Source organism: Amycolatopsis azurea DSM 43854, from assembly GCF_001995215.1.
GTDB classification, from domain to species: domain Bacteria; phylum Actinomycetota; class Actinomycetes; order Mycobacteriales; family Pseudonocardiaceae; genus Amycolatopsis; species Amycolatopsis azurea.
This window is the reverse complement of the sequence record NZ_MUXN01000008.1, coordinates 250,854-364,636: the sequence shown is the minus strand read 5'-3', so window position 1 is coordinate 364,636 and position 113,783 is coordinate 250,854. Positions and strand designations below refer to the sequence as shown.

The following is a 113,783-nucleotide window of genomic DNA, read 5'->3' as shown; positions in this document are numbered from 1 at the left end:
GACCACCGGCGCCGCGAGGAGCGCCAGCAGCCCGAGCCGCCCGGTGACGGCCATCAGCGTGGAACGGGCACGGACGCGAGGACGCGGTCCAGCACACCGTCCGCGGTCGCGCCTTCGAGTTCGGCTTCGGGCCGCAGGTCGAGCCGGTGCCGCAAAGACGGGCGCGCCAAGGCTTTGACGTCGTCCGGCGTAGCGTAGTCGCGGCCCGCGAGCCACGCCCACGCCCGCGTCGCGGCCAGCAGCGCCGTCGCGCCACGCGGGGAGACGCCGAGGCGCACGGACGGCAGCGCCCGCGTCGCCCGGCAGACGTCGACGATGTAGGCGAGCACTTCGGGACGCACGGTGACCCCGGCGACCGCGCGCCGGGCGGCGTCGAGCTGGGCGGCACCGGCGACCGGCCGGATCCCGGCCGCGGCCAGGTCTCGCGGGTCGAAACCCTGTGCGTGCCGGGAAAGAATGCCGAATTCGTCCTCACGGGACGGCATCGGCATGGTCAGCTTCAGCAGGAAACGGTCCAGCTGCGCCTCGGGAAGCGGGTACGTTCCTTCGTATTCGACCGGGTTCTGCGTCGCGATGACGATGAACGGGTCGGGCAGCGGCCGCGTCTTGCCGTCGCTGGAGACCTGTCGCTCCTCCATCGCCTCCAGCAGCGAAGACTGCGTTTTCGGCGGGGTGCGGTTGATCTCGTCCGCCAGCAGGAGGTTCGTGAACACCGGGCCTTCGCGGAAGGAGAACTCGCCGCTGTGCGCGTCGTAGACGATCGAGCCGGTGATGTCGCCCGGCATGAGGTCCGGCGTGAACTGCACCCGGGTCGTCTCCAGGTCCAGCGCGGCGGCCAGCGCCCGGACCAGCAACGTCTTCGCCACGCCGGGAACGCCTTCGAGCAGCACGTGTCCCCGGCACAGCAACGCGATGATGAGCCCGGTGACGGCCGCGTCGTTGCCCACCACGGCCTTACCGACCTCGGCGCGCAGCGCGATCAGCGCCGCCCGCGCTTCGGCCGCGGCGTCCCCTGTGTCCAAATCGGACTGATCGCTACTCAAGACCGCTCCACCTCTCGTTCCACGACATCGAGTCCGTCCGCCAGCCGCACCAGCGCGGCGTCGTCGGCGGGCGGGTCCCCGTACAACAGCGCGCCGATCTCCGCGGGCGCCCGGCCGGTCCGCCCGGCGACGGATTCCACCAGTGCGGCGGGTTCGGCGTCGCGAGTGAGGCCCAGCAACGGCCGAAGCCGCGCGCGAGTGGCCTCACGCAACGTTTCCCCGGCGTGCGCGGCGGCCTTCGCCTTGCGATACAACCGCGCCCGCCCCTCGGTGGCTTCGGCCGCTCGCACCACGACCGGGATCGGCTCGGTCACCACCGCCCCCAACCGGCGGGATCGCCACAGCGCCAGCAGCACCACCGCGAACCCGGCCTGCAAGGCCGCGTACGACCAGCCCGCCGGGATCAGTTCCGACAGCGGCTTCCGCTCGGTCTCCAGCGACGGATCGGCGGCCGTCGGCAGGTACCAGACCAGCCGCTCCTGCTTCCCGAGCAGCCGCATCGCGAGTGCCGCGTTGCCTTCGTCGGCCAGCCACTCGTTGGTCAGCGGCGCGGGAGTGCCGAGCACGGTCACCGTCCCTTGTGGATCGGGGACTTCGAGATACGAACCGCCGTAACATTCCAGCGCCCTCGGCTGCGTGGCCGAATACTTCAGGCCACCCATCGTCGCTTCTCCCGCCGCGACGGGGTCCTTCGCCTCGCAGTCGGGCGCGCGGGTCTCGGTCTCGGCCTGACCGTTCACCCGCACCCCGGGAAGGATTTCCTCGACCGTGCCGGGGCTCGGCCGCACCAGCACGACGTGCTCGGCGTTCTGCCTGATCTCCGCGAAGGTGCTCTTGGGCACGTACTCGGGCTCGGTGATCAAGACGGTCGCGTCCCTCGCGACCCCCTTGGCCGCGGCGGCGGTACGCACGATCGGGATCTTGACGCCTTCCCGCTCCAGCAAGGTCGCCAGCGCGCGGCCGCCGCCGGGCTCGTAGGAACCCGGTTCGAGCGCGCCGGTGGTCTGCTCGCCCTGGACGAGGACGAGCAGCGTCCCGGTCAGCACGAGCAGGAGGACGACCGCGAGCGGGAGCCGCACCCCGCGCCAGATCCGGCGGGCGTCGGGCGAGACCGAGGTCATCCGGCCGCCAGCGCGACGGGCCGGGCACGACGGCAGCGTTCGTCCAATTCGGACAGTGAGCGGTAGCCGGCCTCGGTGGCCGGGATCCCGCCGTAGTGGACGTCGTCGAACAGCCGGGCGCCGGCGCGCAGCGGGTCGGCGACGTCGGGCAGCAGGCGTCCGGCTTCGAGGGCGGCCTCGTCGGCGGTCCGGCCGGACTTCTCGTCCAGCAGCGCCCGCTCCTCCAGCGACCGCACCACGGCACGGAAGATCTCACGGACGGCGTCGTCGAAGTCACCCCGCGAAGCCGCCTCCTCGGCAGCCTTGCGGTGTTCGCCGGAAGCCTTGCGCTGCCCGGCGAACACGGCCTTGCCGCTCTTGGCCGACGTCGCCAGCGGGCCGGACCGCACGCGGATCACCACCACCAGCACGATCAGCACGACGACCAGCAGCAGCACGGCGAAGATCCCGCCGGGCACCGCGCTGTCGACGGTGTCGAGGAAGCTCAGCAGCTTTTCGAGCACCCAGCTGAACGCCTCGGACAACCAGCTCGGTTTCGCGTTCTGATAGGCCGGGTTCGCGAGCTCCTCGGCCGCGCGCAGCCGGGCGGGGTCCCGGTCGATGTCGACCGGGACGTCGGTGAGGAAGCGCGTCACCATGCCTGCGGCGGGGGCGGCGGCGTGATCCCGGCCGCGCGGGCCAGTTCGATGTCCATGCCCTCGCGGCGCATCCGCTGGTCGATGTAAAGGATCACGGTCACCAGCGCGGTGAACGGGCCGACGATCGTCTGCGCGATCACCGTGCCCACCGACTGCAGGATCAGGTCACCGGTCGAGGGAACGTACATCTGGTCCAGATTGCCGAAGATCGACAGGAACGCGCTGAAGCTGAACGGGATCGTGATGATCGACGCCAGGAACGACGAGATCACGGTGGCCAGCAGCAGGATCCCGAAGACCCGCCAGAACATCCCGGAGACCAGCTTCACCGAGCGGCGGAACGCCTCCATCACGGTGCCGCGTTCGAGGATGAACGCCGGGCTGGCCAGCGCCCAGAAGGTGTAGGGGATGATCGCGGGCAGCAGGCAGAAGATCGCCGCGACCATGATCGCCAGCGTGTAGAGCACGGTCAGCCCGAGCAGCGGCAGCAGCCGCGGCGCCGCCTCCTTCATGGCCTCCTTGAAGGTGACCGGCTTGCCCAGCACGGCCCTGCCCATCAGGACGGTCAGGAATCCGGTGAGGATGGTCGTCCCGAGCAGGGTGGCGACGAGGGTGATGAACGACGACGCCAGCGACCCGCCCAGGATGCCGAGCATCTGGTTCATCAGTTCCTGATCGGTGGCCGCCGGGCCGAGATCGCGGACCTTCTCGAGGTCGCCGGTGGTGTCGACCAGCAGCATCCCGACCAGGTTGAGGGCCGCGGTGAACACGGCGGTGACCGCGGCGGCGCCGAAGACCATCCGCCAGTACTTGCGCATGGCCGTGACCGCGCCGTCGAGGATGTCGGTCAGGTTCAGCGGGCGCAGCGGGATGACCCCTGGCCTGCCGAGGCCGACCTTCCAGTTCGGGTACTGCTGCTGTGGCGGCGGCTGGTACGACGGCAGCGGAGGAGGCGGCGGCGGCGCCCCTGACGGGGACTGCCACTGCTGCTCCGGCGCCGGTGACGGCGGCACTTCCCCCTGCGGCGGCGTCGGCGTGTCCGCCTGCGGCTGTGCCGGTGTGTCCGCCTGCGGCTTCGGCGTCTCGGTGCCTTCCGGCCCGGACGGTCCGCCGGTCTCCGTCATGCGACAGCCCCTTACCCGTTCTTGTTGCTTACGCACACTCTTCCAGAGGGTCCGACACCCAGCCAGAGCTGGGGGGACGACACTGATGGGTGACCGCTCGCCTCACGGTGGATACCCTCTGCTGCCGAGCAGTGGGAGGGGAGGTCGTTAGCTCGTTATGCTGAACATCGGACCGGGCGCCCCCGGTTCGCCCCTAGAACCACCGGGACCGACTTGATGACGCAACCGCCCCACGGCCAGTGGCCGCCACGCGGCGCCGTCCAGCCACCGCCGGTGCACGGCCAGCCACCTCCCCAGGTGCACGGCCAGCCCCCTCCTCAGTGGCACGGCGCGCCGCACCAGTTCCCGCCGCCGCCGCGCCGGTCCGTGGGCGCGATCGTCGGCATCTGCCTCGGCGCGGTCGCCGTGCTGGTCCTCGGCCTGGTCGCGATCGTTTCACTCAATCGTGACGGCAACGATCACGTAGCGAACGCGGGCTACAGCACGCTGCCGAACCCGCCGTCGTCGACGGACGTACCGGCGACCGGGTCTTCGACGCCCTCGTCCTCGACGAACCCGTTCCCGACGTCGCCGACCAGGGCACCGTCCTCGTCGAGCGGGCCGCAGAAGATCCTCAAGCTCGGCGACCACCCGATCCTCCAGGATCCGAACGCCGGCTTGCAGAACCGCGTCTGCACGCTGCCGCAGTGGCAGAGCAGCCAGCAGGCCGCCGAAGCGTTCTTCACCGCGGCGGGCAAATGCCTCGACAACGCGTGGGGCCCGTTCCTCGAGGCCTACAAACTGCCGTTCATCCCGCCCGCCCTGCACTTCCCGACCGGCGCCAGCTTCGAAACCGAATGCGGCACGATCCAGGTGGGCATCGCGACGGCGGCGTACTACTGCGAGAACAACCTCTACGTGCCGTTCCGGGGTCTTCAGACCGACCAGTACGGCAACAACCCGGGCGTCTACCTCGCCCTCTTCGCGCACGAGTACGGGCATCACGTGCAGGAGGTCGCCGGGCTGATGGACGCGGCCTGGCAGAAGATCTACGACTCGGGTCAGAACAGCCCCGCCGGGCTGGAGATGTCACGGCGCAAAGAACTCCAGGCTCAGTGCTTCTCCGGGATGTTCCTCGGCGCGCACGTCGACCAGGGCGGCACGGTCAGCCGGGACATGTACAACAAGGCCTGGAACGACCAGGAGACCCGGGGCGACAACACCTCGCGCAGCCAGGACCACGGGACGAACGCGCATTACGCGTCCTGGTGGCGGGCGGGTGCGAGCAACAACCGGATCGCCGACTGCAACACCTTCTCGGCCCCTTCGAGCGCCGTTTCCTGACGATGTGAAGTACAGCGCCGTTCGCCGCGAGGGATCCGGTGCCGTGGGCGATTCCGGGGCGCTCGGTCCGGCCCGTCACCGTGGCGGTGAGTGGCAGATGCCGGTCACTTGTCGCGTTTGGTCGGCTGATGGCGGGTGCCTCGGGTCGTGGCACCGTGACACGGGGTTGTGAAAGCCACTTTCGCAACCTTGAAGGTTGCGAAAGTGGCTTTCACAACCCCGCCGCGTCACCGGCCGGGCCGCGCACAGCCCAGGTAGGTAAATACTAATCCGCCCTGACCCACTTACCGCTCACGACCACCTGGACCGACCGTCAGGCCGCCGCGGGGACGCGCGGCCCGCGCAGCACCAGGAAGACGTACATCCCGCCCGCGAAGCAGCTGAACACCAGCAGCGCCAGCCCCAGCGGCCGCCGCGCGTCGCTGGCGCCCGCCGTCGTGTCGACCGCGTGGACCGCGACCCCGTCCCCCGAAGCACCGTCGGGGACGACGACGTCGATGCGCTCGCCCTTGCCGTGCCCGCAGCCGTTGAGCGAACCCTCGACCGGCTTGCCGCCGAACTCGAACTTCACCTTCTCGCTGGCCCCGCCGCCCGTGCAGGGCGCGGGCTCGACGACCTCGGCCCGCACGGTCGTCCCCTGGGTCTCGTTCGAGATGCCGAACAGCCCCGGCCCGGCGAACCAGGCCAGGAAGATCACCAGCAGGCCGGCACCGGCCGCCACGGCCAGGGAGTTCCACCCCGGGGTGAGCCCTCTGGCGGGGTCCGATCGCTTGCGCACGTTCGCCATGCTCCCAGAACCTCGCGGCAAAACACAGCGAGCCCTCATCGTCCGGGGGAGGGCGATACCAGCGGCAGAACAGAGGAGCCCTCTCGGCCGGGGAGGGCGATACCAAAGGTCCCTTGCTACCGCTCGATCGTCTCCGCGGAGGTCACCTTCCGGACGTACAGCAGCTTGTCCCCCGGCTCGATCGCGTCCGCCTGCGGAGCGTCCACGCGGTACAGGACGCCGTCGCGGACGACGCCCAGCACGATGTCCGGCAGGTGCCGCGGCGAACCGCCCTCTTCGGACGGCTCCACCGGACGCTCGGCGATGGCGAGGCCGGACTCGGGGGTGAGCAGGTCCTCGACCATGTCGACCACCAGCGGCGTCGACGTGGCCATGCCGAGCAGGCGCCCGGCGGTCTCGCTCGACACCACGACCTGGTTCGCGCCCGACTGCTTGAGCAGGTGGACGTTCTCCGCCTCCCGCACCGACGCCACGATGTGCGACTTCGGCGCCAGCTCGCGGGCGGTCAGCGTGACCAGCACCGCGGTGTCGTCCCGGTTCGGGGCGACGACGACGGCCTTGGCCCGCTGGACACCGGCGACCCGCAGGACGTCGGCGCGGGTGGCGGAACCGTGCACGGTCACCAGGCCGAGTGACGTGGCCGCTTCGAGCGCCTGCTGGTCGGTGTCGACGACGACGATGTGGTCGGGTTCGACGCTCTCGTCCCCGAGCAGCGCGTTGACCGCAGACCGGCCCTTCGTGCCGAATCCCACGACGACCGTGTGGTCACGCACCTTCGTCCTCCACTTTTGGATCTTGAAAGCCTGGCGGGAGCGCTCGGTGAGCACTTCGAGTGTGGTACCGACCAGGACGATGAGGAAGAGCACCCGCAGCGGGGTGATCACCAGGACGTTCACCAGCCGCGCGGACGACGTCGCGGGGGCGATGTCGCCGTACCCGGTGGTCGACAACGACACCGTCGCGTAATAGAGGCTGTCGAGGAAGCTGAGCCCGTCGCCGTTGGCGTCGCGGTAGCCGTCTCTGTCGAGATAGACGATCAGGACGGTCGCGAGCAGGGCGAGCATCGCGCCGATGATCCGTTTGAGGATCGACCGCAGCGGGCTGACCGTCAGTTCCGGCATCCGGATCACGCCGACGAGCTCGTGGTCCGGGCGGTCGCTCAGCCTGACCGGGAAACGCTTGAGAACCCTCATGCACAGGCTCCGGCCTGGTCCGCGTAACTCACGGTCGGGAGGATAGCCGAAGAACCTCGCGTTCAGCGCGGTATGCGAAGCTCAGGGCATGTCCTCGGATTCCCAGCCGTCTCAGCGGCCCGCCTATTTCCTCGCCGGCCTGCTGGGCGCGGCCGGTGTCCTGCACTTCGTCCAGCCGAAGCCCTTCGACGCGATCATCCCGAAGCAGCTCCCCGGCTCCGCCCGGGCGTGGACTTACGGCTCCGGCGTGGCCGAGCTGGGTGTCGCGGCCGCGGTCGCCAACCCGAAGACGCGACGGCTCGGCGGGCTCGCGGCCGCGCTGCTGTTCGTCGTGGTCCTGCCGGGGAACGTGAAGATGGCCGTCGACGCGGACCGCCGGAAGGCCCCGAAGCACTGGCGAGCGGCTTTCTGGGCCCGCGTCCCCCTTCAGATCCCGCTGGTGACCTGGGCCCTGAAGGTCCGCGACCGCGCCTAGATCGTCGGGACGCCGCGCAGGAGCTGACGCAGGCCTTCGGCGTCCAGCAGATCCGCTGGCCGGACGGTCTTGTCGTGTTTCACGTAGTGGAACGCCGCCCGCACTTTCTCCACGGGGATCTTCTTCAGCGCCGCCCACGCCAACCGGTACGCCGCCAGCTGCACGGACAGCGACTCGAGCCGGTCCTTCTCCGGGACGGCGCCGGTCTTCCAGTCGACGACGGTCCAGCCGCCGTCGGGATCGGCGAACACGGCGTCCATCCGCCCCCGCAGCGTCACGCCCACGACGTCGGCCGAGAACGGGACCTCGACGGCGTGCGGCACCCGATGCGCCCATTCGCTCTTTTCGAACGCCGTCCGCAACTCCTCCAGCTCCGAATCCGGCGCCTCGTCGACGTCCGCCGCACCCGGCAGATCGTCGATCTCCAGCAGCTGTTCCCCGCCGAACCGCTGCTCCAGCCAGCCGTGGAACGCCGTCCCCCGGCGCGCGTAGGTGTTGGGACGCACGGGAAGCGGCCGCCGCAGCCGTTTGGCCAGCGCGGCCGGGTCGGCCGACAGCTCGACCAGCTGACTCACCGAAAGATGCGGCGGCAGCACGACCTGCTGCACCCGGTCCCGCGCCCGCGCGCGCTCCTCCAGCAGCACCTTCGTGTCGGAGATCCAGCCGTCCGGATCCTCCTCTTCCTCCTCGGAGCCTTCTTCCGCGTCTTCCATCGCGCCCAGCACCAGATCGACGCCGTTGGTGACGCCCTCGCGCCGCGGCCACAGTGGGTCGACCGGCCACCGCGACCGGCGGGAGTCGGCGACCAGCGGGTTCTCCCCGTCCGCCTCCGGCTCGTCGGCCCAATGCTCGATCCGGCCGACCGAGTTCTCCCGCATCACCTCGCCGATTTCGAGCAGGAACTCCGACGGGCCTTTCGGCCGCGCGCTGCTCTCGTTCCACCAATGGCCGGAAATCAGCATCGTGTGCTCGGACCGGGTCAGTGCGACGTAACAGAGCCGCCGTTCCTCGTCCGCTTCACGCGCGACGAAACCCTCTTCGTGCAGTTCCAGCGCTTCCTGGACTTCCTTGCGGTCGTAGCCTTCCGCGACCCGCAGCTCCGGCAGGTCCTCCGAGTCCCCGCGCAGCGCAGCCGGCAACGAGGTCGACGTCCGCAGCCACGACGACGACCGCCGCCTCCCCGGGAAGACCTCCTTGACCAGGTGCGGAATGGCGACGATGCGCCATTCCAGCCCCTTGGCCGAGTGCACGGTCAGCACCTGGACCCGGTCCGGCACGACCTCCACCTCGCCCGGGGTGAGCCCGTCCTCCGCGTGCGCGGCGGTGTTCAGGTAGTCCACAAAGGACAACAGGGTGGCCGTCGGCGAGGTCTCGGCGAAATCCGTGACGACGTCGGCGAAAGCGTCCAGGTGCGCACGCCCGGCGGGTCCGGGGCGGGCCAGGGATTCGACGTCGAGCAGCATCGTGCGCTCCACGTCGGCGACCAGTTCCGGCAGCGACTGGTCCAGCCGCCGTCGCAGCGCCGAAAGCTCCCAGCCGATCCGCTGGATCCGCCGGAACCCCTCGGGTGAGTACCGATCCGACGCCCCGGGATCGTCGATCGCGTCGGCGAGACCGGCCTGCTCGACGCGCTCGGTCACCAAGACGGGTTCGTCCACATCGGACTTCCCGGACGGCGGCACCGGCGAGGAGAGTTCGCCCGCGCGACGCCACAACGCCGCGAGGTCGGCCGCCGCGATCCGCCAGCGCGCGCCGGTCAGCAACCGCGCCGCCGCGCTGCCCGCGAGCGGGTCGGCGAGCACCCGCAGCGTGCTGACCAGGTCCGCGACCTCGGGTTCGTCGAGAAGGCCGCCGAGACCGACGACTTCCACCGGAAGACCGCGCGCCCGCATCTCGGCCGCGATCGGCGCCATGTCGGCACGACGGCGCACCAGCACCGCCGCCGTCGGCGGTTTTCCGGTCTCCTCCATGGTTTCGAACCAGCGTTTCGCCACCGCGTCGGCCACCCACTCTCGTTCGGCGCGGACGTCCGGCAGCAGCGCGGTGGCGATGTCGGCCGTTCCCGCACCTTCCAGGGCGCGCAGCCGCGCGACGCCGAGACCGCGTTCCCGCAACGGTTCCGAGATCGCGTTCGCGAGTTCGAGCACCTCAGGCGGGTTGCGGAAACTGGTCAGCAGCCCGAAATCCAGAGCCGGGACGAGCCGTTCGCCGTTGTCACGGGGGAAGTCCGTGGTGAACCGGGGCAGGTTCGCCGCACTCGCCCCGCGCCAGCCGTAGATGGCCTGCGCCGGGTCGCCCACCGCCGTCACCGGCATCGGCGGATGTTCGACACCGCCGAACAGCGACCGCAGCAGGATCCGCTGTGCGTGCCCGGTGTCCTGGTACTCGTCCAGCAGGACGGCGCCGTACCGCTCGCGCTCGCCCGCGACCACCGCCGGATAGCTGCTGGCGAGCTGCGCGGCCAGCGACATCTGGTCGGCGAAGTCGAGCGCGCCTTCCGCCCGCTTCCGAGTGTGGTAGGCCTCGACCAGCGGCAGGAGCGCGAGCCGGAACCGTTGCGCCGTCATGACTTCGGCCAGCTTCTGCGGCAGCGCCGCGCGCTGCCCCTTGGCCCGCGGCGCCTTCTCGATGACGTCGCACAGCCACGACGTGTACTGCGCCAGCCGTTCGGTCTCGACCAGATGCTCGCCGAGTTCCCCGGCCAGCGCGAGCAGCTGCGCCGTCACCGTGGACGGCACGCGATCGGTGTCGAGGTCGTTGTCCCAAGTGGACACCACGCGATGCGAGAACTGCCAGGAAGAAGTCTCCGAAAGCAGCCGGACCCCGGGCTGCACGGGCAGCCTCAGCCCGTGCTCGGACAGCAGCCGTCCGGCGTACGCGTGATAGGTGAGCACCGTCGGTTCCCCGGCCGTCACCGTCATGCGGAGGTCGCCGGTCGGGTCGATCTTGTCGAGCAGCCCCGAGCCGACCAGGCGGCGCAGCCGGGTGCGGACACGCTCGGCGAGCTGACGGGCGGCCTTGCGGGTGAAGGTCAGGCCGAGGACGCGTTCCGGCGGCACAACGCTGTTGGCCACCAACCACACCACGCGCGCGGCCATCGTCTCGGTCTTGCCCGCGCCGGCACCCGCGACGACCAGCGACGGCTCGATCGGCGCGGCGATCACCTCGGCCTGTTCGTCGGTCGGGGTGTGCAGGCCGAGCGCGCGGGCGATCTCGCCTGGCTCGACCTGACGGCGCTGGAGTTCGGAGATCAAGGACCGGTCACCTGCCTGCCCTCGGGCCGCAGCGGACAGCAACCCCTTGCCGGGCAACGATCACAGTCCGGGTTCTCGGTGACCCCGTACTCCGGGCCCGCGGCGGATCCGGCCGCCGACCGCACCAGTTCTAGCCACTGCTTGCCGCCGTCCTCGTCCAGCGGGGCCTGTTCACGCTGGGTGGATCCGGTCTTGTTGTTGGACTTCGCGACGTAGACCAGCCGGGCGCCACCGGGTTTCGAACCGCCTTCGACGGCGCCGAGCAACACGGCGAGCTGGTACGCGGCCAGCTGCGGATGCTGTTCGGCGTCCGAGGCGGAGATCGGGACCTTGCCGGTCTTGATGTCGATGACGACCGGGCGGCCGTCCTTGTCCATCTCGACCCGGTCGACCCGGCCGCGCAGGAGCACGCGGATGTCGGTGTCAGTGTCGCCGACCGGCAGTTCGACCTCGATGTCCTGCTCGACCCCGGCCTCGATCAGTTCCTTGCGGCTGGATTCCAGCCAGGAGATGAAGTTCCGCAGCATCTGCTCGACCCGCGACCGCTCGCGGCGCGAGAACCACGGCGCCCCCGCGTCGACCCGCACCCACGCTTCGTCGAGGGCGGCACGGATCTGCTCGTCGCTGCTGCCGCCCGCGACGGCCTGCGCGAGGCCGTGCACCAGGGTCCCGGTGACCGCCGCGAGCTGCGCCGGGTCACTGCCGCCGTGGCGTTCGATCAGCCACCGCAGCGGGCATTTGACCAGAACCTCCACTGTGGACGGTGAAATCCGGATCAGATCGCCCGGCCCGTGCACGGGTTCGCCGGTGGAGGGTTCCAGCAGGCCGTACCAGGTCCCCGGATGCGCGCCAGGGACACCGGCGGCGGCCAGTTTCGCGAGCTGACGCGCCGCCCGCTCCCGTCTTTCCGGCTCGCTCGCCTCGTCGCAGACGACCTCGCGTAGTTCGCCGACGAGTTCGGCGAGCACCAGCGAGCGCCCCGCCGGTTTCATCCGTGAGTCGAGGCCGCCGTCGTCCGCGCCGTTCTCCTCCAGGTCGTCGATGAACCGCGAGGGCTGCTCGTCCTCCCCCGCGACCGCGCTGACCAGCAAGATCTTCCGCGCACGGCTCGCCGCGAGATAGAACAGCCGCCGCTCTTCGGCGAGAATCGGCGCGGTGGCGGACACTTTTTCGTCGTCGACTCCGGACATGAGGTCGACCAGCCGTTCCACGCCGAGCACGGAACCGCGCAGCCGCAGATCCGGCCAGCTGCCCTCCTGGACACCGGCGATCGACACGACCGTCCACTCGCGACCGGCGGACGCGTGCGCGGTGAGCAGCGAGACGCCGTCGCTCTTCATCGCCGCGGGTGCCAGCGTGTCGCCCGCGATGTTCTGCGCGGACAGGTAATCCGCGAACGACGCGACACTCGCCTTCGGCAATCTGTCGACATAGCGACCAGCCGCGTCGAAGAGCGCGACGATCGCGTCGAGATCGCGATCCGCCTGCGAGCCGAGGGAACCGCCGCGATCGACAAGGCGCAGGAAGCGCTGCTCCAGACCGCTGTCCTGCCACAGCTCCCACAGCACCTGCTCGACGCCTTCGCCGCGCGCCACGGCTCGGTGCGCCGCGTGCAGCAGGCTGCCGATCCGGCGCATCGGCAGCGACTCGGCCTCGGCGAGACCGGTGAGGACATCGTTGGTACGTAAGGCTTCCACCAGCAACTCGTCGCTGGAGCGCTGTCCGCCGCCGGCGAGCTCCAGCCTGCGCAGACCGCGCCGCAGCCGACGCAGCGCGAGCGGATCCGCGCCGCCCAGGGGCGAGGACAACAGCATTTCGGCGAGGTCGACGTCCAGCAGTTCCGGATCGGCGGCGAGCCGCAGCATCGCCAGCAGCGGCCGGACGGCGGGTTGTTTCGCGAGCGGCAGTTCCTCGGTGGCCGACCCGATCGGCACTCCGGCGGCCCGCAGAGCGCGTTGCAGGACAAGAAAAGTACGGGCGGGCGACCGGACGAGCACCGCCATCTCCGCCCACGGCACGCCGTCGACGAGATGCGCGCGGCGGAGCTGATCGGCGATCCAGCTCGCTTCGGAGGCCGGTGTCGGCATCAGGCGGACGCGGACGGCGCCGCCCTCGGCGTCCGGAGCGTCGACGAGCTTGCGCTGCGGCGACGAGCCGGGCAGCACGGAACCGAGTTTCGTGACGGCCGTGCGGATCACCGGGGCGAGCCGGTGCGCGGTGGTCAGCAGCACGGTGCGCTCGCCGTCTTCGTCCGCGTCGGCGAACAGCCGGGGATCCGCGCCGCGGAAGGAGAACACGGACTGATCGGGGTCGCCCGCGACGACGAACTCGTCGGCCGCGTGCCCGATGAGCCGGATGAGCTGGGTCTGCAACGGGTCGAGATGCTGCGCGTCGTCGACGAACAGATGCCGGACCCGGCGCTGCTCGCGTTCGCGCAGTTCGGGGTCGTCCTCCAGCGCGAGCAGCGCCGAAGTGACGAGTTCCGCCGCGTCGAGGGCGGGTGCGCTCGCCACGCCGAGCGCGTTGCCGCCCGCGCCCTGTAGCAGGGTGACCTCTTCGTACTGGCTCCAGAACCGCCCCGCCGCGACCCACTCGACGCGGTCACGCCTCCTGCCGAGTTCGACCAGGTCCTCCGGGCCGAGCCCGCGTTCGGCGGCGCGGAGCAGGAGGTCTCGCAGTTCCTCGGCGAAACCGGGCACGTTCAGCGCGGGCCGCAGCTGCTCCGGCCAGTCGAGCGCGCCTTCTTCGAGGTCGCCGGCGAGGAGGTCGCGGACGACGACGTCCTGTTCCGCCCCGGCCAGCAGGCGGGGTGGCGGGAGCTCGTCGGCCTGCGCTTCCATGCGCAACAGCGCGTACGCGTACGAATGCACCGTGCGCACGAGCGGCTCGCGGATCGTGCGCGGCAGCGGATCCTCTTCCGGATCGGTGGTGAGCCGGTGGGTGATGTCGGCGCGCAGGACCTCGGCGGCCTTGCGGGAAGTGGTCAGGATGAGCACGCTCTCCGGATTCGCGCCCTCCGCGATACGCCGCGAAGCCGCCGACGCCAGCAACGCCGTCTTGCCCGTCCCCGGGCCGCCGAGGACCCTGCGGAAGCCGTCCGGGGCAGCCAGCAGGCGGCGGGCGCCGGAATCCCACTGGAACGACGGCGTGCCGGTGACCGGCGTGCGGACCAGCCGCGCGTCGGTTCCTGCCGCTGTTCGCCGCCCGTTCACGCCCACGATGGAACCACGCCCCGCCGACACAACCTCGCAGCGGCACGGCAAAGTGGTCCCATGGATGACGAACTGCACGAGCGGGTGCGCGAGGTCATCGCGAGCGTGCCCGCCGGCTCGGTCGCGACTTATGGGGATATAGCGTCGGTTTCGGGAGCCCCGTCACCGAGGCTGATCGGGCGGATCCTCAGCGAGGACGGCCACGACCTGCCTTGGCACCGCATTCTGCGCGCCGACGGGACACCGGCTCCGCATCTGCTCGACGAGCAGCTGCAACGGCTGCGCGAGGAGGGCGTCATTCCCGACGGCCAGCGCGTCGACCTGCGAAAATACCGGTGGCAGCGTGATCCCGATGACGACGCTGGCCTGGGCGGACTTTTTTAGGTTAGCCTCGCCTAATGAGTTACATCGAGGCGGAGGTGACCGGCGTCCGGCGGCTCACCCCGCACATGAGCAGGGTGACCTTCTCGGGAGCGTCGCTGGTGGACCAGGCGCCCGACCAGTACCTGAAGGTGTTCTTCCCACAGCCTGGCCAAGCGGAACCTGTGCTGCCCGCGCCACTGAGCGGGGACGAGGTGTACTCCTGGTACAAGACCTACCTCGCGATGCCGGACGACGTCCGCCCGCCGATGCGCACCTACACCGTGCGCGCGCTGCGGCCGTCGGCACAGGAGGTCGACATCGACTTCGTGCTGCACGGCGACGAAGGCCCCGCCTCGGCGTGGGCTTCGGGCGCTTCGGAGGGTGACAAGGTCGCCTTCCTCGGGCCGCACGGGCTCTACGACGTGCCCGAGGGGACGACCTGGCAGCTGCTGATCGGCGACGAGACCGCGATCCCGGCGATCGGCGCGATCGTCGAAGCGCTGCCCGCCGGGACGCGGGCGCTGGTCTACGTCGAGATCGGTGACCGCGAGGACCGTCAGGTCTTCGAAACGCAGGGGACCGTGGAGCTGCACTGGGTTGTGCGCGGTTCTGGTTCTGTTGGTGACGCGGTGCTCGAGGCCGTCCGGAAGGCGGATCTGCCGGGCGGGACGCCTTACGCGTGGGTTTCCGGCGAGGCGAACATGGTGAAGCTGGCGCGGCGGCATCTCGTGCGGGAGCGCGGGGTCGACAAGCGGGCGATCTGCTTCACCGGGTACTGGCGGCAGGGCATGAGCGAAGAGGCCGCAGGACGCGAAGCGATGCGGCAGGCGGAGGCGGGCGAAGCCCCTACCTCGGACGACTGAGGCCTTCGCGCCTACGAGTCTCTCACTCCTGCGAAGGCGACCGCCTCGTCCGGCGCCTCGCCGCTGACCTGCGGAAAGAGAGCAAGGGACCTTTGCTGTCGTTCGTTAGTGCACTAACGAACGATAGCAAGGGTCCCTTGCTATCGTTTCTCTTAATGTTGAGAGAGGCGTAAGTCCGTGAAGGACTCCTTGAGGGACTCTGGGTCCCTCAAGGAGTCCTTCACGGACAGCCGCATACCCCAGGAACCTCAAAAACCACAGCAACCCCACACACCACAGCGGGTGCGCGTGAAGGCCCCCTTCACGCGGCTCAGCCGAGGAAACTCGCCCATCGCAGCGGCAGCCCACGGCCCACGGCCCACGGCAGCCCAAGTACATGAAGGGGTCCTTCACGGAGCCAGGCGCAAGCAAGGGGGCCTTCATGTACCGCAAGACCAGAAGCCAGAAGAAACCTCAGTGCGGCACCCAGAGGGTCACCCGCGTCCCCCGCCCCGGATGCGAATCGATCGTCCCCCGCCCGCCGACCTCCGCCAGCCGCGCCATGATCGACTGGCTGATCCCGAACCCCGGCGGCCGCTCCAGCATGCTGAAGCCCGTCCCCTGATCCCGCGCGATGACCGCGACGCCGCCGTCGCTCTCTTCGACGCGAAGCACGACCTGTTTCGTCCCAGCGTGCTTCACGGTGTTTCGGAGGGCTTCGCGGACGGCGTCGCGGATGGCGGTCCGGCGCGCGTGCGAGAGGCGGTAGTCCTCTTCGGTCTCGGCCGCGACGAGTTGGGTGCGGAGGCCGTCGCGCGCCATTTCGGTGGCGACCTCGGCGAGGTCCGCCGCGAGGCCGCGCGCCGACGGCGCGTCCGGGCCGACCAGTTCGCGCCGGAGTTCGGCTGCCTGCGCCCGCGCCGTCGCGCGCAGCTCGGTGAGCCGTTCGGCGGCGGCGGAATCGTCGTCCGGTGCCTCCAGCCCCATCGCTTCCAGGGCCTGGAGCACGGAATCGTGCATGACCCGCTGGGTCCGCAGGCGTTCGGCGCGCTGCCCTCGGCGCATCCCGATCCCCAGCGCGAACCGGGTCCCGACGCCGAGCAGGATCAGGATCCCGGCCGTGGTCACCATCGCCACGACGAGCGCGATCATGCACCCCACCGACCGGCTCACCGCGAGCGGATGGTCGAGCGGGAGCCCGCCGATCCAGGTCAGGTACGCCCGGAACGGGAACGCGGCGATCAGCAGCACGAGCGCGGCGGGCAGGCCGAACGACAGCGTCCACAACGCCACCGTCCCGACGATCCACGTCCACGCGACGTCGATGGCGAACGGCTGGATCTCGGTCGGCGCGGCCACGGCCACGATCGTCGTGAGCACCACGCCCACCGCGAGATCCGCGTACATCAGCCGCCCGGACGTCTTCGCCCGGACCCCGCGGCCGCGCACCACCCACCAGACCGCGAAGACGTTGAGCAGCACCGCGAAGATCGTCGTGCCGAGCACCGGGACGATCCCCGCCGACCCGTTCGAGACCGCGAAACCGATGTACACCTTGGGAAACGCGGCGACGCGGTAGAAGATCGGGCCCAGCGCGGAGTAGCGGATCGCGCGCATGAGCATCGAATCCGCGGAGTCCGCGCGGTAACGCCAGTCCGGAACGGAGTCGGGATCGGGGGCTTCGTCGGCGGGGCTGGCGCCCAGCACCGAAGATCCCTTTCTCAACATCGCGCGCACGAAAGTGACCGATTGAGACTCGGACATCCGCCGCCCTCCCGTGCGTCCGATGCGTCGAGATTGGCAAAGCGGGGAGACCGCGTCAAGACGGCCGAATGCGCAGTTCCGCGACGAGAAGTTTCACCAAGGCGCCGAGCCGCTGACGTTCGGGCTGAACGGTCGGCACGCCGGCGGCTTCCAGCGGTGCCGCGGTCACCGGTCCGACGCACGCGCACAGCACCGGACCTCGCATTGCGGCGAGCAGCTCCTCGCGACGCGACCCCGCCAGTGTCAGGAAGTTCGCCGCCGCCGGCGCGGAGGTGAAGGCCAACGCGCGCACCCGCCCGGAGATCACGCTTTCGACGAGTTCGTGCACCGGTTCGACGTCGGCGGGCGAAAGCCAGCGGTACGGCTGTGCCTGGACGACGTCCGCGCCCGCGTCCCGCAGCAGCCCGGTGAGTCCGGGCAGCAGGGTGCCGTGCAGCTGGACGGCGACCCGTTCCCCGCGGACCCCGGCGTCGCGCAAGCCCTCGAACAGTTCCGCGTTGCTCTCTTCGGGCGCGGAGAATTCCTCGCGCAGCCCCTCGCCGCGCACCGCGCCTGCCGCTTTCGGGCCACGCACGAAGATCCGTGACGCCGAAAGCCGTTCCAGCAGCGGTTCGCGCAGCCCCCAGCCTTCGGCCGCGGAAAGCCAGCCGCGGAACCCGGCGCCGGTGGTGACGGCGGTGAACCCGACCGGTCCGGCCAGCACGGCGTCGGTCGCCGCCCTCAGTTCGGTGTCGTCAGGCAGCGGGACGATGCGGATGGTGGGCGCGTGCAGCACGGTCGCGCCGTGCCGTTCCAGCGCGCCGATGAAGTCGTCGGCCCGCCGCTCCGCGGTGATCCCGATCGTGATTCCGGCCAGCTCAGCCATATCGCGCGCCCATCCTCCTGATCTCCTCCGCGAGCCGCTCGCGCAGATCCGCCGGTTCGAGCACTTCGAGGTTCCCGCCGAAGCGCAGCAGTTCGCCGACGGCCGATTCTCCCGGTTCCACCGGCAGTTCCATCGTCAGCCAGCCGCTTTCATCCGGCTCGGTGTCCGCTTCCCGCAACGCCCGCGCGCCGACGGCCCCGAGGTAGAACGGCAGCAGTATGCGGGCGAACTCGTTCAGCCGGACCACCGCCGTCCGCGAGTACATCCGCTTCTCGAACTGCTCCGACCACTCCCGCCAGTACCGCGCGAGGTCGAAGTCGGACGGCCGTTCGAAGGTCTCGCCGAGTTCTTCGAGCTCTTCGATCCGGGAGACGCGGTAAGTCCGGTCGGTTCCGTCGCACCGCGCCGCGAGATACCAGTTCCCCGCCTTGAGGATCAGGCCCAGCGGGGCGAGGACACGCTCGACCTTCCGCTGTCCCCAGCGTTCGTAGCGGACCTTGATCCGCCGCCCGTGCCAGACCGCGTCGGCCAGTTCGGACAGTCGCGGCAGGCTCTCGATCCCGCGATGCCAGCCGGGGACGTCCAGGTAGAACCGCTCGGAGATCTTGCTCGCCCCCGCGCGCAGTTCCGCGGGCATGGCCGCGTGCAGTTTGAGCTGGGCGGCGGCGAGGACCGTGCCGAGCCCGAGTTCGGAGGCCGCGCCCGGCAGACCGGCCAGCGAAAGCGACTGCGCCTCTTCTTCGGTCAGCCCGGTCAGCCGGGTGCGATAGCCGTCGACCAGCTGATATCCGCCCGTGCGCCCGCGATCGGCATACACCGGGACACCGGCCGCGGACAGCGCCTCGACGTCGCGGTAGACCGTCCGGACCGACACCTCCAGCTCCGCCGCCAGCTCCTCGGCCGTCATGCGGCCGCGGTTCTGCAGCAGGAGGAGGACCGACAGGAGCCTGCTCGCGCGCATGAATCCAGTATCCCCGAAAACCTGACACAACCTGACAGGTATGGCTGACAGGGTGAACCCATGAACGAGTTCGCCGTGAAGAACTGGGAAGAAGTCATCGTCAGCGGTACCGACGGCGGGCCGCGAGTGGCCCACGCGCACGCCACGTTCGGCTACAGCGGGGTGATCGAAGGCGAGTCGGTCCTCGACTACCTGCTGTACTACGCGGGCGAGGGTTACGACGGCGCCGGCACGACGGCCCCGGGCTTCGAACGTTTCGAGGGCAGTGTGGACGGACGCAAGGGAAGCTTCGTGATCAAGCACGACTGTGGTTTCGACGAGAAGGGCTTCGCCTCGACGTTCGAGGTCGTCGCGGGCTCCGGAACGGGTGAACTCGCCGGGATCACCGGAACCGGCACCACCTCGGGTGCCCTCGGTGACCCGACGATGTCCTACACACTCGACTACTCGCTTTAAGGAGGACCTGTGCTCGAGGTCGATCGCGAGCAGGTGCTCGCGTACCGGATCGCCGCTCACGGACTGCACCGGGAGGAGACGGATCCGGTCGCGGCGGCCGTGTTCGACCTCGGGCTGCAGGATTCCGTGCGGGACACCGCTCTGCTGGGCCTCGCCGCCCGGATCGACGGCGACGTCACGCCCGAGGTCTGGGACGACGAACGCTTCGTACTCGCCTGGACGCATCGCGGCGCCCCGCATTTCCACCGCCGCGCGGAACTGGACGCGATCCGGGCCGCCCTCGTGCCGCTCGACGAGAAGGACGCGATGGCCCGGATCCTCTGGCAGCGCAAGCAGGTCGAGGCCGCGGGGATGTCCGCGACCGACGCGCTGTTCACCGCGGCGAAGGCGATCCGCAAGGTAGTCACCGGGGTGCAGACCAAGGGCACGGTCAGCGGTGCGGTCACCAAGCTGATCCCCGACGGCCTCTCGTACGCCTGCCGCGGCTGCGGTGTCGTGCACATCTACGAGCAGCTGATGCGGGTCGCGTCGATCCACGCCGGGGTCCGGCTGGAGGCGGGCGCGACCCCGGCGACGCTGGCGCCACTGGAAAACCGGCGCGCGCTCAAGACGAGCCCGGACGCCAAGGCCGCGGCGCGCGTGATCGAGGGCTATCTGCGGATCAACGGACCGGCCACCCCCGGCGACGCCGCCGCGTACGCCGGGACGACCCGCGCCGGGGTCGACGCGATGTGGCCGGACGGTCTGGCCGAGGTCCGGGTCGACGGCAAGAAGGCGTTCCTCCCGCAGGACCGGGTGGCGCTGCTGGAGAACCCGCCGGAGCCGGACGCGGTACGCCTGCTGCCGCCGCTGGACCCGTTCGTCCAGGCGCGGGACCGTGCGGTGGTGGTGCCGGACAAGGCCCGGCAGCAGGAGGTCTGGAAGATCCTCGGCAGTCCCGGCGCGCTGCTGGCCGACGGCGAGATCGCGGGCGTGTGGCGGGCCAAGGCGAGCGGGAAGAAGCGGCTCGACTTCACCGTCACCCCGTTCGACGCGCTCCGCCCGGCCGTGCGGAAGGCGGCCGAGGAGGAGGCCGCCCGGGTCGCCGCGGCGCGGGAGTTCCCCGATCTCCGCGTCGCCTGGTCCTGACGGCGGTCCGATCGGTCCCGTTCGTGGTGACCAAGGGGTAGGCCATCGCGCAACCGCTTGCCGCGGATGATCACACCGGCGACCGTCGGATTCATGAGCGCACAGACCGAAACTCAGACAACGACGAGCGGCTGGGCGGCGACCGGCGACCTGCCGTGGCCGCGTCAATGGGACGGCGTCCGCGAAGGCCCCGTCCTGTTGCAGGACGGCCGGGTCCTCGCCGCGGGCGGCGGCAACAACCGCGGCGCGGTGACCTACGCCGAAGCCGCCCTCTACGACCCGGCCAGTGGCCGGTGGACGGTCACCGGATCGCTCGCGACCAGCCGCCGCCTGCACACGCTGACCGTGCTGCCGAACGGGAAGGTGCTCGCGGCGGGCGGCTTCCACGGCCATCCGACGGCCTCGCTCAACGCCCTCGCCTCGGCGGAACTCTTCGATCCGGCCACCGGGACCTGGAGCCCGACCGGCTCGATGACCACCGGTCGCAGCAACCACAACGCGGTCCTGCTGCCGGACGGCCGGGTGCTGGTGATGGGCGGCGTGACCGACAGCCCACCGGTCGAATCGCTCATCATCGGTTCGGCGGAGATCTACGACCCCACGACGGGTGTGTGGACCGTGGTCGCGCCGATGATCCACGCCAGGGCGTCGTTCCCCGCCGTCCTGCTGACGGACGGGAAGGTCCTGGTCGCCTCGGGCACCATCGAAACCGGCGGTGATCTCGTCGGCCTGACGTTCTGCGAGATCTACGACCCGGCCGCGAACACCTGGAGCCAGACCACCCCGATCGGCACGCCGGTCCCCCGGGAACCAGGACAGCCGCGCATCGGCGCGCAGGCGGTCACGCTGCCCGACGGCACCGTGCTGCTCACCGGCGGTCATTCGGGCGGGCCGCTGAACTGGAACTACAACCCGTTCAGCTTCGGCGAGTCCGAACGGTACGACCCGGCGACCGGGAAGTGGACCGACGCGGCACCGATGCGGATCCCGCGCGACGAGTTCCGGCTGGTGCGCTTGGACTCCGGCAAGGTCCTGGCGATCGGTGGTCTCGAATACGGCGGTTACGACGCCGGGTACCAGAACTCGGAGATCTTCGATCCCACCACCGGCGCCTGGGGGCCGCTGATCGGCCTCAGCATCGGCCGGGCGAAGTTCGGCGCGGTCAAGCTCGCCGACGGCCGCGTCCTCATCGCCGGTGGCGCCGCCGTGCTCGCCAACGCCGGACCGGACGCCAACCACGTCCTCATCACCAAGACCGACCTCTTCACCCCCTGACCTCCCGCATTTGGTCCTCTGAATGCGGTAGTTGCACACGCAAGGACCGCATTCAGAGGACGAAATGCCATGGATCACGGGTCGACGGCCAGCCGGTAGCCCCGTTTCACCACCGTCTGGACGGGTTTCGGCGACCCCAGCGAACTCCGCAGGCGCCCGATGGCGGTCTCGACGGCGTGCTCCTCGCCGCCGTCGGGCAACGCGGAGATCAGTTCCCGCCGCGAGAACACCCGCCCCGGAGACTCCGCCAGCGCCCGCAGCATGGCCATCGGCGCGGGTGCGATGTCACACCACTGCCCGTCGACCAGTGCCGCCTGACCACGCAGCTCGATACTTCGCCCGCCCGCCGTCAGCCGCGGCGAACGGGCTTCGAGCGCCTCGGACACCGCCCGCGCCAGTGCCCCGATCCGCGACCTCGTGGGCTGGACCGTCGGGATCCCGAGCGCGGCCAGCGGAGCCGCCGTGATCGGCCCGACGCACGCCACCACGACCCGCTTTTCCAGCGCCCGCAAGACTCCTGGCAGCCGCCCGGTCCGCTTCGCCAGCGCGAGCAGGGACGCGGCGGCGGGCGCGCTGGTGATCGGCAGCGCGTCCACCGAACCGTCGAGGACGGCGTCCAGCAGCCGGTCCAGCGGTCCGGGATCGGCCGGGCCGACCCAGCGGTACACCGGCACCTCGATCACCTCCGCACCCGCGGCGCGCAGACTGTCCACAAAGTACGGAAGCGGCTCGCCGTGCAGCTGCACCGCGATCCGCTGACCGTCCACACCGGACTCCAGAAGATGACGTAACACCTCGGCGTTGCTCTCCGACGCGGGCGAGTAGTTCTCCGACAGTCCGGCCGCGCGGATGGCACCCTTGGCCTTCGGGCCGCGCGCGAGCAGCGAAGAGTTCCCCAGCCTGTTCAGCAGCTCCTCCCCCAGCCCCCAGCCTTCGGCCGCCTCGACCCAGCCGCGGAAGCCGATCCCGGTCGTCGCGACGACGGCGTCGACCCGATCTTCGAGCAGTCGTCGCGTGGCCGCCCGCAACTCGGTGTCGTCGGCGAGCGGCACGATCCGGATCGCCGGGCCGTAGCGCACGGTCGCACCCTTACGCACGAACAGCGCGCCGAGCTCGTCCGCTCGTCGCGCCGCCGTGACACCGATGACGAAGCCCGCCAGGGGCAGCACCTCCGTCACGGTGAAGCCTCGACCTCCACCACACCCCCGGTGACTCGCACGCCGTACGCCGCGACCGAAACTCCTTCAGCGTCGAGGCATGAGCCAGTCCTCAGATCGAACCGCTCCTTGTACACCGGCGAGGCCACCACAGGGACGCCGCCCGCGTCGCCGACGATGCCGCGCGACAGCACCGCGGCGCCGCTGATCGGGTCCAGATTGGACAGTGCGTACCACCGGTCGCCGGGCAGCCGGAAGATCGCCACCTGCACGCCGTCGCCGAGCAGGGCGGCGACACCGGACCATTCGGGGACGGCGCCGGCCGCGCAGACCGCGGTCCAGGTGCGCTCGATCGAGGTCGTCACTGTTTCACCTCCGGGATGCCCAGCAGCACGGGTACGTTCTGGTCGCGTTCTCGCCGGAACGAGATCGTCGGATCCGGCGTGCCCGGCGCGTTGACGAACGAGCTGAACTTCGCCAGCTTCTCCGGGTCCTCCAGCACTCCGCGCCATTCGTCGGCGTAGTCGCCGACGTGCTTGGCCATCGCCGCGTCGAGGTCCTCGCAGATGCCGAGCTTGTCGTCGACGATCACCGCGCGCAGGTGGTCGAGCCCGCCCTCCATCTCCTCGACCCACGGCGCGGTGCGCTGCAACCGGTCGGCCGTGCGGACGTAGAACATCAGGAACCGGTCGATCGTGCGGATCAGCGTCTCGGTGTCCACTTCGGACACCAGGAGATCCGCGTGGCGCGGGGTCGCGCCGCCGTTCCCGCCGACATAGAGATTCCAGCCCTTGTCGGTGGCGATGACGCCGAAGTCCTTGCTCCGCGCCTCGGCGCATTCCCGCGCGCAACCCGACACCGCGGACTTCAGTTTGTGCGGCGAGCGCAGGCCGCGGTAGCGCAGCTCCAGCTCGATCGCGAGCCCGACACTGTCCTGCACGCCGTAGCGGCACCACGTCGAACCGACACAGGACTTGACCGTGCGCAACGACTTCCCGTACGCGTGCCCGGACTCGAACCCGGCGTCGACGAGCCGCCGCCAGATCAGCGGAAGCTGGTCGACGGTCGCGCCGAACAAGTCGATCCGCTGCCCGCCGGTGATCTTGGTGTACAGCCCGAAGTCCATCGCCACCTGCGCGATCACCATGAGCTTCTCCGGCGTGACCTCCCCGCCGGGGATCCGCGGGACCACTGAGTAGGTCCCGTTGCGCTGGAGGTTCGCGAGGAACTTGTCGTTGGTGTCCTGCAAGGTCGCCTGTTCACCGGCGAGGATGTGCCCGTTGCCCAGTGTGGCCAGGATGGACGCGATCGCCGGTTTGCAGATCGCGCAACCGGTCCCGGTCCCGTAGCGGTCGATCATTTCGCTGAACGTGCTGATCCTGGTGGCCTGCAAGATCTGGAACAACTCCGCGCGGGATTGCGAGAAGTGCTCGCACAGCGCCTTCGACTGCTCGACGCCGCACGCCGTCAGCAGCTTGCCCAGCAGCGGGACACAGGACCCGCACGCCGTGCCCGCCCGCGTGCAGCCCTTGATCTTGGCGACCGAATCGCAACCCTCTTCGGTGATCGCGTGCGTGATCGCACCCTTGGACACCGCGTTGCACGAACAGATCTGCGCGCCGTCGGGCAGCGCGTCGACACCGACCGCGGCGCCACCGCCCGCCGGGGCGAGGATCGCGCCCGGTTCGGCGGGCAGCGGCCTGCCGACCATCGCCCGGAGCGTGTTGAACTCGCTCGCGTCCCCGACCAGCACCCCGCCGAGCAACGTCTTCGAGTCGTCCGAGACGACGAGCTTCTTGTACGTCCCGGCGACGGCGTCGTTGAACGCGACCTCCAGCGCACCCTCGGTCGCCGCGTGCGCGTCACCGAAGCTGGCGACATCGACACCCATGAGCTTGAGCTTCGTCGACATGTCCGGCTCGGGGAACGTGCCCTCGCCACCGGTCAGCCGCGCCGCGACGATCTCCGCCATCGCGTACCCGGGCGCCACGATGCCGTACACCTTGCCGTCCACGGCCGCGCATTCGCCGATCGCGTACACCGCCGGATCGGACGTCCGGCAGGTGTCGTCGACCAGGACGCCGCCCCGCGCTCCGACGTCCAGCCCGGACGAACGGGCGAGATCGTCGCGCGGCCGGATCCCGGCGGAGAACACGACGAGGTCGACGTCGAGTTCGGTGCCGTTGCCCAGCTTCGCGATGTAGCGAGAGCCGTCCGGCTCGATGGCGTCGGTCGACGTTCCCGTGTGGACGGTCACGTCAAGATCGGTGATCAGCCGCCGGAGCAGCCCACCGCCGCCCTCGTCGACCTGCAACGGCATCAAACGCGGCGCCATCTCGACAACATGCGGCGAAAGTCCCATGTCCCGCAACGCCTTCGCGGCTTCCAGGCCGAGGAGACCGCCACCGATGACGACCGCCGAACGCCGGCCGCGGCCGGGGCGCTGAGCGGCCTCCCGGATGGCGTCGAGATCCTCGATCGTCCGGTAGACGAAGCAGCCAGGAAGGTCGTGCCCCGGCACCGGCGGGACGAACGGCCGCGAACCGGTCGCGAGGACGAGCGTGTCGTACGGCTGCTCGTACCCGGCTTCCGTGACGACGACCTTGCGTTCCCGGTCCACTGACGCGACCGCATCCCCGAGCCGCAGCTCGACCAGCGGGTCACCGGCGTAGTCCGCGCCTTCCAGCGCGAGCGAGGCAGGGTCCCAAGTGTCCACATAGGACGTCAGAGCGACCCGGTCGTACGCGGGGCGCGCTTCCTCGGCGAGCACCACGACCTGCCATTCGCCGGTCTTGTCCTCCGCGCGCACGGCCTCCACGAGCCGGTGCGCGACCATGCCGTGCCCGACGACGACGAGTTTCCGCATCAGACCTCCGCTCCCGCGAGCGCCAGACCTCGGGTGCTCGCCACCTCCGACTGCTGTTTGCGCAGGTACACCGCCCACGTGACGGCGAAGCACAGTCCGTAGAAGACGAGGAAGGCCACGAACGCCGGCACCCCGCTCTTCGTGTCCGCGAACGACTGCCGGAAGGCCAGGTTGATGAACAACCCGCCGAGCGCGCCGATCGCGCCGGCCAGCCCGATCAACGCGCCGGAAAGCTTGCGCGCCCTGAGCATCTCCAGCGTCTCGTCCGCGCCCTCGCTGATCGCGACCTTCGCCTTGGCACGGAAGATCGCCGGGATCATCTTGTACGTCGAGCCGTTGCCGACGCCGGTCAGCACGAACAGCACGATGAACGCGACGGTGAACAGCGCCAGCGAGTTCGACGTCGAGGCCAGGATCAGCACCACGGTCGCCGCGGCCATCCCGACGAACGTCACGAAGGTGACCTTGCCACCGCCGATCCGGTCGGCCAGCCAGCCGCCCGTCGGACGCGAGAAAGAACCGAGCAGCGGTCCGAGGAACGTCACCGCGGCCGCCTGCAACGGGGTGCGGCCGAACTGGTTCTGCAACACCAGGCCGAAAGCGAAGCTGTAACCGATGAACGAACCGAACGTGCCGACGTAGAGGAACGACATCACCCAGGTGTGCGGATCCTTGACGACCTCGCGCATCGCCTTGGTGTCGCCCTTCATCGAGGCGAGGTTGTCCATGAAGAAGTACGCGCACGTCGCGGCGAGCACGATCAGCGGGATGTAGATCGCGAGCACCAGCCGGGGCACGGTCGCGCCGACTGTGCCGATGACCAGCAGGCCGATCAGCTGGATCGCCGCCACCCCGAGGTTCCCGCCGCCCGCGTTGAGCCCGAGCGCCCAGCCCTTGTGCCGCTCCGGATAGAACGCGTTGATGTTCGTCATCGACGACGCGAAGTTCCCGCCGCCGACCCCGCCGAGCGCGGCGACCACCAGGAACGTGCCGAGCGAGGTGCCCGGCTCCATCACGACCGCCGCGAGGATCGTCGGCGCCAGCAACAACATCGCGCTGACGATCGTCCAGTTCCGGCCGCCGAACCTCGCGACGGCGAAGGTGTACAGCGGCCGCATGAACGCGCCGATCAGCGTCGGCGTCGAAACCAGCAGGAACTTGTCAGCGGCTGAGAAACCGTACTGCGGTCCCATGAACAGGACCATGACCGACCACAGTGTCCAGACGGAGAAGCCGATGTGCTCGGCCAGGATGGAGAACCACAGGTTCCGCCGGGCGATCTTCTTCCCGGTCGCCTCCCAGAACCGCTCGTCCTCCGGGTCCCAGTGCTCGATCCAGCGTTTACCGCGAGCGGCCATGCGGTCCTCCTTGGTGGGCATCGTTCGGTTTTCCTGTAGCCGGATCACTGGGCGGCCAGCCATTTCGCGACCCCGCCGACGGCGTCCTTGCAGCCACCGCAGCCGGTGGTCGCGCGGGTCGCCCCGGCGAGGGCGGGGACGTCGGTGGCGCCGGCGCGCCAGGCCTCGACGAGCCGCCCCTTGGTCACCGCGTTGCAGCGGCAGATGACCGCCGACGCGGGCAGATCGGCCGGGCTCGCCGCCGACGGTGCCCCGACGGGCAGGGCGCGTCCCAAAAGGACGGCGAGCCGGTCTTCGGGGACCGGTGTGCCCCGGTCGTAGAGCTGGGTGATCGACGCGGCCGCGTCGGGCAGGCCGAGCAGGATCGCACCCGCCACACGGTTTTCGCGGACGACGAGCTTGCCGTAGCGGCAGCCCGCCGGGTCGCTGAAGGTGAGCACCTCGGCGGTCGGGTCGTCCGCGCCGGTCATCGTCTCGCCGAGGGCGGTGAGGTCGATGCCGCGGGCCTTCAGCCGGGTGACCGCTTGGGTGCCGCGGTACCGCGACGCGGATTTCGTGCCGGTGACCAGATCCGCGACGACGGCGGCCTGCTCCCAAGCGGGTTGCACGAGTCCGCCGAACGCGCCGGGATGCTTCGCGCAGTCGCCGATCGCGTGGATCCGGCCGTCGCTGGTGCGCAGCAGATCGTCGACGACGATGCCGTTCTCGACGGTCAGCCCGGCGTCCACGGCCAGTTTCGTCTCGGGCCGGACCCCGGTGGAGACGACGATGAGATCGGCGGGCACGTGGGTGCCGTCGTCGAGTTTGAGCCCGTCGCCGCTGACGTAGCGCGCGGCCCCGACGCCGAGCCGGAAGCCGACGCCGAGTTCTTCGAGCTTCCTGGTCAGCACCCGCGCGGATTCCGCGTCCAGCTGCCGTTCCATGATGTGCGGCATCGGATGCACGACGGTGACGAGATTCCCCCGCCCCGCCAGGCCGCGCGCGGCTTCCAAACCGAGCAGTCCGCCGCCGAGAACGGCGACCGGGGCGCCCAGCTTGGCGGCGTCGAGGATGCGGGCACAGTCGTCGAGAGTGCGGAACGCGACGACGTCCCGGCCGGGTTCGAGCCCTTCGACCGGCGGCATCCACGGGTTCGCGCCGGTGGCGAGCACGAGCGCGTCGTAGTCCACAGTGGACCCATCGTCGAGGTGGATCCGCCGCGAGTCCCGGTCGATCGACGTCGCGGAGACACCCCGGCGCAGGTCGGCGCGGGTGCGGGACGGCCATTCTTCGTCGTGCAGGCGGACCGCGTCGGGCCGCATGGTGCCCGCGACCACCGACGAGAGCAGCACCCGGTTGTAGGCGGTGTGCTTCTCCGCGCCGACGACGGTGAGCCGCACGCGTTCGCCCTCGGGATCGCGACGCTGGATCTCGTCCGCGAGCCGCGCGCCCGCCATCCCGTATCCGGCGATGACCACCGACCGGGGGCTCACGCGACGACCTCGGCCGGGGCGAGCGCGACCGCGCACACCTTGAACTCGGGCATCCGGCTGGTCGGGTCGAGTGCCGGGTTGGTCAGCAGGTTCGCCCGCCCTTCACCGGGAAAGTGGAACGGCAGGAACACCAGGTCCGGGCGCAGCGACCGCACGCAGCGGACCCGGGCGACGGTCTCCCCGCGCCGGGACCGCACGACGGCGAGGTCGCCCTCGGCCAGTCCCGCCCGGGCGGCGGTGTCGGGATGAACTTCCACGAAGGCCTCCGCCACGACGTCGTTGAGTTCCTTGACCAGCCGGGTCTGCGCCCCGGACTGGTAGTGCTGCAGGACCCGGCCGGTGGTGGCCTGCAAGGGGAATTCGGTGTCGGGCGGTTCGGCCGGGCCGACGTGGTCCACCGGCACGAACCGCGCGCGGCCGTCCGGATGGGCGAAGGAGTCGAGGAACATCCGCGGCGTGCCGGGATGCGATTCCGCGGGGACGGGCCAGTACAACACCTCGCCGTCACGGAGCCGGTCGTAGGTGATGCCCGAGTAGTCGGCGACACCACCCTTGGACGCCTTGCGGAGTTCGGTGAAGACGGTCTCCGCGTCCGTCGGGAACCGGCCGTCGGGCTGGCCGAACCGGCGGGCGAGTTCGGAAAGCACGTAAAGATCGGTCTTCGCGCCGGACGGCGGATCGATCGCCTTGCGCCGCAGCAGGATCCGGCCTTCGAGGTTGGTCATCGTGCCGTCCTCTTCGGCCCACTGGGTGACCGGCAGGACGACGTCGGCCATCGCCGCGGTCTCCGACAGGACGAGGTCCGCAACGACCAGGAAGTCCAAAGAGGACACGTTCTCCTGGATGGTCCCGGCGCGGGGCGCGGAAACGACGAGGTTGCTGCCGAACACCATCAGCGCGCTCGGGCCGTCTTCGGTGCCGAGCGCTTCCAGCAGTTCGACGGCCGAACGACCCGGTCCCGGCAGGGATTCCGGCGGCACGCCCCAGACCCCGGCGACGTACTCACGGGCGGCGGGGTCGTCGATTTTGCGGTAGCCGGGCAGCTGGTCGGCCTTCTGACCGTGCTCGCGGCCGCCTTGCCCGTTGCCCTGCCCGGTCAGGCAGCCGAACCCGGACCCCTCGCGCCCCGGCAGCCCGAGGGCGAGCGAGAGATTGATCCAGGCGTTGACCATCGCCGTACCGTTGGCGTGCTGCTCGGTGCCGCGCGCGGTGAGGACGTAGGCGTTGCGGGCCGCGGCGAGCTTGGCGGCGACGCGACGCTGATCCGCGGCGGAGACGCCGGTGACCTGCTCGACCCGCTCCGGCCACCACGCCGCGACCGACCGCCACAGTTCCTCGAAGCCGTTCGTGCGCCCGTCCACATAGGACTGATCGAGCAGGCCGTCGGCGACGACCGCGTGCAGGATCCCTTGCGCGAGGGCGAGGTCCGTTCCCGGCGCGGGCGCCAGGTGCAGCCCGGCCAGCTCCGCGGTCGGGGTGCGGCGCGGGTCGACGACGATCAGGTCCGCGCCGCGCAGGTGCTGGGTGAACGGCGGCATCGTCTCGGCCGGGTTCGCGCCGATCAGCAGGACGGCGTCCGCGTCGGCGAGATCCGTGACCGGGAACGGCATCCCGCGGTCGGCGCCGAACGCCTTGATCCCGGCGGCGGCCGCCGACGACATGCAGAACCGGCCGTTGTAGTCGATCTGCGAGGTGCCCAGCGCGACGCGGGCGAACTTCCCCAGCAAGTACGCCTTCTCGTTGGTGAGCCCTCCGCCGCCGAAGACGGCGACCGAGTCGGCGCCCTTCGCGGCCCGGATCTCGGTGAGCCGACGCGCGACGAGGTCGAGCGCCTGGTCCCAGGTCGAGGGCCGGAGTTCGCCGTCCGTGCGGATCAGCGGCGTCGTCAGGCGGGAAGGCGAAGTGAGGAGCTCCCCCGACGTCCATCCCTTCTGGCACAGGCCCCCGGCGTTGACCGGGAAGTCGCGCGGGGCGACACGGGCGCCGTCGAGGCTCATCCCGCACTGCAGGGCGCAGTACGGGCAGTGCGTGTCCACCGCGCGGGTGGGGACAGGGGTGGCGAGCGGCACGGGCACCTCCTCCAGGCGTCGATAGCGCTTGAAGGTAGGTAGGCCGTGTTACCTGAAAACTCCTGAATGTTTCAGGCGTTTGACATTGCCCGCCGCCGATGGACGTCACATCGTGAGGTCGGACCCTCTCGCCCGGCGGCGCCGCGGGGCCTAGGCCGACATGTCGCGAAAGCCACTTTCGCAACGTCTGATGTCCCGAAAGTGGCTTTCAGGACGCTTGAAGCCGGCACGCGAGGCAAACGGCCGGCCCCCACACAGAACGACGGCAGCGCTGTTGTGAAAGCCGCTTTCACAACGTTGAAGGTTGCGAAAGTGGCTTTCACAACGCGCCTGACTCCCGCCCGGCGGCGCCGCGGAGCCGCGAGAGTCCCGAGCGCCACGCTTGAGTCGGTGACCGTCCCGAGCGAGGCACTCGGGACACGTTTGCCCTTCCCCAACCGTCCGCGCCACTCACGAGGGCAACTATTCACCATGTGTATAGATCGTGTGTATAGTCCCCCGCATGTCGATCGGGAACACCTTGCTCGGCCTGCTCGAAGCGGGCCCCAAGCACGGTTACGACCTCAAACAGCTCTACGACAAGCAGTTCCGCCAAGACCGGCCGCTGCACTACGGGCAGGTGTACTCGACGCTGAACCGGCTCCTGAAGAACGGACTCGTCGAGGAGAACGGCGTCGAGGCGGGCGGCGGTCCGGACCGGAAGCGGTACGCAATCACCGATGCCGGCGTCACCAACGTCGAGGAATGGCTGAAAAGTCCGGAAAGTCCCTCGGTCTACTTGCAGAACACGCTCTACACCAAGGTCGTGCTCGCGCTCCTGTCCGGCCGGGGCGCCCAGGAACTGCTCGACACGCAGCGCGGTTCCCACCTCCGCGCCATGCGCGAGCTCACCGCCCGCAAGACCGACGGCGACCTCGCCGACCAGCTGATCTGCGATCACGCGCTCTTCCACCTGGAAGCGGATCTGCGCTGGCTGGAACTCACCGCCGCCCGGCTCGACGAGCTCGCGCGGCAACTGACGCACTGACCTGGGGACCACAAAGTGGAAACACCGTTGTTACAAGGCTCGGGTCTGCACAAGGCCTTCGGCCCCGACCAGGCGCTCGCCGGGGCCGGGCTGACGCTCGAAGCCGGCGAGATCGTCGCGATCATGGGCCCCTCGGGCTCGGGGAAATCGACCCTGCTGCACTGCCTTTCCGGCATCGTGCGGCCCGACCAGGGACAGGTCCTGTTCCGCGGCCGCGACCTCGCGACCATGCCCGACGCCGAACGCAGTGCCCTGCGGCGCACCGAATTCGGCTTCGTCTTCCAGTTCGGGCAGCTCGTGCCGGAACTGAGCTGCCTGGAGAACGTCGCGCTGCCACTGCGCTTGGGCGGGATGAAACGCCGTCCCGCCGAGCGGATGGCGCGGACCTGGCTCGACCGACTGGAGGTCGGCGACTCGGCCGACAGCACCCCCGGCCGGGTCTCGGGCGGACAGAGCCAGCGGGTCGCCATGGCCAGGGCCCTGATCACCGAACCGTCGGTGATCTTCGCCGACGAACCGACTGGCGCGCTGGACACGCTCAGCGGCGAACTCGTCATGCGCCTGCTTTCCGAGACGGCGAAGCAGACCGACGCCGCCGTCGTCCTGGTCACCCACGAACCGAGGGTGGCCGCCTACTCCGACCGGGAGGTCATCGTGAGAGACGGCAAGACCCGTGAACCGGCGGTGACCCGGTGACCGGACGCGAAGACCTGCTGCTGGGGTTCCGGCTGGCCGTCGGGGGCGGCCGGGGCTCCATCGTCAGGCTCGTCCTGAGCGCCGCCGGCATCGGGCTCGCGGTGGCGATCCTCCTGGCCGGCGCCTCCGCGGGCACCATCAAGGAGAACCGGGACCAGCGCGTGTTCGCCGCCTCCGTCCGGAGCGAACCGATCCCGGGCGCCGACCCGCTGACCTACCGCCGGACGACGACCGACTTCCGCGGTCAGGCGATCTCCCTCGTCCACCTGCGGGCAGGCGGCCCGAACTCACCTGTCCCGCCGGGGTTGGACCGGCTACCCGCGCCGGGCGAGGTCTTCCTCTCGCCGAAGCTGGACGAACTCGTCGCGTCCGACACCAGCGGTCTGCTGCGGCCACGGCTGCCAGGCAAGCAGGTCGGGGTCATCACCGAGGGCACCTCGCTCAATCCGAACGATCTGGTCGCCTACGTCGGCTCGGACACGCTGCAAGGACAGGCGGTCTACGGCTTCGGCGCCACACCCGGCTACGACAACATGATCGAACAAGGAATCCTGGCCCTGCTGCTGATCGGGCTCTTCGTCCTGCTCACACCGGTGTTCGTCTTCATCGGGACGATCTCCCGGCTCGGCGGCGCCGCACGGGACCGGCGGCTCGCCGCGTTGCGGCTGGCGGGCACGTCCGTCCGGCAGCTGCGCCGGATCACCGCGGCGGAATCGCTCGTGGGCGCCGCGGCCGGGCTCGTCGTCGGCGCCGCGCTGTTCCTGCTCTTCCGCGGCACGGTGGCGAACTTCCAGGTGTTCCGCTTCGGGCTTTACCCGAAGGACCTCACGCCGTCGTGGCCGCTGGTGGTGCTGATCGTGCTCGTCGTCCCCGCGCTGACCGTGGTGGCGGCGTGGTTCGCCCAGCGGCACACGATCGTCGAACCGCTCGGCGTCGTCCGCGAGACCACGCCGCCGAAGCGGCGGTTGTGGTGGCGGCTGCTGCCGACCCTCGCCGGAATCGCCTTGATACTCCCGGGCTTCAGCGTGGCGAGCGAGCTCGACCGCGTGGCGGTGATCGGTGGGGCGGCACTGCTGATGCTCGGGATCCCGGCACTGCTGCCGTGGCTGCTGGAACGCGCCGTGTCCCGGATCAAGGGCGGGTCGCCGTCCTTCCAGCTCGCGATCCGCCGTCTGCAGAGCGACAGCGGGACCCCGTCGCGAGTGGTCGCGGGCCTTTGCGTGGTGCTCGCCGGGGCGATCGGGTTGCAGAGCCTGCTGGCGGGACAGGCGGTGCAGGGCGGCTACGAGGACAGGACGGACGGTCGGACGGTCGTCTACGCGGAAGGCCCGGTGGCGGACAAGGCGGTGGCCGCGGCGCGCACGGTGCCGGGATCGGCCGACTTCCAGGCCATGCGCTCGCTGTTCGTCACCATGGACGACGCGCTCTCGGCGTTCGCCGTCGCCGACTGCCCCACGATCGAAGCGTCGTCGGGTGTGACGGGCTGCAAGGACGGCGACGTGTTCGCCGAAATGCCGTCGCTCCACAAAGGACAGTCGGTGACGCTCACCGACGTGGACAAGAAGGAACAGCCCTGGACCGTGCCGGTCACGCCGCGGCCGTTCGAGGGAAGACCGTCGGGTATCGCCGAATTCCAGGGAGTGCGCGTGTTCGCGACGCCGTCCACGATGGCGGGCGTCGATCTGGCCGCAGCCTCGGTCACGATGAGCCTGCGTGCCGCGACCGCGAATCCGGACTTCGTCGAACTGGTGCGGAACTCGGTCGCCCCGCTCGGCTGGCAGGCCAATGTGGCCTCGTACAACCAGAACCGGATCACCGACGAGGCCCGGATGTTCGGGGACGCGCGGAACCTCCTGCTCGGCGGCGCGCTGTTCGTCCTGCTGCTGGCCGGGGTGAGCCTGCTGGTGCTCGCTCAGGAACAGGTCCGGGAAAGGCGGCGGGCCCTCGGCGCGCTGTCCGCCACCGGTGTCCCCGTGCGCGTGATCCTGCGGTCGCTGATGTGGCAGAACGGGATCCCGCTGCTGCTGGGAATCGTGATCGCGACGGCGACCGGGATCGGCATCGCCGCGATCGGCAGGCGGATGTTCTGGGAGGCGCTGTACATCGACTGGGCCGCGGTCGGGGTGCTCGCCGCGGCGGCGGTCGTGATGATGCTGCTGGTGACGGCGGCGACGCTGCCGTCCGTGCGCTCGGCGGCGAAGACGGAGAACCTGCGCACCGAGTGATCCGTCCGTGAAGGCCTCCTTCTTAGGGGGAGGGAGGCCTTCACGGACTCACAGGACGGCGCTGACGTCGCGGGCTGCGGCGCGGAGCCCGTCGTGAGCCGCTCGCGTCGACCGCGGGTCGAGAGCGTTGGCGGCCAGGCGGAAAAGGACCGCGCGCAACAGAAGCTGGGGCCACTCGGGCAGGTGCGCCCAGCGGTCGAGGAGGTCGATGGTGGCGCCGCCCCAGGCCAGCGCGTCGACCGCGACGATCGCGGCGCCCCACTCCCCCGGCCGGTAGTACGGCACGAAATCGACGATGCCGGGGGCCGCGTCGCCGTCGAACAGCACACCGGCGAGCAGCTCCCCGTGGACGACCTGATCCGGCAGCCTGACCGGTCTTCGGGAGCCGGCCAGCACCTCGAACCAGCGGCCGCCCTTGTTCTCGTCGAGGGACAGGTCCGCCTCGCCCCAGGCGAGTCTGTCGGCCAGCGCCTCGAGATCGGTGCGCCGTCCCAGGAAGTCCGGCCGCGGCAGCCCCGCTGTCGCCCGGTGCAGTTTGACCGCCGCGTGCACGACCTCGTCGTAGCGATGCTCGGCGGTCCCGGACACGTACCGGTTCGCCGACCAGCCGCCGACCACCCAGCGGCCGTCACTGGACCGGACCGGCTTCGCGACCCGCAGTCCCGGCTCGTCGATGGCTTCCAGCGCCCGGGCCGTCCACAGGGTCCGCGACTTGTCCACGACCGGCTTGAGCACGAGATCGGCGTAACGCCAGGCGGTGGTGCCGGGCATCGGCTCCGCGTCACCGGTACGTCCGCCGAACGCCGCACAGACGTGTTCCGGAGGGCTTTCAAGGGTGGCACGCACGGCTCGGCACGTTACCCCGTCTTCCGCGCCACGAACGAGAAGACGCGCTGGTCATTGAGTAGCGATACTCAAGACAGGATCACTCCTGACCTGCCATTCTTCCGCTGTGATCCCCCGAACGGCTCAGCGCCGCCTCACCGACGGGCAGCTCGTCGCCCTCGCGCTCGGCTCACTGTGGCTGCTCGGCACGCTGGGTTCGGTCACCGTCGGCCTGCTGCTCCCGCTCGCCGCGTTCCTGCACGTTCCCTGGGTCGCGTTGCCGGTCCCGCTCGTGTCGATCGGGGCGGTGTATCTCGTCGGCTACCTGGCTTTTCCGGATCGCGCGAAACCGTGGCCGCGGCTGGCCTGGGCTTTCGCGGTCGGGACTTTCGGCGTTTTCGGCGCGATCTTCGTGCTGGAGGTGGCGGAAGCCTTCGACCCTCGGTTCGCTCTTCCGTTCCTCGGGGTGCCGGTGGCGCTCGCCGCCGCGCTGTTCGCGCCCGGGCTCTGGGTGCGAGTCGGTGCGGGCCTGCTGCTGGTCGTTGTGGTCGCCGGCGGGATCGCCGGACCTTCGGCCCTGCCGGAGGACACCGCCGCCCGGCGGCTGGCTTCTGCCGGGGTGCCCCGTGATCACACACTGGCGGCCGACTTCGGTCCTCAGCGGCTCCCGACGAAGGCGACCGAAGACTCCGGATCGCTGATCGTCGAGTACGCGCCTCAGCTGTGGATCTCGCCCGTCTGGACCTTCGTGACCGACGCCGTCGAAAGCTGCGCGACACCGGTGAAGACCGACTGGCGTCTTCTGAGCGCGACGTGCGCTTCGGTCGGCGAAGGTGAGTTCATCCGGCAGAACGCGGACAGGATCGAGTTCGTCCAGCGGCGCGGAGCGGTGTCGGTGCACGTCGCGGGCAACCACAACTGGAAACCCGAGGAACTGCGGGAACTGGCCGGGAAGACCCATCCGCTGACCGACGCCGAGATCATCGCCTCCCTACCGAAGGCCTCCAGCGGGAACCGGACGGACGTCGTCGCCGGGTTCACGGCCTTCGTGCGGGCGATCTTCACGGGCAGGTCCCTCGGCTACTGACGGCGGGGAAGCAAGGGACCTTTGCTATCGCCTGCTATCGCCGCCCCGCTGGGTTCAGATACCTGAAGGGCCCCTTGCTTGCGCCTGGCTCCGTGAAGGACCCCTTCATGTACTTGGGCTGCCGTGGGCTGCCGCTGCGATGGGCGAGTTTCCTCGGCTGAGCCGCGTGAAGGGGGCCTTCACGCGGCTCCGCTGCCACTTGTGGGGTCACTGGGGTTTTTGTGGCTCCTGAGGCGTGCAGGTGGTCCGTGAAGGACTCCTTGAGGGACCCAGAGTCCCTCAAGGAGTCCTTCACGGACTTACACCTCTCTCAACATTAAGAGAAACGATAGCAAGGGACCCTTGCTATCGTCCGTTAGTGCACTAACGAACGACAGCAAAGGTCCCTTGCTCTCTTTCCGCTGGTCAGCGGCACCGAAGCCTCAGTACGTCGGCAGGCTCTGGTCGATCTGCCGCGCCCAGGCCAGCACGCCGCCACCGAGGTGGGTCGCGTCCTTGAACCCGGCCTGGTGCAGCGCCGCGAGGGCCTCCGCCGAACGCGCGCCCGACTTGCAGTGCAGCACGATCGGCTTGTCCTGCGGCAGTTCCGCCAGCGCCTCGCCCGAGAGGATCCGGTCCTTCGGGATCAGCGTCGCGCCCTTGATGTTGACGATCTCGTACTCGTGCGGCTCGCGGACGTCGATGAGGGCGAAGTTGTCGCCGTTGTCGAACTTGGCCTTGAGCTCGGCCGGAGTGATCGTGCTGCCCGCGGCGGCCGAAGCGGCTTCGTCGGACACGACGCCGCAGAACGCTTCGTAGTCGATGAGCCCGGTGATCTTCGGGGTCTCCGGATCCTTGCGGATCTTGACCTCGCGGTACTTCATCTCCAGCGCGTCGTAGCTGACGAGCCTGCCCAGCAGCGGCTCACCGATGCCGGTGATCAGCTTGATCGCCTCGTTGACCATGATCGAACCGATCGACGCGCAGAGCACGCCCAGCACGCCGCCCTCGGCGCACGACGGGACCATGCCGGGCGGCGGCGGCTCGGGGTAGAGGTCGCGGTAGTTGAGGCCCTTGCCGTTCGGCGCGTCCTCCCAGAACACGCTCGCCTGCCCCTCGAACCGGTAGATCGAGCCCCACACGTAGGGCTTGCCGGTGAGCACGGCGGCGTCGTTCACCAGGTACCGCGTCGCGAAGTTGTCGGTGCCGTCGAGGATCAGGTCGTACTGCTCGAACAGCTCCAGCGCGTTCGACGACTCGAGCCGGTCGGTGTGCAGGTGCACCTTCACGAAGGGGTTGATCTCGGCGATCGACTCCTGCGCCGACGCGGCCTTGAGCTTGCCGATGTCGGACTGGCCGTGGATGACCTGGCGGTGCAGGTTCGATTCGTCGACCTCGTCGAAGTCGACGATGCCTAGCGTGCCGACCCCGGCCGCGGCCAGGTACAGCAGCGCCGGGCTGCCGAGGCCACCGGCGCCGATGACCAGCACCTTGGCGTTCTTCAACCGCTTCTGCCCGGTCACCCCGACGTCCGGGATGATCAGGTGACGGCTGTACCGGGCCACCTCGTCCTTGGTGAGCTCGGCGGCCGGCTCGACGAGCGGCGGCAGCGTGCCTGACATCGGGTCCTCCATCTCGCGTGGATCGCGGGTCGCATCCCAGTATCTACAACAAGAGAAGATGGAAACGACTTCCCCTGTTTCAGATCCTGGGAAATTCCAGCAGATGGGATGGCGGGACTAAGGTGACTGATTCGGCCAAGAGCCCGGCTTGCAGACCTTGCCGTCCGCGGGCACCTTGCCGCGGTCACCGCCGGGGAGATTGTTCAGCTGCGCCACGAAGTCGTTGGAGACGCCGAACGTCTGCTGCATCATGACCGGCGCGATCGCGCCGTTCTCCTTGCAGCCCTGGTGCTTTCCGCCCAGGGCATGGCCGACTTCGTGATTGATCGCGTACTGACGGTACGAGACCATGTCACCCTCGAACGCCATCGCGCCACGCACCCAGCGGGCGAGGTTGATCACCACGCGCTTGTCGAAGCTCGACCGGTAGCACGAGGTCTCGTAGGTGATCTGGAACATGCAGACGTCCGCGCGGTGCGTCGTGTTCGGTGTGGTGAGACTCACCCGGAAGCTGGGGTTCGGGAAACTCGCGTCGACACGCTGGAGTGCCTTCTTGCCGTCCCACGTCCAGCTCTTGGGACTGGACAAGGTCTCCACGACCGACCTGGCGAAGCTGTCGTCGCCCATGTAGCTGGCCGGATCGATACCGTCCTCGACCTCCACCGTGTAGGTGTACAACTGCCCCGTTCCGACCTTCTCCCCCTTGCCCGGCACCACGTGATAGGTGCCCTGACCGGACTCGGTGAAGGGATCGCCCTTGGGCAGGTCGGCGGTCGGGATCTTGAGGTCGACCGGTTTGGCCGGGTTCTCCGGGAGGACATCGCCGCCACCGTCGACACCGGCACCGCTCTCCCCGCCGTCCCCACCCGAGCCGTCCGACGAAGCGAGACTCGTCCCGTCGGAGGCGATCGGTTCGGCCGGGCCGGTGGCGGTGTTGAACACGACCAGCGCGGTGATCACCACGAGGATCGGCAGCGCGTACACGCGCCAGCCGTAGGTTTTGGCGAAATGGCCGATACCGCCCTTGCTCTTACGCTTGGCGGCCTTGACCTTCGCGGCCCCGGAGTCGTGCGGCTTCCAGGACGCGCTGAGCGGCTGGGCGCTGGTCCGGCGGCTGCCCGGACGGTATCGGTCTTCGTCGAGCCGCTGCGACGGCGGCGGCGTCGGCCGGTACTGACCTGTTCGCGGGGCGTCCGAGGTCCGGGCCTGAGCGCGCGACGGACGACGGGCGGATGCGGAGTACTGAGACCGCCGACCTTCGCCCTGCGCGCCTTGCTTAACCCGATCCACGCGCACCAGAGTGCCATAACCGAACTGTGATGTTGTGAGCGACCGGCGCTTCGCCCGGCGTGTCTTACCCACCCGAATGGGCTACCAGGTGTCCGTTTCGACCGCTTCCCACATGCCTAAAACGGCCTTCGCTACGACATTCGGGCGTTCCATCTGCGCCACGTGGCCGGTTCGGGGGAGAACGAGCAACCGGGCGTGCGGAATCAGCCGAGCGGTCCGCTCCGCGCGCCGGACGGAGATCACCCGGTCGTGCTGCCCCCATACGACGAGCGTCGGCGTGGCGACCGTCGGCGCGACAGCCCACAGCGACGCGGGTCCGCGCGCGGACCACGTCCGGAAGATGCCGAACGTGCTGCGGGCCAGCGCGGGCGCTGCCCAGTCGAACCCGGCGCGGGCGCTGTGCTCCTGCTCGAGCTCGTCCAGCCTGCTTTCGGCGAAGCGGGACGGATCGGCGAAGCACAGCTTGATGACCTGCATGGCGCGTTCACGCGGGCCGAGCGCGGCCAGCTGACGGCGCACCCGCGGGCCGACCAGTGGCAGGTACGCGAACGTCATCCTCGGGTCGGACAGCCGCTTCATGCTGGGCCGGAGATCCGGCATCGCGGGCGAGATCAGCGTCAGTGTCTTCACCAGCTCCGGACGGCGGGCCGCGACCAGCAGCGCGACCGCCCCGCCCATCGAGTTGCCGAGCAGGTGCACCGGCCCGGTTTCGAGACTCTCGATGTGGTTCGCGACGACCTCGGCGTGCGCGTCGAGGCTGAAGTCGAAGCCGTCCGGCGGCTCCGAATAGCCGAAGCCCGGCAAATCGACCGAAGTGCCGCCCGCTTCGGGCGCCAGCAGCGCGGCGAGGTCGGTCCAGTTCGTGGACGAACCGCCGAGCCCGTGGACGTAGACCGCCGTCTCCGGGCCGCCCGGAGTCCGGCGGATGTGCAATTTCACCCCGCCGACACCTATTGTTTCCCCGGGCCAAGGTGGCGGCGCGGGGTCCAGCGACGGCAACGACCTGCGCGACAGCGGCACGTGGGTCAGCGGCGGACGACCCCGGGCGGCACGGGAAACTGAAGAAGACACAGCGTCAAGGATGCCCGACCCTTGGCGGTCCGGCCGTACCGGCGAGTAATCTTGAGCTCACTTCACGCGGCGGTGACCCCGCCCTGCGGAGCCCCGCTCGACTGGAGGCACGATGACAGAAATGGCGCGACTGGCCCGAGGCGTCCGCCTGCCCAGAACGGAACGCCGCGCCCAGCTGCTGGCCGCCGCGCAGCGCGTGTTCGCCGCGAACGGTTATCACGCCGCCGCGATGGACGAGATCGCCGAAGAGGCCGGAGTCAGCAAACCGGTCCTCTACCAGCACTTTCCCGGCAAGCTCGACCTCTACATCGCGTTGCTGGAGAGCCACGTCGACGAGCTGGTGCGACGGGTCAAGGAGGCACTCGACTCCACGACGGACAACAAGCAGCGCGTCCCGGCGACCGTCGGCGCGTTCTTCGACTTCGTCAACAACGACGCCGGCGCGTTCCGCATGGTCTTCGAGTCCGACCTGCGCGGCGAGCCCGCCGTACAGGAGGCGGTGGACCGGGCGACGTCGGCCAGCGTCGACGCGATCACTGAGACCATCACCGCGGACGCGGGCCTCGACGAGGACAAGGCGCGGCTGCTCGCCGTCGGCCTCGTGGGCCTCTCGCAGGTCAGCGCTCGGTTCTGGCTGGCGCACCACAAGTCGATGAGCCGCGAAGAAGCCGTCGCCCTCACTGCCAACCTCGCCTGGCGAGGCATCGGTGGTGGCTTCCCGCTCCAGCACTGATCGCGTTTCGTCCTCTGAATGCGGTAGTTGCGCGTGCAACTACCGCATTCAGAGGACGAAGTGCGTGGGCTATTGGGGCAGCAGCTTCTTGATCCGGTCCGCGGCGGCCTGGGCGTCGGCGACGACCTTCGCGGTGTCGATGCCGACGACGCGTCCTTCGCGCTTGAGAGCGCGGCCGTCGACGAAGACCCACGAGACGTTCGCGGGCTGGGTGTTGAAGACCAGCTGATTGACCCAGTCCACCTTCGGCGCGAAGTTGACCGCCTGGGCGTCGACCAGCTGGAGGTCCGCTCGTTTGCCCGGCGTCAGCGACCCGATCTCCTTGTCCATCCCGAGCGCTTCCGCGCCGCCGAGCGTCGCCATGCGCAGGACGTCGGCCGTGGTCGGGTAGACCGCCGGATCCGTCGCGATCGCCCGCTGGAGGCCGACGGCCGCGCGCATCACGTTGAACATGTCGCTCGTGTCGTTGGTGCCGCCGTCGAGGCCGAGCCCGACCTTCATGGACCGCTTCTTCATCTCCGGCAGCCGGATCACGCCCGACGCGAGCCGCATGTTCGACAGCGGGTTGTGCGCCACGCTGACCCCTGCGGCCGCGAGTTCGTCGAGGTCGGCGTCGGTGGCCTGGATGACATGGTTCGCCACCAGCCCGGGGTGCAGCGCGTTCGCCCGCCGGAGCGCGTCCATCTGCCCCGCGGTCAGGTCGGCCTTCGATTCGAGCAGGTGCACGTTCAGCGAGACACCGAGCTCGCGCGCGAGCTTCTCCGATGCCTCGACACTCGGGAAGTTCCCGGTGGACGGATGCGTGCCGATCTGGAGGCGCGCCAACGGATTCGGATCGATGACCTCGCGCTTCACCCGGCGGATCTCGTTCTGCAGCGCGGGGTCGGTGGTTCCGTTGTAGGAGTAGAGGAAACGCAGTTTCGACTCGCCGAGCGCGCGGAGGCCGCCCTTGGCGAAGTCGGTGTTGAACGCGTGCGACCAGTCGGTGACCGTGGTGATGCCGGTCGAGACGACGTCGGCGGCAGCGAGCTTCGTCCCCGCGTACGCGTCGGCGTCGGTCACCGGCGCCCGGTACAGCGGGATGACGCATTTGCCGAGCCAGCCGATGAGTTCCTTGTCGGCCGCGCAGCCGCGGATGAGCGACTGCCACAGGTGGTTGTGCAGGTCGACGAATCCGGGCAGGACGATCTTGCCTCGACCGTCGACGACCTTCGCCGAGCCCGCGTCGAGGTCCTTGCCGACCTGCTTGATCTTGGCGCCTTCCAGCACGACGTCGGCGTCGGCGAGGGCGCCGAGCGGTCCTTCGCCGAGGCTCGGGTCCATCGTGAGCACCATCGAGGCGTCACGGATGACGACGCGGCCGGCACCGGTGAATTCCGCTTCACTCCCGGCTTCGGTGGTCCCGCCGCCGAGACCGGCGAGCAGGGCGGCGCCGAGTCCGGCGGCGAGCGTGAGGGTGAAGACGGACAGGACGGATCTGCGCTGTTTCATCGTTCCAACTCCCCAGTCGAAAGCAGCGTTGCAAGATCACGCTAGCGCCTCCGGGGAGAGCAAGGGACCTTTGCTGTCGCTTTGGACCATCCAGCGGAAGCCTGCCCGGCCTGGTTTCGGTTTGAATCGGACGACCGCTTTGCCGATTCGCGAGGAGTCCCCATGCCCCACGTCGCGCTCGACGAGAACCTGCCCGGCATCGCCGCCTTGTTCGCCTACCGGCCGGAGACGGCGGCGCCGCTCGGGCAACTCGCCGACGTCCTCCTTCGCGGCCCGAGCAGCCTCAGCGTGGGTGAGCGCGAGCTGATCGGCGCGGTCGTCTCGCGGGGCAACGACTGCACGTTCTGCTCACGCAGTCACGCCGCCGTCGCCGCCGAAGCGCTCGAAGGCGGCATAGCCGTTGTTGAAGCGGCTTGGAAGGACGTCGACGGCGCGCCCGTGTCGGCGAAGGTGAAGGCGCTCCTGCATGTCGCGCTCGCTGTCCGCGAAGGCGGGAAAGCTGTGGGCGAAGACCTGATCGCCGCGGCCCGCGCCGAGGGCGCGACGGACGTCGAAATCCACGACACGGTCCTGATCGCGGCCGCGTTCTGCATGTTCAACCGCTACGTCGACGGGCTCGCCACCATCGCCCCGGACGACCAGGACGCCTACAAGGCGACGGGCGTCCGTCTCCTCGCCGAGGGCTACTCCCGCATCTGAACGGAGCAAGGGACCTTTGCTCCCGTTGGTTAGTGCGCTAACGAACGTGAGCAAAGGTCCCTTGCTATCGTTAGTTAGTGCGCTAATAAACGGGAGCAAAGGTCCCTTGCTCCCTTTTCAGACCCTCGCGGCGCGGCGGACGAGGGCGGCGATGCGGTCTGAGACTTCCTTCGCCCGTTCTTGCGGGAGCATGTGCCCGGCGCCCGGGTACCGCACGAACTCGGCCTCCGGCAGCGCGTCGGCGATGACCTTGGCGTGCGGCGTCGGGCAGAGCCGGTCCCGCTCCCCCGAGAGCACGATCACCGGTTTCCCCTGCAACGCGGCCAAAGTGACGCGGCAGTCGTGCCGCGAGATCGCGTCCTGGAATCCGGCGACACTCGCCGGATGCGCGCACAGCAGCTGTTCGGCGACCGAGTCCACATCGGCCCGCCGAGGGCGTCGCCCGAAGACGAGCAGCCGCGCGCCGGGCCGCACCACGGACAGCGGCAACGGCAAGGCGTCCCGGCGGTTCTTCGCGAGCAGCTTCGCGAGCCTCCGTTCGAACCTGGCCGCGCCACTGCCCGCGATCCCCGGCAGGCCGAGGGTGATCCGGTCCATCTCACCGGACGATGTGGCGACGAACGCGACCCCTGCGACGCGCCGGGCCACGAGATCGGGGTGCCTGCGGGACAGCTCCATGATCGTCATACCGCCCATGGAGTGACCGGCGAGCACGAGCGGCCCGTTCGGAACGCGGTCCTGGATCAGCTCGGCGAGGTCGTCGGCGAGGGTCGCGATCGTGGCCGTCCCCGGTTTCGCCGGCGCGGAGCCGCCGTGACCGCGCAGGTCGTAGCGCAGGATCCGGACGGAATCGCCGAGGCTCGACGCCACGCCGTCCCAGGTCCGGTGGTCCTGGGTCCAGCCGTGTACGAGGACCAGCGTGAGTTCGGAGTCGGCGGGGCCGCTCATCTCGACGTGCAGGGCGGTGCCGTCACCGGTCACGAAACGGTGCTCGCGGGACGGATCCCACGAGACGGTGCCGCGCTGCTTGACGCCCCTCATCGCTTCCCCGGCAGCAGGAAGGACTTGCGCCAGAAGTACATGCCGGGCTTGCCGACCAGACCGGATTCCTGGAGGAACGGCATGATCTTCTCGCCCGCCCACTGGATGCTCTCGCGCCAGTTGGGGTTGTTGAGCGCGGCTTCGACGCCGTCACGCGGCCGGATGCCGACGGCCTTGTAGACGCGCGGGTTGATGAAGGCCCGGGTCACGAAGTACGAGATCAGCGCGATGATGAACTGCTGGTAGACGATCTCCTTCTTCGTCAGCTTCGCCATCCCGCGAGTGACCTCTTCGCGGGCGAAGGTGACGTGCCGGGCTTCTTCGAGAACGTGGATCCGGTTGACCATGCGCACCAGCGGCTGGATGTCCGGGTCGTTCATCTGCTCGCGCTGAAGCCGGTCGAGGACCTCTTCGGCGACGAGAATCGCGCCGTAGCGCGCGGGGCCGTAGCTGATCGACGGCATCAGTTTCGCCAGCCGCCGCAGCCACGGCACGGGCCCGTAGGACGGGCAGCCGATCCGCGAAGCCATCCGCGCGAACATCGTCGAGTGACGGCATTCGTCCGCGATCTCGGTCAGCGCGTACTGCGCGTGGGAGCTGGTCGGGTCTTCGTCGTAGACCTCTTTGAGCAGCATCTGCATCAGGAGGATTTCGAACCACAGCCCGGTGGTGGCGACGCTCGCGACCTCGTGCTTGCCCAGTTCGATGCGCTGCTCTTCCGACAGCGAGTCCCACAACTTCGTGCCGTAGAGCGAAGACCGGTGTGCCGGGATGTAGCGCTTCCCGTCCACGAGCGGAGCGTTCCAGTCGATGTCGACGTCGGGGTCGTAGAACTTGTTGGCGGAAGACTTGAGCAGCCGCTCGGCCGTCTTCTCCCGATCTGTTTCCTTCAGCGCCCGCGTCATTGCCGACACACCCCTATCTGTAACTCGTGGTAACAGTTACCTCTGGTAGCATGACTGGGGTGATCGAACGTGTCAAGCGCAACAGCAAGCAGTCGAGCAAGCACCCCACGGCGGGTGAGGCCGACACGGGTGACGCCCGTCGCGACCGCTGGCGCAAGCACAGGATCGCGCGCCGCGCTGAGTTCGTCGAGGCGGCTCTCCGCGCGCTCGACAGTCACGGCCCGGACCTCGGCATGGAGGACGTCGCCGCCGAAGCGGGCGTCACGAAACCCGTGCTGTACCGGCACTTCGACGACAAGGCGGATCTGTACGTCGCGCTCGGGCAGCGCGGCACGGAGATCCTCTTCCAGCGGCTGATCCCGGCGATCAACTCCGAGCTGGCCCCGGTCCCCCGGATCCGGATGGCGCTCGACTCGTTCTTCAGCGTCATCGAAGAGCACCCCAACCTGTACCGCCTGCTCGCACGCGGCGGCCTGCAGGAGAAGGTGCTCGTCAAGTCCGACGTCGTCGCCGAGGACAAGGAACTGATCGCCACCGCGCTGACCGCGCTGCTCGGCGACTACATGCGGATGTTCAACATGGACTCCGGCGCCGCCGAACCGTGGGCGCACGGCATCGTCGGGATGGTGCAGAGCACCGGCGAATGGTGGCTGGACCGGCGCTCGATGGGCCGCGACAGCGTCGTCGAATACCTGACGCAGATCATCTGGGCCGCGATCGACGGCCTCTCCCGGCAGCAGGGCATCGTCATCGACCCGAACCTGCCGCTCGAAGAGAACAAGGTCGTCCAGATGCGGAAGACCCAGGAAAACCAGGCGGAGGGGCAATGAGCGAGCACGACGAAGACGGCTACGCCGGCGAAGCGGTCCTCGTGATCGACGGGACCGAGATCGCGGCCACGGTCGACCTGCGGGGCTACTTCCAGCCCATCGACGGGTACTACCGCTGGTACGGCCGCGTGGCCACCAACGAGCAGGTGTCCGCGGCCGCCGGTGGCAAGAAGACCGCCGTCGAGATCCGCGCGGGCGAGTACAGCGCGAAGGGCGAACTCTCCGACCCGGACCCGTGGGACCGCTACCGCATCATGGGCACCAGCACGCCGCCCTTCCACGTGCCGACCAGCCTCGAAGAGCTGAACGAACTCAACGCCTGAGCTCCGGCAGCTCCCGAAAGCGATAGCAAGGGACCTTTGCTCACGTTGGTTAGTGCGCTAACGAACGTGAGCAAAGGTCCCTTGCTATCGCCCGAGGTGGACCGTCCTCGGGTGTTCCCAATGTCGCATTTGGGACGCTCAGCGCCTCAAATGCGACATTGGGAACCCTGGAAACACCACCCCAGGGTTTTCGCAGGTCAGCCCCGCCGCTGTGCGGGCACCCGCGCATCCGCGAAGAGGTACTTCGGCCAGCTCGACAGCTTGTTCATCGCCCATTCCAGCGGCCCGCGCCCGATGAACTTCCGCCACAGCACCGCGCCGGTCAGCGCGACCACCGAGAACTCGACGAAGTGCAGCACGCTGAAGATCGAGTCGCCGTCGCTCTCGTCCCACAGCAGCGCGATCGCCACGAAATGCAGCACGTACGCGCTCAGCACCCGCCCGCCCAGGTCCGAAAGCGGCCGCAGCACTCTCTCGAACTTCGGCATCAGCAGCTGGCAGCCGCCGATCACCGCCGCCGCGATCCCGATCGAGATCAGCAGGTCGAACGGCGTGTACGAGGTCCCCGTCGGCAGCAGTTCCCAGGCCCAGCTGGTGGTCGGCGGCGTGCCGTGGATCCAGGTCTGGTGCAGCCGGAAGAACTCCTGCGGCGTCATCCCCATCTGCGCGGCGGCCGGTTCCAGTGACCGGTAGACGGCCTGCATGCCGCCGAGCGGCCCGGTCGCGATCCAGGACACGAGGTATCCGCCCACCGCGAGCGCCGACCCGCCGAAGAACAACCGGCGGCACACGCTGCGCGAGGTCAGGTCCATCCGCCCGATCGCCATCCCCGCGAACACGTACGCCATCAGTGTCATCGCGGGGAAGGTCCCGGTCAGGACGAGCACGGTCGCGGCCTTCAGCAGACCCGTCGACGTGACGTCGTCCGCGGTCAGGTCCGGCGCGAAGAAGAGCAGGTCACGGGGCAGCAGCTGGATCCGGATCAGATGCGAGAGCAGCGGGCCCGCCACGGCGACGACGACCGACGCGATCGCCAGTGCCTTCGCGCCCGCGCGCAGCCAGGGGATCGCGAAGAGGAAACAGGCCCCGTAGTAGGCCAGGATCACCATGTAGCCGGTTTCGAGGCTGGTCAGCCACAGCCCCAGCGCCACCAGCAGCGGCGCACGGGTCGCCAGTTTGAGGGCGACGCGTGTCCGGTCGCGGCCCAGTTTCGGGCGGCGCCCGCCGGACATCAGCGCGACGGAGACGCCTGCCAGCACCGCGAACAGCGCCGCGGAGTGGCCTTCGAACGGTTTGAACAGCACCCCGACGCCGCCCTTGGCGGGTTCGGGTCCGACATGCACCGCGTACATGCCGAGTACGGCCAGGCCGCGGGCGACGTCGATGCCGGTCAGTCGCCCCGCGACCCGTTTGCCTTGTCCGGGAACAGTTCGCACGCCGTCGAGCAGCGCGCGGTCCATCACAGTGACGCCGTCCACCTCATTTCTCGGCTAGCCCCCTGACCGTCCCCGCCTTAGCGTGACGATCAAATCTGAGAGCGAGCTGAGACGCAGCGGTGACGCCACTGTGACATGCGACTATGACCCGATCGGGTCAGCCACCGACGGCGAAACCGACCTTGCGGACGTCCGACGGCGCGATCTCCACGTAGGCGATCCGGTCGGTGGGCACGATGTACTTGCGGCCCTTTTCGTCGTCGAGGCGGAAGATCCCGTCGCCGGCCCTCAAGGCGTTCGCGACCAGTTCCTCGACCTCGTCGGGCGACTGGCTGCTGGACACCACGAGCTCTCGCGGCGTGTCCTTGATGCCGATCTTGACCTCCACGTGGGACCTCCGCTTGAAAGTTCGAAATTCACTGGTCCACCAAGGCTAGCCGAAGGGCTCAGCCGAGCCCCAGCACCTGCATGCGCTTGGTGTGCCCCTGCTGCAACCGGCGGAACAGCGCGGCGATTCCCGAAAGGTCGCCCGACCCTTCGACGATCAGTTCGGCGAGCCCGTCCCGTTCGGCGACGACGTACTGGGCCTGCGTGAGCGCCTCGCCCAGCAGGCGGCGGCCCCACAGCGCGAGCTTGTCCCGCGCCTTCGGGTCGGCCTGGATCCCGGCCGCGACCTCGCGCTCGGCGAACGCCGAATGTCCCGTGTCGGCGAGCACGGTGAGCACCAGATCCTTGGTCTCGGGGTCGAGCCAGCTGGCCATCTCGCGGTAGAGGTCCGCGGCGAGCCCGTCGCCGACGTAGGCCTTCACCAGTGACTCGAGCCAGGAGCGCGGCGCGGTGGAGGCGTGCCAGGCGTCGATGTGCCCGACGAAGGGCCGCATCGCGTCCTCGATCGCGACGCCGTGCCCCGCGAGATGCTTGCTGAGCAGGTCGTAGTGCCCGATCTCGGCGGCCGCCATGGACGCCAGCGCGGCCCGTCCGGACAGCGTCGGCGCGGTGCGCGCGTCCTCGGCCATGCGATCGAATGCGGACAATTCCCCATAGGCGAGTACGCCGAGCAAATCGACTACGCCTTCACTGATCTGCTTTGCCTCCGTCACGGCGGAAAGAGTATCGCCGAACACACCCACCCGGCCGGGAAGAGACCGATCCCACCTCTCCGACACGCCGGGGGACTTTCCGAAAAGCGCAGACCAGGTACACTGACGGCCGGATACGACGGATCTTCCGTCCCGGATCGGGACGCCGCTGCGGCTGAAGGACAGCCGGTGTGGCCCCGGTCAGTACAAGAATGATGTGCGTGCACGCCATCCTGCGGCATTCCCACGAAGGGCCGCTTCAGCGCCAGTAGCGCGGAGCCGAGCGAATTTTCGTGGTCGAGTGTCAATCGGTGACCAGGGCAGTGCGCGCTGGTCACGAGAGAGGCGAGCACCCTGACCACGAACGAAACCACAACCGAAGAGAACACCACCGGCGTCCCGGCCGCCGTCGCGCTGGAGCACAGCGAGACCGGCCCGGCCGCGCTGGACACGTCGCACCCGCTGCAGGCGGGCGCGCCGGTGGAACCCGAATCCCCGACCTTCGCCTCCTTCGGCGTCAAGCCGGAGATCGTGAAGGCCCTCGGCGAGGCCGGCATCGAGCGCACCTTCGCCATCCAGGCGCTGACGCTGCCGCTGGCCATGGCGGGCGACGACCTGATCGGCCAGGCCCGCACGGGCATGGGCAAGACGCTGGGCTTCGGCGTCCCGCTGCTGCACCGCGTCGAGGTCCCCGGCGACGGCACCCCGCAGGTGCTGGTCGTCGTGCCGACCCGTGAGCTGTGCATCCAGGTCGCGAACGACCTGAAGGGCGCCGGCAAGCACCTCGGCATCCGCACGCTGGCCATCTACGGCGGCCGTCCGTACGAGCCGCAGATCGCGGCGCTCCGCAACGGCGTCGACGTCGTCATCGGCACCCCCGGCCGCCTGCTGGACCTGGCCGAGCAGAAGCACCTGGTGCTGGGCAAGGTCCGCGGTCTGGTGCTGGACGAGGCCGACGAGATGCTCGACCTGGGCTTCCTGCCCGACATCGAGCGCATCCTGCGGATGGTCCCGGACAAGCGGCAGACGATGCTGTTCTCGGCGACCATGCCGGGTCCGATCATCACGCTGGCCCGCACGTTCCTGACCCAGCCGACGCACATCCGCGCCGAGGAGAACGACGCCGGCGCGATCCACGAGCGCACCACCCAGTTCGTCTACCGGGCGCACTCGATGGACAAGCCCGAGCTGATCGCCCGCGCGCTGCAGGCCGAGGGCCGCGGCCTGACGATGATCTTCACCCGCACCAAGCGCACCGCGCAAAAGGTCGCCGACGAGCTCGTCGAGCGTGGCTTCGCGGCCGCCGCCGTGCACGGTGACCTGGGCCAGGGCGCCCGCGAGCAGGCGCTGCGCGCGTTCCGTTCCGGCAAGGTCGACGTGCTGGTCGCCACCGATGTCGCCGCCCGCGGCATCGACATCGACGACGTCACGCACGTGATCAACTACCAGACGCCGGAGGACGAGAAGACCTACGTCCACCGCATCGGCCGCACCGGCCGCGCCGGGCGCACCGGTGTCGCGATCACCCTCGTCGACTGGGACGAGGAGCCTCGCTGGAAGCTGATCTCCGACACCCTCGGGCTCGACATGCCCGAGCCCGCCGAGACGTACTCGTCGTCGAAGCACCTGTTCACCGACCTCGGCATCCCCGAGGGCACCACCGGACGTCTCCCGCTGTCGAAGCGGACCCGCGCTGGTCTTTCGGCCGAGGCCGAAGAGGACCTGGGCGGCAAGCGCCGGGGCCGCGGCCAGGGCCCGAAGGACGAAGAGGCGCCCCGCAAGCGCAACCGCGCGCCGCGCAAGCGGACCCGTGGCGGCGCCAACGCGGCCGCCAAGATCGAGGCCGCCGACGCCGCGGCCGCTTCGGCGGAAGGCACCGAGGCCTCTGAGTCCTCTTCGGAGGGCCGCACGCGGACCCGCCGCCGCAGCCGCGGTGGCGCGAAGCCGAGCCCGGAGGTCAGCGGTCCGGCGGTCGAGAAGGAGGCAGGCGACAGCGCCGAGCGTCCGGCTCGCCGACGCCGCCGTCGCCGTCCGTCGGCGACTTCTGATACACCTGCGTCGGCAGACTGAGCTTTCGTACTGCGGACGTAGGGGGCTAGGGCACGTGAGCGAACGCTGGGAAGCCGCGCCGGACGAGGATCCGGCGCGGCCCGTGCCCGCCGGGCCCGAACAGACGTCGAACGACGTCGAGCCGGACACCACGGCTTCGATCGGCACGGAAGACGTGCTGGACGCCGAACCCGCGCCGGTGGCGGACACCGAACCGCCACTGGCCGGGAAACGCGCCCGCCGCTCGCCGTGGAACCGCACACGGGACCGCGCGATCGCCGCAGGGATCGTGGTGGTCGTCGCGGTCACCGGCGTCGTCATCGGCGTGAACAGCGACAGCGCGGCGACGGTCACGCAGGTCGCCGCCACCCTGCCGCCCGGGCTCCCGCCCGCGCCGGCGCAGGTCCCCGGCTCGCTGACCGAACTGTGGCAGGCGCCGAGTTCGGCGACGCCCGTCCCGATCGGCGAGGCCAACAGCGTCGTCACCGCGGACAAGGGCGAGGTGCTGGGCCGGGACCCGTACACCGGCGACGTCCGCTGGCGCTATTCCCGCGATCTCGAACTGTGCACCGTCGCGCTCGCCGGGATCAAGGTGGACGCGGTGTACCGCAAGGACACCGGCTGCAGCGAGGTCACCCAGCTCGACACCGGGACCGGGCGCCGCACCGCGCAGCGCAACGGCGACGCCGAACTCGGCACCCGGCTGGTCGTCGACGGCTCGCACATCACCACCACCGGCAAGAAACTGCTCAACACCTGGCGCGACGACCTGGTCAAGAGCATGGAATACGGCCAGGTCCCGGCCATCGTCAATGCGAACAAGCAGCCGAGGACGGGCTGCACCTACGGCACGGTGGCCGCCGCGGCGGGCAAGATCGGCGTGATCGAACGCTGCCCCGGCGACCCGGCCGACCGGTTCACCGTCTACCGCGCGACCAATGACGAAGCCGACGACCCGAAGGTCGACTACAGCACCGTCCTCGCCGGGAAGAACGCGAAGGTCGTCGCGATGTCCGGCGATCTCGCGCTGATCGTGCTTCCCGAGGAGAAACTGCTGGTCATCTACGGCGGCGACGGCATGCAGAAGTCGGCGTACCCGCTCGACGTGCCCGCCGCGGACCTCGCGCGGGATCCGGAGGGCGGCATCTTGACGACCTCGTGGACCGCGCAGGGCGTCTACTGGTTCACCGGCTCGAAGACCATGGCGTTCTCGCGGGACGACCTCACGCCGCGCTGGTCGCTGAACAACTCCACCGGCCCTGGTGTGACCTTCGGGGACCAGCTGGTCGTGCCGATCCAGGGCGGGCTCGCCGTGCTCGACGAGCTGACCGGCACCACGGTCCGCACCGTCGGCGTCGACCGTCGCGGCTACAACGGCCCGGTGCAGCTCTCTTCGGTCGGGCCGGTGCTGCTGGAGCAGCGCGGCCCCACGCTGGTCGCCCTCGAGTGACCGGCCGGCGATAGCAAAGGTCCCTTGCTATCGCCCACCGTCATCACGTCGTCGAGGTCGTCGAGGTCTTGGTCCGGAACCGGCCGATTTCCTTCCAGCACCACTTCTCGCCCTCGCGGGCGAGCGTGCCGGTGCCGGTGCGGGTCCGTCCTTCGACGTTCAGCGTGACGGACATCGTGTACTCGGTCTCGGAGGCTTTCGTGGTCTCGCCGAGCGTGGCGTCCGAGACGTCGCTGACCCGCTCGATGGCCTGTACGACATCCTTTTCCGCGTTCGCGCACTTGAGCGCCGTCAACGCGGTCCGGTCGCGGGCGTTGATGCCATCGATGATCGCTTGCGCGGTCGCTTCGGGACCGGCGGCCTTGTCGTCGCTCAAGAAGAACCCGGGAGCGGCGAACCCGGTGATGGCCAGCGTCACCAGCACCACGACAGCGGCGGCGATACCCACCAGCAGGCCGGTGTTGCTCTTCTTCGGCGGCGCGGGCGGCCCGCCGAAACCCTGTCCGTACTGCTGGCCCGGGTACTGCTGACCGGGGTACTCCTGGGGGTAGCCGGGGTACTGCTGCTGAGGCTGCTGGGGGTACGCGCCGCTCTGGTCGTAGCCGCCTTGCGGATACTGCTGCTGCCCTGGGTACTGCTGCTCACCTTGGCCGTATTCGGGCTGTCCTGGCTGGGGTGGGTAGGTCATAACGGTGCCCTTCGTCCTCGCTGCGCGGCGGGTGTTCCTCTACGACGCGCCCAGTGAGTTCAAAGTTTCGCCTTGCCGGAGCCCTTTTCCGGCCGGATGGCAGTTTGCTGCCGTGCCGGCTAGTTCCACCAGAAGAGGCTCAGAGCCGCTGTCACGCTCGCGACGACCAGAAGCCCCGCGCAGCCCGCGACGCGGCCGTTGCGGGTATCGGCGACCCGTTGGGCCAGCAAGGCGACCACCGCCGCGATCGGATGTCCGATCAGCATCAGCGGCCCGGGCCCGGGAGCGTCGGTGAACAGGCAGATCCCGGCGATCGCGAGGACGATCACCGCGAGCACGACCATCCCGGCCGCGAGCGAACCGGTCAGCCCGCGCCAGAACCGGCCGCGTTCGGGCGCCACGGGCTCACCCGGCTCCGCGGGCGGTGGCGCGAGCTCTTCGGTGTCCGGTGACGACACGTCCTCGCCTGTCCAATCGTCGGGTCTCGGGATTCTAGGGCGCCAGCAACTCCCACGGCTGAGACGCGGGTCCGGCCTCCTGGCCTGCCGCGCAACTGGGCCGGAAGTCGCACCAGGAGCAGCGGCGGCCGGGGCGCGCGGGGAACAGGACGTCCTCGTCGCCGCCGGCGTTCAGGGTATCCGTTGCCAGCCGCAGGTCCCCCGCGGTCTCGTCGGCGCGCTGGAGATGGCGTTTGAGGCTCTGCTCGGTGTGCTCGGCGGCCGCGACGGTGCCGGTGGGCACATGGTGCAGCTCGACCTGGTAGCACGGCGTCCGCAGCGTCCTGGCGGCCGCGACCGCGTACAACGCCAAGGCCTGCGAGGAGCGCGCCTCGTACTCGTCCGGCTCACGACGGCCGGTCTTGTAGTCGATGATCACCAGTTCCCGGCCGCGCTGGTCGATGCGGTCGGCGCGGCCCTCGATGATGAGGCTGGGCCCGCTGCCCGGCTCAAGCGTGACGGGTGCGGAAACCCAGCGCTCCAGCCCGACCGGATCGACGCTGACGTCGTTGTGCTCGACGTACTCCGCGACCCAGCCCTTGGCCCGGGCCCGGTACCTGGCCGCCTGATCGGCGTCCTCGAACCCGGCGTCCTTCCAATGCTCGGCGACGAGCGCCATCGCCCGCTGCGGCACGCGCTTGATGACCGGCAGGTCGAACAGCGCCCGCAAGGCGTTGTGCACCACCGCGCCCAGCGTGCTGTGCGCCCACGCGCCGGTGCGTGTCGGGGACGGGCGGTCCAGGTACGACATGCGGTAGCGGCGCGGGCAGTCTTCGAACGTCGCGAGGCGCGCGGGCGAGACCTTCGTCAGCTTGCGCGGCGCTTCAACGCCGAAGTCGAAACCAATCTGCTCCATCGGATCACCCCGCCCGCAACGCTACGCACCCCCACCGACACTTTTCGAGGGGATCCCCAGGAAGAGAGCAAGGGACCTTTGCTATCGCCCCGGGTCTGCCCCCGCCGCGGGGCTGGAGGCGAGTACATGAAGGCCCCCTTGCTTGCGCCTGGCTCCGTGAAGGACCCCTTCATGTACTTGGACCGCCGTGAAGGACTCCTTGAGGGACCCAGGGTCCGTGAAGGCCTCCTTCACTACCTTGAGGGTAGGCAAGGGGGCCTTCACGGACTTACACATCTCTCAACATCAAGAGAGGCGATAGCAAGGGACCCTTGCTATCGCCCGCGCCTGCCGGCCGGAGCCGGGGGCTGAAGGGGCCCTTCACCGCATCCGACGCGGTGAAGGGCCCCTTCGTCGCGTGACATGAGGGGAAAGTCCCCTTCAGCCCCCCGGGTCACGTGCCCGCGATGAAGCCCTTCACCGAGTTCGCCACCAGTTCGACCGCGATGGCGGCCAGCAGCAGACCGGCGATCTTCGCCAGCAGCGTGATCCCGCTTTCCTTGATCAGCCGGATCACCACGCCCGAGTACCGCATGCACAGGTACAGCACGAAGTGCACCGTCACGATCGAAAGCGCGAGAGCCACATAAGCGCCGACGTGCCCGTCGGCCTGCCGCACGAAGACGATGGTCGCGGCGATCGCGCCCGGCCCGGCGAGCAGCGGCGTCCCGAGCGGCACGAGCGCGACGTTGACGTCGTCGCCCGCCGCCTCGGCCTCGCCGCCGGTCTTGCCCGTCAGCAGTTGCAGCGCGATGAGTAGCAGCAGGAGCCCGCCCGCGCCTTGCAGCGCCGGGATCCCGATGCCGAGGTACGACAGGATCGCTTGCCCCGCGACGGCGAACAGCGAGATCACCAGCAGCGAGACCAGCACCGCCTGCCGCGCGGCCTTGGCACGGAACGCCACCGGCTTGCGGCCGGTCAGGCTCAGGAACACCGGCACCGTGCCGGGCGGGTCCATGATGACGATCAGCGTGATCGTCGCGCTCATGAACAGGCGCGCGTCGAAGAAGTCCGTGATGGTCACCGGGTCACGACCTGGAACCCGGTCGACCGCGCGACGAGTTCTTCGAGCGCGAGCGGGTCGGTGGTCTCGTCGCCGAGATCGATGGTCTTGTTCGTGCCGTGGTAGTCGCTCGACCCGGTGCGCACGAGCCCCAGCTCCCCCGCCAGCCCGTGCAGCCGGACGCGGGTCTCCTCGTCGTGGTTCGGGTGATCGACCTCGACGCCGGTGAGCCCGTGCGCGGCCAGCCCGGCGAGCACGTCGACGGTGATGGTCGCGCCGCGCGTGTAGGCGAAGGGATGCGCGATCACGGTGACGCCGCCCGCCTCCGCGATCATGTCGATCGCGTCCTCGACGAGCGTGTCCTGCCGCGCCACGAAGTATCCGCTTCCGTTGCCCAGATAGCTCCCGAAGGCCTCGTTCACCGACGAGACGACGCCGGCCCGCACGAGAGCCTGAGCAAGATGCGGACGTCCGGCCGAGCCGTCCTCGGGCAGCAGCGACATGACCTCGTCGGGATCGACCGGCAGGCCGTCGGCGGCCATCCGCTCGGCCATCACGCGCAGCCGCCACCGCCGCTCCGACCGCAGCCGGGTCTGCTCGGCGACGACCGCCTCCGACCCGGGGTCGAAGAGGTACGCGAGCAGGTGGACGCTGACATGCCGTCCGGACACCGGATCCACGGAGATCGTGGACAGCTCGGCGCCGGGCACCAGGGAAAGCCCCGGCGGGAGTGCCTCGGCGGCCGGGGCCCAGCCGGCCGTGGTGTCGTGATCGGTGATCGCGACTACGTCGAGGCCCGCCTTCGCGGCGGCGGCGACCAGCCCGGCAGGGCTGTCGGTACCGTCGGAGGCGGTGGAGTGGGCGTGCAGGTCGATGCGCATCAAGGATGAGTATCGATGATGCGCCAGGTCACAGCGACTTCGGGACCTGCGCTAACCGACCTTCTTCTTGCCGCGCGCCGCACGCTGCGCCTTGATCATCGAAAAGCGCTCGGCCTGCTTCTGCTTGTCGCCGAACACGAGCTCGGAGATCGTGTCGTAGAACTCTTCCGGCTTCGGCAGATAGTCGATGCGGTTCAGCGCCTGGATCTGACCGGCCGACTCGACCACCATGGTCCCGTACCCCATCATCCGGCCCCACGCCGAACGTTCATAGGTGAGGTCGGTGACCTTGGTGATCGGCATCATCAGCACTTTGGTCGTGTAGACGCCGGTGGTCATCACGAACCGTTTGTCCGTGACCACCAGCCGCTCGACCCACCACTCCATCACCACGTACGCGAAGCGCAGGATGATGAGCAACGCGGCGTACCAGAGGATGTTCTGGATCACCCACGCGGCGGGCGGCAACAGGTAGGACACCAGGACGCAGACGGCCAGCAGCGCGGCCGTCTCGAAGGTGTCCCACAACAGCACAGCCCAGTGACGGCGGATCCTGATGACCCGTCGCTCGGTGTCGAGGAGATACTCGTCTGGATCGCGTGGGGCGAACATACCGATAGAGTATCCGCCGTCCGCTAGCTGAAGACGTTGCTGACGAAGGTGATCACCGATTCGGCCGAGTCACGCAGGAAGCCGATGATGTTTCCCACGAGGCCCGCGGCCTGACCTGGCTGCGCGATCACGAAGAACAGCACCAACGCGATTCCTGCGAAAGTGAGTAGCTTTTTCGCGTTCACGGCGATCAATCCTGTCTCTTACGGTGACTGACTGCGGATACTGGCTATTCATTTTGTACCGCACCTTCCACCGGCGCGGGAGGGAAGTCCCGCGCTTGGGTCAGCCGGCGAGGAGAAGTATACCGTACGGCTACTCTCCGTGTACAGGACAGCCGTTGTCAGGAAGCCCGCGTCTACCATTCGGGAATGAACACCGTTTCGGACAGCACCGTCCGCTGTGTCGGCGGCATCGTCCACGACCGACTCGGCCGGATTCTGCTGATTCAGCGCGCGAATGAACCCGGACGTGGACTCTGGTCGGTCCCCGGCGGACGCGTGGAACCAGGCGAAACGGACGAAGCGGCCGTCATCCGGGAGATGCGCGAAGAGACCGGCCTCGACGTGATGCCGGGCACATACGTCGGCAACGCCCTCCGCGGCCGGTACGACATCCACGACTACGCCTGCGCGGTCACCGGCGGCACTCTCCGTGCCGGGGACGACGCCGCCGACGCCCGGTGGATCGACGCCGAAACCTTGATCGAACTCGACAAAGGCGGCCGGTTGGCCGAACTCCTGTTCGTCACTCTCCGCGATTGGGGAGTGCTGCCGACCGGGTCCCGCCAGCGGTCTTGACACCCGCCGTGTCCGATTCGGCGAATACCTCGGGGATAAAGCACCGGGTGAGGTGAAAATTATCCTCACCGATGCTTTCCCGACATGTGCGCGGCTTTCTGAAAGTCAAACCGGGAGCCAGGTCATCCGCTGCCCGTGCGGAGCCGTCCTGGCCAGCGCGCGGACGTCCGGGACGCCACCGTCCCAGCGGACGAGCCCGAGCACGGCCTGGTCCGCGGGTTCGGCCAGATCGGCCCGGCCGGGCACCAGCGGCTCCAGCGCGGCACCGTAGAACTCCTCGCTGACCCACCACAGCGGCCGGTCCGCGGCGAGGTTCCGCAGCTCCTCGAGGAAGTCGGCCCGCCGCTCCCCCAGATACGCCAGCACATGGCTGGTCAGCACGACGAGAGGAGCGTCGGCGGGCAGCGTGGCGGCCGACGACGCGAGATCGTCGACGGCGTCGCCGGTGATCAGCTCGGGCCGCTGCTTGCCCTGCGCCGCCGCGGCCGTGCGCAGGAGCCGGATCCGGTCCGGCTGGTCGGCCCAGACGCAGGCTTCGAGCCAGGCGAGCTCGTCCTCGTCGGCGAGGTCGACCGGGGCGCGGTCGAGGCCGGCGCGGGCGGTGATCGTCAGCTTCTTCGGCACCTTCGGCGTGACGGCGCCGAGCGCGAGGTCCAAGGCGCAGTGCAGGCCGACGGCGGTCTTCGCGGGCCCGGCGGTGAGCTGTTCGCCGCCGTCGCACTGGTAACGGTAGGCGTATTTGTCCAGGCCGAGGAGCAGCCCGGCGCTACAGCCGACCTCGAGCAGCGCGATCTTGCCGCCCGCTTCCTTCGCCGCCGCGGTCACCGCGGGGTAGAGCAGCGCCGCCCGGCGGACCTCGTTGGTCTGCGTGTACCGCGACGCGATGATCGCCCTGGCCTTGTCCGCCCGTTCGAGCAGGAACGACCGGAAGAGCGGCCACGTCTCCGTGTCCACCCCGTCGAACCCGCCGACGGACGGGTAGTACCGCGAGAGCGGGTGGATCGGGTCGGCCTGGATGAGCCGGTGCGCGGTCGCCATCAGCAGCGTCCCGCGCGCTTCACCGCCGCGCGCGTCGGCGAGCAGCCCGGCGACGTCGTCGTCCTCGGCCGCCTTCGCCGCCAAGTGTTCGTACAACGGCGAAACACCGGCCGCCTCGACGGTCGCGAACTTCCGCAGGCGGCTCTTGATCTCATCCAGCCCGATGGGCATCGACGCGCTCCCTCTTCCCGTTCGTGACACCCGTCATTCGTGCGGCACGGGACGGCCGGGCTGTTCGCCGCCCCTGCTGTCACCGTAAGACCGCTTCGGCACCATCACCTTGCGACGGAACACACACACGATCGTGCCGTCCTGCTTATAGCCGCGGGTCTCGACGTAGACGACGCCTCGATCGTCCTTCGACTTCGACGGCGTCTTGTCCAGCACCTCGGTCTCGCCGTAGATGGTGTCACCGTGGAACGTCGGCTTCACGTGTTTCAGCGATTCGACCTCGAGGTTCGCGATCGCCTTGCCGGACACGTCCGGCACCGACATGCCCAGCAGCAGCGAGTAGACGTAGTTGCCGACCACGACGTTCTTGCCGAAATCGGTGGTCTCCTCGGCGTAGTGCGCGTCGAGGTGCAGCGGATGGTGGTTCATGGTGATGAGGCAGAACAGGTGGTCGTCGTACTCGGTGACCGTTTTGCCCGGCCAGTGCTTGTAGACCGCACCGACCTCGAACTCTTCGTAATAGCGACCGAACTGCACCCATTCCTCCTGCACGAGTAACGCGGCGTGAGCCTGGGACGACAGGCATTCGTGTTGAGGAGTACCCTCGACCATTGGTGTCGGGTCGTCAACGCGACCCACACCACTGCGTAACCGTCCGCCGAGTCGAAGGAGGTGAGGAACCCGATGTCCAGTGGCGATAGTCCGCTTCCTAGTAGTCGCAGCGTTTCCGCCTTCACATCTCGCCGGATCCCCACCTGGCAGGGCTGACGAAACCGGGAACGCTGGCCTAGCCGAGCGGCCCCCCGACCGCTTGGCCCGTCGTCTTCGCGCACAACGCACGACGTCTGCCCAGGAGATCCCATGCCTGCCATTCCCTCGCTCGGCGGCCTTCGCGGCCGGAGCAACGGCCGCGCCAAGAGCGTCCCCGAACGCCCGCTGCCCGTCCCCCTTTCGGCGTACGTCGTCGACTGCGCGGTGTACGTGGACGGCAAGCGCCTGCCCGGCCGCTGGACGCACGCCGAGGCGATCAAAGAGGTGCGCAAGCGGCACGCCGGGTTCGTCTGGATCGGCCTGCACGAGCCGGACGCCGTCCAGATCCAGGGCATCGCGGAGACCTTCGGCCTGCACGAGCTGGCCGTCGAGGACGCCCTCGAAGCGCATCAGCGGCCCAAGCTGGAGCGCTACGACGACACGCTGTTCATGGTGCTGAAGACCGTCCGCTACGTCGAGCACGAGTCGCCCGCGACGGCGAACGAGATCGTCGAGACCGGCGAGCTGATGGCCTTCCTCGGCCGCGACTTCGTGATCACCGTGCGGCACGGGAACCACTCGGGGCTCGCCAGGCTGCGCCGCGAACTCGACCAGGACCCGGAAAGGCTCGAACTGGGGCCGTCCGCGGTGCTGCACGCGATCGCGGACCACGTCGTCGACCACTACCTCGACGTCACCACCGCGATCGAGTCGGACATCGACGAGATGGAGACGCACGTCTTCGCGCCGCGCTCCAAGGTGAGCGCCGAGCAGATCTACTTCATGAAGCGCGAGGTGCTGGAACTGCGCCGCGCGGTCATGCCGCTGGGCACTCCGTTGCAGCGCCTCGCCGAGGGCTACACGCGGCTGATCCCGGACGAGGTCCGGTCGTACTTCCGCGACGTCTCCGACCACCTCACCACGGTCGCGGAGCGGGTCGCGAACTTCGACGAGCTGCTGACCACCCTGGTGGACGCGACGCTGGCGAAGATCACGCTCCAGCAGAACACCGACATGCGCAAGATCACCGCGTGGGCGGCGATCATCGCGGTCCCGACGGCGCTGGCCGGCATCTACGGGATGAACTTCGACTACATGCCGGAGCTGCACTGGCGTTTCGGCTACCCGCTGGCGATGACGATCATCTTCGGCGTGTGCATCCTGCTTTACCGAATATTCCGGAAGAACCGCTGGCTCTGACCGTTCTTCCCCTTCGGTGAATTCTGGAGTTCCTCATGCCAAGGATGCTGACCAACCTCAAGTTCTGGGCCCTCGCCTTCTGCCTCGTCTGGCTGGGCATCGTGATCGCGATCATCGCCAAGGACCCCGCGTTCGCGCACGGCACCAAATAGCGCCTCCGGCATTACGCTGGAGCGCGTGAAAGCGCTGGTCGTCGCGGACGAGGTCGAAGAGCGGTTGTGGACGTCCGCCGTCCGCAACCACCCGGCCGACCTCGTCATCGGCGCGGGCGACCTGCCGTACGGGTACCTCGAATTCCTGGCGAGCGCGCTCGACGTGCCGTGCGTGTTCGTCCCGGGCAACCACGATCCCGACCTGTCCGGCTACACCCGCTACGGCGGACTGTCCATGAAGGACGGTTTCCCCACGGAGTGGCCGGGTCCGGCGGGCGGGGTGAACGCGGACGGCCGCGTCGTCGACATCGGCGGGCTCCGCTTCGCCGGGCTCGGTGGTTCCGTCCGCTACAACGACGGCCCGAACCAGTGGACGCAACGCCAGCAGGCCCGGCGTGCCCGCCGTCTGGTGCGCCGGGCCGGGTTCCGCCGATGGCGGGACGGGCGGGGCGTCGACGTCCTGCTCACTCACGCGCCGCCGCGACACTGCGGCGACCGCGAGGATCCGCCGCACCGCGGGTTCGACTGTCTGCATCGCACGATCGAGTCGTTGCGGCCGAAGTGGTTGCTGCACGGGCACATCCACCCGCACGGTGAACCCGTGCCGGACCGGGTGATCGGCGGGACCACGGTCCGCAACGTCGTCGGGCACCGGATCATGGAGTTCCAATGAAGGACACCGGTTTTCCCCGGGCGGACGCGGAGCACGACTTCCTCCGCGCGCGAAGGCGTCAGGTGTTGTCGCGGCTGGCGAACTGGCTGCGCGGTGAACCCGACGACGTCAACATCATGCTGCCGTTCCACGAGGTGGTCGACGCGCTCGGCTACCTCGGCGAGCGGAAGATCGGGGCGCGGGTGATCCGGCTCGATTCGATCGTCGGCAGCGTCGACCGCGGCCGCGACTTCGACCGCCGGTTCCGTCCGACGTCGGGCCGCGTCCGCGAACGCTGGGAACGGCTGGCGCTCGCCACCAGGCGCGGCGAGTCGATCCCGCCGATCGAGGTGTACCGCGTCGGCGAGCTGCATTTCATCATCGACGGGCACCACCGCGTATCAGTGGCGCACGCGATGCGACTGTCCACGATAGAGGCGATGGTCACCGAGGTCCGGACCAAACTGGACCCGAGCGGGATCCGGTACCGCGGCGACCTGATCGTGAAGGACTACCGACGGCTGTTCCTGGAGCGCGTCCCGCTTTCCGGGCAGTCGCGGGCTTCGGTGGTGTTCACAGATCCGTGGGACTACGCGCGGCTCGGTGAGCACGTGGAGGCGTGGGGTTTCCGGCTGATGCAGGACGAAGGAACCTTCTCGGACCGCGCGACGCTGGCGCAGCGGTGGTTCGACGAGGAGTTCGTGCCGGTGGTGGCGATGCTGCGGCAGGCGGATCTGATCGGCTCGCGGACGGACGCCGAGGCGTACCTGTGGGTCGCTTGCGAGCGGTACCGGCTGATCCGGACGCACCGGTGGGACGACGAGGTCTTCGAGGCGGTGCGACGGCAGTCGTGAGTGGCGATTCGGGTTATTGAGCAGAAAGGCAAAGGTGTCCTGTCAGGTGCCAAGTCCGTGAAGGCCTCCTTGAGGGACCCAGAGTCCCTCAAGGAGGCCTTCACGGACCGGTGTTCGGTGGCGATCAGCGTGGTGAAGGGGACTTTCCCCTCATCGCACGAGCGGAAAGTCCCCTTCACCCCGGGTCATCCGTCCTCGTGGGCGGCGGAGTCCCCGAGCGTTGCGAAAGCCACTTTCGCAACCTTCAACGTTGCGGAAGTGGCTTTCGCAACACCCGAGGTCGGCGTACGGGCGAGCGAAGGAACACGCCACATTTGCCTTACCCCTCAATAACCCGAATCGCCACTCACGAACTACATGTGGACCGCCACCGGAGCTTCGGCACCTTCGGGAGCCTTCGCCGGGGCGCCCGACCGCAGCAGCAGCCCGCAGATCACCGCGCCGATGACGAAGATCCATCCGGCCCACACGAACGCGGTCGTGTAGCTGTGCACGGCCGCTTCGGCCGCGAGTTGCGGCGTCGGCGCCTTTCCGACCAGGAACGACGTCGCCGCGTTGCCTGCCAGCGTGCTCAGCAGTGCGGTCCCGATCGAGCCGCCGACCTGCTGCGCGGTGTTCACCGCCGCCGACGCGACACCGGCGTCGTGCGTGTCGACGCCGAAGGTCGCGACGCTCATCGCGGGCGCCATGGCGAGGCCGATGCCGACACCCATGACCATCAGCGGGAACAGCACCCCGCTCGCGTACGTGCTGGAGGTGTCGATGGCCGAGAGCCAGAACAGTCCCAGCCCCGCGATCAGCATTCCCAGTGACACCAACGGTTTCGCGCCGAACTTCGGCAGCAGCACCGCCGTCGCCGACGTCGCGCTGGCCATCAGGGTGGCCACCATCGGCAGGAACGCGACCCCGCTCTGCACCGGCGTGAACCCGAGGTTCAGCTGGATGTAGAAGGTGAGGAACAGGAAGATCGAGAACATCCCGATGGCGATCAGGAACATCGCGAGGTACGAGCCGCCACGGTCGCGGTCGAGCAGGACGCGCAGCGGCAGCAGCGGGTGTTCGGCCCGCTGCTGGATCGCCACGAACGCGGCGAGCAGCACGACACCGGCGGCGAGGAAGCCCCACACCGAGATCGAGGACCACGAGTCGCGCTCGGCGTTCGCGAAGCCGTAGACCAGCGCGAACAATCCGGCCGACGCGGTGATCGTGCCCGGGATGTCGAGCTTCGGGCGCGGGCCGTCGGACTCGGAGTTCTTCAGCAGCACGAACGAGCCGGCGAACGCGATCACCGCGAAGATGATGTTGACGTACATCGACCAGCGCCAGTCGAGGTATTCGGTCAGCACACCGCCGAGCAGCAGGCCGATCGCCGCGCCGCCACCGCCGATCGCGCCGAAGACACCGAAGGCCTTGCCGCGCTCCTTCGGGTCGGTGAAGGTCGTGGTCAGCAGCGAGAGGGCCGCCGGAGCCAGAAGGGCGCCGAAGACACCCTGTGCGGCGCGGGCCACGAGCAGCATCTCGATGCTGGTGGCGGCGCCACCGATCGCGGACACGATGGCGAAGCCGGCGAGCCCGACGAGGAACGCGCGTTTGCGGCCGAAGAGGTCCGCGAGCCGTCCGCCCAGCAGGAGCAGGCTGCCGAACGCGAGCGCGTAGGCGGTGACGACCCACTGGCGGGCGTCGTTCGAGAAGCCGAGGTCCTGCTGCGCCGACGGCAGCGCGATGTTCACGACGGTGGCGTCGAGCACCACCATCAACTGGGCGAGGCCGATCATCACCAGGATCAGCCATCTCCTGGCGTGGTGCGGGTTGGAGTGCTGCGCGGCCGCGTCCCCCGACGGCGTGGCGACAGCGGTGGATGACTCAGACATACGGGCGGTTTCCTCACCGATAGTGACGAAGAAGCTATGTGGAGTAGGTATCTCCCCTTTCGTCGCCCAAGGTACACAAGAAGTGGAGAACTGTCCTCTACTTCATTTGTTAAGCTGGACGGATGGCTCGGGACCTCGCTCCCGCCGCACCGGCGCGGCCGCTGCGGCGCGACGCTGAACTCAATCGGCAGCGCATCATCGCGGCGGCACGCGATGTCTTCGGCGAGCGCGGGCTCGAAGCGACTCTCGACGACGTCGCGCATCACGCCGGCGTCGGCGTCGGCACCGTCTACCGTCGCTTCCCGAGCAAGGAACACCTGGTCGAGGCCATGTTCGTCGACCAGTTCGAGACGATCCGCGAGTTCGCCGAAGAAGCGCTTCGCGCCGAAGATCCCTGGGAAGGCTTCGCCGGTTTCACCTGGCGCGCGGCCGAACTCCACGCCGGTGACCGCGGGTTACGAGAGGTCATGCTGTCGAACGTCTTCGGCCAGGAGCGCGTCGCCGAGGCGAAAGCGCGCATGGTGCCGTTGATCACACAGCTCGTCGAACGGGCTCAGACGGCGGGCGTCCTCCGCGCGGACATCGTGCCGACGGACATGCCGCTGCTGCACCAGATGGTCGGCTCGGTCATCGAATTCACGCACGGTATCCAGCCGGACCTGTGGCGCCGGTGCCTCGCGATGCTGCTCGACGGCCTGCGCGCCGAACCCGGCCGCGCGACCCCGCTGCCGCACCCGCCGCTGGACGTCGAGGCACTGGAAGAAGTCATGTGCTCCTTCCGCCTCCCCCGCCTCCGCTGACCCGCGTTTAGTCCTCTGAATGCGGTAGTTGCGCGTGCAAGTACCGCATTCAGAGGACTAAACGCGTCAGGGGAGCTTCGGGAACACGGCCACGGCGACCTCACGCGCCGCGGCGCACGTGGCGTCCTCGGGCGCGCCGTCGACGCCGACCACCGAGAGCGTCGCCTGCTCGACCCGGTCCGGGGTGCCCGGGATCGGCCGGTGCGTGGTCACCTGGCAGAACGCGCCCGACGTGGTCACCTGGGCCTGTCGTCCGCCCAGCGCCTCCGTCGCGGCCGGCGTCGTGTCCGACACCACAGACAGCGAGAAGCTGACCTTGCCGCGGATGCAGTTGTGCCCGGACAGCGCCGGGGCGGGTTTGGTCTCCGGACCGGCGGCGGCGTCGAGTTCGTGCTGATCGAGCGGGGCGCACGGGGCGACGCGGCCCCACGAGCGCTGGTCGAGGTTCAGCCGCCCGACCTTGCGCGCGGTGATCACCTCGGCCGCGCCGCCGACCGTCGCGTCGGCGACCCGGCAGCGGTCGAGCCGGTCCGCCGGGGCCTTGTCGTCGGAGGTGACGGTGATGGACAGCCGGATCCCGTCGGCGAAGGTCAGCAGACGCGTGCAGGTGGTTTCCTCGTTGAAACTCGACTGCTGGACGCTGACGCCTTCCGGCAAGGGCCCGGCGTATTCGTAGGGCCGGTTGTTCGGGTCCTGCCCGGAGGTGATCGGGCCGGTGAGCACGGTGTAGCGATTGGCGCCTTCGACGAATTCCAGGCGGCAGGACTCGAATGAGCTCAACGGCGGTTTGACCGCGTTTCCGCCGCCGATCACTTTTCGCTGGTCGACGAGGCTGCAATAGTCGAGCGACGGGTATTCGCCGAGCGCCTCGGACGCCGTCAGGGCCTCGTCACCAGCGGTGGTCGGCGACGGCGCCGCCACCGGATCCGGGGTGGAGCAGGCCGCGGCGAGGAACAGGCCACAGAGTCCGGCGATCAGTCTCTTCGGGGGCACCGGAGAAGTATCGTCAAAAGATCCCGGAACACCACCCCTTACGGGCGAAGAACACAGGGTCCACCACGTTTTCCCAGGTGGGTGCTTTACCGCGATTTCACGCCCTTAGGGGTGGGTTTCGTTCCGCGGTGGGATGCGGCCGCGCCGTCACGCGACGAAAATGGGTTTCACACAACGTGACGACCGAGAGGGAAGAACCGTGAGCCACCCCGTAGCCGCCCGCCTGACCCGTCCGCGCCAGGGCCGCATGATCGGCGGCGTCTGCGCCGGGATCGCCAAACGCTTCGGCACCACGCCGGGCAAGGTCCGCCTGCTCGCCGTGCTGTCCTGCCTGCTGCCCGGCCCGCAGTTCATCGTCTACCTGGTGCTGTGGCTCGCCCTGCCCGAGAGCGAGTACTGATCCCGGGCAGGACGAGTCGGGGTCACTCCGTGTAGGTCAGGTTCTTGCCGCTGGCCCCGTCGAACAGCTTGATCTTGTCCGCGTCGAACCAGAGCTCCACATTCTGGTTCTCCGCGGCCGAAGACGCCGCGGACAGCCGGGCCACGATCTGCGACTCGGCGCCCGGGACGTCCGAGGATCCGCTGTCGGCGGCGAGATCCGCGAGGTCGGACGACGACGCGACCTCACCTTCGACCGAGAAGTGCGCGAACTTCTCCGAACCCATCGATTCGAGGACGTCCACGTGGGCGGTGAACGTCGCGCCCTGCCGGGCGGACGCGTCCACCAGCGCGGCGTCCTCGAAGTGCTCCGGCCGGATGCCGACGATGACCTCACGCGGCGCGTCGGCGGCCTCGGCCAGCTGACGCACCCGGTCGGTGAGCGGGATGTCGCCCAGCGCGCTGCGGGCGGTCCCGTTCTCCAGCGTGGCAGGCACGAAGTTCATCGACGGGCTGCCGATGAACCCGGCCACGAACAGGTTCGCCGGGTTGTCGTAGAGGAACTGCGGCGACCCGATCTGCTGCACGTAGCCCGCCCGCAGCACGACGACCCGGTCGCCGAGGGTCATCGCCTCGGTCTGGTCGTGCGTGACGTAGAGCGTGGTCGTGCCCAGCTGCTTCTGGATCTTCGACACCGAGGTCCGCATCTGGCCGCGGAGCTTCGCGTCCAAGTTGGACAGTGGTTCGTCCATCAGGAACGCCTTGGGATTGCGGACGATCGCGCGCCCCATCGCGACGCGCTGCCGCTGCCCGCCGGAGAGGTTCGCCGGTTTGCGGTCCAGATGCCCGGTCAGATCGAGGATCTGCGCGGCCTCCTCGACCTTGGACCGGACGATCCGGTCGTCGACCTTCGCCAGCCGCAACGGGAACGCCATGTTCTCCCGCACGCTCATGTGCGGGTACAGCGCGTAGGACTGGAACACCATCGCGATGTCACGGTCCTTCGGCGCCTTCTCGTTGACGCGCTGGCCGTCGATGCGCAGCTCGCCGGAGGAGATGTCTTCCAGGCCCGCGACCATGTTCAGCGTCGTGGACTTGCCGCAGCCGGACGGGCCGACCAGGATGATGAACTCGCCGTCGGCGATCGTGATGTCCACTTCGGACACCGCGAGGGCGCCGTCCGGGTACTTCTTGGACACTTTTTCGAGAACGATTTCAGCCATGGGTCAGCCCTTCACCGCACCGGACGTCAGCCCCGCCACGATGCGACGCTGGAAGAACAACACGAACAGGATGATCGGGACGGTGATCACCACGGCGGCCGCGGAGATCGTCCCGGTCGGGTCTTCGAACTGCGAGGACCCGGTGAAGAACGACAGCGCCGCCGGGACCGTGCGCGAGGCCTCGGTCGAAGTCAGCGAGATCGCGAACAGGAAGTCGTTCCAGCAGAAGATGAACACCAGGATCGCGGTGGTGAACACCCCTGGTGCCGCCAGCGGCGCGATCACCTTCCGGAACGCCTGCGCCGGGGTCGCGCCGTCCATCTTCGCCGCTTTTTCCAGCTCCCACGGGATTTCCCGGAAGAACGCGGACAGCGTGTAGATCGACAGCGGCAGCGCGAACGTGATGTAGGGCAGGATCAGCCCCGGCCAGGTGTCGAACAATCCCAGCTCACGTTCGATGTTGAACAGCGGCGTCACCAGTGAGACCTGCGGGAACATCGCGATCAGCAACGACATCCCGACCAGCACCTGCTTGCCGGGGAAGTCCAGCCGCGCGATCGCGTACGCCGCCATCGTGCCGAGGACGACCGCGATCACCGTCGCGATGATCGCGATGCCGATCGAGTTCACCAGTGCCCGGATGAATTCCGTGGTCTCGAAGATGTCCGCGTAGTTCTGCCAGGTCCATTCCGACGGGATGAAGTTCCCATCGTCCAGGGTCTCCTTGGTCTTGAACGAAAGCGAGACGACCCAGAGCACCGGGAACAGCGCGAACACCAGGACCAGGATGTCGATGAGGCCCCATTTGACCTTGCGGCCGGGAGTGACCGCTCCACCGATGGCCATCAGCGTTTACCCCCATTGTCACTGCCGGGTGCGGCCGTGCCGAACACCTTGATGAAGATGAACGCGATGATCGCCACCGTGATGAAGATCAGCACCGCCATCGTCGACCCGATCCCGAGGTTCAGCCCCTTGACCAGGTTGTTGTAGGTCTGCATCGACACCGACGACGTGTCCTGCGCGCCGTTGGTGAGCACGAAGATGTTGTCGAAGATGCGGAACGCGTCCAGGGTGCGGAACAGCAGCGCCACCAGGATCGCCGGCTTCATCACCGGCAGCATCACCTTGGTGAACCGCTGCCACGCCGTCGCGCCGTCCATCGCCGCGGCCTTCAGCAGGTCGTCCGGCACCAGCGCCAGCCCCGCCATCAGCAGCAGCGCCATGAACGGCGTCGTCTTCCACACCTCGGCGAGCACGATGATCGCCAGCGAAGGCCAGTACTCGGTCAACGGCGCGGTATCCGGGAAGAACAGGTTGGCCAGGTAGCCCGTGTCCGGCGTCCAGGCGTAGTACCAGGAGAACGCCGCGACCACGGTCACGATGCCGTACGGGATCAGGGCGACCGTCCGCACGAGGCCCCGTCCGACTAGCGTCCGGTGCATGATCAGCGCCAGGCCCATGCCCAGCACGAACTCGATGATCACCGAAACGATGGTCAACCCCATCGTGGTCCCGAACGCCGTCCACCAGTAACCGTTGGACAGCACCGAAACGTAGTTCTCCAGGCCGACGAACTCCTGCTGCGCCGGGAACCGGAGGTCGTAGCGTTGCAGGGAAAGCCAGATCGAGTAGATGATCGGATACCCGGTGACGGCGATCATCACGAACGCCGCCGGGGCACACAGCCAGAGCCCCAGTCTGCGCTCGGCCTTCTTTCCTTCACTGAGAACGGGTTTCGCCTTCTTGCCCGGCTTGCTCTCGGTCGCCGAACCGGCGGTTTCCTGCACGGTCACGGGATCACTCCCTTCGACTGGAGCGCGTCGGCGAGCTCTTTCTTCAGCTTCTCCGCCGTCTTCTGTGGATCGATTTCAGAGGGCGGGGAAAGCACCTTCGACAACACGGTCGAGGCGTTCTGGTACGCGGGCGTCAGCGGGCGCACCGCGGCGTCCTTGAGCGCGTCCAGAATCGTTTCCCGCATCGGGTATTTCGTGTCCATGCTCGGGTTGTCGTCGCTCACGCCCGCTGTCGCGTCGAGGGGGACCGTGTCGGTGTAGAGCGATTCGAGCGTCGGCGGGACACCGTCCTTGAGCGCGGAGAACTTCTGGTTCTTCTCGTTGCGCAGGCACAGCGCGACCTCGTAGGCCTCGGCCTTGTGCTTCGAAGTCGAGCTGACCGCCAGGTTGTAGCCACCGATCGTGGTCTTGGCGGGCTTGCCCGCTTCGAACCGCGGATAGGTGGTCCACTTGAAGTGCTGCAGCTCGGCCTTCTTCTCCTTGGCGTAGGAGGCGTAGACGAACGGCCAGTTCAGCTCGAAGGCGGCGTTGCCGCGCTGGAAGGCTTGACGGACCTCGTCCTCCTTGGAGTTGGTCAGCGACGGGTCGGTGATCCCGGCCGTGGTGACCTTCTTGAGCATCTCCAGCGCCTTGATCGCACCCTCGTCCATCACGACGGACTTGCCGTCGTCGGAGAGGATCTTGCCGCCCGCCGACTCGACGAGCGTGTTGTAGATGACGACGAGGCCTTCGTACTGCGCGCCGGTGAACACGACGTTCCCCGGTTTGCCCTGCACCTTGAGCGCCTTGGCCTGGTCGATCATCTCGTCCCAGGTCTTCGGCGGCGACGGGGTCAGCCGGTCGTCGTACCAGAGCAGCTGGACGTTGGTGTTCTTGGTCGCCGCGTAGAGTTTTCCGTTCCACGTGGCGGTTTCGAGCGGCCCGGGCAGGACACCCGCGGTCGCTTCGGCCTTCGCCTCACCCGTCCATTCTTCGGCCCAGCCCGCCTCCGCGAACTCGGACACCCACGTGACGTCCAACCCCAGGACGTCGAGCGAATCGTCCCCGGCGGCCAGACGGCGCACCATCTGTTCCCGCTGGCCATCGGCCGGTCGCGGGAGCTTGTTGTAGACGACCTCGTACCGCCCGCCCGAGGCCTTGGTGCAATCGTCCACAACGGACTGGAAGTTGTCTTCGGGCGCGTAGTAGACGTTGATCTTCAGGCCGGCATCCGAACCACAGCCCGCCAGCAGGCCGACCGTCAGCGCTGTCGCGCCGAGTAGCGAGCCGGTGCGGCCTGGTGAGCGGCCCCTTCGGCTCGCGCTCATCCTCTTCCCCATGAGGCCTCCTCACCCGCGCACGCCTGGGGAACGGCGGCACTAGGACGCGTTGAAGAAGCCCGCGCGCCAGCACCCCGACGTGCTAGTGCTCAGGCGGACACGCTGGAGTACATGACCGCCCGACTGGTGTTGTGCAACCTATTCCGGGCGATCACCGCCCGCAAGCAGTATCGGTAACGATTCAGCGGACCGCACGACGAACAGGTGAACGAGTACCGCCGAATGTCAGTCGGCCCGGCCCCCGCGTCACCCGGCGGGACGACCGCCCAGGGCGAGCTGGGCCAGAAGCTCACGCCCCTGTTCGGCCGATCGTGGCTGGCAGAGCACGTCGTAGCGGCCGGCGACCAGCTGGCTCGCGGAGGAGAAGTCGCGGCGGGACATGCTGTAGCTGATGGCCGCGAAGACCGTCCACGCCAGAATGCCGAGCACGAGCCCGCCGATCATGGGCTGCCAGGCGAACCCCTGGTTGTTGAACATGCCCAGCAACAGCCCGATGATCAGGCCGAACCACGCGCCAGAAACCGCCCCGGTGCCCAGCACCCGGCCCCAGCTCAGCCTGCCGAGGATGCGTTCCACGAGCATCAGGTCGACGCCGACGATGGTCACGTCGGCGACGCCGAATTCCTTCTCCGCGAGGAAGTCGACGGCGTGCTGCGCCTCGCCGTACGTCGCGTAGGAGCCGATCGGCCAGCCGGAAGGCGGTGTCGGCAGCCTGGGCAGCCCACCTGCGGCCCGGCCGCCTCCGCCAAAGGGAGCACTCACGTAATCACCTCTCGCCCGTCCCGGTCCATCTTCTCAAGGACGGGCGAAAGGCGCGAACGTTCAGGAGCGGGACTTGTACTCACGGAGCAGGCCGCGGCTGATGATGGTCTTCTGGATCTCGCTGGTGCCCTCGCCGATGAGCAGGAACGGCGCCTCGCGCATCAGGCGCTCGATCTCGTACTCCTTGGAGTAGCCGTAGCCGCCGTGGATGCGGAAGGAGTCCTGGGTGACCTCGGCGCAGTACTCGCTGGCGATCAGCTTCGCCATGCCGGCCTCGACGTCGTTGCGCTCGCCGGAGTCCTTGAGGCGGGCGGCGTTGACCATCATCAGGTGCGCGGCCTCGACCTTGGTGGCCATCTCGGCGAGTTTGAACGCGATCGCCTGGTGCTCGGCGATCGCCTTGCCGAAGGTCTTGCGCTGCTGGGCGTACTCCACGGCCAGCTCGAACGCGCGGATCGCGATGCCACAGGCGCGCGCGGCGACGTTGACCCGGCCGACCTCGACACCGTCCATCATGTACGCGAAGCCCTTGCCCGGCGCCTCGCCGAGGACCTTGTCGGCACCGATCTTGTAGCCGTCGAACACGGCTTCGGTGGTGTCGACGCCCTTGTAGCCCATCTTGTCGATCTTGCCGGGGATGGTGAGGCCGGGCGCGACCTCACCGAAGCCCTCCGGCTTCTCGACCAGGAAAGTGGTCAGGTTCTGGTGGGCCTTCTCCGCGCCTTCGTCGGTCTTGACGAGCAGCGCGATCAGGGTGGAGCTGCCGCCGTTGGTCAGCCACATCTTGGAGCCGTCGATGACGTAGCCGTCGTCGGTCTTGCGGGCGCGGGTCTTGATCGCGGCGACGTCGGAACCGAGGTCGGGCTCGGACATCGAGAAGGAGCCGCGCACCTCGCCGGTCGCCATGCGGGGCAGGAAGTGCTGCTTCTGCTCCGGCGTCCCGTGACGAGAGATCATGTGCGCCACGATGAAGTGCGTGTTGATGACGCCGGAAACGCTCATCCAGCCGCGCGCGATCTCCTCGACCACGAGCGCGTAGGTCAGCAGCGATTCGCCGAGGCCGCCGTACTCCTCCGGGATGGTGAGCCCGAACAGGCCCATCTCCTTCATCCCCTCGACGATGTCGGCGGGATAGGTGTCGGAGTGCTCGAGCTCCTGCGCGCGCGGGATGACCTCCTTGTCCACGAACTGGCGGACCGTGGCCAGGATTTCGGACTGCACGTCGGTCAAGCCGGCGGTCTGGGCGAGGCGAGCCATCGCTGCTCCCTAAATTCGCGCGCACCGGGCTCCCGGCGCTGGGTTACCGGTGAGTATGACGCCTGACCGGGGACCTCGCTATGAGCGCAGTCACGCGTACACCATCCGTGCCATCGCACTACAGTGGCAAGCCGATCACAGTCCGAGGGGGACGAACGTGGCTCAGCAGCCGTTTGGTGGATTCCCACCGCAACAGCAGTACACCTTTCCGAACCAGGCTCCGGCGCGGAGCAAGGACTCCGGTCTGGCCATCGCCGCCCTGATCTTTTCACTCTTCGGACTGATCGGACTGGTGTCCGTGATCCCGGGGATCGTCATGGGGCACGTCGCCTTCGCGAAGGCCCGGCGCGGCGAGGTGGGCGGCAAGGGGATGGCGCTGGCCGCGTTCATCGTCGGCTATCTGATGATCATCCTGTACGCCATCGCGATCCCGGTCCTGCTGAACGTGGCCGCGAAACACGGGGCATTCCGCTGACGACTACGGTCCGAAGCCGACGAGGGGACCCGCAATGACGAATCCGCACGACCCGTACGGGCAGCAACAGCCTTATGGGCAGCAGCAGCCTTCCGGGCAGTTCGAGCAGCCGTACGGTCTCCAGCCGTATCAGCCTCAGCAGCAGTACTACGTCCAGCAGGCCTACGTCCGGCCGCCCGACCAGGGCATGGCGGTGGCGTCGCTGGTGTGCTCGCTGATCGGGCTGATCATGTGCTTCCCGGCGCTGCTGGGGATCATCTTCGGGCACATAGCGCTCGGGAAGGCCAAACGCGGCGAAGCGGGCGGGCAGGGCATGGCGCAGGCCGGGATGATCATCGGCTACGTGATCACCGGGCTGTGGCTGATCCCGATCATCCTGTGGTTCGTTTTCGTGGTGTTCGCGGTCGGTGCCGCGGGCGTCCGGTGACCCGTTCGGAGGATACGGTGGGGTCCCGCACGAACCAGGGGGCCAACGGATGAGCAGTTCCGACTCGCAGGACACACCGTCGACGTCGTCCTACACCGACTCGAACACTTTCTCGGACCCGACTTCGGCGTCCCCGGCGCCCTCGCCGTCCGAAGCGATGTCGAGCCCGCAGCAGTTCCAGCCGCCGGAACCGTTCACGCCGCCTCCGCCGTTCGAGCCGCCCGCTCCGTTCGAGGTTCCTTCGGCCGATGCGCCAGCGCCTGCCCCTGAACCGGCTCCTGCTCCAGGGCCGGATCCGGTGCCCGTGCCGGACGAGACGTACGGGCAGACCATCGATCCGCTGACGGCCGAGCCCGTCCCACAGTCCTTCGCGGCTCCGGACGCTCCGCCCCCGCCGATGTACACGCCGACGCCGCTGCCCGCCGCGTACCCGCCTCAGCCGTACGGCCAGCCGTACAACCCGTATGCGGCCACGGCGGCGCCGCGGTCGCAGGACAACGGGATGGCGATCGCCGGGCTGGTGTGCTCGCTCGTCGGGCTCTGCTCGTGCGTGACCGTGATCGTCGGGGTGATCCTGGGGCACATCGGGCTGGCGAAGGCGAACCGCGGCGAAGCGGGCGGGCGCAGCATGGCGCTCGCCGCGGTGATCATCGGTTACGTCGTGATCGCGCTGTACGTTGGCTTCTTCGGGACTTTGATCATTCTGGGCGTCAACGGGGAGCTGGATTAGCGACGTTCTAGAGGTCTGCCGTGGTCATCGCGTTCTCCAACGAGTGCAACGAGACATACCGCTGCCGCTTCACGAAAGCCGAGCCTCTGCCGGTGCCTTGATGAGTCAGCGCCGCACGCAACTGCCGGTGATCAGGATGTCCCGGACCGGTCAGCAAGAAGACCTGATAGCGACCATCCGTCCAGGTCGCGTCCGAGGCTTCGATGACCTTGGCGATCTTACGATCGAACCGATCGTCCGAGGCGCTGAGCCGTGACGCCTCTTCCGAAGACCACTCGACGTTGTCCCGGCGGTGAAGCACAGCAGGAACGTCAAGCTTCACCTCACGGTCCGCATAAAACGCCATACGCTCGATCGGTCGAAACGCCCGTCCGGATTGGCATACGTAAGCGGCGCAGCTCTCGTACAGCGGCCAAGCGTGCTTCGCCGCCACGACGACGGTGTCATCGATTGTGACCGGCCGTTGCGCATAGACGGTCATCAATCCGCTGCATCGCTTCAACCATCGTGCTGCATCCGCGTCGATGTACGCGGCCAGGTCGAAGATCTGACGAAGCTCGAAGGGTATGTCGACGTTGATCGTCGAGTCGTGGTGCGCGAGCCGGTTCCGGAACTTGCGGACCCGCTCGACAGCGACGGCGACCTGCTTTCGCTTCCCCGACGAGTTCGGGAAAGCACGATGAAGACAGTCGCGCCAGAGCTCCTCGTACTTGGGACCGAGCAAGCCGGACCAGAAGCCGAAGCTCAATCCGGCGATGATCTGGTGCCGGGTTTCTTTCCGCTGGGGACGCAGCCGCTCCCGCACCGCAGCCACGGCCTCCGCCACATTGTCCCCGCCTGGGGTCGGCAGCAGGAACCACGGGATGCCACATTGCTCCTCTCGGAAGTGCTCGCGAAGGCACTTGTCCAGAGCGTTACGAAGCAGCACCTCGAGATGCCCGACGACCTCGAAAGCGGCAGAGGAGGTTCGGGCGCTCCACTCGTACAGCCGCAGGGCCTCGACCTTGTCTCCTGAGGCCCCCTCAAGGTAGGGAGCCATCCGGGGTTCGGACAGCAAGCTCCAGACCATGGGCTCTTCGGGCTCGACGGACGGCACTCGAAGTTGCTACCGTCAGTGACGAACGCCCCAGTGTCGCCTCTGTCGCAAGCGCCTGGGGCTTCTTCATGCCTCAGGGACCCTGACCAGCGTCGTCCGGTTCCCTGGGCGCCGGAGCCACCTGACCGTTGGACTCCGCGGCCTCGGGCTTCTTCGGCGTGTTCGCGTCCAGGAAGCGCAGCAGTTCCACCGGGAACGGCAGGACCAGCGTCGAGTTCTTCTCCGCCGATACCTGCACGACCGTCTCCAGCAGCCGCAGCTGCAACGCCGCCGGGGTGTCGGCCATGGTCGCGGCCGCCTGCGAGAGCTTGTACGACGCCTGGAGTTCCCCGTCGGCCGAGATGACCCGCGCCCGCCGTTCGCGTTCGGCTTCGGCCTGGCGTGACATCGAGCGTTTCATCGACTCCGGCAGCGCGACGTCCTTGATCTCGACCCGGTCGATGTGGATGCCCCAGTCCAGCGCCGGGCTGTCGATCATCAGCTCCAGGCCCTCATTGAGCCGTTCGCGGTTCGACAGCAGGTCGTCCAGGTCGCTCTTGCCGATGATGGACCGCAGCGAGGTCTGCGCGACCTGCCCGACGGCCGAGCGGTAGTCCTGCACGTTGACCGCGGCCAGCACCGGGTCGATCACCTTGAAGTACACGACGGCGTCCACCCGCACGGTGACGTTGTCGCGGGTGATGCCGTCCTGCGCGGGGATCGGCATCGTGACGATCTGCATGTTGACCTTCTGCAGCCTGTCCGCGAAAGGCACCAGCAGTGCGAGCCCCGGCTGCCGGATGGCCGGGCGCACCCGCCCGAACCGGAACACGAGACCGCGTTCGTACTGCTTCACCACCCGAAGGCTGGCCGCGACCCAAGCACCGCCCGCGACGGCGACCGCACTGAGAATCTCCACCACCATGGCTGCTCCCAGGGTTGTTCTCGCTGTTCACGGTACGCCCGGCGGGTCACGGGCGAAACACGGTGGACAGGCCTGCCAAGGTGGATCCGTGACCGGTTTCAAGATCCCGCCCAAGTTCCTCGACCGCGCCGCCGACCTCGGCCCCGGGGCCGCCGAATGGCTCGACTCCCTCCCGTTCCTCGCCGAGAAGTACACCGCCAAATGGCAGCTCGAGTACGACGGCGAGGCCATGCACGGTTTCGTCGGCGTCGCCCAGCCCGTGCGCCGCGCGGACGGCTCCCCCGCGGTCCTCAAGCTCGGCTGGCCGCACGAGGAATCCGACGACGAGCCGCTCGCACTGTCCACTTGGGCCGGTCGGGGCGCGGTCCTGATGTACGACAACGTGACCGAAGACGGTGTGCTGCTCCTGGAGCGGCTCGACGCGACCCGGTCGCTCGAAACGGAGCCGATCCAGCAGGCCGTCGAGACGATCGGCGCGCTGGCGCGACGGCTGGCCGTCCCCGCTCCCGAAGCACTGCAACGATCCCTGCGCGAGGAAGCCGCGGAACTGGTCACCGAACTCCCGGAGACCTGGAGCGAACTGGGCGAGCCGTTCGACCGCGAGTACATCGACGCGGCGGTGGAGATCTGCGTGAACCTCGGCCCGGAAGCCGGTGAGCTGATGGTGAACGAGGATCTGCACTTCGAGAACGTCCTCGCCGGGGAACGCGAACCGTGGTTGGTGATCGACCCGAAGCCGCTTTCGGGCGACCTGGAGTTCGGCGCGATCTCGATCCTCTGGAACCGCCACGAAGAGTCCACAATGGACGAAAAGATCAAGTGGTTCAGCGCCGCGGCCGGAGTCGACGCCGAACGCGCGCGGGCGTGGACACTCGTGCGCGCGGTGCAGAACTGGACCTGGCTGTACGAGGACCTCGCCGAGGGCGCCACCCCCGAGAGCCTCGCCGAAGACCCGGCCTACGCGGCCGTCCCGGGAATCGCCGCCTGGGCATTGCGGTGATCACACGAATCGTCGCGGGCCCCGGGAGCCGATAGCCTTCGGGCATGGCAGCCGTGAACAGGGTATTCGCAGCTCAGCTGGCCGGTTTGCCGGTTTTCGGACCCGATGGCGAATCGATCGGCAAGGTACGGGACCTGGTGGCGGGCCTGCGCCTCGACCAGCAACCGCCGCGGATCCTGGGCCTGGTGGTCGAGCTGACGACGAGGCGCCGCGTGTTCGTGCCGATGTTGCGCGTGACCTCGATCGAGCCCAGCGCGGTCACGCTCGCCACCGGATCGGTGAACATGCGGCGGTTCCATCAGCGGCCCAACGAGGTGCTGGTGGTCGGGCAGCTGTTCGACGCGTACGCGACGCTCGCGGGGTCCGACACCAGGATCACCGTCGTCGACGCCGGCATGGAACCGACGAGGACGCGGGACTGGGTGCTCGCGAAGCTCGCGATCCGCGAACGGTCGAGCAGGCTCGGCCTCGGCAGGCGGCGGTCGGCGATGCAGGTGCTGCCGTGGTCGGAGGTGTCCGGGCTCGGGCTCACCGACCTGACCGGTCAGACCCAGGGCGCGGCGCAGCTGCTGATGCTGTTCGACACCATGCGCCCCGCCGACGTCGCCGCCACGGTCCGTGACCTGCCGCTGAAGCGGCGGCACGAGGTCGCCGACGCGATGGACGACGAGCACCTCGCCGACGTCATCGAGGAGCTGCCCGAGGACGACCAGAAGGAACTGCTGTCCTACCTCGCCGAGGAACGGGCCGCGGACATCCTCGAAGCGATGGACCCCGACGACGCCGCCGACCTGCTGGCCGAGCTGGCGCCCGCCGAGCAGAGCCGGTTCCTGGAGCTGATGGAACCCGAGGAGTCGGCGCCGGTGAAGCGGCTGCTGGAGTACTCCTCCGACACCGCGGGTGGTCTGATGACGCCCGAGCCGGTGGTGCTGACGCCGGACGCCACGGTCGCGGAGGCGCTCGCGCACATCCGCAACGCGGACCTCCCGGTGGCGCTGGCGAGCATGGTGTTCGTCTGCCGTCCGCCGACGGAGACGCCGACAGGACGCTTCGTCGGCGTCGTCCACTTCCAGCGGCTGCTGCGCGAACCACCGGCCGAGATGGTCGCGAGCGCCGTCGACTCGCAGCTGCCCGCGCTGCGGCCGAACGCCACGCTGTCCGAGGTCACCCGCTACTTCGCCGCCTACAACCTCACCTGCGGACCGGTGGTGGACGCCGAGGACCACCTGCTCGGCGCGGTCACCGTCGACGACGTGCTCGACCACCTGCTCCCGGAGGACTGGCGCGAGACCGGGCTGCACGACATCACCGGGGACATCACCATCGACACCGAGGAGACCGAACGTGCCTGAGCTGACGTCCGGGCGGCGGCTGGACCAGCCCCGTGGCCAGAGCCGGTTCAGGCTGAACATCGACCCCGACTCGTTCGGCCGGTTCACCGAACGGATCGCGCGATTCCTCGGCACCGGCAAGTACCTGTTCTGGCAGACGCTGATCGTCATCGTCTGGATCGTGCTGAACCTGGTCGCGGTCTCGCTGCAATGGGACCCGTACCCGTTCATCCTGCTGAACCTGGCGTTCTCGACGCAGGCCGCGTACGCCGCGCCCCTCATCCTGCTGGCGCAGAACCGGCAGGACGACCGCGACCGCGTCTCGCTGGACGAGGACCGGAATCGCGCCGCGCAGACGAAGGCGGACACCGAATACCTCGCGCGGGAGCTGGCGTCGCTGCGGATCGCGCTCGGCGAGGTCGCCACGCGGGACTTCCTGCGCGGCGAGCTCGACCGGCTCCGTGAGGATCTTGATGCCAAGCCGCGCAAGGCCAAACCCGACCGCACGCCTACCGGTACGTAACATGGAGGTGTGACCAGTACGCAGCAACTCCCCAGCGTCGACGATGTCCGCACCGCGCTGAAGGCCGTGTACGACCCGGAGATCAAGAAACCGATCACCGAACTCGGCATGGTCAAGGGCGTGGAGGTCGGCTCGGACGGTGTGGTCACCGTCGGGATCTACCTGACGGTCGCCGGCTGCCCGTTGAAGGCGACGCTGACCAACGACACCACCGAAGCCGTCAAGAAGCTCCCCGGCGTCAGCGACGTCCGGGTCGAGCTCGACGTGATGAGCGACGAGCAACGCACCGAGCTGCGAAAATCCCTGCGTGGCGACGCCGCGGAGCCGGTGATCCCGTTCGCGCAGCCGGGCTCGCTGACGCGCGTCTACTGCGTCGCGTCCGGCAAGGGCGGCGTCGGCAAGTCCTCGGTGACGGTGAACCTCGCGGCCGCGATGGCCGAACGCGGGCTTTCCGTCGGCGTGGTCGACGCGGACATCTACGGGCACTCGGTGCCGCGGATGCTCGGCGCGCGGGAGAAGCCGACCAAGGTCGACACCATGATCATGCCGCCGCAGGCGCACGGCGTGAAGGTCATCTCGATCGGCATGTTCACCCCGGGCAACGCCCCCGTGGTGTGGCGCGGGCCGATGCTGCACCGCGCGCTGCAGCAGTTCCTCGCCGACGTGTTCTGGGGCGACCTCGACATCCTGCTGCTGGACCTGCCGCCGGGCACCGGCGACATCGCGATCTCGGTGGCACAGCTCATCCCGAACGCGGAGATCCTGGTCGTCACCACCCCGCAGCAGGCGGCCGCCGAGGTGGCCGAGCGCGCGGGCGCGATCGCGTTGCAGACCCGGCAGCGGGTCGCCGGGGTCATCGAGAACATGTCGTGGCTGGAGACGCCCGACGGTCAGCGGATGGAGATCTTCGGCTCGGGTGGCGGGCAGTCCGTCGCCGACTCGCTGTCGAAGTCGGTCGGCTCGACCGTGCCGCTGCTCGGTCAGGTCCCGATGGACCCGCGCGTGGTCTCCCACGGCGACGCGGGCACGCCGATCGTGCTGGCCGAGCCGGACGCGCCGGCGTCGCTCGTGCTCAAGGACGCGGCGAAGAAATTGACCGTCCGGGCGCGCGGGCTGGCCGGGATGATGCTGAACGTCACCCCCGCGGGCCGCTGACGCCCTCTCCCTCTTCGCATTTCGTCCTCTGGATGCGGTACTTGCACGCGCAAGGATCGCATTCAGAGGACGAAATGCATGGGGTCGAAAGCCTGGGTCAGGTGGCGTCGGGGTCGACCGGGGGGCGTTCACCCGGCTTGAGCGGCTCGGGCTGCGAAGCCGTCGCCGGGTAGCCGTTGGGCTTCGAAGCACCATTCGAGCCGTTGGTCCCGTTGGAACCATTGGTGCCGTTGACGTCCTTGAGCCCCAGCGGATCCGAGTCACCGTCGAACAGGTGCTGGGTCACGACCCGCTTCGGGTCGAAGTTCCGCAGGCCTCGCAGGTCCTCCAGCGGCTTGCGCAACTGGTCGAACTCCGGGCCCATCTCCTCGCGCAGCTGCGTCTTGGCACCGGTCGCGAAGTCGCGGACCTTGCGGACGCTCTTCGCCACCCAGGACGCCGCTTCGGGCAGCCGTTCCGGACCGAGGATGAAAAGACCCGCGACGACGATGATGAGGATCTCTCCCCAGCCGACACTCTCGAACACCTGTGTGAACCTCCGCCTCGGCGTCTTCCCCGTTCAGGGTACCCGCACGGACTGGCTAGTCCGAGGCCAGTTTCACGTCGACGACAAGTGAAGACCCATCCCGGACAAGGCGGACAGGGACCACTTCACCGACTTCGCGCGCGCGGACCGCGACGAGCAATTCCGCCGAGTCCCGGACCAGCCGTCCGCCTACTTCCGTGATGACGTCGCCTTCTTTGATGCCCGCGGACGCGGCCGGGCCACCGGGGGCGACGTTCCGGACCTGCGCGCCCATGGTGCTGGAACCCGCGACGGTCGACGAAGCGTTGATGCCGATGTCGGGGTGGACGACCTTGCCGTCCTTGATCAGTGTTTTCGCGATCTTCACCGCGTAGTCGCTCGGGATGGCGAACCCGATGCCGATGCTGCCGCCCTCTGCACTGGACGAGCGGATCGCGGAGTTGATCCCGACCAGCGCGCCGGTCGCGTCGACGAGCGCGCCGCCGGAGTTTCCGTGGTTGATCGCGGCGTCGGTCTGGATGGCTTCGTAGATCACCGGAGCGCTGCCGCCGTCGCCGCCCGCGGTCACCGGGCGGTTGAGCGCGCTCACGATGCCGGCGGTGACCGAGTTCTGCAGCGCCAGCGGCGAACCGACGGCGATCACCGAGTCGCCGACGGCGAGATCGGACGACTTCCCGACCTGCAGCGCGGTCAGGTTCTTGACGTCGACCTTGACCACGGCCAGGTCGGTCTTGGCATCGGCGCCGACGACCTTCGCCTCGACGCGCTTGCCGTCGAAGAACACGGCGGTGACCTTGGTGGCCGCGTCGGCCGTCGCGGCGGAGATTACGTGCTCGTTCGTGAGCACGTAGCCCTGGTTGTCGATGACGACGCCGGAGCCCTGCTGGCCCGCGTCGGCGCCGGGCTTGAACACCTCGAGCGAGACGACGGCGGGCGCCACCCGGTGGGCGATGTCCGCGATCGAGCCCGCCGGACGCTCCTTGGCCGCGTCGGCCTCGGAGATGCTGGCCTGGCCGGTCAGTTCGGTGCCGGTGTCGGCGAACCACCAGCCGATCAGCCCGCCCGCGGCGCCGATGACCAGCGCGACGCCGGCGAGCATCGCCAGCGCCTTCGTCTGCACACGCCGCCCGAAGAGGACCTCGGGAAGGCTCAGCAGCGCACCTTGCGGGCGCTTCGCGTCCTTGTCCTCTTCCGAGTCCTGCTGCACCGCGGGCCCGGCGAGCACCGCACCGGAGCCGGGATCGCGCCACGGGTCCGAGGTCTTGGTCCAGAGGGGGTCGTCGGCGCCGTTCGCGGACGGTTCGGAGCCGTTGGTCCCGTGCGGGCGCTCCAGCACGACACCTTCGGCACCCGGCGGACGGCGGAAGGCTTCGGCGAGCGACTCCGGAGTCGGCGGGGCCAGGTTCAGGTTCGGCGCGGACTGGCCGTTCGAGCCGGGCTGGTACAGCTTGTCGAAGGCGCCGTCGACGCCACGCGGCCTGCCGAACGTGGCCGCCTGCGCCGGATCGACGGCGGGCCGGGCCAGCGGGCGCGGCGCCAGCCGGTCCCCCGCCGGGTCACCAGGCTGCTGCGGATTCGCGTTCGGCTGCTCGGTCATCATTCCCCGGGGCTGAGATCAGGTTGGCCGGACGCGAGAGTACGCCAAGCCTCGACCCCGATTCTGCCGTGACCACGGTGAAGTGCGCGTTGATTCCCCGGAACGGCCAAGAAATGTGACACTTGGGGCAACCGTGTCTCACTTGTGGCAGTCTAACGGGCATGTCGGAGAACCCGGGGACTCCTTACCCGCCTCAGAACGTCCCTCACCAGCAGTGGCCGCAGCAACAACAACAGCAGCAGTGGCCCCACCAGCAGCAGGGCTGGCCGCAGCAGCCGCCCAAGAAGAAGGGCCTGTCCACCAAGGCGAAGGTGCTGTTGCTCGTCGCCGCGCTCGTCGTGGTCGGTGGCGGGCTCGGCCTGGTCTTCGTGCTGAAGGCGGCCGCCGGACCGGAAAAGCAGGCGGCGAAGCTGACCGAAGGCGACTGCGTCGTGCTGACCGGATCCGGCAAGGCGGCCGACGCGGTCAAGACGCCGTGCGACTCGCCTCAAGCGCCGTACGCGGTGAGCCTCACCGGCAAGAACAAGGGCGACTGGAACTGCAAAGAGGGCTTCTACCGCTACGCCGTCGAGACGCCGCTGCGCGGGGAGGGCGTCGCCCTGTGCCTGGCGATCAACGCCAAGGTCGGGTTGTGCTTCGACGACATCGAGAGCAAGACCCCGCCGCCGCTCAAGGACTGCGGCTCGGCGCGGCTGAAGATCAGCGAGGTCTTCCCGCAGTCGAGCATGGTGAACAGCCCGTGCAAGGAAGGCACGGCGGAGGTCATCTCCTACGCCAGCTACGGGACTTCGAACTTCAAGAGTTCGACGATCTGCTTCGTCAAACCCTGACGAAGCGGATCAGCGGGCCGACACGGGCACGGGCACGCTCGACGTGCTCGGGCTCGGGCTCGGCGCCGTGCTGCGCGGCTGTTCCGGCTTGGCGCCACCCAGCTGCGCGGGCAGCAGACCGGCGTTGACGCCCTGCGGCGGCACGAGGCCGGTGTTCGGCTGCTCTTCGCTGCCGTCACCCGAGGTCGCGACCAGGGCCAGGGCGCTCAGCACCAGACCCGAAACGACGACTCCGGCGCCTTGCGCGTACTTCCGCCGGGCGAGGCCGAACCGCCCGCCGCCGAGGACGTTCGGCGACTGGCCCAGCGGCGCCGATGATCCCAACGGCGCTGTACCTCCCAGAACCCCGCTGCCTCCGAGAACCCCGGTGTCGCGAAGGCCGGCGACCCTGTCGGGCCGCTGGATGGCCACGAGCTGGCCGTCCGCTGTCATCGCCAGGTTGTCCGGCGTGCCGGGAAGTTCGGTGTTCTGCGGGATGGAGCACAGGCTGGCCAGGAAACCCGCCGACATCGACGGGGCTCCCGCCTGCTTCACGGCCGCGACCGCCTGACGCTGCGCGGCCACCTCGGCCGCGCACGCCTGGCAACGAGCCAGGTGCGCCGACGCGCGGTCCTGGGCGCCGAGGGTCAGCTCGCCGTCCACGAAGGCGACGATGGCGTCCGGAAGCAGATGCGACTCGGGGAGTCCCCAGCCTCGCGGTGCGGTCATACCCCCACCTTCGCAGACTCCTGCGCCGCGGCGCGACGACGCTCCAAAGAAACACGAAGCGCCTGGCGGCCACGGTGGATCCGGCTGCGCACGGTGCCGAGCTTGACACCGAGCGTGGCGCCGATCTCCTCGTACGAGAGGCCTTCGACGTCGCACAGCACGACCGCGGCGCGGAACTCGGGCGGCAACTCGTCGAGCGCGGCCTGCAGGTCCGGGTCGAGGTGCGTGTCCGAGTAGACCTGCTCGGGGCTCGGGTCGTCGCCGACGATGCGGTCGGTGTCCTCGGGGAGGCCTTCCATCCGCACGCGCGAGCGGCGGCGGGCCATGTCGAGGAAGAGGTTCGTGGTGATGCGGTGCAGCCAGCCTTCGAACGTGCCGGGCTTGTAGGACGCGAGGGAGCGGAAGACCCGGATGAAGGTCTCCTGCGTCAGGTCCTCGGCGTCGTGGGCGTTACCGGTCAGGCGGTACGCCAGCCGGTACACGCGGTCAGCGTGCTCACGCACGACCTCGTCCCACGAGGGCGGCGTCCATGCGGCCTCGTCCACCGTCACCGGCGTGACCTGGTCCGCGTGCTGGTCCTGCATCGTGTCCTGCATCGGGGAAGTAGGCACCTCCATCAGCGTCTTCTCCCAACTACTCCACCCAACGCGGGCGATGTGCACGGTGTTCCCGTTGTCGAGGACCAGTCTGTCCGGCCTGCTTATGTTTCTAGTGAGACAGGACTGAGAGGAGGCTGAGAAGTCGGTACCAGGGAGTCTTCGCGGATTTGTCCACAGGCAGCGCTAACCTCCGCGTGTGAATTCCGGGACGCATGCGGGCTCGCCTGCCGAGGCCGCCGACGCCGACCTCGTCGACGGGTACCTCCCCGACGACGAGGTACTGGCCACCGCGCGGGCGCGGTCGGCCGATCTGGGATGCGGTCCGCTGAGCGCGGGCGCGGGTGCGACTCTGCGTTTTCTCGCCACGACGCTGCGGGCGAAGGCCGTGGTCGAGGTCGGGACCGGGGCAGGGGTGAGCGGGTTGTGCCTGCTCAGGGGCATGGTCGACGACGGGATCCTCACCTCGATCGACATCGAGCCCGAGTACCACCGGGCGGCGCGGTCGGCGTTCCGCGAGGCCGGCTACCCGCCGGGGCGGACCCGGCTGATCATGGGCCGCGCGCTCGACGTCCTCCCCCGGCTCACCCCCGGCGGCTACGACCTGGTGTTCGTCGATTCGGCGCCGATCGAGTACCCGAGCTGCTACGAGAAGGCCGTCGCGCTGCTCCGGCCCGGCGGGATACTGGCTTTTCACAACGTCTCCGGCACCAGGGTGACGGATCCCTCACGGCGCGATCCGGACACGCTCGCGCTGCGCGAGGTCGCACGGGCCTTCCGGGAGGACGAACGGCTGGTCCCGGCGCTGCTGCCGGTGGGCGGCGGGCTGCTGGTCGCGGCGATCGCGTAGCAAGGGACCTTTGCTATCGCCGGGGGCTGAAGGACGCTTTCCCCACGTCCGACGCGGCGAAGGACGCTTTCACCCCGTGCGATGCGGGGAAAGTCCCCTTCAGCCGCGTCCCGGCCACCACGGCCGCCGCGGCGAGGGCCAGCCAGCCGGCGGTGAGCACGATGAGCCAGGTCCAGCCGGAGTGCCCGTAGACGGTCGCGCCGACGGCGCCGCCGATGCTGCTGCCGAGGTAGTACGAAAGCGTGTAGAGCCCGCCCACCTGGCCTCGGGCGTTCTCGGGCGCCTCCGCGGCGGCCCAGCCGTTGGCGACGGCGTGCGCGGCGAAGAACCCGCCGGTCAGGACCACGAACCCGGCGATGACCAGGGGCAGTGAGTCGGAGAGCGTCAGCGCGGCGCCGGCGATCGTGAGCAGCAGGGCGCCGACGAGCGACCGGCGTCGGCCGAACCGCCCGACGAGCTTGCCCGCCGTCGCGGACGAGACCGAGCCCATCGCGTAGGCGAGGAAGACGAGCGACGCGATCGCGGGCGAGAGGTTCAGCGGCTCCCCGGTCAGGCGGAACCCGGCGGCGTTGTACAGCGCGACGAACGAGCCCATCGCCAGCAGCGCGACCGCGTACTGGACGAGCAGGACCGGCTTCCGGACCGCGGCGCCGAGGCCCGCCAGCACCGCCCGCCCTTGCTCGCGAAGCCGCTCTGACCTGGGACGATCCGCGGAAGTGATAGCAAAGGTCCCTTGCTCCCCCGGCGGCAGCGCCAGCACCGTGACCACCGCGCAGACCAGCCCGATCGCCGCGACCACGAGCAGCGCGCCGTGGTAGCCGAACGGACCGGCGGTGAACCCGGCCGCGAGCCTTCCGATCATGCCGCCGACGGTGTTCCCGGCGATCATCGCGCCCACCGCCGCCGCGAGCCCGGCCTTGCCGAGCCGCTCCGCGAGGTAGGCCGCGGCCACCCCGGGGAACCCCGCGATGGCGACCCCTTGCAGCGCCCGCAGCACGAGCAGCGCCGGGTAGCTGGGCGCCAGGGGCAGCAGGAAACCGAACACGACCGACGCCACCACCGAGGCGATGATCACCGGACGCCGTCCCACGACCTCGGACAGCACCGCGATCGGCAGCACGGCGATCGCGAGCGCCCCGGTCGCGACGCTCACCGCGAGCGAAGCGCCACCGGGATCGAGGTGGTACTGCTCGGCCAGCTGCGGCAGCACCGGCTGCGGCGCGTAGAGCAGGGCGAACGAGGAGATCCCGGCCGCGGCGACGGCGATCGTCACGCGGCGGGTGGTTCCGGTGGCAGACACGATCTTGAAGCTAAGCCTGGCTAAACGATACGTCTAATACGATTATCTGCCACAATCAATACTGTGCTGAATGAAAGGATGACCGCCCAGCTAGCCCCCCAGCTCGCGCTGCTCACCGCACTGCGCCGCACGACGAACGTCACACGCGCGGCCGAACTGCTCGGTGTCCCGCAGCCCACGGTGAGCCGCCGGATCTCGGCGCTCGGCGAGGCCCTCGGCGCCCCGCTGACGGTCCCCGACGGCCGCGGCATCCGGCTCACCCGGGCCGCCGAACTGCTGGCCGACGCCGCCGAACGCGCGCTCGCCGACGTCGACGCCGGAGTCCGCCAAGCCCGCGAAGAGGTCGACCCCGAATCCGGGCACGTCGTCCTCGGCTTCCTGCACCTGCTCGGCCGGTCGCTGGTCCCCACCCTGCTCCGCGGCTACCGCGCGGACCATCCGGGAGTCCGGTTCACGCTGGTCCAGGGCTCACGCCAGGACATGGTCGACAGGCTGACCAGTGGCGAGCTCGACCTCGCGCTGCTCGCGCCCGCCCCCGTCGACGACCCGCTGCTCGACACGGCCGTGCTGTTCGAGCAGGAGATCTTTCTCTCCGTCCCGACGTCGCACCGCCTCGCCGACCGGGAGTACGCCGCCATCGAAGACCTCAAGGACGAGGAATTCGTCCTGCTCGAAACCGGCTACGGCCTCCGCACCATCACCGACGAACTGTGCGCCGCGGCCGGTTTCGAGCCGAAGATCGCCTTCGAGGGCCAGGAGTCGGACACGGTCCGCGGGCTGGTCGCGGCCGGGCTCGGCGTCGCGCTGCTCCCCCGGTTCGAACCCGGCAGCCCGGCGGGCGTCGCCGAAGTCCCGCTGGTGCCGCCGGTCGGGCGGACGATCGGGCTGGCGTGGCGCAAGGACGTCGTCCTGCCGCCCGCGGTCATGCGGTTCCGGGAGCGGGTCCGCGCGCAAAATCGGTGACGATCGTCCAGTGCGGCCCCTGACGATCGTGCAAGGCGGCGCGGCCGACTTTTTCGCTAACTTCGGGTGAATGTACGACGACATCGTGGAGCTGGCGGGCGAGAGCCCGAGCTGGCTTCAGGCCTCAGGCGTCCTGTTCACCGACGCCGGAATGCTGATCTTCGCCGCCTTGATGGTCTGGGTCGTCTGGCGGGCACGCACCTCGCCCACCCGGCTCGCGGTGTCGCTGCTGGTGCCCGGCGCGACCGCGATCGCGTACCTGATCAGCGAAGGTCTGAAGAGCGTGATCCGGGAGGACCGGCCGTGCCGGAACCTCGTCACGCTCGTCGACTGCCCGCCGATCGGCGACTGGTCGTTCCCGAGCAACCACTCCACGATCGCCGCGGCGGCCGCGGTCGGGCTGGCCCTCGCCTGGCGACGGCTCGCGCCGTGGGTACTCCCGCTCGCCCTGCTGATGGGCTTCTCACGGGTATACGTCGGCGCGCATTACCCGCACGACGTGCTCGCCGGACTCGTCCTCGGCTCCGTGACGGCGTGGCTCGTGTTCCGGTACCTGAGCGGCCCCGCGACCCGGATCGCCCGCCGGCTCACCGCGCATGCCGGAGACGCGCCGACCCAGCCCATGCCCAGGGTGCGCCCGCGGGGCGATAGCAAAGGTCCCTTGCTACCGCCCCGCAGGTGAACCGCAGGTCAGGCGTAGGAAGCGACCAGCTCCACCAGCGTCCGCGCCGCGAAACCGGTGGCTCCCGGCACGACGTCGGCGTAGGTCTTGTCGGCCCGCGCGGGACCGGCGATGTCGAGATGCGCCCACGGCACGTCGCCGACGAACTCACGCAGGAACAGCGCCGCGACGATGCCGCCGGGGCCGCCCGGCGCCTGCCGGATGTCGCCGAGTGAGCCCTGCACGGTCTCCGCCAGGTCCTCCAGCAGCGGCATCCGCCACCACGCCTCGCCGACCCGCTCGCCCGCCTTCGTGACCCGCTCCGCGAGGACGTCGTCGGTGGCGAACACGCCGCCGGTCCGGACGCCGAGCGAGACCTTCATGGCACCGGTCAGCGTCGCCGCGTCGATCACGGCGTCCGGCTTGTGCTTCTTGATGCCGTACGCGAGCGCGTCGGCCAGGACCATGCGGCCCTCGGCGTCGGTGTTGCCCACCTCGGTCGTCTTGCCGCCGTAGTGCCGGACGATGTCGCCGGGCCGGTACGACGAACCGGACACGTGGTTCTCGGCGGCGGGCACCAGCCCGGTCACCCGGACCGGCAGGCCCAGCGCGGCGATCGCGCGGACGGCGGCGATGATCGCCGCGCCGCCCGCCATGTCGGTGCGCATGAGGTGCATGCCGTCGGCGGGCTTGATCGACAGGCCACCGGTGTCGAAGGTGATGCCCTTGCCGACCAGCAGCAGATGCGTCGCCGCCCCACGCGGCCGGTACTCCAGCTCGATCAGCCGCGGCGGCGCGGCCGAGCCGCCGCCGACGGCGAGGACGCCGCCGAAGCCCTGCTCGGCCAGCCACTTCTCGTCCCGGACCGTCACGTTCAGGTTCGCGATGCCGCCGGACGCGCGCGCGGCCGTGTCGGCGAGCCAGGCCGGGGTCTTGACGTTCGACGGCGTGTTCGCCAGGTCGCGCGCGAACGCGGCGGCCGCGGCGAGTTCGCGGACCCGCTCCAGCGCCTTGTCGTACGCGGGCACGGCGCGCTCGTGGCGAGTGAGCAACCGCACTGCCCGCAGGCTCGGCTTCGGGTCCTCGGCCGTCACCGTGAACTTGTAGCCGCCGAGCAGCAGCCCGAACGCGAGTTCTTCGAGGTGTTCGGCGCCCACGTCCTCGGGCAGTTCGACGGCGAAGGCGCGGAACGCCTTCTGACCCGCCTTGACGTCGTCTTCCAGCGCGGCCGAGACGGCGCGGACCAGCGCGGCACCGGCCTTGCGGTACTGCCGCGGTTCGCCGTCGCCGACACCGGCCAGCCAGCGGACGCCGCCGGTCGGCACGGTCTGCACGTCGCCGGCCTTGCCGGAGGGCCGCACGCCGCCGATCTCCGCGAGTCCGGCGTCACCGTCCTCTTCGGACGGCGCCGCGATCAGCGTGGCCAGCGGCGTACCGCGCCGCAGGTCGTCCGAGACCTCGATTTCGAGCAGCTTCCCCGGAACGGGGGGTAGCGGGTTACGCACAGTGAGCGACCTCCGGGCGCAGATGAACCGCGACCCCGGCCTCCGAAGGGAGACCGGGGTGCGGGTGGTTGAACGTTGGTGCGGTCCGGCTCAGCCGGTGACCTCCTGCAAGGCCGCGCCGAGATCCTTCGCTTCTTCCGCGGAGAGTTCGACGACGAGGCGCCCACCACCTTCGAGTGGTACGCGCATCACGAGGCCCCGCCCCTCCTTAGTCACTTCGAGGGGACCATCTCCGGTCCGGGGCTTCATGGCCGCCATAGCGTGCTCCCTCCGTCTCAACCGGCGCGCCCGGGTCGCGCTCGTCAAAGCCAGCCGGGTCTACTGTCCATTGTCCCTCATCAGCGGCCGAGCGCGAACGCGGACCGATCTTTTGCCGCCGTATCGGTGCTGGTATGCGGCTCGCGAGGCTGAAAGACTCGGTCTCAGACCGCAGTTTCGCCGACTAGGAGATCCCGTGACCACATCCGACGTTCTGCTGACCGCCGACGCCGATGGCGTGCGCACCTTCACGCTGAACCGGCCCCAGGCGTACAACTCGCTGACCGTCGAACTGAAGGAACTGCTGCTGGCGGGCCTGACCGAGGCCGCGGCCGACGACAGTGTCCGCGCGGTCGTCCTCACCGGTTCGGGCAAGGCGTTCTGCGCCGGGCAGGATCTGAAGGAGCACGTCGGGCTGCTGCAAGCGGGTGACCCGGCGCCGCTACACACGGTCAAGGAGCACTACAACCCGATCGTCAAGACCATCGTCGGGATGCCGAAGCCGGTCATCGCCGCGGTGAACGGCCCCGCGGCCGGCGCGGGGGCAGCCTTCGCCTACGCGAGCGACCTCCGGATCGCGGCGACGTCGGCGAACTTCCTGATGGCGTTCGCGAACGTCGGCCTCGGCCCGGACTCGGGCGCGTCGTGGACGCTGCAGCGGCTGATCGGTCTCGGCCGCGCGGCCGAACTGATGCTGCTGGCGCGCACGGTCGACGCCGCCGAGGCGCTGACGCTGGGCCTGGTCAGCGAGGTCGTCCCGGACGAGGAACTGGCCGCCCGCGCGCAGAAGGTCGCCGCGAAGCTCGCGGCCGGGCCGACGGTCGCGTACGCGAAGATCAAGAACGTCCTGTCCGTCGCCGCCGAGTCCTCGCTCGAAGAGGCGCTGGACGCCGAGGACGCCGCGCAGTCCGCGCTGGGCGCGACCGCCGACCACACCGAAGCGGTGGAGGCGTTCGTGGGCAAGCGCAAGCCGACCTTCCAGGGCAAGTAAGGACGTGTCGGGCTGCTGAAGGGGACTTTCGCCGCATCGCACGCGGGGAAAGTCCCCCTCACGACACCCCGAGCCCACCGACCCAGAACGTCTCCAATGCCACATTGGGGACACTCAACGTCCCCAATGCCACATTGGGGACACTCAACGTCCCCAATGCCACATTGGGGACACCCCTGCCTTGCCCCCCATGGCCCTTCATTGCCACTCACGAGGCCGGGACCGGTACCGGACCGCCGCGGCTAGCGTTCCGCCGTGGTCCCTTCCCATCTCAAGGCATCTACCTCTTCACCGGCGGTTTCGCCGAGGTCCACGGCCGCAAAGTCCGGTACGCCGTCCCGTGGGACCGAGTCCGCGAAGTGCGCTACAAGAGCGTCGAGCACTGGCTGAACTTCATCCCCTTCGCCTACGTCGCGAAGTGCTTCATCACCCTGGACAACGGCGGGGAGATCGAGCTCGACGGCACTTACCGGCCACTGGAACGGCTAGCGAGAGACCTCCAAGCGCGCTAACCCGCCCGGAAGCAGTCCTTCACATGGTCGTCGACCATGCCCGTCGCCTGCATCAGCGCGTAGCACGTCGTCGGCCCCAGGAACACGAAGCCGCGCTTCTTGAGTTCCTTCGCCATCGCCTTCGACTCGTCGGTGATCGCCGGAACGTCCGCCATCCGCCGCGGCCGGGCATGCGAGGAAGGCGCGAAAGACCACAGCAGGTCGTCCAGCGAACCGTCCAGTTCCGAGATCGCCCGCGCGTTGTTGATCGCCGCCAGGATCTTCGCCCGGTTCCGCACGATCGACGCGTCTTCCATGAGCCGGGAAACGTCGTCGTCGGTGAAGAGAGCGACCTTCTCCGGCACGAATCCGGCGAACGCCCTCCGGAACGAATCCCGCTTCCGCAGGATGGTGATCCACGAGAGCCCGGACTGGAACGACTCCAGGCACAGGCGCTCGTACAGTTCTTCGTCGCCGTGGAGCGGGACTCCCCATTCGGTGTCGTGGTACTCGACGTAGTCCGGGGCCGAGTTGCCCCACGAACACCGCTTGATCCCGTCTGTCCCCAGCAGACCCGCCTCAGCCAACCCGGTACCCCTCCGCGTACTTCACGAATTTCTGCAGGCACAGCCGCAGTCCCAGTTCGAACCCCGGTTTCGCGACCGGCCAGCCGAGCCGTCCGACGACGCCGAACGGCGGCCGCAGATGCTCCGCCCAGACGAACGTCGACGCGTGCGGCCCCTTCTCGATCACCTGGAACACCCCGGTGCCCTGCACGATCTTGCCGAGATGCTTCACCACGCACCGCAGCGGCGGCTCCCAGGTGGTGATCTCCATGGTGTCGGTGAACCCGATCCCGGCGACGCCGGTGAAGGCCGACAGCTTCGAGCCCACGCTTCGCCCGTTGCCCTCGACGACCTTGACCTCGGTGCCGAGCATCCATTCGCCCTGGCGTGCCCAGTCGGTCAGGGCGAGCCAAGCCGTCCCGGCCGGTACCGCGACGTCGACGGAGACGACGACATCGGTCACCTGGCGCCCTCGCGTTCGGCCTCCAGCTCGGCCACCTTGGCGCGCAGTTCCTCGATCTCGACGCCGAGCCGCCGCATCACCCAGTCCACTTCGGACATCTTGTACCCGCGCAGCACCATCTGGTAGCGGACGGCGTGGACGTCCTCGGCGGTGATGTCTTCGGCGGGCAGCCTGGTCGGCGAACTGCCGGGCGGCAGCGGGGCGAGTTCCTCACCCCTGCCGAACACCACGGCGGCCAGCAGAAACACCACCGCGGCCACCAGCAGCATGACTACGAGATAGATCAGGGCGGTCGTCACGCCACGATCGTGGCACACGAACGCCACGATCGTCGCGCCAGCAACGCGAGTCGCACGCTGACCACCACCCAGAGGATCATCAGGATGCCGCACGGTACCGACAGGAACAGTCTCGAAGCGTCGATCAGCCCGGTGGCGATCACCAGCAGCGCGACCGAAAGCAGATTCAGCCCGACCGCCTCGCCGATCAGCACGCTGATGCTCTTGACCAGCTTGACGCCGTCCATCCGGCGGGAGAGCCAGCGCATGCAGACGAGGGCGATCACCCCCAGTACCGGCACGATGAACACCGAACCGTGGGTGAACTGGGCGATGTAGCGGTACCAGCCCGGGGTCGGCGCGAGCTGCGACCACTCGCCGAAGGTCCATTTGCGGGCGAGTTCCCAGGCGAGCTGCATCATCGGCACGCCGAGGATCAGTTTCCAGAGCGTCCGGGTCCCGCTGTGCATCCCGAGCTCGGCCTGGTAGTCCCGCGCGATCAGGTGCACCGGCCCGAAGTCCTCGACGGCACGCCGCTGCGCGTCGTCCTCGCTCCAGCCTCCGTCGCGATAGGCGTCGGCGGCGTCGTTGAGCCCGTCCCGCGCCTCGCGCAGCAGATCCCGCTTCGCCGTCACCGGGCCGTCCAGCCGCGTGCGCAGCTCGCCGAGATAGGCCTCGATCACCGTCATGCCGCCGCTCTCCGACTTCGCGCGGCGACCGTGAGCCGCGTGCTGAACAAGATCCACGTCGCGGACAGTGCCGCGCACGGCACGCTGACGATCAGGCGGGCGGGCTCCAGCAGCCCGGTCGCGCCGCCGTACGTCGCGACCGCGAGCAGGTTCAGTCCCACCGCCCCCGCCAGGGACCACGCGACCGCGCGAGCGACGGGCGGACCGTCCGTTCGTCGTGAAAGCAGCCGTGCCGCGATCAGCCCGGCGACCGCGACCACCGGCGACAACGCGGCCAGGATGTCGGCCGCGCCGATCGCGCGGTAGTACCAGGAAGGCGGCTGCCCGAGCCGCGACCAGTCGCCGGAGCTGAACACCCGCGCGAGATCCCAGCCGAGGATCAGCAACGGGACCCCGACGATCAGCTCCCACAGGACGCGGATGTCGCGCCGCAGCCCCAGTTCCGCCTGGTAGTCGCGGGCGACGAGGTCGGCGGGGCCGAAGTCCGCGACGGCCCGTCGTTCCGCTTCCGCATCGTCGACACCGCCCGCGCGGTAGGCCTCGGCAGCGTCGGTCAGTCCGTCCTTCGCCTCGGTGAGCAGATCGGCCTTGGCCGCCGCCGGCCCGCTGAGCCGCCGATCCAGGTCGCCCATGTAGGCCTCGATGGCGTTCATGCGGCGAGGAGGGGCCGGGACCGGAAAGCCGGTGCGAGCAGCCAGAAACTGAACGCCGCCCAGCCGATCGACAGCACGTTGCACGGCAGGCTCATGTTCATCCTGGACGGGTCGAGCACCACGGTGCCGACGGCGAGCAGGAGCATCGCCACCAGGTTCGCGATCGCCGAGGCCGCCACGGTCCAGCGCGCGAAGTTCGCCAGGCGCGTGCCGTCGAGCCTGCGTCCCAGCAGGCGGGTCCCCAGCAGCGCGATCGCCCCGATCACGGGCGAGACCACGACGAAGACGCCGGAGAGATCGACGACGAAGAAGTACCAGTCCGGGGTCGGCTTGTTCAGCCTGCCCCAGTCGCCATAGGTCAGAACCCGCGCCAGCTCCCAGCTCACCTGGAACAGCGGGACCCCGACGATCACCTTCCACAAGGTGCCGATGTCGCCGCGCAACGCCAGTTCGGCCTGGTATTCGCGGGCGATCACGGCGGCGGGACCGAAGTCGGCGACGGCACGGCGTTCGGCTTCCGCTTCCTCGGCACCGCCCTCGCGATACGCCTCGGCGGCGTCGGTCAAACCGTCCTGTGCCTCGGTGAGCAGATCGGCCTTGGCCCCCGTCGACCCGCTCAACCGTCTGTCGAGGTCGCCGATGTAGGCCTCGATCGCGCTCATGCCGTGCTCCCCCCGAGGACACCACCGATCACGGTGGTGAACTCCTGCCACTCCGCCCGTTCCGCCGCCAGGGCCTTCTGCCCGGAGCGGGTGAGCTTGTACGTACGACGTTTGCGGCCGGACACGACGTCCCATTCGCTGGCGAGGAACCCGGCGCGCTCCAACCGGCGAAGCGCCGGGTAGACGGTGCCCGTCGGCAGGTCGAGCGCACCGTCGCTGCGGAGCTGAAGCGCCTCGATGATGGCGTACCCGTGGAGCTTCCGGCCGTCGAGGACGGCGAGGAGCAACGCGTCGAGGTGCCCGCGCAGGCTGTCGGCCTTCATAGATAGACAGTCTACACATCGCCGACCAACAGGGTAGTCAGGTCTTTCCACTGGTCACCTCAGGGAATTACCCCGAGATCGCCCCGATTTCATAGATTTTGTGGCTACATGTAGGCAGACTACGTATACAGTGCATCGGCATGGACGCACTCCCGATCGCGAGACTCCAGTTCGCGACGACGACCTCGTTCCACTTCCTGTTCGTGCTGCTCACACTGGGGCTCGTGACACTCGTCGCGGTGATGCAGACACGCTCCGCGTTCGGCGGAAAGCCGGAACTGACGCGGATGACGCGCTTCTGGGGCAAGCTGTATGTGATCAATTACGCGCTGGGGATCGTCACCGGAATCGTGATGGAATTCCAGTTCGGACTGACCTGGACCGGCTTGTCCGCGGTCGCGGGCGACGTCTTCGGCGCGCCGCTGGCCATCGAGACGCTGGTGGCGTTCTTCGCCGAATCGACCTTCCTGGGGCTGTGGATCTTCGGTTTCGGCAGGCTCAACAAGTGGGTCCACCTGACCCTGATCTGGCTGGTCACGCTGACCGCCTACGCCTCGGCGCTGTTCATCATGGTGGCCAACTCGTTCCTTCAGAACCCGGTCGGCACGCACGTCGAGAACGGCGTGCTGAAGCTCGACGACTTCGGCGCGCTGTTCACCAACCCGGCGCTGGCGATGTCGCTGCCGCACGTGCTGAGCGCGGCGCTGATGACCGGCGGGTTCTTCGTGGTCGGCGTCAGCGCGTACCACTTCATCAAGCGCACCAAGGAGATCGAGTTCTTCCGGCGGTCGATGCGGATCGGCGTGCTCACCTCGCTGGTGGGCAGCACGATGGTGATCGGTTTCGGCTTCGCCCAGTTCGGCCCGCTCGGGGAGTACCACCCCGGCAAGCTCGAAACACCGGATCCGCTGGTCGGCGCCCCGCTGGGGTTGATGATCCAGATCGGGTTCATCGCCTTCCTCGCCTCGATCCTCGGCACGCTGCTGCTGTTCCGGAACTGGATCACCAAGGTGCGGCCGCTGCTGTACGTGATGGTGCTGGCCATCCCGCTGCCGTTCTTCGCCGCGATCTCCGGCTGGCTGGTGCGGGAGATCGGGCGTCAACCGTGGCTGATCCGCGGCAGGCTGACCACGGCCGATGCCGTCGCGGCGATCCCGGCGGGGCAGATCCTGTTCTCCTTCATCGCTTTCACGCTGTTGTTCCTGGTTCTCGCGATCGCCGACTGGGTGCTGATGTCGCGGGTCGCCAAACGCGGCCCCGACCCCGAAGAAGAGGCGATCGCGCCTCGCGCCGAACTTCCCGTCCTGAGCGGAGTCTGACCGATGGTGATCCTCTGGTGGTGTGTGCTCGGTTTCCTGATCTCCGGCTATTTCGCGCTGGCCGGTTACGACTACGGCGTCGGGATGCTGCTCGGCAGGCTCAGCCGTGACGAGGCCGGACGGCGGCGCGTGCTCGGCGCCTTCGGCCCGTTCTTCCTGGCCAACGAGGTCTGGCTGGTGGCCGCGGTCGGCGTCCTGTTCGGCGCTTTCCCACACCTGGAAGGAAAAGTGTTCTCGGGGGCGTACGTCCCGGTCGTCGCCTTGCTGCTCGGGCTGGTCACGTTCACCGCGGCGGTGCAGTTGCGCAGCAGGCGGCCGGACGCGGGCCGCGGCGCCTGGACGCTGGGGATCACCGTCGGCGCGTGGGTGACGGCGGTGTCGTGGGGCGTGTTCCTCGGCAACCTCGTCCTCGGGCTCCCGCTCGACGCGGCCGGGAAGCCGGCCGGTGACGTCCTCGCGGTGTTCAGTCCGTACGCGTTGCTCTGGGGCGCCGGGTTCGTCGCGCTGTTCGCCTTGCAGGGAGCGGCTTTCCTCGCCGTGCGGGCACCCGCCGAATTCACCGCCCGCGCGAACCGGATCGCCAAGGCCCTCCTCGCGCCCGCGTTCGCGTTCCTGGTCGTGGCGGTCGCCTGGGGCGCCTTCGAGGCCTCCGCGTCGTGGTCCGTGGTGCCGGCGATCGTGCTCGCGTTCGGCGCGCTGGGCGCCGCGTCCGCGTCCTTGCGCGCGGGACGGCACAAGGCGGCGTTGATCGCCACGATGGTCCTGTCCGCGTCGCCGGTGCTGGCCGTCGGGACCCTGCGCCTGCCGGACGCGCTGACGTCCTCTGTGGACGGTGGGTTCTCGCTGAGCCTGACGGAAGCCGCCACCAGCACCGAGATGCTCGGCCTGCTCACTTTCGTCCTGCCGCCCGCGCTGGTGGCGATCGCCGCCGTGCAATGGGTGACCTGGCGCAGGCACGAAAGCCGCGTCGACCAGCGTTCGCTGCTGCACTTCTAGGAGCCTGTGATGCCGCCTCTTCCCGGACTGCGACGCCATTTCGGCGTACTGGGCGTTCTCGGAACACTGACCGCCGTGGCGATCCTCGTCCAGGCGGACGGACTCGCGACGCTGCTCACCGGCGGCGGCGTGACCTGGACCCTCGCGGCCGCCATCGCGGGCCGGGTGGCGCTCGCGGGGGTCCAGGGTTCCCTCGGCGGCCGGTTCTCGGCGACGGTGAAAGCCAAGCTGCGCAAGCGGCTTCTCGGCGCGGAAGCGGAGAAGCCCGGCGAGGTCGCGACCTTGGTGACCAAGGGGATCGACGCGGGCGACGCCTACTTGACCGGGTATCTGCCGACGCTGGTGCTGTCGGCGATCGTGCCGGTCGCGGTCCTCGTCCGGCTGTTCGCCGCGGATCTGTCGTCGGCGCTGATCATCACCGCGACGCTGCCGCTGATCCCGGTGTTCGCGATCCTGGTCGGGCAGCACACGAAGGCGAAGACGGCCAAACAATGGCGACTGCTTTCCAAGCTGGGCGGGCATTTCCTCGACGTCGTGCGCGGACTCGGCACACTCAAGGTGTTCGGCCGCGCCGAGGCGCAGGCGAAGACGGTGCGGGCGATGGCGGACGCGCATACGGACGCGACGATGCGTACCCTGCGGGTCGCGTTCCTGTCCGCGCTGGTACTGGAACTGGTGGCGACGCTTTCGGTGGCGCTCGTGGCGGTGCCGATCGGTTTCCGCCTGCTGGAAGGCGGAATGGTCCTGCACACCGCGGTGCTGGTGCTGTTGCTCGCGCCCGAGGCCTACCTGCCGTTGCGGGCGGCCGGGGCGAAGTTCCACGCCAGCGCGGAAGGGCTCGCCACGCTCCGGGAAGCACTGGACGTCCGCTCCGAGGACGTCGTCCGCGGCTCGCGGGTGGCCCGTCGCGGCGCGCCGAAGATCGTACTGGAAAAGGTGAGCGTCGCGTACGGCGACGAGGTCGTCCTGTCCGAAGTGGACATGACGATCGAGGCGGGTGAGCACGTCGCGCTCGTCGGTCCCAGCGGTTCGGGAAAGAGCACGCTGCTGGCGGTCCTGCTGGGGTTCGTCACGCCGACGTCCGGCCGGGTCCTCGTCGACGGTGTCGATCTGCGCGAACTGGATCCGGGCGCGTGGCGGGCCGGGACGGCGTGGGTGCCGCAACGGCCGACGTTGTTCACCGGGACCGTCGAGGAGAACATCGCCATGGGCGGGGTGCCGGACGTCCAGGCGGCGGCCCGCGCGGCGGCGTTCGACGACGTCGTACGCGGGCTGCCCGACGGTTACCGGACGCGGATCGGCGAACTGGGCGCGCCGCTGTCCGCCGGGCAGCGGCAACGGCTCGGCCTCGCGAGAGCGCTGGCCCGCACAGAGGCGGGTCTGGCGCTGCTCGACGAGCCGACCGCGCGGCTCGACGCGGGAACCGAAGCGGCCGTGCTCGGCGCGACCCGTGACTTGCTCACCGGCCGGACCGCGGTCCTCGTGGCCCACCGGCCCGCGATGGCCGGACTGGCCACCCGCGTCCTCGAAGTCCGCGAGGGCGCCGTACGAGAACGGGAACTGGCGTGAACGTCTGGGGTGTGTCCACAAAGGACGTCGTCCGGCTGGTCCGGGCCGGGCTGATCGCGGCCGGGGCGGAACTGGCCGGCCTGGCACTGATGGCCACCGCCGCGTGGCTGCTGCTGAAGGCCGCCGAGCAGCCGCCGCTGGCGTCGCTCACGGTGGCGATCGTCGCCGTCCGGACGCTGGCGTTGCTGCGCGGCGGGCTGCGTTACGCGGAACGGCTCGCCGGGCACGAGGTCGTCCTGCGGTATCTCGGCGCCCTGCGGACCCGCGTGTACACGGCGTTGCTGCCGCACCGGGTTTCCCGGCATTCCGGCGGCGACCTCGTCACGCGCCTGGTGTCCGATGTGGATGCTGTGCAGGACGCGATCCTGCGTTGCCTGCTGCCCGCCGGCGTCGCCGCGTTCGTGGGCGCGGTCTCGACCGCGGTCGCGCTCGTCCTCAGTCCGGTGGCCGGTCTGGTGCTTGCTTTTGGTCTTTTGGTGACGGGCGCCGGGTTGCCGTGGCTGTGCGTGCGGATCACGCGCGCGGCGGCGGCAGAGAGCGCCCCGGCACGGGCCGACCTCGCTGAACGATCGGTCGAGCTGATCACCGGACGACGCGAGCTGATCGCGTACGGCGTCCATGAGTCCACTGTGGACGCCGCGCACACCGCCGTCGACGCGCTCGCCGTCCGGGACCGGGCGACGGCGAACCGGACCAGCCTGCTGACCGCGACCGGGATGCTCGTCCAGCTGCTGACCTGCGTCGTGATCGCGCTGACCGCCGGGGTTTCGGCGCCGCTGACGGCGGCACTGGCGCTGGGCGCGCTGGCCGTGTTCGAGCTGGTCCTCCCGCTGACCGCGGCCGCGCAACGCTGGGTCGAGGTCCGGACGTCGGCGGAGCGGGTGCGCGCGCTGCTGACCGAGCCGTCGCCCGCGCGGGGCAGCGCGGTGCCCGAGCCGGGGCACCTTCGGCTGGAGGGGGTCAGCGTCGTCTTCGGCGGCAGGGCTCCGGCGCTGGACGGCGTCGACCTCGACCTGCCGCCGGGCAAGCGTGTCGGGATCCTCGGGCCGAGCGGGGCCGGGAAGACGACGCTGCTGAACGTCCTGCTCGGCTCCGTGGCGCCGACGTCCGGCCAGGCTTCGCTCAATGGCCGCGCGCTCGACGAGTACGACTCGGCGCTGCTGCCGTCGGTGGTCTCCGGCGCGCTCGCGGACGCGCACGTCTTCCACACGACGGTCCGGGAAAATCTCCTGCTCGCGAAGCCCGGCGCCGCGGACGCCGAGTTGCTCGCCGCGTGCTCGACGGCGGGTTTCGACCTGCCACTGGATCGCGAAGTCGGTTCAGACGGCGACGCGCTGTCAGGTGGGCAGCGTCAGCGGCTCATCTTGGCGAGAGCAGTGCTCTCAGCGCCGCCGATCCTGGTGCTGGACGAGCCCGTCGAGGGCCTGGACCCGGAGCACGGCGACGCCGTCCTGGCAGATGTCCTCGCGGCCACGCGAGGCACCGTCGTCCTGGTGACGCATCGTGAGTCGCAGGTGGCCGGGTTCGACGAGGTCCTACGACTCGGTTAGGCCGCGCACTTCCCGCATCGGCGGCCGGTCGCTGACCGACACCTCGGCCACCTCCGGCAGCCATTCGTCACCTACTTGCGCGAACTGGGTGAGCTGGGCCGGGTCGTCGGACTTGATACCGCAGCGCGCGAGCGCCGTGCCGAGGATCTGCCGCGCCATCACGCCCAGCTGAAGCAGCGAACGGTTGCGATGCTTGCGTACGCCGAGGTTGACCTGAGCGAGCCCTTCGAGGCCGTAGCGCGCTTCGGCGTCGAGGATGAGCCCGATCTCGACGCCGTACCCGGCCGCGAAGGGCACTGACTCAAGGAAGTCGCGCGTCGCGGCGTACTCGCCGCCCAGAGGCTGGATGAGTCCTGAGAGCGACGGGCGCAGCGCCGAGAGGACCGGTCGCGCCAGCAACTCGGTGACCCGGCCGCCGCCGCTGCTCTCCAGCCGCAGCGGCCGCCGGTAGAAGCCCTTGACCAGGTGGACGCCTTCTTCGCAGAGCAGCGGCCCGAGCAGGGTCGGCACGAACGCCGGGTCCGGGTCGACGAGGTCGGAGTCGAGGAACACGACGACGTCGCCGGTCGTCGCGGCCAATGACCGCCACAGCACCTCGCCCTTGCCCGGCACCGGCGGCAGCTCGGGGAGCACGTCCTCGCGGTGCACCACCCGCGCGCCCGCGCGTTCGGCGAGCTCGGCGGTCGCGTCGGTGGACCCGGAGTCCATCACGACCAGCTCGTCGACGACCGTGCCCAGCAACGGGCGGACCGTGCCGACGACCTCGGCGACGGTGTCCTCTTCGTCGAGTGCCGGTAGCACGACCGAAACCGTCCGGTCACCCTTCGCAGCGACGATGTCGTCGAGCGTCCAACCGGGGTTCTGCCACGTACGCCGCTCGAACCAACTCATGAGTAGTGATCGTGCCATGCTGGAGTCCGACACCTTGTCGATGGAGGAACCTTGCTACCGCTGCTCGTCCGATTCGTGCTGGGTCCGCTGGTCAGGGCGCTGTACCGCCCCGAGATCCGCGGTGTGGAGAACATCCCCGCCACCGGCCCGGTGCTGCTCGCGCCCAATCACCGGGCGGCCCTGGACACCGGCGTGATCACTTTCACGGCGATGCGGCAGGTCAAGTTCCTCGGCAAGGCGGAGTACTTCACCGGCCGGGGGCTCAAGGGCAAGCTGATGGCCGGTTTCCTGGGCGGCCTCGGCTATGTCCCGGTCGAACGCGGCAACGCGCAGGCCGGTCTCGCCGCGCTGGAGGCGGCTCGGAAGGTGCTCGACGCGGGCGGCGCGTTCGCGATCTACCCCGAAGGCACCCGCTCGCTGGACGGGCGGCTGCACCGCGGCCACACCGGCGTCGCGGCCCTGGCGCTGGCGACCGGCGCGAAGGTCGTGCCCGTCGCGCTTTCCGGCACCGAAGACTTGCAGCCCGCCGGCAAGCGGATCCCGCGGCGGGCGAAGATCACCGTCACCTACGGCGAGCCCCTGGACTTCTCGCGGTACGAGGGACAGGACTCGTCGCCGGCGATCCGGCGCTCGGTGACCGACGAGATCATGTACGCGATCCTGGAGCTTTCGGGGCAGGAGTACGTCGACTCGTACCACAAACGCCCTGATCAGAGCGCTGCCTGACGCCCTCCCGGTGCCGGGGCGATAGCAAAGGTCCCTTGCTATCGCGTGAGCGCCGGGCAGCCGGCCCCTGGCTGGGCGCGAGTCCGTGAAGGCCTCCTTCACGGACAGCCGCATACCTCAGGAGCCTCAAAAACCCCAGTAACCCCACACACCACAGCGGGTGCGCGTGAAGGCCCCCTTCACGCGGCTCAGCCGAGGAAACTCGCCCTTCGCGCCAGCCCAAGTACATGAAGGGGTCCTTCACGGAGCCAGGCGCAAGCAAGGGGGCCTTCATGTACCGAAACAGCGCCCGAAGCACCCTGCCGCCAGGGGTCGTGAGTGGCGATTCGGGTTCTAACCCGAATCGCCACTCACGACCAACCCGACCGAAGCCCTACTTAGCCCACTTAGGACGTGGAGGCGGCACGTAGTCCGCGAAGCCGTCCAGGAGCGCCGAAGCGTCCGAGTCGATCGAGAGCATGTCCCGGTACCCGGCCGACAGGAAGCCCTCCGACACCATGTGGTCGGCGAACTTCAGCAGCGGCGCGTAGTACCCGCCGACGTCGACCAGCCCGATCGGCTTCTCGTGCAGCCCGAGCTGGGCCCACGTCCACACCTCGAACAGCTCCTCCAGCGTCCCCGCCCCACCCGGCAGCGCGAGGAAGCCGTCCGACAGCGCGGCCATCTTCGCCTTCCGCTGGTGCATGTCGGCGACGACGTGCAGTTCGGTCAGTCCGGCGTGCGCGATCTCGACGCTGCCCAGCGCCTCCGGGATCACGCCGATCACCTCGCCGCCCGCGGCCAGCGCGGCGTCCGCGATGACGCCCATGGTGCCGACCGAAGCGCCGCCGTAGACCAGCCCGATCCCCCGCGAGGCCAGCAGCGTGCCCAGCGCACGCGCCTCCTCGGCATAGCGCGAGTCGAAGCCCATCGACGAGCCGCAGAAGACGCAAACCCGGCGTGGAGCCGCCATCAGTGGGTGTCCTCCCATGCCTGGTACGAGTCCTGCACGACGCGCACGGCGTCGTCGATGTCGTCGGTGACGTGCAGCAGGTCGAGGTCCTTCTCGCCGATCTTGCCCTCGGCGAGCAGCGTCTTGGCGATCCAGTCGTACAGACCGCCCCAGTAGTCGCTGCCGAAGAGCACGACCGGGAACTTCGTGACCTTCTTCGTCTGCACCAGGGTGAGCGCCTCGAACAGCTCGTCGAGTGTGCCGAAGCCGCCGGGCAGGCAGATGAACGCCTGCGAGTACTTGATGAACATCGTCTTGCGGGCGAAGAAGTACCGGAAGTTGACGCCGAGGTCGACCCACGGGTTCAGGCCCTGTTCGAACGGCAGCTCGATGCCGAGGCCGACGGAGAACCCGCCCGCCTCGTTGGCGCCGCGGTTGACCGCTTCCATCGCACCGGGGCCGCCGCCGGTCATCACCGCGAAGCCCGCGTCGGCGAGCGCGCCGCCGATCTTGCGGCCGAGTTCGTATTCGGGGTGGTCCCGTTTGGTGCGTGCCGAACCGAACACCGTCACCGCGCGCGGCACCTCGGCCAGCGCGCCGAAGCCCTCGACGAACTCGGCCTGGATCCGCAGCACCCGCCACGGATCGGTGTGCACCCAATCGCTCGGACCCCGTGAGTCCAGCAGGCGCTGGTCGGTGGTGCTGCCCTGGTCACGGCGATCCCGACGCAGCACGACCGGGCCCTTGTGGCGCTCGATCGGACGTTCCGGGTACTGGCCGTCGGGGAACTCGCTTGTCTCACTCACCCCGCCAAGACTACGACGTCGTCACCGTCCGAAGCGGCGGCATCGCCGCGAACAGGAGTTGTCGGGTACGCGAACGTGGGGCCCGCCCGGACAGGCGGGCCCCACGATCCCGGTCAGGAGCGTCCGGCCAGGGAGAACGCGAGCATGGCCGTCGAGGTGAAGTCGATGGCGGGCTCGTTGCTCGGCCACGAGGCCAGGTCGTCGGTGTAGCGCGACTCGGTCGTGTCGAACGCGTCGTACGGCTTCGTGCATTCCTTCGCCCCGGCCGGGAACGGCAGGTCCGCGAAGTGTTCCGCCCCGTTCGGTCCATTCACGACCGCGCCGTAGAGCACCTTCTCCTCACCCGCGAGGTTGGCCGCCTGGTGGTGCGGGCACTTCGGCGACGTCGTGCCGACGCCGACGACCAGCGACACTCCCCACGCGTTCGCGCCGAGGGTGAAGTTCCGCTGCTGCGAGCCGAACGCCGCGTACCGCCGGTCGCCGGTCACGTCCGCGTACAGCCGTTCGGTCGCGGCGAACCCGAAGCTCTTGCTGGCGGCGTCGAAGTCCTTGACCGACACAGCGGTCCGGAAAGGACTCCGAGCCGCGCTCGCGACGCCTTCGTCGAGCTGACGCCGGAGGTCGCCGATCAGTTCCTCACGCCCGAGCGCGGCACCCGGGACGCCGTGCCGCAGGAGTTTCGCCAGTTCGGCGTGAGCCAGCGCGCTGGTGTCGTACAGGTTGAGCGTGCTCTTCTCCTCGATGTCGATGTACGCCTTCGCCCAGTGCGCCGCCTGCCGCGTCCAGTCGGCGGACCTCGGGTCCCGCAAGGCCTTGCCCGCCAGGGCGAGCTGCGTCGCGCCGAGTTCCATGTCGTCCCGCCAGGACGATTCCGGGTAGTACGCGTGCGGGAAAGCGGTGACCAGTTCGCCGACGTTCTCGGTCTTGGCCTGCGCGAAGACCGAGGCGGCCTCGGCGAGGTACTTCCTTGCCAGCGACGGGTTCCGCTTCGCCTCGACCTGCGCGCCGAGCGCGAACGCGGCGGCGACGCGGCCGGCGAGGTTCGGGCTGAGCGCGGAACCGCCGGGGTTCGCCGGGAACACCGGCCGGTGCTTGACGAAGTACTTGGGGTCACCGGGTTTCACGTCGAGCGCGTCGTCGTCGTGCGGGTTGCGCCAGACGTCGTGGTCGCCGAGGAAGCCGAACTTGTCGCTGCCCGTCCCGATCCCGACCTGGGCGTAGAGCGTCTTGCTCCGCTGGTCCCACATCTTGTCGAGCCAGTCGAGGCCGAGCTTGACCTCCTTGGCCAGCACCGGGTCGTAGCCCTCGCGGAGCACGTATCCCAGTTCCGCCAGCGAATACGCCGTGTTGGAGGTGAACTTGACGAAGTCGCCCGCGTCGACCCAGCCGCCCTCGACGTCGATCGGCCCGCCGATCGGCTTCAGCGGTTCGGCGATCTCGTCACCGCCCTCGCCCACGAACACCGGCCAGTCGTAGACCGTGGCCTGCTTGTCGGCCAGATGCGAGGGTTTGCGGCCGAGCCTGCCGGGGACGACGTCGTCGCCGTCGCGCTGCGCCTGGAAGAACTCGTTGGTGGCGCGGACGAGCGGCGTGAAGAGCCGGTCCTTGGTGTCCACCCGGAACGTCGGCGAGGTCGCCGTGGTCTCGCCGCTGACCACGATCCGGTACTTGCCCGGCAGCCAGACCTTCGACAGGTCGAGCTGGTACACCGCCGGATACTTCGCGTTCCACGCGCCGAGCGAGGTGCCGGTCCGTCCACGGTGGACGGTCCGGCCGCGTTCGTCGACCACCGAGAACGAACCCGGCGCGCTGGACAGGAGATAGGCGTACTTGGTTTCGGTGATGCCGTAGCCGACCTGGTCGACCCGGACCTCACCCTGAACCGCCGCCGCGGCCGAAACCGCCGGAACCGTCAAACCCCCGAGGACCAGTGCCGTAACCGCGGCCACCGCCCGGGACCAGGAACTCACCATCATCGGCGCCCCGCTCCGCAATAGTCTCTGATTAGTTAAGAAAGTTTCCTTTTTATTGCGCAAGACGCTAGCCCCCGGGACCCCCGCCGTCAATATGTCCGATTCGCCGGGAGAAAGTCACAGGATTGGAACGCCTGTCAGCGGGTATCCCACCGAGATGACCACGACCTGGCATGAACGCATGACCGGCTGGCACAAATCGAGCCACACCCATTGGGAGGAGAACGCCTGCGTCGAAGTCGGTACCGACGGCACCCTCGTCGGCATCCGCGACACCAAGCAACGCGAGCTCCCGGCCGAGGTCAGGCCGGTTCTCGTGGTCTCGGCGCCGGGCTTCACCGCATTGCTCACCCACTTGTCCCGCTGACCGGTGGAAACCGCCGGGAAATCGTCTACCGTGGACGGGTGCCGTCCACGCCGAACGGGGCAGAACCACTCGGCGCGAGGGTCCGGCGGTTGCGCCGGGCGCGCGGGCTGACCCAGCGCGAGCTCGCCGAGCCCCGCTACGACCGCGGCTTCCTCGCCAAGGTCGAGTCGGGTCGTCGCCTGCCCTCGGACGACGTGGTGTCCCATCTGGCGCGACGGCTCGGCCTGACCGCGGACGAACTCCGCTTCGACAGACCGCCGGGCGCCGCCGAGGAACTCACCGACGCCCTGGAAACCGCCTACCGCGAGTTGCAGCAAGGCGGACTCGAAGCCGCCGAAAGCGAATTCACCCGCGTGGAACACCGAGCCGCGGAGTACCGGCTACCGGAAGTCCAATGTCACGCGCGGTTCTATCTCGGCGAAGTCCAGTGGCAGCGTTACGACATCACGTTGGCGGACAAGGGTTTCGCCTACGCGATGGAACTCGCCGACACGGCGTCGCCCCGGCTGCGCGCGATGATCGTCAACCGCGTCGCCGCCTGCCGGGCACTGTCGGGAGACCTGGGCGCGGCCGTCGCCCTCGTCGAGGCCGCGCTCGGCGAACTCCGCGCCGGCGCGAGCGATCCCGACGCCGAACTCGCGCTGCTGACCGCGTTGATCCACCCGCTCATCGAAATGGGCGCGCTCCGCCGCGCCCGGCGGGCCGCCGAAGAAGGGCGCCGCGCCCTCGCTTCCGCCCACCGCAAGGACATCTCCGCGCGGTACCACCGGCAGGCCGCACAGCTGTGGCAGGCGATCGGCCTGGTCGACCGCGCGGAGAAAGACCTGGCGCGAGCCCTCCGGCTGTTCACCTCCATCGGCTACGACCGCGATGCCGCCCGGTGCCGCTGGGCCCGCGGCTTCCTGTGGCGAAGGCTGGGCAAGCTCGACGACGCGCACGCCGAACTGCTGCTCGCCCGAGACCTCCTCGCCAAGGCCGGTTCACAGGAAGGCGTACTCGGCGCGACCATCGAACTCGCCGACGTCCGCCGTCGTCAAGGCGCGCTCGACGAAGCCGCGGAACTCGCCGAAGGAATCCGGCCGCTTCTGGATCGATCCCCCGACATCGAGGCCAGGGCCGAGGTTCTCCGGTTACTGGGACTCATCGCCCGCGCCCGCGGCGATCTGTCCACTGCGACCACGTTGCTCGAAGAAGCCGCCACAGCACAGGAAAATTCGGAATTGCTCGGAGCGCTTGTCGCCACCTCTCTGCATTTGGGTGACACGTTGCGTGATCGCGGATTAATCGAGAAAGCGTCGGAGGCCTATCGCCGCGGTGTACGCGCGGCCGCTATGTCCGATTCCGGGCCGGCGGACTGAAAACCATACGAAAGTCGCTATATATCGCGACCGGCGGGAAAATCCTTACTACACAGGGATTTTACTCTCAGAGAAATGATCTTCGCGCGTGCCACTAGGCCATCCGGCCCATTGACGCTCCCTGTGAGCAACTCCTTTACTTCGAACGTGTCCATCGAGATAACTCCAGTTATCTGAATGGACACGCTTCCCCGTCCCCCGCCGTGTTCCCGATCAGGTCGAATTCCCCGCCGCGCCAAGGGCCGTGCCGGGTACACGGTCCTGCCCATGGAAGGTTCCCATGACCGTTCAGCGAGGGCTCAGAACAGGGTTGGCGGCTGTCGCCGGCCTTGCCCTGAGCATGACGTTCCCGGCGATCCCGGCGAACGCGACCACCGCCACCATCCAGCCCGCGAGCCCCGACGCGGTGGCCGCGAGCGCGGCCGATCAGGCCGCCGCAGCTGGTGTAGACCACTTGCGGAAGGGTCCGCAGGAGGGATTCCGCCGCGTCGGAATGACACCTGGTGGCGGAGGACTCTTCTACGCCGCTTACGAACGAACCTACCGTGGCCTGCCGGTCGTCGGCGGGGACGCGGTCGTGGTGGCCGACGGCGCCGGGCGCGTCCGCGGCACCAGTGCCGCGGAGACCGCGGCGATCTCGGTCGACACCAAGGCCAAGATCTCCGCGGCGAAGGCGACCGAGGTCGCGCGCGGCCAGCTGTCCAAAGTAGACAGTGTGGTGGCGCCGCAGCTCGTCGTGCTGGCGGGGAACTCCCCCAAGCTCGCCTACGAGGTTGTCGTCAAGGGCACCAAGGCGTCGAACCCGAGCAACCTGCACGTCTTCGTGGACGGTGCCACCGGGGCGATCCTCGACACCCGTGACGACGTCAAGATGTCGAACATCCCGGCCGCCACGCAGAACACGTCGGGCGGCGTCAGCACGCTGGGCGCCGGGAACAGCTACTACGTCGGCAACGTCACCATCGACACGACGAACTCCGGCGGCACCTACTCCATGCGCGACCCGCAGCGCACCAACATCAGCTGCAAGCCGCAGAACGGCGCGGTGTACTCCGGCCCCGACGACAACTGGGGCAACGGTTCCGGCACCAACCTCGAAACCGCTTGTGTCGACACGCTCTTCGGCGTCCAGACCGAGTGGAAGATGCTCGGCGAGTGGCTGGGCCGCAACGGCATCAACGGCAACGGCGGCGGCTTCCCCGCTTCCGTCGGCCTCAACCAGGTCAACGCCTACTGGGACGGTTCCTCGACCACCTTCGGTCACTCGCAGGACAACCAGCGCCAGGCCACCTCGATGGACGTCGTCGCGCACGAGTACGGCCACGCCATCTTCCAGACCACCCCGGGTGGCGCGGGCAGCGGCAACGAGAACGGCGGACTGAACGAGTCCACCGGTGACATCTTCGGCGCCATCACCGAGCACTACGCCAACAACGCCAAGGACACCCCGGACTACGAGGTCGGCGAGGGCGTGAACCTGGTCGGCCAGGGCCCGATCCGCTACATGTACCAGCCGAGCAAGATCTCGGGTAACCCGAACTGCTACTCGTCCTCGATCCCGAGCACCGAGGTGCACGCCGCCGCCGGTCCGCAGAACCACTGGTTCTACCTGCTGGCCGAGGGCACCGCGCCCGCCGGCAAGCCCGCGAGCCCGACGTGCAACAACACCTCGATCACCGGTCTGGGCATCCAGAAGGCCGCGAAGATCTTCTACAACGGCCTGCTGAAGAAGACCTCCGGCTGGAACCACAAGGCCGCCCGCAAGGCGACCCTGGAAGCGGCGCTCGCGCTGTACCCGACCTCCTGCACCGAGTTCAACACCACCAAGGCGGCGTGGGAGGCCATCAGCGTCACCGCGGTGTCCGGCGAGCCGACCTCGTGCACCCCGTCCGGCCCCGACTTCTCGGTCGGTGTCACCCCGGCGTCGGGCACGGTCAAGGCTGGCGACTCCGCCACCGTCACGGTGAACACCGCGACCGTCAGCGGTGCGGCGCAGTCGGTTTCGCTGAGCGCCAGCGGCCTCCCCGCCGGGGCGACCGCGACGTTCAACCCGGCCTCGGTCCAGTCCGGTGCCTCCTCGACGCTCACCATCGCGACGTCGGCGAGCACCCCTGACGGCACCAGCACGATCACGGTGACCGGTACCGCGGCCAGCGGCACCCACACCGCGCAGTACACGCTGACCGTCGGCACCAGCAGCAACATCCGGACGTTCACCAACGACACCGACTACGCCATCAACGACTACGGCACGGTGAACAGCGCGATCTCCTCGACCGCGACCGGCAACGCGGTGTCCCCGGTGAAGCTGACGCTCACCGGTACCCACACCTGCATCGAGGACCTCCGGATCAGCCTGAAGGCCCCCGACGGCAGCACGTACTCCGTCAAGCCGACCGGTTCCCTGCCGTGCACCCAGTTCGGCACCAAGAACTACTCGGTCCCGGTGACCAACGAAGTGGCGGCCGGCACTTGGACCCTCGTGGTCTACGACGCCTACTCGGGTGACACAGGCACGCTCGACAGCTGGTCGATCACCCTCTAGCTCCCGACTCCACAAAGTCCGTGAAGGCCTCCTTGAGGGACTCAGAGTCCCTCAAGGAGGCCTTCACGGACCATTTCCCAGGAAGGAAACCCCCGGCATGAAGTGGGGAAAGCGAATAGGAGCGGCCGTCGTCGGGATGGCCGCCGTGCTGGGCGTCGTCGTGACGCCCGCCCAAGCGGTCACGGCCGCGAGCCTCAACGCCGCACCGGACATCTCGCTCGCGAACATCAAGTCGCATCTGAACCAGCTGCAGACGATCGCCAACCAGAACGGCGGCAACCGGGCCTCCGGACGTTCCGGCTACACGGCGTCGGTGTCCTATGTGTCGCAGAAGCTGCGCGACGCCGGCTACAACGTCACGTTGCAGACCTGCACCAGCTGCGCGGGTTCGAGCCAGAACATCGTCGCGGAATGGCCGCAGGGTGACGCGAGCCAGGTCATCATGCTCGGCGCGCACCTCGACAGCGTCAGCGCCGGTCCCGGCATCAACGACAACGGCTCGGGCTCGGCCTCGATCCTCGAAGTCGCGCTGACCCTGGCCCGGGAGAACCCGACGATGGCCAAGCGGGTCCGCTTCGGCTGGTGGGCCGACGAGGAGTCCGGTCTGAAGGGTTCCAAGTTCTACGTCAACAGCCTGCCGCAGGCCGAACGCACGAAGATCAAGACCTACCTGAACTTCGACATGATCGGCTCCGACAACTGGGGCTACTTCGTCTATGACGACGTCGCTTCGGTCAAGGCCGTGTTCGACGAGTACTTCCGGACGATCGGCATCCAGACCGAGGGTGACACCGAGGGCGACGGCCGTTCGGACCACGCGTCGTTCAAGAGCGCGGGTATCCCGGTCGGTGGCCTCGCGACCGGCGCCGGGTACACGAAGAGCGCGGCGCAGGCCCAGAAATGGGGCGGCACCGCCGGTCGGGCGTTCGACAGCTGCTACCACCGCGCGTGCGACACGACGTCCAACATCCCGGACACCCCGGTGGAGAAGAACAGCGACGCGATCGGCTACGCGCTCTGGAAGCTCGCCGTCGGCGCCTCGACGGGTCCGGACTTCTCGCTCGGCCTTTCCCCGGCTTCCGGCACTGTCCAAGCGGGACAGTCGGCGACCGTCACGGTCAACACCACGACGACTTCCGGTGCGGCACAGGCGGTTTCGCTGAGCGCCAGCGGCCTTCCCGCCGGGGCGACCGCGACGTTCAACCCGGCCTCGGTGCAGTCCGGTGCCTCCTCGACGCTCACCATCCAGACGTCGGCGGACACGCCCAACGGCACCAGCACGATCACGGTGACCGGTGACGGGACCGCGGTGGACCGCACGGCGCAGTACACGCTCACCGTCGGCAACGTCAGTGTCCGCACGTTCACCAACGGCACGGACTACCCGATCGCCGACTACGGCACGGTGAACAGCCCGATCACCTCCAGCGCGACGGGTACGGCGACGTCGCCGGTGAAGGTGTCGATCACCGGTACGCACACCTGCTCCGAAGACCTTCGCATCAGCCTGAAGGCCCCCGACGGCAGCACGTACTCGGTCAAGCCCACCGGCTCCCTGCCCTGCACCGAGCTCGGCACCCGGAACTACTCGGTCCCCGTGACCAATGAGGCGGCTTCCGGCACTTGGACGCTCGTGGTCTACGACGCCTACTCCGGCGACACCGGCACGCTCGACAGCTGGACCATCACCGTCTGACCCTTTGAATGGCGAGGGCCATCTCACGAGGACACCCGGCCTCGTGAGATGGCCCTCGTGCGTGAGAACGATTTTCGGACAACCTTTCGATATCTGGTCTAGACCACCCGATCGTCGGTAGCGGTGGCCGGGCGTCGCGACTTATGTTGAGCCGAACGGCCGCTTCCTGTTCGTTCACAACCGCTTTCGAGATGGGAGCTGGGTATGTTCGGTCGCGTCTCACGGCTGCTCGCAATCACCGGCGCGGCGGTACTCGCCGTCACCACGCTGGTCGTCCTGACCCCGGCGCAAGCCTCGACGGACGCCGAGGTCTGCGCGGTCAAATCGAAGCCCGCCGGCAAGGTCCTGCAAGGCTATTGGGAGAACTGGGACGGCGCTTCGAACGGCGTCCACCCGCCGCTCGGCTGGATCCCGATCACCGACGCCCGCATCAAAGCCAACGGGTACAACGTGATCAACGCGGCCTTTCCGGTCATCCTGTCCGACGGAACGGCAAAATGGGAGGATGGGATGGACGCGACTGTGAAGGTCGCGACGCCGTCCGAAATGTGCGCCGCCAAGGACGCGGGCGCGACGATCCTGATGTCCATCGGCGGTGCCACCGCCGGGATCGACCTCAATTCGTCCACCGTGGCGGACAAGTTCGTCTCGACCATCGTGCCGATCCTGAAGAAGTACAACTTCGACGGCATCGACATCGACATCGAAACCGGCCTCACCGGTGGCGGGAACATCAACACGCTTTCCGCGTCGCAGAAGAACCTCATCCGCATCATCGACGGCGTGCTCGCCGCGATGCCGTCGAACTTCGGGCTCACCATGGCGCCCGAGACCGCGTACGTCACCGGCGGCAGCGTCGTCTACGGCTCGATCTGGGGCGCGTACCTGCCGGTCATCAAGAAATACGCGGACAACGGCCGGCTGTGGTGGCTGAACATGCAGTACTACAACGGAAGCATGTACGGCTGCTCCGGCGATTCGTACCAGGCCGGGACGGTTCAGGGCTTCGTCAAGCAGACGGAGTGTCTCGACAAGGGCCTCGTGATCCAGGGCACGACGATCCGCGTTCCCTACGACAAGCAGGTTCCGGGTCTGCCCGCGCAGGCAGGGGCTGGTGGCGGTTACATGTCGCCGAGCCTGGTTTCCCAGGCGTACCGCGGCATTCCGGGACTCAAGGGCCTGATGACGTGGTCGATCAACTGGGACGGTTCGCGGAGCTGGACCTTCGGGAACAACGTCCGGAGTCTGCAGGGCCGGTGAGCTAGAGGGCGCTAGTGAGGCGTCGGTCAAGTGGGTCGTGAGTGGTAAG

Annotated in this window: 111 protein-coding genes (1 of these 111 only partly in view); 46 read left to right on the top strand and 65 right to left on the bottom strand. The window is 69.0% G+C overall.

Features of this window, described 5'->3' with window-relative positions; all coding sequences use genetic code 11:
• The 5 genes in view from B0293_RS13600 to B0293_RS13580 are tightly spaced (each overlapping or abutting the next) and all read right to left on the bottom strand, a layout consistent with a single transcriptional unit that may run on beyond the window.
• Positions 1-54 carry the 5' portion of a DUF58 domain-containing protein gene (locus tag B0293_RS13600; RefSeq protein WP_005167677.1) on the bottom strand. Its footprint begins 1,233 nt before the window's first position, so only the first 54 of its 1,287 coding nucleotides appear in the window; it begins with the start codon at positions 52-54; its stop codon lies beyond the left edge, outside the window.
• A complete protein-coding gene (locus tag B0293_RS13595; RefSeq protein WP_245820080.1) occupies positions 54-1,043 on the bottom strand; it encodes an AAA family ATPase in 990 nt (329 codons plus the stop codon). Before B0293_RS13595 ends, B0293_RS13600 begins: the two co-directional genes overlap by 1 nt.
• Positions 1,040-2,164 (bottom strand): DUF4350 domain-containing protein, encoded by a 1,125-nt coding sequence (locus tag B0293_RS13590; RefSeq protein ID WP_005167673.1) that lies wholly within the window; start codon positions 2,162-2,164, stop codon positions 1,040-1,042. The genes B0293_RS13595 and B0293_RS13590 overlap by 4 nt, the downstream gene beginning before the upstream one ends.
• A complete protein-coding gene (locus tag B0293_RS13585) occupies positions 2,161-2,802 on the bottom strand; it encodes a DUF4129 domain-containing protein (protein WP_039919888.1) in 642 nt (213 codons plus the stop codon). Before B0293_RS13585 ends, B0293_RS13590 begins: the two co-directional genes overlap by 4 nt.
• Positions 2,796-3,926: a hypothetical protein gene (locus tag B0293_RS13580; RefSeq protein ID WP_005167669.1), complete on the bottom strand. Its 1,131-nt coding sequence runs from the start codon at positions 3,924-3,926 to the stop codon at positions 2,796-2,798. Before B0293_RS13580 ends, B0293_RS13585 begins: the two co-directional genes overlap by 7 nt.
• A gap of 366 nt (positions 3,927-4,292) precedes the next feature.
• Between B0293_RS13580 and B0293_RS13575 the strand changes: the two genes are divergently transcribed.
• A complete protein-coding gene (locus B0293_RS13575) occupies positions 4,293-5,249 on the top strand; it encodes a neutral zinc metallopeptidase (RefSeq protein ID WP_005167668.1) in 957 nt (318 codons plus the stop codon).
• 313 nt (positions 5,250-5,562) lie between these two features.
• Here the strand turns inward: B0293_RS13575 and B0293_RS13570 are convergent, their stop codons facing one another.
• A complete protein-coding gene (locus tag B0293_RS13570) occupies positions 5,563-5,970 on the bottom strand; it encodes a hypothetical protein (RefSeq protein ID WP_005167666.1) in 408 nt (135 codons plus the stop codon).
• A 182-nt stretch (positions 5,971-6,152) separates the two neighbouring features.
• Entirely contained in the window at positions 6,153-7,229 is a 1,077-nt protein-coding gene (locus B0293_RS13565; RefSeq protein WP_005167664.1) for a potassium channel family protein, read from the bottom strand.
• An 88-nt stretch (positions 7,230-7,317) separates the two neighbouring features.
• Here B0293_RS13565 and B0293_RS13560 point away from each other — a divergent pair, with 88 nt between their 5' ends.
• A complete protein-coding gene (locus B0293_RS13560; RefSeq protein ID WP_005167663.1) occupies positions 7,318-7,704 on the top strand; it encodes a DoxX family protein in 387 nt (128 codons plus the stop codon).
• Here B0293_RS13560 and B0293_RS13555 read toward each other — a convergent pair.
• Positions 7,701-10,958 carry an ATP-dependent helicase gene (locus B0293_RS13555; protein ID WP_005167661.1) on the bottom strand — a complete coding sequence of 1,086 codons (3,258 nt, stop codon included), beginning with the start codon at positions 10,956-10,958 and terminating at the stop codon, positions 7,701-7,703. The two genes, B0293_RS13560 and B0293_RS13555, sit on opposite strands and share 4 nt — an antisense overlap.
• Positions 10,955-14,176: an ATP-dependent helicase gene (locus tag B0293_RS13550; RefSeq protein ID WP_005167659.1), complete on the bottom strand. Its 3,222-nt coding sequence runs from the start codon at positions 14,174-14,176 to the stop codon at positions 10,955-10,957. Before B0293_RS13550 ends, B0293_RS13555 begins: the two co-directional genes overlap by 4 nt.
• Positions 14,177-14,230: 54 nt before the next feature.
• Here B0293_RS13550 and B0293_RS13545 point away from each other — a divergent pair, with 54 nt between their 5' ends.
• Positions 14,231-14,554 carry an MGMT family protein gene (locus B0293_RS13545; protein ID WP_005167658.1) on the top strand — a complete coding sequence of 108 codons (324 nt, stop codon included), beginning with the start codon at positions 14,231-14,233 and terminating at the stop codon, positions 14,552-14,554.
• 14 nt (positions 14,555-14,568) lie between these two features.
• Positions 14,569-15,396, top strand: coding sequence for a siderophore-interacting protein (locus tag B0293_RS13540; RefSeq protein WP_005167656.1), 828 nt, complete (start codon positions 14,569-14,571; stop codon positions 15,394-15,396).
• Between the two features lie 453 nt (positions 15,397-15,849).
• On the opposite strand, the gene B0293_RS13535 is transcribed toward B0293_RS13540, so the two are convergent.
• The 3 genes from B0293_RS13535 to B0293_RS13525 are packed head-to-tail and all read right to left on the bottom strand — an operon-like array spanning position 15,850 to position 18,965.
• A complete protein-coding gene (locus B0293_RS13535; RefSeq protein WP_005167655.1) occupies positions 15,850-17,139 on the bottom strand; it encodes a sensor histidine kinase in 1,290 nt (429 codons plus the stop codon).
• Positions 17,140-17,194: 55 nt separating this feature from the next.
• Positions 17,195-18,004 (bottom strand): uroporphyrinogen-III synthase, encoded by an 810-nt coding sequence (locus B0293_RS13530; RefSeq protein WP_005167653.1) that lies wholly within the window; start codon positions 18,002-18,004, stop codon positions 17,195-17,197.
• Positions 17,997-18,965 (bottom strand): helix-turn-helix transcriptional regulator, encoded by a 969-nt coding sequence (locus tag B0293_RS13525; protein ID WP_005167651.1) that lies wholly within the window; start codon positions 18,963-18,965, stop codon positions 17,997-17,999. Before B0293_RS13525 ends, B0293_RS13530 begins: the two co-directional genes overlap by 8 nt.
• Positions 18,966-19,025: 60 nt before the next feature.
• On the opposite strand from B0293_RS13525, the gene B0293_RS13520 reads away from it, so the two are divergent.
• From B0293_RS13520 to B0293_RS13510, 3 genes are all read left to right on the top strand, one after another.
• Positions 19,026-19,421: a DUF3224 domain-containing protein gene (locus tag B0293_RS13520; protein ID WP_005167648.1), complete on the top strand. Its 396-nt coding sequence runs from the start codon at positions 19,026-19,028 to the stop codon at positions 19,419-19,421.
• A gap of 9 nt (positions 19,422-19,430) precedes the next feature.
• Complete coding sequence (locus B0293_RS13515; RefSeq protein ID WP_005167646.1) at positions 19,431-20,549, top strand: DNA glycosylase AlkZ-like family protein; 1,119 nt, start codon at positions 19,431-19,433, stop codon at positions 20,547-20,549.
• Between the two features lie 93 nt (positions 20,550-20,642).
• Positions 20,643-21,824 (top strand): Kelch repeat-containing protein, encoded by a 1,182-nt coding sequence (locus B0293_RS13510; protein WP_245192170.1) that lies wholly within the window; start codon positions 20,643-20,645, stop codon positions 21,822-21,824.
• A 74-nt stretch (positions 21,825-21,898) separates the two neighbouring features.
• Here the strand turns inward: B0293_RS13510 and B0293_RS13505 are convergent, their stop codons facing one another.
• The 6 genes from B0293_RS13505 to B0293_RS13480 are packed head-to-tail and all read right to left on the bottom strand — an operon-like array spanning position 21,899 to position 30,746.
• Positions 21,899-23,002 carry a uroporphyrinogen-III synthase gene (locus tag B0293_RS13505; RefSeq protein WP_005167641.1) on the bottom strand — a complete coding sequence of 368 codons (1,104 nt, stop codon included), beginning with the start codon at positions 23,000-23,002 and terminating at the stop codon, positions 21,899-21,901.
• Positions 22,999-23,346 carry a nitrite reductase small subunit NirD gene (gene nirD, locus B0293_RS13500; protein ID WP_005167640.1) on the bottom strand — a complete coding sequence of 116 codons (348 nt, stop codon included), beginning with the start codon at positions 23,344-23,346 and terminating at the stop codon, positions 22,999-23,001. The genes B0293_RS13505 and nirD overlap by 4 nt, the downstream gene beginning before the upstream one ends.
• A complete protein-coding gene (nirB, locus tag B0293_RS13495) occupies positions 23,343-25,847 on the bottom strand; it encodes a nitrite reductase large subunit NirB (RefSeq protein ID WP_005167639.1) in 2,505 nt (834 codons plus the stop codon). Before nirB ends, nirD begins: the two co-directional genes overlap by 4 nt.
• The gene (locus B0293_RS13490) at positions 25,847-27,205 is read right to left on the bottom strand and encodes a nitrate/nitrite transporter (RefSeq protein ID WP_005167637.1); all 1,359 of its coding nucleotides are present in this window, start codon (positions 27,203-27,205) and stop codon (positions 25,847-25,849) included. The genes nirB and B0293_RS13490 overlap by 1 nt, the downstream gene beginning before the upstream one ends.
• A 44-nt stretch (positions 27,206-27,249) precedes the next feature.
• Positions 27,250-28,677, bottom strand: coding sequence for an FAD-dependent oxidoreductase (locus B0293_RS13485; protein WP_039919885.1), 1,428 nt, complete (start codon positions 28,675-28,677; stop codon positions 27,250-27,252).
• Entirely contained in the window at positions 28,674-30,746 is a 2,073-nt protein-coding gene (locus B0293_RS13480; RefSeq protein ID WP_005167633.1) for a molybdopterin oxidoreductase family protein, read from the bottom strand. Before B0293_RS13480 ends, B0293_RS13485 begins: the two co-directional genes overlap by 4 nt.
• A gap of 502 nt (positions 30,747-31,248) precedes the next feature.
• On the opposite strand from B0293_RS13480, the gene B0293_RS13475 reads away from it, so the two are divergent.
• The 3 genes from B0293_RS13475 to B0293_RS13465 are packed head-to-tail and all read left to right on the top strand — an operon-like array spanning position 31,249 to position 34,694.
• A complete protein-coding gene (locus B0293_RS13475; RefSeq protein WP_005167632.1) occupies positions 31,249-31,773 on the top strand; it encodes a PadR family transcriptional regulator in 525 nt (174 codons plus the stop codon).
• A 15-nt stretch (positions 31,774-31,788) separates the two neighbouring features.
• On the top strand, positions 31,789-32,469 hold the full coding sequence (locus tag B0293_RS13470) for an ABC transporter ATP-binding protein (RefSeq protein WP_005167630.1): 681 nt from the start codon (positions 31,789-31,791) through the stop codon (positions 32,467-32,469).
• Positions 32,466-34,694: an FtsX-like permease family protein gene (locus tag B0293_RS13465; RefSeq protein WP_005167627.1), complete on the top strand. Its 2,229-nt coding sequence runs from the start codon at positions 32,466-32,468 to the stop codon at positions 34,692-34,694. Before B0293_RS13470 ends, B0293_RS13465 begins: the two co-directional genes overlap by 4 nt.
• Positions 34,695-34,742: 48 nt before the next feature.
• On the opposite strand, the gene B0293_RS13460 is transcribed toward B0293_RS13465, so the two are convergent.
• The gene (locus B0293_RS13460; RefSeq protein WP_005167625.1) at positions 34,743-35,540 is read right to left on the bottom strand and encodes a TIGR02569 family protein; all 798 of its coding nucleotides are present in this window, start codon (positions 35,538-35,540) and stop codon (positions 34,743-34,745) included.
• Between the two features lie 106 nt (positions 35,541-35,646).
• Here B0293_RS13460 and B0293_RS13455 point away from each other — a divergent pair, with 106 nt between their 5' ends.
• A complete protein-coding gene (locus B0293_RS13455) occupies positions 35,647-36,606 on the top strand; it encodes a hypothetical protein (RefSeq protein WP_005167624.1) in 960 nt (319 codons plus the stop codon).
• Between the two features lie 422 nt (positions 36,607-37,028).
• On the opposite strand, the gene moeZ is transcribed toward B0293_RS13455, so the two are convergent.
• The 3 genes from moeZ to B0293_RS13440 form a co-directional block, all read right to left on the bottom strand.
• Positions 37,029-38,207 carry an adenylyltransferase/sulfurtransferase MoeZ gene (gene moeZ / locus B0293_RS13450; RefSeq protein ID WP_005167622.1) on the bottom strand — a complete coding sequence of 393 codons (1,179 nt, stop codon included), beginning with the start codon at positions 38,205-38,207 and terminating at the stop codon, positions 37,029-37,031.
• Positions 38,208-38,324: 117 nt separating this feature from the next.
• A complete protein-coding gene (locus B0293_RS13445) occupies positions 38,325-39,497 on the bottom strand; it encodes a DUF3152 domain-containing protein (RefSeq protein ID WP_005167620.1) in 1,173 nt (390 codons plus the stop codon).
• 81 nt (positions 39,498-39,578) lie between these two features.
• Positions 39,579-40,436, bottom strand: a complete 858-nt coding sequence (locus tag B0293_RS13440) for an alpha/beta fold hydrolase (protein ID WP_005167619.1) — start codon at positions 40,434-40,436, stop codon at positions 39,579-39,581.
• A 244-nt stretch (positions 40,437-40,680) separates the two neighbouring features.
• Between B0293_RS13440 and B0293_RS13435 the strand changes: the two genes are divergently transcribed.
• Complete coding sequence (locus tag B0293_RS13435; RefSeq protein WP_005167618.1) at positions 40,681-41,301, top strand: TetR/AcrR family transcriptional regulator; 621 nt, start codon at positions 40,681-40,683, stop codon at positions 41,299-41,301.
• A gap of 69 nt (positions 41,302-41,370) precedes the next feature.
• Here the strand turns inward: B0293_RS13435 and B0293_RS13430 are convergent, their stop codons facing one another.
• Positions 41,371-42,792, bottom strand: a complete 1,422-nt coding sequence (locus B0293_RS13430) for an amidohydrolase family protein (RefSeq protein ID WP_005167617.1) — start codon at positions 42,790-42,792, stop codon at positions 41,371-41,373.
• Positions 42,793-42,954: 162 nt separating this feature from the next.
• Here B0293_RS13430 and B0293_RS13425 point away from each other — a divergent pair, with 162 nt between their 5' ends.
• Positions 42,955-43,491, top strand: a complete 537-nt coding sequence (locus B0293_RS13425) for a carboxymuconolactone decarboxylase family protein (RefSeq protein WP_005167616.1) — start codon at positions 42,955-42,957, stop codon at positions 43,489-43,491.
• 117 nt (positions 43,492-43,608) lie between these two features.
• Here the strand turns inward: B0293_RS13425 and B0293_RS13420 are convergent, their stop codons facing one another.
• Together B0293_RS13420 and B0293_RS13415 are read right to left on the bottom strand one after the other, a co-directional pair.
• Positions 43,609-44,532: an alpha/beta fold hydrolase gene (locus B0293_RS13420; RefSeq protein ID WP_005167615.1), complete on the bottom strand. Its 924-nt coding sequence runs from the start codon at positions 44,530-44,532 to the stop codon at positions 43,609-43,611.
• A complete protein-coding gene (locus B0293_RS13415; RefSeq protein ID WP_005167614.1) occupies positions 44,529-45,437 on the bottom strand; it encodes an AurF N-oxygenase family protein in 909 nt (302 codons plus the stop codon). The genes B0293_RS13420 and B0293_RS13415 overlap by 4 nt, the downstream gene beginning before the upstream one ends.
• A gap of 50 nt (positions 45,438-45,487) precedes the next feature.
• Here B0293_RS13415 and B0293_RS13410 point away from each other — a divergent pair, with 50 nt between their 5' ends.
• Positions 45,488-46,267: a TetR/AcrR family transcriptional regulator gene (locus B0293_RS13410; RefSeq protein ID WP_039919883.1), complete on the top strand. Its 780-nt coding sequence runs from the start codon at positions 45,488-45,490 to the stop codon at positions 46,265-46,267.
• Positions 46,264-46,590 (top strand): DUF4873 domain-containing protein, encoded by a 327-nt coding sequence (locus tag B0293_RS13405; protein WP_005167612.1) that lies wholly within the window; start codon positions 46,264-46,266, stop codon positions 46,588-46,590. Before B0293_RS13410 ends, B0293_RS13405 begins: the two co-directional genes overlap by 4 nt.
• Positions 46,591-46,787: 197 nt before the next feature.
• Here the strand turns inward: B0293_RS13405 and B0293_RS13400 are convergent, their stop codons facing one another.
• From B0293_RS13400 to B0293_RS13390, 3 genes are all read right to left on the bottom strand, one after another.
• Positions 46,788-48,068: a DUF418 domain-containing protein gene (locus tag B0293_RS13400; protein ID WP_039919881.1), complete on the bottom strand. Its 1,281-nt coding sequence runs from the start codon at positions 48,066-48,068 to the stop codon at positions 46,788-46,790.
• 115 nt (positions 48,069-48,183) lie between these two features.
• A complete protein-coding gene (locus B0293_RS13395) occupies positions 48,184-48,414 on the bottom strand; it encodes a DUF3107 domain-containing protein (protein WP_005167610.1) in 231 nt (76 codons plus the stop codon).
• A 58-nt stretch (positions 48,415-48,472) separates the two neighbouring features.
• The gene (locus B0293_RS13390; RefSeq protein ID WP_039919894.1) at positions 48,473-49,126 is read right to left on the bottom strand and encodes a ferritin-like fold-containing protein; all 654 of its coding nucleotides are present in this window, start codon (positions 49,124-49,126) and stop codon (positions 48,473-48,475) included.
• 459 nt (positions 49,127-49,585) lie between these two features.
• Here B0293_RS13390 and B0293_RS13385 point away from each other — a divergent pair, with 459 nt between their 5' ends.
• Positions 49,586-51,175: a DEAD/DEAH box helicase gene (locus B0293_RS13385; RefSeq protein ID WP_005167604.1), complete on the top strand. Its 1,590-nt coding sequence runs from the start codon at positions 49,586-49,588 to the stop codon at positions 51,173-51,175.
• Between the two features lie 34 nt (positions 51,176-51,209).
• Complete coding sequence (locus B0293_RS13380) at positions 51,210-52,604, top strand: Rv3212 family protein (protein WP_005167602.1); 1,395 nt, start codon at positions 51,210-51,212, stop codon at positions 52,602-52,604.
• Between the two features lie 43 nt (positions 52,605-52,647).
• Here B0293_RS13380 and B0293_RS13375 read toward each other — a convergent pair whose 3' ends face one another.
• The 7 genes from B0293_RS13375 to B0293_RS43045 all read right to left on the bottom strand — a co-directional run bounded on the left by B0293_RS13375 (position 52,648) and on the right by B0293_RS43045 (position 57,374).
• Positions 52,648-53,292, bottom strand: coding sequence for a hypothetical protein (locus tag B0293_RS13375; protein WP_005167600.1), 645 nt, complete (start codon positions 53,290-53,292; stop codon positions 52,648-52,650).
• Between the two features lie 119 nt (positions 53,293-53,411).
• On the bottom strand, positions 53,412-53,750 hold the full coding sequence (locus B0293_RS13370) for a hypothetical protein (RefSeq protein WP_005167599.1): 339 nt from the start codon (positions 53,748-53,750) through the stop codon (positions 53,412-53,414).
• A 34-nt stretch (positions 53,751-53,784) separates the two neighbouring features.
• Positions 53,785-54,645, bottom strand: a complete 861-nt coding sequence (locus B0293_RS13365) for a RecB family exonuclease (protein WP_005167597.1) — start codon at positions 54,643-54,645, stop codon at positions 53,785-53,787.
• Positions 54,646-55,078: 433 nt separating this feature from the next.
• On the bottom strand, positions 55,079-55,708 hold the full coding sequence (locus B0293_RS13360; protein WP_005167594.1) for a MarC family protein: 630 nt from the start codon (positions 55,706-55,708) through the stop codon (positions 55,079-55,081).
• On the bottom strand, positions 55,705-56,568 hold the full coding sequence (locus B0293_RS13355) for a PHP domain-containing protein (RefSeq protein WP_005167593.1): 864 nt from the start codon (positions 56,566-56,568) through the stop codon (positions 55,705-55,707). The genes B0293_RS13360 and B0293_RS13355 overlap by 4 nt, the downstream gene beginning before the upstream one ends.
• A gap of 51 nt (positions 56,569-56,619) precedes the next feature.
• Positions 56,620-57,180 (bottom strand): PH domain-containing protein, encoded by a 561-nt coding sequence (locus B0293_RS13350; protein WP_005167591.1) that lies wholly within the window; start codon positions 57,178-57,180, stop codon positions 56,620-56,622.
• Between the two features lie 23 nt (positions 57,181-57,203).
• A complete protein-coding gene (locus B0293_RS43045) occupies positions 57,204-57,374 on the bottom strand; it encodes a hypothetical protein (RefSeq protein ID WP_085939772.1) in 171 nt (56 codons plus the stop codon).
• Between the two features lie 177 nt (positions 57,375-57,551).
• Here B0293_RS43045 and B0293_RS13345 point away from each other — a divergent pair, with 177 nt between their 5' ends.
• Positions 57,552-57,980 carry an NUDIX hydrolase gene (locus tag B0293_RS13345; RefSeq protein ID WP_005167587.1) on the top strand — a complete coding sequence of 143 codons (429 nt, stop codon included), beginning with the start codon at positions 57,552-57,554 and terminating at the stop codon, positions 57,978-57,980.
• 105 nt (positions 57,981-58,085) lie between these two features.
• Here B0293_RS13345 and B0293_RS13340 read toward each other — a convergent pair whose 3' ends face one another.
• Both B0293_RS13340 and B0293_RS13335 read right to left on the bottom strand, forming a co-directional pair.
• The gene (locus B0293_RS13340; RefSeq protein WP_005167585.1) at positions 58,086-59,189 is read right to left on the bottom strand and encodes a DUF2332 domain-containing protein; all 1,104 of its coding nucleotides are present in this window, start codon (positions 59,187-59,189) and stop codon (positions 58,086-58,088) included.
• A 33-nt stretch (positions 59,190-59,222) separates the two neighbouring features.
• On the bottom strand, positions 59,223-59,801 hold the full coding sequence (locus tag B0293_RS13335) for a MaoC family dehydratase (protein WP_342364835.1): 579 nt from the start codon (positions 59,799-59,801) through the stop codon (positions 59,223-59,225).
• 249 nt (positions 59,802-60,050) lie between these two features.
• Between B0293_RS13335 and corA the strand changes: the two genes are divergently transcribed.
• The 3 genes from corA (at position 60,051) to B0293_RS13320 (ending at position 62,797) form a co-directional block, all read left to right on the top strand.
• Positions 60,051-61,139, top strand: a complete 1,089-nt coding sequence (gene corA, locus B0293_RS13330; protein WP_005167582.1) for a magnesium/cobalt transporter CorA — start codon at positions 60,051-60,053, stop codon at positions 61,137-61,139.
• Between the two features lie 177 nt (positions 61,140-61,316).
• A complete protein-coding gene (locus B0293_RS13325) occupies positions 61,317-61,964 on the top strand; it encodes a metallophosphoesterase family protein (protein WP_005167579.1) in 648 nt (215 codons plus the stop codon).
• Positions 61,961-62,797: a ParB N-terminal domain-containing protein gene (locus B0293_RS13320; protein WP_005167577.1), complete on the top strand. Its 837-nt coding sequence runs from the start codon at positions 61,961-61,963 to the stop codon at positions 62,795-62,797. The genes B0293_RS13325 and B0293_RS13320 overlap by 4 nt, the downstream gene beginning before the upstream one ends.
• Before the next feature lie 353 nt (positions 62,798-63,150).
• On the opposite strand, the gene B0293_RS13315 is transcribed toward B0293_RS13320, so the two are convergent.
• Positions 63,151-64,668 (bottom strand): MFS transporter, encoded by a 1,518-nt coding sequence (locus tag B0293_RS13315; RefSeq protein ID WP_005155358.1) that lies wholly within the window; start codon positions 64,666-64,668, stop codon positions 63,151-63,153.
• A gap of 122 nt (positions 64,669-64,790) precedes the next feature.
• Between B0293_RS13315 and B0293_RS13310 the strand changes: the two genes are divergently transcribed.
• Entirely contained in the window at positions 64,791-65,468 is a 678-nt protein-coding gene (locus tag B0293_RS13310) for a TetR/AcrR family transcriptional regulator (protein WP_005155359.1), read from the top strand.
• A gap of 66 nt (positions 65,469-65,534) precedes the next feature.
• On the opposite strand, the gene B0293_RS13305 is transcribed toward B0293_RS13310, so the two are convergent.
• Complete coding sequence (locus B0293_RS13305) at positions 65,535-66,461, bottom strand: hypothetical protein (RefSeq protein ID WP_005155360.1); 927 nt, start codon at positions 66,459-66,461, stop codon at positions 65,535-65,537.
• Positions 66,462-66,660: 199 nt separating this feature from the next.
• Here B0293_RS13305 and B0293_RS13300 point away from each other — a divergent pair, with 199 nt between their 5' ends.
• On the top strand, positions 66,661-66,861 hold the full coding sequence (locus tag B0293_RS13300; RefSeq protein WP_005155361.1) for a PspC domain-containing protein: 201 nt from the start codon (positions 66,661-66,663) through the stop codon (positions 66,859-66,861).
• Positions 66,862-66,883: 22 nt separating this feature from the next.
• Here B0293_RS13300 and B0293_RS13295 read toward each other — a convergent pair whose 3' ends face one another.
• From B0293_RS13295 to B0293_RS13270, 6 genes are all read right to left on the bottom strand, one after another.
• Positions 66,884-68,062, bottom strand: coding sequence for an ABC transporter ATP-binding protein (locus tag B0293_RS13295; RefSeq protein ID WP_005155362.1), 1,179 nt, complete (start codon positions 68,060-68,062; stop codon positions 66,884-66,886).
• Between the two features lie 3 nt (positions 68,063-68,065).
• Entirely contained in the window at positions 68,066-68,908 is an 843-nt protein-coding gene (locus B0293_RS13290; protein WP_005155363.1) for a carbohydrate ABC transporter permease, read from the bottom strand.
• A complete protein-coding gene (locus B0293_RS13285) occupies positions 68,908-69,858 on the bottom strand; it encodes a carbohydrate ABC transporter permease (protein WP_005155365.1) in 951 nt (316 codons plus the stop codon). The genes B0293_RS13290 and B0293_RS13285 overlap by 1 nt, the downstream gene beginning before the upstream one ends.
• Positions 69,855-71,177, bottom strand: coding sequence for an ABC transporter substrate-binding protein (locus tag B0293_RS13280; RefSeq protein ID WP_005155367.1), 1,323 nt, complete (start codon positions 71,175-71,177; stop codon positions 69,855-69,857). Before B0293_RS13280 ends, B0293_RS13285 begins: the two co-directional genes overlap by 4 nt.
• Before the next feature lie 246 nt (positions 71,178-71,423).
• Positions 71,424-71,939, bottom strand: coding sequence for a general stress protein (locus B0293_RS13275; protein ID WP_005155368.1), 516 nt, complete (start codon positions 71,937-71,939; stop codon positions 71,424-71,426).
• A gap of 60 nt (positions 71,940-71,999) precedes the next feature.
• Entirely contained in the window at positions 72,000-73,196 is a 1,197-nt protein-coding gene (locus B0293_RS13270) for an acyl-CoA dehydrogenase family protein (RefSeq protein WP_005155371.1), read from the bottom strand.
• A 157-nt stretch (positions 73,197-73,353) separates the two neighbouring features.
• On the opposite strand from B0293_RS13270, the gene B0293_RS13265 reads away from it, so the two are divergent.
• From B0293_RS13265 to B0293_RS13255, 3 genes are read left to right on the top strand one after another with little or no spacing between them, the layout of a single operon-like run.
• Positions 73,354-73,671 carry a DUF4190 domain-containing protein gene (locus B0293_RS13265; protein ID WP_005155372.1) on the top strand — a complete coding sequence of 106 codons (318 nt, stop codon included), beginning with the start codon at positions 73,354-73,356 and terminating at the stop codon, positions 73,669-73,671.
• 34 nt (positions 73,672-73,705) lie between these two features.
• Positions 73,706-74,098 (top strand): DUF4190 domain-containing protein, encoded by a 393-nt coding sequence (locus B0293_RS13260; RefSeq protein WP_005155373.1) that lies wholly within the window; start codon positions 73,706-73,708, stop codon positions 74,096-74,098.
• Between the two features lie 49 nt (positions 74,099-74,147).
• A complete protein-coding gene (locus B0293_RS13255) occupies positions 74,148-74,828 on the top strand; it encodes a DUF4190 domain-containing protein (RefSeq protein ID WP_005155374.1) in 681 nt (226 codons plus the stop codon).
• Between the two features lie 7 nt (positions 74,829-74,835).
• Here B0293_RS13255 and B0293_RS13250 read toward each other — a convergent pair whose 3' ends face one another.
• Positions 74,836-75,924 carry a hypothetical protein gene (locus tag B0293_RS13250; protein WP_167334543.1) on the bottom strand — a complete coding sequence of 363 codons (1,089 nt, stop codon included), beginning with the start codon at positions 75,922-75,924 and terminating at the stop codon, positions 74,836-74,838.
• A 73-nt stretch (positions 75,925-75,997) separates the two neighbouring features.
• Positions 75,998-76,828, bottom strand: a complete 831-nt coding sequence (locus tag B0293_RS13245) for a slipin family protein (protein ID WP_005155376.1) — start codon at positions 76,826-76,828, stop codon at positions 75,998-76,000.
• Positions 76,829-76,916: 88 nt separating this feature from the next.
• On the opposite strand from B0293_RS13245, the gene B0293_RS13240 reads away from it, so the two are divergent.
• Genes B0293_RS13240 through B0293_RS13225 form a run of 4 tightly spaced genes read left to right on the top strand, consistent with a single transcriptional unit; the run spans position 76,917 to position 80,837 of the window.
• Positions 76,917-77,828: an aminoglycoside phosphotransferase family protein gene (locus tag B0293_RS13240; protein WP_005155377.1), complete on the top strand. Its 912-nt coding sequence runs from the start codon at positions 76,917-76,919 to the stop codon at positions 77,826-77,828.
• A 44-nt stretch (positions 77,829-77,872) separates the two neighbouring features.
• Positions 77,873-79,180: a magnesium transporter MgtE N-terminal domain-containing protein gene (locus B0293_RS13235; RefSeq protein WP_039917088.1), complete on the top strand. Its 1,308-nt coding sequence runs from the start codon at positions 77,873-77,875 to the stop codon at positions 79,178-79,180.
• Entirely contained in the window at positions 79,173-79,682 is a 510-nt protein-coding gene (locus tag B0293_RS13230) for a DUF1003 domain-containing protein (protein ID WP_005155380.1), read from the top strand. Before B0293_RS13235 ends, B0293_RS13230 begins: the two co-directional genes overlap by 8 nt.
• A gap of 9 nt (positions 79,683-79,691) precedes the next feature.
• Positions 79,692-80,837 carry an Mrp/NBP35 family ATP-binding protein gene (locus tag B0293_RS13225; protein WP_005155381.1) on the top strand — a complete coding sequence of 382 codons (1,146 nt, stop codon included), beginning with the start codon at positions 79,692-79,694 and terminating at the stop codon, positions 80,835-80,837.
• 97 nt (positions 80,838-80,934) lie between these two features.
• On the opposite strand, the gene tatB is transcribed toward B0293_RS13225, so the two are convergent.
• Together tatB and B0293_RS13215 are read right to left on the bottom strand one after the other, a co-directional pair.
• On the bottom strand, positions 80,935-81,363 hold the full coding sequence (tatB, locus tag B0293_RS13220) for a Sec-independent protein translocase protein TatB (protein ID WP_005155382.1): 429 nt from the start codon (positions 81,361-81,363) through the stop codon (positions 80,935-80,937).
• 55 nt (positions 81,364-81,418) lie between these two features.
• A complete protein-coding gene (locus tag B0293_RS13215) occupies positions 81,419-82,960 on the bottom strand; it encodes a trypsin-like peptidase domain-containing protein (protein ID WP_005155383.1) in 1,542 nt (513 codons plus the stop codon).
• A 161-nt stretch (positions 82,961-83,121) separates the two neighbouring features.
• Between B0293_RS13215 and B0293_RS13210 the strand changes: the two genes are divergently transcribed.
• Positions 83,122-83,790 (top strand): LppU/SCO3897 family protein, encoded by a 669-nt coding sequence (locus B0293_RS13210; RefSeq protein ID WP_005155384.1) that lies wholly within the window; start codon positions 83,122-83,124, stop codon positions 83,788-83,790.
• A 9-nt stretch (positions 83,791-83,799) separates the two neighbouring features.
• Here B0293_RS13210 and B0293_RS13205 read toward each other — a convergent pair whose 3' ends face one another.
• Together B0293_RS13205 and sigE are read right to left on the bottom strand one after the other, a co-directional pair.
• Complete coding sequence (locus B0293_RS13205; RefSeq protein WP_005155385.1) at positions 83,800-84,498, bottom strand: zf-HC2 domain-containing protein; 699 nt, start codon at positions 84,496-84,498, stop codon at positions 83,800-83,802.
• Entirely contained in the window at positions 84,495-85,115 is a 621-nt protein-coding gene (gene sigE / locus B0293_RS13200; RefSeq protein WP_039917094.1) for an RNA polymerase sigma factor SigE, read from the bottom strand. Before sigE ends, B0293_RS13205 begins: the two co-directional genes overlap by 4 nt.
• 178 nt (positions 85,116-85,293) lie before the next feature.
• Between sigE and B0293_RS13195 the strand changes: the two genes are divergently transcribed.
• A complete protein-coding gene (locus tag B0293_RS13195; RefSeq protein WP_005155387.1) occupies positions 85,294-85,944 on the top strand; it encodes an O-methyltransferase in 651 nt (216 codons plus the stop codon).
• Between the two features lie 13 nt (positions 85,945-85,957).
• Here the strand turns inward: B0293_RS13195 and B0293_RS13190 are convergent, their stop codons facing one another.
• Entirely contained in the window at positions 85,958-87,217 is a 1,260-nt protein-coding gene (locus B0293_RS13190) for an MFS transporter (RefSeq protein WP_005155388.1), read from the bottom strand.
• Positions 87,218-87,322: 105 nt separating this feature from the next.
• Here B0293_RS13190 and B0293_RS13185 point away from each other — a divergent pair, with 105 nt between their 5' ends.
• Together B0293_RS13185 and B0293_RS13180 are read left to right on the top strand one after the other, a co-directional pair.
• Entirely contained in the window at positions 87,323-88,207 is an 885-nt protein-coding gene (locus tag B0293_RS13185) for a LysR family transcriptional regulator (RefSeq protein ID WP_005155389.1), read from the top strand.
• Between the two features lie 70 nt (positions 88,208-88,277).
• A complete protein-coding gene (locus B0293_RS13180; protein ID WP_005155390.1) occupies positions 88,278-88,889 on the top strand; it encodes a phosphatase PAP2 family protein in 612 nt (203 codons plus the stop codon).
• 8 nt (positions 88,890-88,897) lie between these two features.
• Here the strand turns inward: B0293_RS13180 and B0293_RS13175 are convergent, their stop codons facing one another.
• On the bottom strand, positions 88,898-90,373 hold the full coding sequence (locus B0293_RS13175; protein WP_005155392.1) for a leucyl aminopeptidase family protein: 1,476 nt from the start codon (positions 90,371-90,373) through the stop codon (positions 88,898-88,900).
• Positions 90,374-90,463: 90 nt separating this feature from the next.
• Positions 90,464-90,631: a DUF3117 domain-containing protein gene (locus B0293_RS13170; protein WP_005155393.1), complete on the bottom strand. Its 168-nt coding sequence runs from the start codon at positions 90,629-90,631 to the stop codon at positions 90,464-90,466.
• A 196-nt stretch (positions 90,632-90,827) separates the two neighbouring features.
• On the opposite strand from B0293_RS13170, the gene B0293_RS13165 reads away from it, so the two are divergent.
• Entirely contained in the window at positions 90,828-91,622 is a 795-nt protein-coding gene (locus B0293_RS13165; protein ID WP_005155394.1) for an enoyl-CoA hydratase/isomerase family protein, read from the top strand.
• Positions 91,623-91,981: 359 nt separating this feature from the next.
• On the top strand, positions 91,982-92,134 hold the full coding sequence (locus tag B0293_RS43520; RefSeq protein WP_005155395.1) for a hypothetical protein: 153 nt from the start codon (positions 91,982-91,984) through the stop codon (positions 92,132-92,134).
• Here the strand turns inward: B0293_RS43520 and B0293_RS13160 are convergent.
• From B0293_RS13160 to B0293_RS13130, 7 genes are read right to left on the bottom strand one after another with little or no spacing between them, the layout of a single operon-like run.
• Entirely contained in the window at positions 92,131-92,700 is a 570-nt protein-coding gene (locus B0293_RS13160; protein ID WP_005155396.1) for a DNA-3-methyladenine glycosylase I, read from the bottom strand. The two genes, B0293_RS43520 and B0293_RS13160, sit on opposite strands and share 4 nt — an antisense overlap.
• Entirely contained in the window at positions 92,693-93,142 is a 450-nt protein-coding gene (locus B0293_RS13155; RefSeq protein WP_005155400.1) for an SRPBCC family protein, read from the bottom strand. Before B0293_RS13155 ends, B0293_RS13160 begins: the two co-directional genes overlap by 8 nt.
• Positions 93,139-93,441, bottom strand: coding sequence for a DivIVA domain-containing protein (locus B0293_RS13150; protein ID WP_039917099.1), 303 nt, complete (start codon positions 93,439-93,441; stop codon positions 93,139-93,141). The genes B0293_RS13155 and B0293_RS13150 overlap by 4 nt, the downstream gene beginning before the upstream one ends.
• Positions 93,438-94,109: a permease prefix domain 1-containing protein gene (locus tag B0293_RS13145; RefSeq protein WP_005155402.1), complete on the bottom strand. Its 672-nt coding sequence runs from the start codon at positions 94,107-94,109 to the stop codon at positions 93,438-93,440. The genes B0293_RS13150 and B0293_RS13145 overlap by 4 nt, the downstream gene beginning before the upstream one ends.
• Positions 94,106-94,762 (bottom strand): permease prefix domain 1-containing protein, encoded by a 657-nt coding sequence (locus tag B0293_RS13140; RefSeq protein WP_005155404.1) that lies wholly within the window; start codon positions 94,760-94,762, stop codon positions 94,106-94,108. Before B0293_RS13140 ends, B0293_RS13145 begins: the two co-directional genes overlap by 4 nt.
• Positions 94,759-95,424: a permease prefix domain 1-containing protein gene (locus B0293_RS13135; protein ID WP_005155405.1), complete on the bottom strand. Its 666-nt coding sequence runs from the start codon at positions 95,422-95,424 to the stop codon at positions 94,759-94,761. Before B0293_RS13135 ends, B0293_RS13140 begins: the two co-directional genes overlap by 4 nt.
• Positions 95,421-95,747: a helix-turn-helix transcriptional regulator gene (locus B0293_RS13130; protein WP_005155407.1), complete on the bottom strand. Its 327-nt coding sequence runs from the start codon at positions 95,745-95,747 to the stop codon at positions 95,421-95,423. Before B0293_RS13130 ends, B0293_RS13135 begins: the two co-directional genes overlap by 4 nt.
• Before the next feature lie 140 nt (positions 95,748-95,887).
• On the opposite strand from B0293_RS13130, the gene B0293_RS13125 reads away from it, so the two are divergent.
• From B0293_RS13125 to cydC, 4 genes are read left to right on the top strand one after another with little or no spacing between them, the layout of a single operon-like run.
• Positions 95,888-97,066, top strand: a complete 1,179-nt coding sequence (locus B0293_RS13125) for a cytochrome ubiquinol oxidase subunit I (protein WP_005155408.1) — start codon at positions 95,888-95,890, stop codon at positions 97,064-97,066.
• A 3-nt stretch (positions 97,067-97,069) separates the two neighbouring features.
• Positions 97,070-98,062, top strand: a complete 993-nt coding sequence (locus B0293_RS13120) for a cytochrome d ubiquinol oxidase subunit II (RefSeq protein WP_005155409.1) — start codon at positions 97,070-97,072, stop codon at positions 98,060-98,062.
• Positions 98,063-98,071: 9 nt separating this feature from the next.
• A complete protein-coding gene (cydD, locus tag B0293_RS13115) occupies positions 98,072-99,631 on the top strand; it encodes a thiol reductant ABC exporter subunit CydD (protein ID WP_005155410.1) in 1,560 nt (519 codons plus the stop codon).
• On the top strand, positions 99,628-101,181 hold the full coding sequence (gene cydC, locus B0293_RS13110) for a thiol reductant ABC exporter subunit CydC (RefSeq protein WP_005155411.1): 1,554 nt from the start codon (positions 99,628-99,630) through the stop codon (positions 101,179-101,181). Before cydD ends, cydC begins: the two co-directional genes overlap by 4 nt.
• Here cydC and B0293_RS13105 read toward each other — a convergent pair.
• Complete coding sequence (locus tag B0293_RS13105; protein ID WP_005155412.1) at positions 101,167-102,072, bottom strand: glucosyl-3-phosphoglycerate synthase; 906 nt, start codon at positions 102,070-102,072, stop codon at positions 101,167-101,169. The two genes, cydC and B0293_RS13105, sit on opposite strands and share 15 nt — an antisense overlap.
• 51 nt (positions 102,073-102,123) lie before the next feature.
• On the opposite strand from B0293_RS13105, the gene B0293_RS13100 reads away from it, so the two are divergent.
• On the top strand, positions 102,124-102,798 hold the full coding sequence (locus B0293_RS13100; RefSeq protein WP_005155413.1) for a lysophospholipid acyltransferase family protein: 675 nt from the start codon (positions 102,124-102,126) through the stop codon (positions 102,796-102,798).
• Between the two features lie 373 nt (positions 102,799-103,171).
• Here the strand turns inward: B0293_RS13100 and B0293_RS13095 are convergent, their stop codons facing one another.
• The 3 genes from B0293_RS13095 to B0293_RS13085 all read right to left on the bottom strand — a co-directional run bounded on the left by B0293_RS13095 (position 103,172) and on the right by B0293_RS13085 (position 106,511).
• Positions 103,172-103,750 (bottom strand): LOG family protein, encoded by a 579-nt coding sequence (locus B0293_RS13095; protein ID WP_005155414.1) that lies wholly within the window; start codon positions 103,748-103,750, stop codon positions 103,172-103,174.
• Entirely contained in the window at positions 103,750-104,535 is a 786-nt protein-coding gene (locus B0293_RS13090; protein WP_005155415.1) for an LOG family protein, read from the bottom strand. The genes B0293_RS13095 and B0293_RS13090 overlap by 1 nt, the downstream gene beginning before the upstream one ends.
• A gap of 113 nt (positions 104,536-104,648) precedes the next feature.
• The gene (locus B0293_RS13085) at positions 104,649-106,511 is read right to left on the bottom strand and encodes a glycoside hydrolase family 9 protein (protein ID WP_005155416.1); all 1,863 of its coding nucleotides are present in this window, start codon (positions 106,509-106,511) and stop codon (positions 104,649-104,651) included.
• A gap of 154 nt (positions 106,512-106,665) precedes the next feature.
• On the opposite strand from B0293_RS13085, the gene B0293_RS13080 reads away from it, so the two are divergent.
• The 5 genes from B0293_RS13080 to B0293_RS13060 all read left to right on the top strand — a co-directional run bounded on the left by B0293_RS13080 (position 106,666) and on the right by B0293_RS13060 (position 113,734).
• On the top strand, positions 106,666-106,875 hold the full coding sequence (locus B0293_RS13080) for a DUF397 domain-containing protein (RefSeq protein ID WP_039917106.1): 210 nt from the start codon (positions 106,666-106,668) through the stop codon (positions 106,873-106,875).
• Between the two features lie 38 nt (positions 106,876-106,913).
• Positions 106,914-108,233, top strand: a complete 1,320-nt coding sequence (locus B0293_RS13075) for a helix-turn-helix domain-containing protein (protein WP_005155420.1) — start codon at positions 106,914-106,916, stop codon at positions 108,231-108,233.
• 280 nt (positions 108,234-108,513) lie between these two features.
• The gene (locus tag B0293_RS13070; protein WP_085939638.1) at positions 108,514-110,778 is read left to right on the top strand and encodes a M4 family metallopeptidase; all 2,265 of its coding nucleotides are present in this window, start codon (positions 108,514-108,516) and stop codon (positions 110,776-110,778) included.
• A gap of 97 nt (positions 110,779-110,875) precedes the next feature.
• The gene (locus B0293_RS13065; RefSeq protein WP_005155423.1) at positions 110,876-112,474 is read left to right on the top strand and encodes a M28 family peptidase; all 1,599 of its coding nucleotides are present in this window, start codon (positions 110,876-110,878) and stop codon (positions 112,472-112,474) included.
• Positions 112,475-112,678: 204 nt separating this feature from the next.
• Positions 112,679-113,734, top strand: coding sequence for a chitinase (locus tag B0293_RS13060; RefSeq protein WP_005155424.1), 1,056 nt, complete (start codon positions 112,679-112,681; stop codon positions 113,732-113,734).
• Positions 113,735-113,783: the final 49 nt, after the last annotated feature.

Excerpts from the sequence above, each read along its gene's own strand:
- B0293_RS13590 (WP_005167673.1), bottom strand. The coding sequence starts at position 2,164 with ATGACCTCGGTCTCGCCCGACGCCCGCCGGATCTGGCGCGGGGTGCGG.
- B0293_RS13585 (WP_039919888.1), bottom strand. The coding sequence starts at position 2,802 with ATGGTGACGCGCTTCCTCACCGACGTCCCGGTCGACATCGACCGGGAC.
- B0293_RS13580 (WP_005167669.1), bottom strand. The coding sequence starts at position 3,926 with ATGACGGAGACCGGCGGACCGTCCGGGCCGGAAGGCACCGAGACGCCG.
- B0293_RS13565 (WP_005167664.1), bottom strand. The coding sequence starts at position 7,229 with ATGAGGGTTCTCAAGCGTTTCCCGGTCAGGCTGAGCGACCGCCCGGAC.
- B0293_RS13560 (WP_005167663.1), top strand. The coding sequence starts at position 7,318 with ATGTCCTCGGATTCCCAGCCGTCTCAGCGGCCCGCCTATTTCCTCGCC.
- B0293_RS13545 (WP_005167658.1), top strand. The coding sequence starts at position 14,231 with ATGGATGACGAACTGCACGAGCGGGTGCGCGAGGTCATCGCGAGCGTG.
- B0293_RS13540 (WP_005167656.1), top strand. The coding sequence starts at position 14,569 with ATGAGTTACATCGAGGCGGAGGTGACCGGCGTCCGGCGGCTCACCCCG.
- B0293_RS13535 (WP_005167655.1), bottom strand. The coding sequence starts at position 17,139 with ATGTCCGAGTCTCAATCGGTCACTTTCGTGCGCGCGATGTTGAGAAAG.
- B0293_RS13530 (WP_005167653.1), bottom strand. The coding sequence starts at position 18,004 with ATGGCTGAGCTGGCCGGAATCACGATCGGGATCACCGCGGAGCGGCGG.
- B0293_RS13525 (WP_005167651.1), bottom strand. The coding sequence starts at position 18,965 with ATGCGCGCGAGCAGGCTCCTGTCGGTCCTCCTCCTGCTGCAGAACCGC.
- B0293_RS13520 (WP_005167648.1), top strand. The coding sequence starts at position 19,026 with ATGAACGAGTTCGCCGTGAAGAACTGGGAAGAAGTCATCGTCAGCGGT.
- B0293_RS13510 (WP_245192170.1), top strand. The coding sequence starts at position 20,643 with ATGAGCGCACAGACCGAAACTCAGACAACGACGAGCGGCTGGGCGGCG.
- nirB (WP_005167639.1), bottom strand. The coding sequence starts at position 25,847 with ATGCGGAAACTCGTCGTCGTCGGGCACGGCATGGTCGCGCACCGGCTC.
- B0293_RS13490 (WP_005167637.1), bottom strand. The coding sequence starts at position 27,205 with ATGGCCGCTCGCGGTAAACGCTGGATCGAGCACTGGGACCCGGAGGAC.
- B0293_RS13475 (WP_005167632.1), top strand. The coding sequence starts at position 31,249 with ATGTCGATCGGGAACACCTTGCTCGGCCTGCTCGAAGCGGGCCCCAAG.
- moeZ (WP_005167622.1), bottom strand. The coding sequence starts at position 38,207 with ATGTCAGGCACGCTGCCGCCGCTCGTCGAGCCGGCCGCCGAGCTCACC.
- B0293_RS13435 (WP_005167618.1), top strand. The coding sequence starts at position 40,681 with ATGACAGAAATGGCGCGACTGGCCCGAGGCGTCCGCCTGCCCAGAACG.
- B0293_RS13430 (WP_005167617.1), bottom strand. The coding sequence starts at position 42,792 with ATGAAACAGCGCAGATCCGTCCTGTCCGTCTTCACCCTCACGCTCGCC.
- B0293_RS13425 (WP_005167616.1), top strand. The coding sequence starts at position 42,955 with ATGCCCCACGTCGCGCTCGACGAGAACCTGCCCGGCATCGCCGCCTTG.
- B0293_RS13420 (WP_005167615.1), bottom strand. The coding sequence starts at position 44,532 with ATGAGGGGCGTCAAGCAGCGCGGCACCGTCTCGTGGGATCCGTCCCGC.
- B0293_RS13415 (WP_005167614.1), bottom strand. The coding sequence starts at position 45,437 with ATGACGCGGGCGCTGAAGGAAACAGATCGGGAGAAGACGGCCGAGCGG.
- B0293_RS13410 (WP_039919883.1), top strand. The coding sequence starts at position 45,488 with ATGACTGGGGTGATCGAACGTGTCAAGCGCAACAGCAAGCAGTCGAGC.
- B0293_RS13405 (WP_005167612.1), top strand. The coding sequence starts at position 46,264 with ATGAGCGAGCACGACGAAGACGGCTACGCCGGCGAAGCGGTCCTCGTG.
- B0293_RS13375 (WP_005167600.1), bottom strand. The coding sequence starts at position 53,292 with ATGACCTACCCACCCCAGCCAGGACAGCCCGAATACGGCCAAGGTGAG.
- B0293_RS13365 (WP_005167597.1), bottom strand. The coding sequence starts at position 54,645 with ATGGAGCAGATTGGTTTCGACTTCGGCGTTGAAGCGCCGCGCAAGCTG.
- B0293_RS13355 (WP_005167593.1), bottom strand. The coding sequence starts at position 56,568 with ATGCGCATCGACCTGCACGCCCACTCCACCGCCTCCGACGGTACCGAC.
- B0293_RS13350 (WP_005167591.1), bottom strand. The coding sequence starts at position 57,180 with ATGTTCGCCCCACGCGATCCAGACGAGTATCTCCTCGACACCGAGCGA.
- B0293_RS13345 (WP_005167587.1), top strand. The coding sequence starts at position 57,552 with ATGAACACCGTTTCGGACAGCACCGTCCGCTGTGTCGGCGGCATCGTC.
- B0293_RS13340 (WP_005167585.1), bottom strand. The coding sequence starts at position 59,189 with ATGCCCATCGGGCTGGATGAGATCAAGAGCCGCCTGCGGAAGTTCGCG.
- B0293_RS13335 (WP_342364835.1), bottom strand. The coding sequence starts at position 59,801 with ATGGTCGAGGGTACTCCTCAACACGAATGCCTGTCGTCCCAGGCTCAC.
- corA (WP_005167582.1), top strand. The coding sequence starts at position 60,051 with ATGCCTGCCATTCCCTCGCTCGGCGGCCTTCGCGGCCGGAGCAACGGC.
- B0293_RS13320 (WP_005167577.1), top strand. The coding sequence starts at position 61,961 with ATGAAGGACACCGGTTTTCCCCGGGCGGACGCGGAGCACGACTTCCTC.
- B0293_RS13315 (WP_005155358.1), bottom strand. The coding sequence starts at position 64,668 with ATGTCTGAGTCATCCACCGCTGTCGCCACGCCGTCGGGGGACGCGGCC.
- B0293_RS13310 (WP_005155359.1), top strand. The coding sequence starts at position 64,791 with ATGGCTCGGGACCTCGCTCCCGCCGCACCGGCGCGGCCGCTGCGGCGC.
- B0293_RS13295 (WP_005155362.1), bottom strand. The coding sequence starts at position 68,062 with ATGGCTGAAATCGTTCTCGAAAAAGTGTCCAAGAAGTACCCGGACGGC.
- B0293_RS13290 (WP_005155363.1), bottom strand. The coding sequence starts at position 68,908 with ATGGCCATCGGTGGAGCGGTCACTCCCGGCCGCAAGGTCAAATGGGGC.
- B0293_RS13280 (WP_005155367.1), bottom strand. The coding sequence starts at position 71,177 with ATGGGGAAGAGGATGAGCGCGAGCCGAAGGGGCCGCTCACCAGGCCGC.
- B0293_RS13270 (WP_005155371.1), bottom strand. The coding sequence starts at position 73,196 with ATGGCTCGCCTCGCCCAGACCGCCGGCTTGACCGACGTGCAGTCCGAA.
- B0293_RS13260 (WP_005155373.1), top strand. The coding sequence starts at position 73,706 with ATGACGAATCCGCACGACCCGTACGGGCAGCAACAGCCTTATGGGCAG.
- B0293_RS13255 (WP_005155374.1), top strand. The coding sequence starts at position 74,148 with ATGAGCAGTTCCGACTCGCAGGACACACCGTCGACGTCGTCCTACACC.
- B0293_RS13245 (WP_005155376.1), bottom strand. The coding sequence starts at position 76,828 with ATGGTGGTGGAGATTCTCAGTGCGGTCGCCGTCGCGGGCGGTGCTTGG.
- B0293_RS13235 (WP_039917088.1), top strand. The coding sequence starts at position 77,873 with ATGGCAGCCGTGAACAGGGTATTCGCAGCTCAGCTGGCCGGTTTGCCG.
- B0293_RS13215 (WP_005155383.1), bottom strand. The coding sequence starts at position 82,960 with ATGACCGAGCAGCCGAACGCGAATCCGCAGCAGCCTGGTGACCCGGCG.
- B0293_RS13210 (WP_005155384.1), top strand. The coding sequence starts at position 83,122 with ATGTCGGAGAACCCGGGGACTCCTTACCCGCCTCAGAACGTCCCTCAC.
- B0293_RS13205 (WP_005155385.1), bottom strand. The coding sequence starts at position 84,498 with ATGACCGCACCGCGAGGCTGGGGACTCCCCGAGTCGCATCTGCTTCCG.
- sigE (WP_039917094.1), bottom strand. The coding sequence starts at position 85,115 with ATGGAGGTGCCTACTTCCCCGATGCAGGACACGATGCAGGACCAGCAC.
- B0293_RS13185 (WP_005155389.1), top strand. The coding sequence starts at position 87,323 with ATGACCGCCCAGCTAGCCCCCCAGCTCGCGCTGCTCACCGCACTGCGC.
- B0293_RS13180 (WP_005155390.1), top strand. The coding sequence starts at position 88,278 with ATGTACGACGACATCGTGGAGCTGGCGGGCGAGAGCCCGAGCTGGCTT.
- B0293_RS13170 (WP_005155393.1), bottom strand. The coding sequence starts at position 90,631 with ATGGCGGCCATGAAGCCCCGGACCGGAGATGGTCCCCTCGAAGTGACT.
- B0293_RS13145 (WP_005155402.1), bottom strand. The coding sequence starts at position 94,109 with ATGACGGTGATCGAGGCCTATCTCGGCGAGCTGCGCACGCGGCTGGAC.
- B0293_RS13140 (WP_005155404.1), bottom strand. The coding sequence starts at position 94,762 with ATGAACGCCATCGAGGCCTACATGGGCGACCTGGATCGGCGGCTCAGC.
- B0293_RS13135 (WP_005155405.1), bottom strand. The coding sequence starts at position 95,424 with ATGAGCGCGATCGAGGCCTACATCGGCGACCTCGACAGACGGTTGAGC.
- B0293_RS13130 (WP_005155407.1), bottom strand. The coding sequence starts at position 95,747 with ATGAAGGCCGACAGCCTGCGCGGGCACCTCGACGCGTTGCTCCTCGCC.
- B0293_RS13125 (WP_005155408.1), top strand. The coding sequence starts at position 95,888 with ATGGACGCACTCCCGATCGCGAGACTCCAGTTCGCGACGACGACCTCG.
- B0293_RS13120 (WP_005155409.1), top strand. The coding sequence starts at position 97,070 with ATGGTGATCCTCTGGTGGTGTGTGCTCGGTTTCCTGATCTCCGGCTAT.
- cydD (WP_005155410.1), top strand. The coding sequence starts at position 98,072 with ATGCCGCCTCTTCCCGGACTGCGACGCCATTTCGGCGTACTGGGCGTT.
- B0293_RS13105 (WP_005155412.1), bottom strand. The coding sequence starts at position 102,072 with ATGAGTTGGTTCGAGCGGCGTACGTGGCAGAACCCCGGTTGGACGCTC.
- B0293_RS13095 (WP_005155414.1), bottom strand. The coding sequence starts at position 103,750 with ATGGCGGCTCCACGCCGGGTTTGCGTCTTCTGCGGCTCGTCGATGGGC.
- B0293_RS13085 (WP_005155416.1), bottom strand. The coding sequence starts at position 106,511 with ATGATGGTGAGTTCCTGGTCCCGGGCGGTGGCCGCGGTTACGGCACTG.
- B0293_RS13080 (WP_039917106.1), top strand. The coding sequence starts at position 106,666 with ATGACCACGACCTGGCATGAACGCATGACCGGCTGGCACAAATCGAGC.
- B0293_RS13070 (WP_085939638.1), top strand. The coding sequence starts at position 108,514 with ATGACCGTTCAGCGAGGGCTCAGAACAGGGTTGGCGGCTGTCGCCGGC.
- B0293_RS13065 (WP_005155423.1), top strand. The coding sequence starts at position 110,876 with ATGAAGTGGGGAAAGCGAATAGGAGCGGCCGTCGTCGGGATGGCCGCC.
- B0293_RS13060 (WP_005155424.1), top strand. The coding sequence starts at position 112,679 with ATGTTCGGTCGCGTCTCACGGCTGCTCGCAATCACCGGCGCGGCGGTA.